Here is a 113858-nt window from a genome sequence, read left to right as displayed (position 1 = left end):
CCGGCCGGCTGGGGTGGTGCCGTCTGCCGGTCTGCTCGGCGGCGATGTAGAGCGTTATCCGAGCAGGATAAGACGGCACCCTAGTGATCTCGCCCAGGGCCGCAGGAATGCGGCTGCTCCGAACGGGTGAGGCCGCGATCGGACCCCCCGTGAGCACGCCGGACGTCTCACCGGAGCGTGGCTCGGAGGCGGACCGTCCAGGTCGCTGATAGGCTGGTACTCCGTGGACCGGTGGTCTGCCTGTGCGAATCAGGGGCCCCGAAACCGCAGCTTCGGCACCCCCGGAAACGGGAGACGTGGCCGGACGCACCTCACCTCGCGACCACGGGAGCCCCCTCTTGGCGATGCCGCCCAAATCTCTGACGACCAAGCACATCTTCGTCACCGGGGGTGTCGCTTCGTCCCTCGGCAAGGGCCTGACGGCCTCCAGCCTGGGTGCGCTGCTCAAGGCGCGGGGCCTGCGGGTCACGATGCAGAAGCTCGACCCGTACCTGAACGTCGACCCGGGCACGATGAACCCGTTCCAGCACGGCGAGGTGTTCGTCACCAACGACGGCGCCGAGACGGACCTGGACATCGGCCACTACGAGCGCTTCCTCGACGTCGACCTCGACGGCTCGGCCAACGTCACCACCGGCCAGGTCTACTCGCAGGTCATCGCCAAGGAGCGGCGCGGCGAGTACCTCGGTGACACCGTGCAGGTCATCCCGCACATCACCAACGAGATCAAGCACCGCATCCGGCGCATGGCGACCGAGGACGTCGACGTCGTCATCACCGAGGTCGGCGGCACCGTCGGCGACATCGAGTCGCTGCCGTTCCTGGAGACGGTCCGCCAGGTCCGCCACGAGGTCGGCCGCGACAACGTCTTCGTCGTGCACATCTCGCTGCTGCCGTACATCGGCCCGTCCGGCGAGCTGAAGACCAAGCCGACCCAGCACTCCGTCGCCGCCCTGCGCAACATCGGCATCCAGCCCGACGCCATCGTGCTGCGCGCCGACCGGGACGTCCCGACCTCCATCAAGCGCAAGATCTCGCTGATGTGCGACGTGGACGAGGCCGCCGTGGTCGCCGCCATCGACGCCAAGTCGATCTACGACATCCCCAAGGTGCTGCACACCGAGGGCCTGGACGCCTACGTCGTCCGCAAGCTCGACCTGCCCTTCCGCGACGTCGACTGGACGGTGTGGGAGGACCTGCTGGACCGGGTCCACAACCCCGACCACGAGGTCACGGTCGCCCTGGTCGGCAAGTACATCGACCTGCCGGACGCCTACCTGTCGGTGACCGAGGCGCTGCGCGCCGGCGGCTTCGCCAACCGGGCCCGCGTCAAGATCAAGTGGGTCACCTCGGACGACTGCAAGACCCCGTCCGGCGCGGCCGCACAGCTCGCCGACGTGGACGCGATCTGCGTCCCGGGCGGCTTCGGCGACCGCGGTGTGAACGGCAAGGTCGGCGCGATCACCTACGCCCGCGAGAACAAGATCCCGCTGCTCGGCCTGTGCCTGGGCCTGCAGTGCGTGGTCATCGAGGCGGCGCGGAACCTGGCGGGCATCGAGGACGCGAACTCCACCGAGTTCGACCCCTCCACCCCGCACCCGGTCATCTCGACCATGGAGGAGCAGCTGGCCTTCGTCGAGGGCGCCGGCGACCTGGGCGGCACCATGCGACTCGGCATGTACACGGCCAAGCTCGCAGAGGGCTCCATCGTCCGCGAGGTCTACGGCGACGCGTACGTCGACGAGCGCCACCGGCACCGCTACGAGGTGAACAACGCCTACCGCAGCGAGCTGGAGAAGAAGGCGGGCATCCTCTTCTCCGGCACCTCCCCGGACAACAAGCTGGTGGAGTACGTCGAGTACCCGCGCGAGGTGCACCCCTACCTGGTGGCCACCCAGGCCCACCCGGAGCTGCGCTCCCGCCCGACCCGCCCGCACCCGCTCTTCGCCGGCCTGGTGAAGGCCGCAGTGGAGCGCAAGCAGGGCTGACGCTCGGTAACGTAGGCGGCCGGGGTACGGATCATCCGTACCCCGGCTGTCGCGTTTCTCGGGAGGGTACGGCCATGGCGCCGAAGGGCACCAAGGAGATCAAGGACATCAAGGACGCCACGGAGACCTGGGAGGTCCTCTCGTCGGAGCGGCCGTTCCAGGGCGCGAAGACGGCCGTCGACTCCGAGCGGGTGCGGATGCCGGACGGCTCGGTGGCCCGCCGCGACTACCAGGTGCACCCGGGCTCGGTGTGCGTGGTCGCCCTGGACGGGGAGGACCGGGTCCTGGTGCTGCGCCAGTACCGCCACCCGGTGCGGCACCGGCTGTGGGAGCTGCCGGCCGGGCTGCTGGACGTGCCGGGGGAGAACCCGCTGCACGCGGCGCAGCGCGAGCTGTACGAGGAGGCGCACGTCAAGGCGGGGGACTGGCGGGTGCTGGTCGACTTCTTCGCCTCGCCCGGCGGGTCGGACGAGGCGGTCCGCGTCTTCCTGGCCCGGGACATCGCCGAGGCGGAGGGCGAGCGCTACCAGGCCCACGGCGAGGAGCTCGACATGGAGCTGGCCCGGGTGCCGCTGCCGGACCTGGTCCGCGGCGCGCTCGCCGGCGAGCTGGGCAACGCGGCCCTGGTCACGGGCGTCCTGGCGCTCTCCGCGGCGGTGTCCTCCGGCACCCTGGACGCCCTCCGCCCGGCCGAATCCCCCTGGCCGGCCCGCCCGTACCGGCCGTAGGCGCCACGCCCTTCCCTGTGGCCGCTTGGGTGCCGGCCGTCCCCTCGGCCGGGCTGGGCCCGGCGTGTGGGGCGGCCGGCGGAGCGCCTGGGCGTGCCCCGGTGGGGCCCAGTATGAAGATCTGCTGATCCGATCGAGGGATCATCGGCCACGCGGCACGCGAGCCGTCGCTCTCCGTGAACTACGCTCGGGATCCCCGAAGCGACGGCCACGGAAAGGAGCGGGCTGTGACGGATTTCGTCGGGCGGCGGCGCGAGCTCAAGGAGCTGCGCGAGGACATCGCCCGGACCGGTCTCGACACCCTCTCCGGCCGCAAGGACATGGCTCCCCGCGCCCGCGTCCTGCTCATCGCGGGCCGTCCCGGCTCCGGCCGGACCGCGCTCGCCGAGCAGTTCGTGCACGAGGTGGCGGACGAGTACCCCGACGGGGTGCTGCGGGCCCGGCTCTCCGCCCCGGGCGGAACGCCGGTCTCCACCGAGCGCACCCTGCGGGACCTGCTCGAAGGGCTCGGCCGCCCGACACCCCCGGGCGCCGGCGCCGACGAGCTCGGGATGGCGCTCGGCGTGGCGCTGGCCGGGCGCCGGGCGGTGATCCTGCTGGACGACGCCCTGGACGCCCTCCAGGTCGACCCCCTCCTCCCCGACGTCCGCGAATGCCTGGTCGTGGTGACCTCCGAGGGCCCCCTCACCGGGATTCCGGATGTCCGCCCCTGCACCCTCGGCGGACTGGACACCCCGGCCGCCGTCGAACTGCTCACCCAGCTGATCGGCGACATCCGCGTCACCGTGGACCCGCGCGCGGCCGAAGCCCTCGCCGAGGCCTGCGGAGGCCAGCCCGCGGCCCTCGCCCTGGTCGGCGGCTGGCTCGCCGCACACCCCAAGGCCACCGTCGCCGACCTCGCCAAGCAGCTCCACGACACCCCCGCCGCGGCCGCCGGCGGACCGCTCGCGCGGGCGTTCCGCTTCGTCTACGGCTCGATGCCGCAGCCCGCCCAGCGGACCCTGCGGATGCTGCCGCTCGCCCCGGCCGGGATCATCGACCCGCACATCGCCTCCGCACTGGCCGGCTGCTCGGTGGCCGCGGCCCAGTCCACGCTGGAGGACTTCGCCGGACTGGGCCTCCTGAGGCCCGCCGCGAACGGCCTCCACCTGCTCCCCGGCTGCCTCACGCCCCTCCTCCAGTCCCTGCTGGAGGGCAAGGAGCGGGCCGCCGAGGTCCAGCTGGCCCGGGCCCGGACGCTGGAGCGGACCGTACGGCTGCTGCACTCCTGCCGCGCCGTGGCCGAAGGGGACGAGGACGACCTCGTACGGGAGAAGCTCGACGGGGTGCCCCGCGCCCTGCGCTTCCCCGACGCCCGGGCCGCCGCCCGCTGGCTGGACACCCGGATGCCCGCCCTCGACGCCGCCGCCCGCCTGGCCGTCGCCGACGGCGAGCTGGACACCCTGGCCAGACGGCTGATCGCCGCCCTGGTCCGGGCCCTGGCCGTGCACCGCGGCACCGACGAGGCGGCCTCCGAGCTCTACGGACTGCACCGGCTGGTCCTGGACGTGGCCGAGCGGCGTGGACTGCACCGGGAGAAGGCCGCGGCCCTGCTGAACCTGGCCGACCTGGACGCCGAGACCGGCCGGACCGTACAGGCGCTGGAGCGCTACCGGGCCGCGCTGGACGCCGGACGCGAGGCGAAGGACCCGTACGCGACCGGCCGGGCGATGGAATCCGTAGGGGGTGCGCACCAGGAACTGGGGGACTGGCACCGGGCGGCCGACTGGTTCGGCCGGGCCCTCACCCAGGCCCTCGCCCGCGGTGAGCGGGCCGACGAGGCGCGGCTCTACGGACGGCTCGGCAACGTGCACACCCTGTCCGGCCGCTACGGAGAGGCACTGCGGAGCTGGCGGGCGGCCGCGGCCGGCTACCGGAAGCTGGCCGATGTGCCGGGTCAGGCAAAGGCGTTGAGCGAGATGGCCCGGGTGCAGGAGTACGCCGGGCGGCCCGAGGAGTCCCTGCACACCTGCCGCGAGGCGGTGGAGCTCGCCCGCAGGGCCGGGGACCTGCGGCTTCAGGCCGCGCTGCAGGTGCGGCTGGCCGACACCCTGGACCGGCTGGGCGACCCGGCGGCGGCCCGGCTGCACCGCTCGGCTGCTGATCGTCTTCTGGGAGAGGACCCCGCGGCCTACGAAATCCGCAGCAGTTCCGGCCAAGATATTTAGTTTGCAAGGCTAGACACGCGTTAATCCTTCATTAAACTGGCTCTACCACGTCATCTCGTGGTGCATCCCGTTGCGCCCTGGTGCGACCGGGTATGTATTGCATTGCCCCGTTATTTCCCCTGAGCCAAGGACCGTGATCGACGATGAAGGTCGGCATCCCCCGCGAGGTCAAGAACAACGAGTTCCGGGTGGCCATCACCCCCGCCGGCGTGCACGAGCTCGTCCGCAACGGCCACCAGGTCTTCATCGAGCAGAACGCCGGCGTCGGCTCCTCGATCACGGACGCCGAGTACGTCGCGGCCGGTGCCGAGATCCTCGGCACCGCCGACGAGGTCTGGGCCACCGCCGACCTGCTGCTGAAGGTCAAGGAGCCCATCGCCGAGGAGTACCACCGCCTCCGCAAGGACCAGACCCTCTTCACCTACCTGCACCTCGCGGCCTCCCGCGAGTGCACGGACGCCCTGCTGGAGTCCGGCACCACCGCCATCGCGTACGAGACGGTCGAGCTCGCCAACCGCGCGCTCCCGCTGCTCGCCCCGATGTCCGAGGTCGCGGGCCGCCTGGCCCCGCAGGTCGGCGCCTACCACCTGATGCGCTCGGCCGGCGGCCGTGGCGTCCTCCCCGGCGGTGTGCCCGGCACCCACGCCGGCGAGTGCGTGGTCATCGGCGGCGGCGTCTCCGGCTGGAACGCGGCGCAGATCGCCATCGGCATGGGCTTCCACGTGACCCTGCTCGACAGGGACATCAACAAGCTCCGCGAGGCCGACAAGATCTTCGGCACGAAGATCAAGACGATCGTCTCCAACGCCTACGAGCTGGAGAAGGCCGTCATCGAGGCCGACCTCGTCATCGGCGCGGTTCTGATCCCGGGTGCGAAGGCTCCGAAGCTGGTCACCAACGAGCTCGTCGCCAAGATGAAGCCCGGAAGTGTCCTTGTCGACATTGCCATCGACCAGGGCGGCTGCTTCGAGGACTCCCGTCCGACCACCCACGCCGAGCCGACCTTCCAGGTCCACAACTCGGTCTTCTACTGCGTCGCCAACATGCCGGGCGCGGTTCCGAACACCTCGACCTACGCGCTGACCAACGCGACCCTGCCGTACATCGTGCAGCTCGCGAACCTCGGCTGGGCCGAGGCGCTGCGTCGCGACCCGGCGCTGGCGCTGGGCCTCAACACCCATGACGGCCAGGTCGTTTACGGCCCGGTCGCCGAGGCCCACGGCCTCGAGACGCTCGAGCTGCAGTCGCTCCTCGGCTAGTCGATCCGCTGGTGGGAGGCCCTTTTGGCATCCCGTCAACGACTGACGTCAATCTCACGTATCCGGCCGGACCTTGCCCGCAAGGTCCGGCCGGAGGCGTATGCGGAGGCGCCGGCGAGGGCGTTCAACTCGCCTCGAACGTAACCCTTTAACCGTTTCGCGCACCCGCGAAACTTCGCGGCGACACCTCGGACGCTCTTGACAGAGCGGTGTTCGGTTGCCGACACATCGTGCCGGGTCCGGCGGATTGTGTTGCTGCGGAGCGCTGACACGCCATAGAGTCCACAACCGTCGGCATGGTGCCACGCTGACCTATCGATAAGTGTCCTGGTCACGTCCAAGGAGGTAAGACGACTTGTGAATGAGTCGACATTTGCTCCCGGGGGTGGTCAAGCAGGCGTACCTGCACGGGGCCAGGGCCCCGCAGGGCTCGAGGCTGTCGGCTCCGTCGCGGTCCGCACCTTCGCAAACCACCAGCACATGACGACGCCCCCGAAGAGCATGGACGGCCTAGACGTGAACTCCACGGCCGGCGACCGGAGCGGCGACACGCCCATCGGTTTCGCCGACTACGACGAGGTGCCCGAGGGGCACTTCTACGACCCCGACGCCGAGTACGAGCCCGACCCCGAATACGCGGCCACGCTCGCCCCCGACGCTGCCCGGCAGCGCCGCGAGCGGATCGGCCCGACCGGACGGCCGCTGCCGTACTTCCCGATCCCGGGTCCGCTGCCCGACCACGGTCCGGCGAAGATCATCGCGATGTGCAACCAGAAGGGCGGCGTGGGCAAGACCACGTCCACCATCAATCTGGGCGCGGCACTCGCCGAGTACGGACGGCGGGTGCTGCTCGTCGACTTCGACCCGCAGGGCGCCCTGTCGGTGGGTCTCGGCGTGAACCCGATGGAACTCGACCTGACGGTCTACAACCTGCTCATGGAGCGGGGCATGTCGGCCGACGAGGTGCTGCTCAAGACGGCGGTCCCCAACATGGACCTGCTGCCGAGCAACATCGACCTGTCGGCGGCCGAGGTGCAGCTCGTCAGTGAAGTGGCCCGGGAATCAACGCTGCAGCGCGCGCTGAAGCCGCTGATGGCCGACTACGACTACATCGTGATCGACTGTCAGCCCTCGCTCGGCCTGCTGACGGTCAATGCCCTGACGGCCGCTCACAAGGTCATCGTCCCGCTGGAATGCGAGTTCTTCGCGCTCCGCGGCGTGGCCCTGCTGACGGAGACGATCGAGAAGGTCCAGGAGCGGCTCAACCCGGAGCTGGAGCTCGACGGCATCCTCGCCACGATGTACGACTCCCGTACGGTGCACAGCCGCGAGGTGCTGGCGCGGGTGGTCGAGGCGTTCGACGACCACGTCTACCACACGGTCATCGGCCGTACGGTCCGCTTCCCGGAGACCACGGTGGCGGGCGAGCCCATCACCACGTACGCGTCCAACTCCGTGGGCGCCGCCGCCTACCGCCAGCTGGCCAGGGAGGTGCTCGCCCGGTGTCACGCCGAGTGAGTCTGCCCGGAGCGGACGAACTCTTCCGTACGACCGGGGGGATGGCGCTGCAGGCGTCGTCGCCGCGGCGGGGCACGGAGGAGACCTCCGCTCCGTCCGCGTCCCCGGCCCCCTCGCCCCTGGACGGCGGTGCGCACACGGCGGCGCAGGACGCGGTGCCGGCGCAGGCACCGGGCGCGAACCCCAGCCGGGAGGCTGAGGAGTCCAGGCAACCCGCGGTCACCGCGCCCCGCCGGCCGCAGGAAGGTTCCGGCCCGGCGGCGGGCGCGGCTCCCCGCCGCAAGGGCCGGGGGTCGAACCGCCGGCCGAGCGGGCGCGAGCGCCACGACGAGAAGATCACGGTCTACGTCTCCGCCGAGGAGCTCATGGACCTGGAGCACGCGCGGCTGGTGCTGCGCGGCGAGCACGGCCTCGCGGTGGACCGCGGACGCATCGTCCGCGAAGCGGTCGCCGTCGTCCTGGCGGACCTCGAGTCCCGCGGCGACGCCAGCATCCTGGTCCGCCGCCTCCGCGGCCGCTGACCGTCCCTTCCGCAGCCGCCGACCCACCGCCCTGCCGCGGCCGCGGCGTAGGGCCGCCGAGCCCCGCCCGGCCGACGCCAGGGTCGGCACCCGCACGGCGGCGCGGCGCCCGGCCGGCTGGTACACGGCGGCATCCGGGGTGGGGCCGGGGTCGGCCGGTAGGCTGCGGGTGCTCCCGCCTGTGCCCGCTCACCCGTCCCTGGAACGCGATGCCCCCGAACGACCCCGCCCGCCCCGCCGCCGCTCGGCGCCGCCTGGGCCGCGGCCCGGGGGTGCCGGCAGCGCCGGCGCGGGCCGAGGGGGACCTTCCCGGTCCTGCCCCCCTCCAGGGCGGTGGTGACGCCTCCGGGGCCCCGGAGGGCGCGGACGCCCCCGCTGCCGCCCCGGCTGTGCTCCCCGCCGGTGAGGGCAGCGGCGGCGCGCCCGCCGGAACGGCCGTCGCGGACGTCGGCCCTGAAGGCACAGGGACCGGATTGCAGACCGCCCCCGGCGAAGACCCCGCCCGGGGGTCCGCCGCCCCGGACGCAGGCGCCCGGCCCACCGCGGTAGACGCGCCCGAGGCCGGGCCCGACCCCGCCCCCGAGCCCACGGCCGAGCCCGGGCCCGCGCCCGAAGCCGGGCCCGCGTCCATGCCCCCGCCCGCGGCAGCGATCCCACCGCGGGACGCGTCCGCGTCGCGGGACGGGAAGTTCACGCTGCGGCTCGCGAACTTCGAGGGGCCCTTCGACCTCCTGCTGCAGTTGATCTCGCGGCACAAGCTCGACGTCACCGAGGTCGCCCTCTCCAAGGTCACCGACGAGTTCATGGCGCACATCCGCGCCATGGGCCCCGACTGGGACCTCGACCAGACCACCGAGTTCCTCGTGGTCGCCGCGACCCTGCTCGACCTCAAGGCCGCCCGGCTGCTGCCCGCCGCCGAGGTCGAGGACGAGGCCGACCTGGCCCTCCTCGAGGCCCGGGACCTGCTCTTCGCGCGGCTGCTGCAGTACCGCGCGTACAAGCAGATCGCCGGGATCTTCGAGGGGCGCGCGGAGGCCGAGGCCCGCCGGTACCCGCGCACCGTGGGGCTGGAGCCGCACCACGCCGAGCTGCTGCCCGAGGTCGTCATCGGCATCGGCGCCGAGGGGTTCGCCCGGCTCGCCGCCAAGGCCATGCGGCCCAGGCCGGAGCCCCAGGTCTACGTCGACCACATCCACGCCCCGCTGGTCAGCGTGCAGGAGCAGGCCGAGGTCGTCGTACGGGTGCTGCGGACCCGCGGCGAGGCGACCTTCGCGGAGCTCACCGAGGACGCGCCGGACACGCTCACGGTGGTGGCGCGCTTCCTCGCGCTGCTGGAGCTGTACCGGGAGAGGGCCGTGGAGCTGGACCAGGAGGAGGCGCTGCAGGTCCTCACCGTGCGCTGGAGCGGCGGGGACGGCGGCCCGCCGTCGGCCGTCACGGACGAGTTCGACCAGGTAGTCGAGGAGACCGGATGAGCGAGAGCGAGAGCGAGATCGAGATCGAGATCGACCACACCGGCCCGCGGGGCGGCGGCACCGCCGCGGAGCTCGCGCTCAAGCCCGCTCTGGAGGCCGTCCTGATGGTGGTGGACGAACCCGCCACCGAGGCCCACCTCGCCAAGGTGCTCGGCCGCACCCCCCGCGAGGTCGCCGACGCCCTCCGGGAGCTGGCCGACGAGTACGACGTACAGCGGCGCGGCTTCGAGCTGCGGCCGGTCGCCGGGGGCTGGCGCTACTACACCCGGGCCGAGTACGCCCCGGCCGTGGAGGGCTTCGTCCTGGACGGCCAGCAGGCCCGGCTCACCCAGGCGGCCCTGGAGACCCTCGCGGTGGTGGCGTACCGGCAGCCGGTGAGCCGCAGCCGGGTCTCCGCGGTGCGCGGAGTGAACTGCGACGGGGTCATGCGCACCCTGCTCCAGCGCGGTCTGGTCGCCGAGGCGGGCACGGAACCCGAAACAGGTGCGATCCTGTACAGGACGACGAACTACTTTCTGGAGCGGATGGGCCTGCGCGGCCTGGACGAGCTCCCGGAGCTCGCGCCCTTCCTCCCGGAGGCGGACGCGATCGAGGCCGAGACGCAGGAAGGTGTCCCGTCGTTCGATCCGGACGCTCCGGACACAGACGAAGACGACAAGACGACGGACATTTGATGCGAAGCAGCGGCAGCGGCGGCAACAGGAACAGCGGCAACAGCGGCAAGGGCGGCGGGCGCGGTAACCACCGCGGCGCCGGCAACTCGCGCGACGACCGGAACACGCAGGGCCAGGGCCAGGGCCAGGGCCGTCCGCGCCGTCCGCGCCCGGAGGAGCGCCGCTACGACGTCGGCCCCGAGGGCGAGCGCACCGGCGCCGGCCGCAGCGGCGGCGGTGCCCGCGGCGCCGCGGCCCGCGGCGGGGCCAAGGGCGGCCCCAAGAGCTCCAAGGCCCCCCAGGGCGGCCAGGGCGGCGGCCGCGGCGGCCAGTCCGGCGGCGCGCGCGGCGGCCAGGCCCGCCCGTCCCGTCCGCGCGAGTACGACGCCCGGGTCGAGGAGCGGAACCGCGAGCGGTACGCGAACAAGCCCGAGATCAAGCTGCCCAAGACCTTCCCCGGCGCCGAGCAGGAGGGCGAGCGGCTGCAGAAGGTGCTGGCCCGGGCCGGCATGGGCTCGCGGCGCGCCTGTGAGGAGCTGATCGAGCAGGCCCGCGTCGAGGTCAACGGCAAGATCGTCACCGAGCAGGGCATGCGGGTCCAGCCGGCGAAGGACGAGATCAAGGTGGACGGCCTCACCGTCGCCACCCAGTCGTACCTGTTCTTCGCGCTCAACAAGCCCGCCGGCGTCGTCTCCACCATGGAGGACCCGGACGGCCGCCAGTGCCTCGGCGACTACGTCACCAACCGGGAGACCCGGCTCTTCCACGTGGGCCGCCTGGACACGGAGACCGAGGGCATCATCCTGCTCACCAACCACGGCGAGCTGGCGCACCGGCTGACGCACCCCAAGTACGGCGTGCAGAAGACCTACCTCGCGGCGATCACCGGCCCGCTGCCGCGCGAGATCGGCAAGCGGCTGCAGTCCGGCATCCAGCTGGAGGACGGCTACGCCAAGGCCGACCACTTCCGCGTGGTCGACCAGGTCGGCAAGAACTACCTGGTCGAGGTGACCCTGCACGAGGGCCGCAAGCACATCGTCCGCCGGATGCTGTCCGAGGCCGGCTTCCCCGTGGAGAAGCTGGTCCGCACGGCCTTCGGCCCGATCGAGCTCGGTGACCAGAAGTCCGGCTGGCTGCGCCGCCTGACCAACACCGAGGTCGGCATGCTGATGCGCGAGGTCGGCCTGTAGTCCGCCCCGCTCGTCGTTTCCGCGGAAGCCCGCGGTGCCCTCCGGCACCGCGGGCTTCCGCGTTCCCGGGACCGCTTCCCAGGCCCGGTCCCAGAGATCGGTCCCCGTCGCCCACGGCCGAATCCGCTTGTCCGCGCGCCGCCGAATGTTTATAGTCGTTCTGACTATTAAAGGGGTTCGTCATGGGCTGGACACTCTCGTGGACCGAGGTCCTCGGGTTCGCCACCGGCGCCGTCTGCGTCTGGCTGGTCGCACGGCAGCACATCGCCAACTGGCCGGTGGGCATCGCCAACAACGTCTTCTTCATCGTGCTGTTCGTCCAGGCCGGCCTCTACGCCGACGCCGGCCTCCAGATCGTCTTCATCGCCCTGGCCGCGTACGGCTGGTGGACCTGGGCCCACGGGGGTGGTCCGGGCTCTGCCGACGCCCTGCCGGTGCGCCGCACCACGCGCACCGAATGGCTGTGGCTCGCCGCGGCCGGGGCGGTGACGACGGCGGCGCTCACCCTGCTGCTGGCCCGTGCCACCGACTCCACCGTCCCGTTCTGGGACGCGCTGACCACCGCGCTCTCCCTGGCGGCCACCTACGGCCAGTGCCGCAAGCGCCTGGAGTCCTGGTGGCTGTGGATCGCCGCCGACCTGGTCTACGTCCCGCTGTACGCCTACAAGGGCCTCGCCCTGACGGCCCTGCTCTACGTCGGCTTCCTCGCCCTGTGCGCGGCCGGCCTGCGCGGCTGGAGCCGGGACCTCGCCGCGGCTCCGGCCGCCGCCCGTACCGGCGCGGAGGTGACGGCATGAGGTACGGCCACGGCCTGGTGCTCGGCAAGTTCTACCCGCCGCACGCCGGCCACCACCACCTGGTCCGCACCGCCCTGCGGCAGTGCGCCCGGCTGACCGTGCTGGTCTGCGCCTCCTCCGTGGAATCGGTGCCGCTCGCCGACCGGGTGGCCTGGATGCGCGAGGAGCACCCGGAGGCCGACGTGGTGGGCGCCGTGGACGACCACCCCGTCGACCTCCTGGACCCCGCCGTCTGGGACGCCCACATGGCCGTCTTCCGGGCGGCCGTCCCCGGGCCCGTCGACGCCGTGTTCACCTCGGAGGAGTACGGCGCCGAACTGGCCCGCAGGTTCGGCGCCGAAGAGGTCCTGGTGGACCCGGACCGGACCCGCCACCCGGTCTCCGGCACCGCGGTCCGTGCCGACCCGGCCGCCTGCTGGGAGTTCCTCTCCGCACCGGTACGGGCGGCCCTCGCCCGGCGGGTGGTCGTCCTCGGCGCCGAGTCCACCGGCACCACCACCCTCTCCAGGGCCCTGGCCGGCCACTACCGGGAGCGCGGCGGGGTCTGGGCCCGTACCGGCTGGGTCGCCGAGTACGGCCGCCGCCACAGCGAGGAGAAGCTCGCCGCCCTGCGGGCCGTCGACCCGGAGGCCGACTGGGCCGACGCGGAGTTCGGCACCGAGGAGTTCCCGGTCATCGCCCGCCGCCAGGACGCCGACGAGGAGCGGGCGGCCCGGATCGGCTCCCCGGTGCTCATCTGCGACACCGACTCCTTCGCCACCGGAATCTGGCACGAGCGCTACCTCGGCTGCCGCAGCCCCGAGGTCGAGGCGATCGCCGCCCGCCGCCCCCGCGACCTGTACCTGCTCACCCACCACGAGGGCGTGCCCTTCGAGGACGACGGGCTGCGGGACGGGCCGGGCCTGAGGCCCTGGATGACCGACCGCTTCCAGGAGGAACTCACCCTGACCGGACGCCGTTTCCTGGTCGTCCGGGGCAGTGGGCAGGAGCGGCTGGAGACGGCCGTGGCCGCCGTCGACGCACTGCTCGCCGAGGGCCCGCGGTTCACCGACCCCCTCCCGGAGCGACGACGATGACCACCCCCTCCGACCGCGGCCCGTCCGGCAGCGTCCCGTCCGGCAGCGGCCCGTCCGGCAGCGGCCCCTCCGGCCACGGCGGGTCCGACCGCGGCCCGCAGTCCTCCTACGATCCGCACGCCTTCGAGCCCTTCGCGGTCACCGTGGACCTCGCCGTGTTCACCGTGCGCGCCGGACGGCTGCACGTCCTGCTGATCCGGCGCGGCCAGGAGCCGTACGCCGGCGCCTGGGCGCTGCCCGGCGGCTTCGTGCTGCCCCGCGAGTCCGCCGGGACCGCCGCCCGCCGGGAGCTCGCCGAGGAGACGGGCCTGCCCGGGCCGGTCGTCGCCGGGCTCCACCTGGAACAGCTGCGCACGTACAGCGAACCGGACCGGGACCCGCGGATGCGCGTCGTCTCGGTGGCGTTCGCCGCGCTGGTGCCGGACATGCCCGAACCCGCCGCCGAGGGCGGCGGGGACGCCGCCCAGGCCCGCTGGGTGCCGGCGGACGACACCGGCCGGCTCGCGTTCGACCACGACGAGATCCTGCACGACGCCCTGGAACGGGTCCGCGCCAAGCTGGAGTACACCGGCCTGGCCACCGCCTTCTGCCCGCCCGAGTTCACCCTCGGGGAGCTCCAGGCCGTCTACGAGACCGTCTGGAACACCACGCTCGACCGGCCGAACTTCCGCCGGAAGGTCCTCGCCACCCCCGGGTTCGTCGAACCCGTGCCCGGTGCGGCCCGGCTCACCGGCGGCCGGGGCAAGCCCGCCGCCCTCTACCGGGCGGGATCCGCAGCCGTGCTCCACCCGCCTCTGCTCCGACCGGAAGGAAAGCCGCGATGACGACCACCGGACCCACCCCCACCAAGCGAGCGGCGACCGGCGCACTCGTCGGCCTGGCGCTGGGGGACGCGCTGGGCTTCCCGACCGAGTTCAACGACGTGCCCGGGATCCTGGCCAAGTTCGGGCCCTGGCGGGAGATGCGGCTGCCGCGCCCCGCGATCGTCACGGACGACACCCAGATGACCCTGGCCCTGGCGCGCGGCATCCGCACCGCCACCGACCGGGGCCCGGTCGGACCGCTGCGCCTGACCCGGCCGGTGCGGGAGGAGTTCGTCGACTGGTACCACTCGCCGGAGAACAACCGGGCCCCCGGCCGCACCTGCCTGACGGCGTGCAGCCTGCTGGACTCCCCGGAGCGGGACTGGCACGAGGCCAGCCAGACCGGCTCCAAGGGCTGCGGCGCGAACATGCGGGTGGTGCCGGTCGGCCTGGTGCCCGGGTGGACGGAGGAGGAACGGGCGGGTGCGGCGCAGCTCCAGTCGGCCCTGACCCACGGCCACCCGACGGCGCTCGCCGCCTCCGACCTGACCGCCCACGCGGTGTTCCTGCTGGCGGAGGGGATCGAAGTGACCGGTCTGGTCGGCCGGTTGCGCTCGTACGCCCTCCGGCAGCGCACCCGCTACCACCGGCGCTGGCTCGGCGACCTGTGGATGCGTACGGCCTCGGACGCCACGCCCGAGTCCTTCATGGCCCGCGGCTGGGACGAGTGCCTGGCCGTTCTGGACCGGCTCTCGGCCGCGCTGCGCGACCCGGCCCCCGAGCTCGACCCGTGCCTGGCCACCGGCGAGGGCTGGATCGCCGAGGAGGCCCTGGCCACCGCCCTGCACTGCTTCCTGCTGTTCCCCGACGAGCCCCTGCTGGCGCTGCGCCGGGCCGCCTGCACCAAGGGCGACTCCGACTCGATCGCCTGCCTGGCCGGGGCCTTCGCGGGCGCGTACCTGGGGGCGGACGCGTGGCCGCGGGACTGGGAGGGGCGCATCGAGTACCGCGACGAGCTGCTGGAGTTCGGCGCGCTCTGGGACGCGCCGGCGTAGCGGCCCCGGGCCCGGGCCGGTGCCCGGCCGGGGCCGGTGACCCTGCCCTTGGCGGTGACCCTGCCCTTGGCGGTGCCCCTGCCCGGGCCGGTGACCCGGGCGGGGTCGTCAGAGGGCGGACGCGCGGCGGGTGCGGTGCAGGAAGTCCTCGACCGCGGCCCGGTCCGGCTCCTCGGGCAGCGGGGTCCCGGCGAGAGCGGCCTCGGTCTCTCCGGACAGGCGGACCATCCAGGCATCCACCTCCTCCCAGCTCCGCTCGCCCCGCTTCACCGCCAGGAGCCGGTCCCGGTGCGGGGCCATGCCGATGTCCAGGCGGCCGGTGCGGAGCAGGTCGCGGCAGGAGATCAGCAGGCGCAGCAGGTGCATGGCGTGCTTCCAGCGGGGCGCGCCGTGCAGCCGGACGTCGGCCTCCAGCTTGCGGCGCTGCCCCATCGCGTACCGGGTGAACGAGGCGTGCGCCTGCCGCGAGAGGAAGGCCCCGCGGAGGGCGAGGAGCTCCTCGCCGACCGGGGTGATCCGCTCGACCAGCGGCGAGTGCAGGCACTCCAGGATGTTGGGATTGGCCTTCAGGGCCAGTTCGCAGAACCGTTCCAGCTCCCAGGAGAACTGCTCCGGCAGGGGGCCCTCGACATGCGTGGGGGGCTTCTCGAACCGCCAGAACAGCGGGGTCGGGGCGAGGAAGACGCCGCGCCGGTCGGTGTCGCTGGTCCCCGTGGCCAGCCCGAAGGCCCGCGAGCCCATCACGCAGGCGTACACGGTGTGCTCCGCGACGAGGCCCTGGTCGGCGGAGGTCCGGCCGGCGGAGGTCAGGCCGGCGGGGGTCTCGTCGCGGGGCGTGCCGTCGGCAGCGGCCTGGCCGGCTGCGGCCGACTCCGGGAGGGGCCGGGGGGAGAGGGGTCGTTCGTCCACCCCGGGAGGGTAGGCGGCGGGCCAGCCGCTAGGCGAGGGAGATTTCGCCGCCCGAGACCTTGATGGTGCGCGGCGGCAGGGGCCGCTGGGCCGGACCGTGGGCCACCGCACCGTCGGTGATGTCGAACTTGCTGCCGTGGCAGGGGCAGTCGATGGTGCCGTTCTCGACCTTCGCCACGATGCAGCCCTCGTGGGTGCAGATCGCCGAGAAGCCCTTGAAGGAGCCGGCCGTGGGCTGGGTCACCACCACCTTCTCCGCCTTGAGGATCGTCCCGCCGCCCACCGGCACGTCCGCCGTCTTGACCAGCGCGGTGCCACCGGCGGCGGACGGCGACGTGGTGGGTGCCGCCGCGTTCGGCGCAGTCATGGGCGGGCTGGCGGGCGGGCTGGCCGGCGGTGCGGACTGCTCGCCGCCGTCGTCGCCGCAGGCGGTGAGCCCGCAGCAGGCCAGTGCCGCGGCGCCCGCGCCGAGAACGGTGCGGCGGGCGGGTCCGGGGTGCAGGGGGTCGCTCATCCGAGGCTCCTCGTCGGGTTCCGGTTCACGGGTTCCGGTGCGCGAGCAGCATCCTGGCGCCTGCCGCGCCCGCGGGCGGTCCGCCGCGCCGGTCCCGGCCGTACGACACCGCCGACGGGGTGCCCCGTCCCCCCGGGCCGGCCCTAAGAGGCGTCCGGCTGCCAGGGCGCCAGCGCGGCCGGGCTGCCCGGCGTACGGACGACCTCCCACACCCGGGCGACGGCGGCCCGGTCGATCGGGCCGTGGACGTGCGGGTAACGGCCGCCCGATTCACCCTCCCGGCTCACCTCCGAGGTCAGCGCCCGCTCATTGATCTCCACGGCCAGCAGGGTGCCGGGGGTGTCGCGGTAGTGGGACTCCGCGATGGCCAGCGCGGTCGGGCGGTCCGCCGAACAGTGCACGAATCCCGCGGAGTCGAGGGAGGAGGGGGCGTACGGGAGTTCCGGCCGGGCGGACCAGTCGGCGAGGGGGACGACGTGGAAGATCATGCCGCCTGTTGTAGCGCAGTCCGCCGTCGTGCCCCCGCAGAGGTGGCGCCATATACCCATCCGGGAGAAATTGTCCGTGTCTCGAAGTGTCTCGAAGCCGGGCGGGTGCTTCCCGGCGTCGCCCGGTCCCTCTTCGAAAGGCGCATGATCATGGCGGGAAACGATCTCGGCTCTCTCCTCGGCGGCCTGCTCGGCGGCGGCCGGGGCGGCAGCTCCGGTGGCGCCGGAAACGTCCTCGGTTCCCTGCTCGGAGCGCTGATGGGCGGCGGTGCTCAGGGGAGCGGGGCCGCCGCGGGCAACAACCCGCTCAACGGGCTGCTGGAGATGCTGACCAAGTCCGGGCTGGTCGACCAGGCCCAGTCCTGGGTCTCCCCGGGCGCCAACCAGCCGGTCTCCGGCGCACAGCTCAGGGAGGCGCTGCCCGACGAGACCCTGCAGCAGGTGGCGCGGGAGGCCGGTGTGAGCCCCGAGGAGGCCGCCGACGAGCTGGCCCGGGTGCTGCCGCAGGCAGTCGACAGGCTGACCCCGGACGGCCACGTGCCCAGCGGCTCGCTGGAGGACATCATCCGGCAGCAGCAGCTCTGACGGGGCGGCCGGGCGCGCCCGCCGGCCCGGTGCGGCGGCACGGCACGGAAGCCCGGCGGGCGGCGCGGTGGCCGGGTCCGGCGGCCCGGCGGCCGACCGGCCGACCGGTTCCGCCGCGGGGCGCCGGAGGCCGTCTCGACAGGCGGTCCCAGGGGTCCGCACGTCGTACGGGATGACTACCCTGAGTGTCAGACCCGCCACGACCCCGCCACGACCACCCAGGAGCGTCCACAGTGAGAACCGCCGTCGTCATCGGAACCGGACTGATCGGCACCTCCGCGGCGCTCGCCCTGTCCCGCCGGGGGATCACGGTCCACCTCGCCGACCACGACCCGGCCCAGGCCCGGACCGCCGCCGCGCTCGGCGCCGGCACCGACGAGCCCGCGCCCGGCCAGGTCGACCTCGCGGTCATCGCGGTGCCCCCGGCGCACGTGGCCGCGACGCTCGCCGACGCCATCGGGCGCGGCGTGGCCCGCGCCTACGTCGACGTGGCCAGCGTCAAGGGCGGGCCGCGGCGCGAACTGACGGAGCGGGGCGTGGACGTGTCCGCGTACGTCGGCACGCACCCGATGGCCGGCAAGGAGAAGTCCGGCCCGCTGGCGGCCACCGCCGACCTCTTCGAGGGCCGGCCCTGGGTGCTCACCCCGGCCCGGGAGACCGAGCACGAGGTGCTCAACCTGGCCCTGGAGCTGGTCGCACTGTGCCGGGCCGTGCCGGTGGTGATGGACCCCGACGCCCACGACCGGGCGGTGGCCCTGGTCTCGCACACCCCGCAGCTGGTCTCCTCGATGGTCGCCGCCCGGCTGGAGGAGGCCGACGAGACCGCCGTACGGCTGTGCGGGCAGGGCATCCGGGACGTGACCCGGATCGCCGCCTCGGACCCGCGGATGTGGGTGGAGATCCTCTCGGCGAACCCGGGACCGGTGGCGGACGTGCTCTCCGGAATCGCGGCCGACCTGGAGGAGACGGTCCTGGCCCTGCGCGGCCTGCAGTCGGCGGACGAGACGAAGCGGCAGGAAGGCGCGGCGGGCATCGAGGACGTGCTGCGCCGCGGCAACGCCGGGCGGGACCGGGTGCCCGGCAAGCACGGCGCCGCGCCGGCGTCGTACGAGACGGTGGCCGTGTTCATCAGCGACCAGCCGGGCGAGCTGGCCCGCATCTTCGCCGACGCGGGGCGGGCCGGGGTCAACGTCGAGGACGTCCGCATCGAGCACGCCACGGGCCAGCAGGCGGGCCTGGTCCAGCTCATGGTGGAGCCGGCCGCGGTCCCGACGCTCACGGCTGAGCTCCGGGAACGCGGCTGGGCCATCCGCCGGCAGTGACCGGGCCCGCGTCCCGCGCGGCCGGACCGGGCCGCGCGGGACCGGGAGGCCCGGACGACGGGACCGGGACGCCCGGACGACCGGAGGACGGGGGCTGGGGGGCCGGGGCGGTAGGACGTGGGGACGCGGGGGACGGGACGGTGCGGCGGGCCGGTAACCTTGAGCGGGGGTGCGTTTGGCGCGCCCGGACAACGTTGCGCAACCAGGAAGGTGCCCGTCCCGTGGAAACCGCCGTTCCGTCTGCCGTGATCGTCGCCATCGACGGTCCCTCCGGCACGGGCAAGTCCAGCACCTCCAAGGCCGTCGCCGCCAAGCTCGGGCTGCGCTACCTGGACACCGGCGCCCAGTACCGGGCGATCACCTGGTGGATGATCACCAACGGGGTGGACGTCCACGACCAGCAGGCCGTGGCCGTCGCCGCCGGCAAGCCGGCGATCGTCTCCGGCACCGACCCGTCCGCGCCCACCATCACCGTCGACGGCCTGGACGCCTCCGGCCCGATCCGCACCCAGGAGGTCACCTCCAAGGTCAGCGCGGTCAGCGCGGTGCCCGAGGTGCGCACGATCATCACCGACCTGCAGCGCTCCATCGCCGCCGCCGCGACCGCCGAGGGCGGCATCGTGGTCGAGGGCCGGGACATCGGCACCACCGTGCTCCCCGACGCCGACCTGAAGATCTTCCTCACCGCCTCCGCGGAGGCCCGCGCCGCCCGCCGCAGCGGCGAGCTCAAGGGCAAGGAGGCCACCGACCTGGCGGCCACCAAGGAAGCCTTGATCAAGCGGGACGCCGCCGACTCCGGCCGGAAGACCTCCCCGCTGGCCAAGGCCGGCGACGCCGTCGAGGTGGACACCACCGAGCTCACCCTCGACCAGGTCATCGAGTGCGTGGTCACCCTCGTCGAGGAGAAGCGGACGGGCGGCAAGTGAGCGATTCGCCCTCCCTGCGGGGTGCGGCGGTCGGGCGGCGGATCGGCATCGGGCTCATGTACGGGCTGTGGAAGCCCCGCGTGCTCGGCGCCTGGAAGGTGCCGGCCTCCGGGCCGGCCATTCTCGCGGTGAACCACTCCCACAACATCGACGGGCCCATGCTCATGGGGACCGCGCCCCGGCCCGTGCACTTCCTGATCAAGAAGGAAGCCTTCGTCGGGCCGCTCGGACCCTTCCTGGAGGGCATCGGCCAGGTCAAGGTCGACCGCTCGGGCACCGACCGGACCGCCGTCACCGGCGCGCTCGGTGTGCTGGCGGACGGCGGAGTGCTCGGCATATTTCCCGAGGGCACCCGCGGAGAGGGCGATTTCGCCTCGCTGCGGGCCGGCCTCGCCTACTTCGCGGTGCGCTCCGGCGCCCCGATAGTGCCGGTCGCGGTGCTCGGCAGCAGCGACCGCCGCGGCCGCGTGATAAAGGGTTTGCCCCCGCTGCGGGGGCGCGTCGACATTGTCTTCGGGGACGCCTTCGAGGCCGGCGACGGCACCGGCCGGCGCACCCGGAAGGCCCTGGACGACGCGACCGTACGGATCCAGGACCGGCTCACCGCCCACCTGGCGGATGCGAAGCGCCTCACCGGGCGCTGAGCGAGACTTGAACCAGTAGTGGGCCCGCGCGACCGCGCGGGTGCCACCGACCACCACGAACGACGAGGAACGGACTTCATGAACGACCAGCACGAGCACGGAGCGCTTGGCGACGCCGAGTACGCGGAGTTCATGGAGCTCGCCGCGGAAGAGGGCTTCGACCTCGAAGACGTCGAGGGCGCCATCGAGGAGGCCGGACACGGCCCGCTCCCCGTCCTCGCCGTCGTCGGCCGCCCGAACGTCGGCAAGTCGACCCTGGTGAACCGCATCATCGGCCGCCGCGAGGCGGTCGTCGAGGACAAGCCGGGCGTCACCCGCGACCGGGTCACCTACGAGGCGGAGTGGGCCGGCCGCCGCTTCAAGGTCGTCGACACCGGCGGCTGGGAGCAGGACGTCCTGGGCCTCGACGCCTCCGTGGCCGCCCAGGCCGAGTACGCCATCGAGGCCGCCGACGCGTGCGTCTTCGTGGTCGACGCCAAGGTCGGCGCCACCGACACCGACGAGGCCGTCGTCAGGCTGCTGCGCCGGGCCGGCAAGCCCGTCGTGCTGTGCGCCAACAAGGTCGACGGCCAGAGCGGCGAGGCCGACGCGGCCTCCCTGTGGTCCCTCGGCCTGGGCATGCCCTGGCCGGTCTCCTCGCTGCACGGCCGCGGCACCGGCGACATGCTGGACGCCGTACTGGACGTGCTGCCCGACGCGCCCGCGCAGACCTTCGGGGGCGGCGCGATCGGCGGCCCCCGCCGCATCGCGCTCATCGGCCGCCCGAACGTCGGCAAGTCCTCCCTCCTCAACAAGGTCGCGCGGGAGGAGCGGGTCGTCGTCAACGAGCTGGCCGGCACCACCCGCGACCCGGTCGACGAGCTGATCGAGCTCGGCGGCGTCACCTGGAAGTTCGTGGACACCGCCGGTATCCGCAAGAAGGTCCACCTCCAGACGGGCTCGGACTACTACGCCTCGCTGCGCACGGCCGCCGCCGTCGAGAAGGCGGAGGTCGCGGTCATCCTGATCGACACGACCGAGAAGATCAGCGTCCAGGACCAGCGCATCATCACCATGGCCGTCGAGGCCGGCCGCGCCATCGTCATCGCCTACAACAAGTGGGACGAGCTCGACGAGGAGCGCCGCTACTACCTCGAGCGCGAGATCGAGACCGAGATGCAGCAGGTCGCGTGGGCGCCGCGGGTGAACGTCTCGGCGAAGACCGGCCGGCACATGGAGAAGCTGGTCCCGGCCATCGAGACGGCGCTGGAGGGGTGGGAGACGCGCGTCCCGACCGGCCGCCTGAACGCCTTCCTCGGTGAGATCGTCGCCGCCCACCCGCACCCGATCCGCGGCGGCAAGCAGCCGCGCATCCTGTTCGGCACCCAGGCGGGCACCAAGCCGCCGCGGTTCGTGCTGTTCGCGTCCGGCTTCCTGGAGCACGGCTACCGCCGCTTCGTCGAGCGCCGGCTGCGCGAGGAGTTCGGCTTCGACGGGACCCCGATCCACATCTCGGTGCGGGTCCGGGAGAAGCGCGGCAGCAAGACCGCCAAGAAGAAGTAGCGGAAGCGGCGGAAGCCGGCCGAAGCGCGGACGCGGCCGGGTTCAGTAGGTCCGGCGCGGAGCGGGCGGCAGGGCCGCCGGGATGTGGTGCATCCCGGTCTGGTGCTGCCGCCCGCCGCCGTTCCCGGCCTGCCCGGTCCCCAGAGGGGCCGGCTGCGTGCCGTACGAGGCGGGCCAGGGCTCGGTCTGCCATGCGGAACCGTTCCAGCCGCCGACGCCGCTGTGGCCGCTGCTGCTGTGGCCGCCGAAGCCGTACCCGTACCCGGACTGCTGGACGGGGGTGATGGCGGCGGGGGCGGGCAGCGCCCCGAACGCCTTGAACCCGAGGTCCTCCTCGCCCGTCCGGTCATAGGGGAGGGCGCGGAAGGACCGCAGGTACTCCGAGTAGAGGGCGTCGTAGATCGGGGTCTGCGAGGCGCTGTGCGTCCGCATCGGGGGGATGTGGGGGTCGTATGAATGCACGTATACGCCAACGAAGCCGGGGCGCCGCGGATGCGGGCGCAAGGCGTGTCCGTCGGAAAAGCCGTCGGAAAGTCGTCGCAAGAACCGTCGGCGAGAGCGCCGGAAAACGCAGATGGCCGGGGGTACGCGGGCATCCCGCGCACCCCCGGCCCACCACCGGGGTCCTCACCGGCCGGGCCGGGCGGCCGCCCCGGGACGCCCCGTCGGCCGGCCCCTGCCCCCGGACCTCAGGTGCCGGCGAGCGGCATGGAGGCGGCGACGAGCTGGCCGGCGGCGGCAGCCTTGTCGAGCGCGTCGCGCAGGAGGTCCTCACGGGGCTGCTGTCCGATGGAGCCGACCGGGGCGGCGTAGATCAGGACCCGCTGGGTCTTGTTGACCGCGGCCCGCCAGCCTTCGGTGACGGACAGCGCCTGGTGCGCCTGCCACCAGGCGACCTGCGGGGCGCCGGGGGCGGCCCCGGGCTGCAGTACGGCGTGCAGCTGGCCGCCGGCCAGCAGGACGGACCAGCCCTCCAGCGGTGAGGGCAGCGCGGCGGTGTCCGTGATGAAGTGGAAGCCCTGCTCGATCAGGAGCGGCAGGAAGTCGTCGCCGGGACCGGTGCTGCCGGGGCGCGCGATGGGGGCGGTGGGCTCCACCACGAGGGCGGGGTGCAGCTCGCCGCCGATGAGCACCAGCCCGCTGGTGATCCCGAGGACGGCCTGGCCGCCGGGGACCGACTGGGGGGTCTCGGCGCCGGGGGAGTCTCCCGTGATGGAGGCGACGGCTCCCTGGAGCTGCTCCTCGGACACGGCCACCACCTGGGAGGGGATGCAGGTGGCGTGGGCGAAGGCGAGGACGGCGGTCTCCTCGCCGACGAACAGCACGGTGCTGGTGCGTTCGGTCTCGGAGTTGCCCGGGGTGCGGCAGGAGGTGCAGTCGTAACTGCCCGGCGCGTTGTCGCCGGCGAGCAGCAGTTCGGCTTCTTCGTCGCCGATCTCGGCGCGTACGTCATCACTGACGTCGAGCATGCGCGGCACGGGGTCACTCCTCGGACTAGGCGTGCGCGGCCGGGCGGTTCCCGGCTCGCCGGGCTCAACGGGGGAGCGGTGGCCGGGGTAACGCCGGACGGGGGAACGGAATCGAACCGGGCGCCCGAAAGGGTGAACGCGTCGGGCTGCTCTTTCCGAAGCGGTCAACTCCTGTCGGGTTGCGGTCATTTGGTGCTGTCGATCGAGCATCGGCGGGATGTGGGGGAGTCGGCCGTGCGGGTGGGGCGGGGATGGGTGCCGCGTGGCGGCGGTGGTGGGCCGCGGTGGGCTGCGTAGCGTGACCCGATGCCCAACTCCCGGAACCGGCGGCCCGTTTCCCCGGCCGCCGCGGCGCTGGTGTCGCTGCTCCTGTCACTGTCACTGCCGCTGTGTTCGTCCGTCCCGGCAGCGGCAGCGGCAGCGGCAGCGGCGCCGCCCCCGCCCGCGCCCGGACCGGCCGGATCGGCGGTGGTCGGCTCCCCGGGGGTGATCGGAACCGGGCCGGGGGACTGCGGGCCGGGGGCGCTCTGGCCGTGGGACTGCGTGGCGGACTGCGAGAGCAGCGGACGCTGGCACATCAACAGCGGCAACGGCTTCTACGGCGGTCTGCAGTTCTGGCCGCGGACCTGGGAGGAGCACGGGGGCCTGGCCTTCGCGCCGCGGGCGGACCTCGCGACGAAGCCGCAGCAGATCCGGGTCGCGGAGGGCGTCCTGGCCGTCCAGGGGTGGGAGGCGTGGCCGGAGTGCGCGAAGCGGTACGGGCTGGCCGGGCGAATGCACGTGGTGCGGCCGGGCGACACGCTGTACGCGATCGCGCGCAAGCACCGGGTCGCCGGCGGCTGGCGGTCCCTCCACGAGGCGAACCGCGACCGCGTCGGAGACCGCCCGGCCCTGCTGCGCCCGGGCACGATGCTCACCCTCCCGGCGCCCGCGCCCCCCGGCTGAGCCTCGACCCCGGCTCCGCAAAGGTTGCGGGCACGCCTGCCCACACGGCGGCGCGGTACGGCGCCCATCCCTGCCACGGTGGCGGCACCGGCCGAGCCGGACGCCTGACCGCACGGCGGCGGGGCTGCTTGAAGTGGAGGGTGGGGGGACGCAGGCTGGGAGGAATGGGGCGAAACGGTCGCCCCGGAAGGGGTGGTGAGCGGATGGGCCGGCGGGCGCGCGTGCGAGCGGTGGCGGTGGGGGTCTGGGCGGCGGCCGCCCTGGTGGGGTGTTCCGCCGGCGGAGGAGGCGGGGGTGTGGCCGGTCCCACCGCCCCTCCCGGCCGGTCCGCGGCGGCGTCCGCTCCCGCCGCCTCCCGCTCGGCCTCCGCCTCCGCCCCTGTCTCCGCCTCGGCCCCGGGTTCCGCCTCGCCTTCCGCCCCGCGGTCCGCCTCCGCCCCGGCCGGCTCCGCCCGCGGGCCCGAGGACGCGGTCGCCGCGCGGGCCCAAGTGGAGGAGAACTGGGCGCTCTTCTTCAACGGCGGGACACCGGCCGCGGACCGCGTCCGGGTGCTGGAGAACGGCAGCGGGATGGCACCGCTGCTCGCCCGGCTCGAAGCCGACCCGAGCGCGGCCGGCACCTCCGCCCGGGTGGACGACGTGGTCTTCACCTCGCCCACCGAGGCGAGCGTCACCTATGACCTGAGGGTCGGCGGCAATCCGCTGCTCTCCGCCGGCAAGGGCACTGCGGTGCTCCGCGACGGCACCTGGAAGGTGTCCGCCCGGACCCTCTGCGACCTCGCCAGGAGCGGAGGCAAGGAGGCGCCCGGCTGCTGAGCCGCCCCTCCCCGGCTCACTCGTCCGTGTGTTGCCCGCTCCCCCCACCCAGGGCGGCCCCGAAGCCGCCTCCGCCGGCGGGCCGGCCCGCTGGCAGACTCGGGGCATGCTGGAGACCTCCGCGCGACTGCTGCGCCTGCTGTCGCTGTTGCAGACCCACCGCGAATGGACCGGGGCCGACCTCGCCGAGCGCCTCGGCGTCACCCCGCGCACCGTCCGGCGGGACGTGGACCGCCTGCGCGAGCTCGGCTATCCCGTCAACGCCAGCCCGGGCACCGGCGGCGGCTACTCGCTGGGCGCGGGCGCCGAGCTGCCGCCGCTGCTGCTCGACGACGAGGAGGCCGTCGCCGTCGCGGTGGGGCTGCGCACCGCCGCCGGCAACGGGGTCGAGGGGATCGGCGAGGCGTCCGTACGGGCGCTGGCCAAGCTGGAGCAGGTGCTGCCCGGCCGGCTCCGGCGGCGGGTGAACGCGTTGAACGAGTTCACCGTGTCCGTGCTGCGCGGGCAGCAGCGGTCCACCGTGGACCCCTCCGTGCTCACCGAACTGGCCTCCGTCTGCCGGGACGGCGAGCGGCTGCGGTTCGCCTACCACGACCACGAGGGCGCGAGCAGTCGCCGGACCGTGGAGCCGCACCGGCTGGTGTGCACCGAACGCCGCTGGTACCTGGTGGCCTGGGACGTGGACCGGGCCGGCTGGCGGACCTTCCGGGCCGACCGGATCGAGCCCAGACCCCCGCACGGCCCGCGCTTCGCCCCGCGCACGCCGCCCGCGGAGGACCTGGCCGCGTACGTCTCGAAGGGCATCTCCCAGCGCGCCTACGCCGAGCAGGCCGTGATCCGGCTGCTGGTCTCCGCCGAGGAGGCCGGGCAGGCCGTCGGGCCGGCGGACGGGGTGCTGGAGCCGGTCGACGCGCACTCGTGCCTGCTGCACACCGGCGGGCTGAGCCTGGACGTGCTGGTCGTCCACGTGCTGATGATGGGCTTCGAGTTCGAGGTGGTGGAGCCGCCCGCTCTCGCCGAGCGGATCAGGGCCGCCCGGGATCTGCTGGCCCGGGCAGACCGGCGGTCCGCTGCTCCCGGCCCTGCAGCCGAGGCGCCGCGAACTCCGGATGATGCAGGTCGAAGGCGGGGGACTCCGAGCGGATCCGGGGCAGCCCGGTGAAGTTGTGCCGGGGCGGCGGACAGGACGTCGCCCACTCCAGCGAGCGGCCGTAGCCCCAGGGGTCGTCCACCTCGACCCGGACGCCGTAGCGGTGGGTCTTCCAGACGTTGTAGAGGAACGGCAGCGTGGACAGGCCGAGCAGGAACGCCCCGATCGTGGACACGCTGTTGAGCACCGTGAAGCCGTCCGCCGCCAGGTAGTCGGCGTACCGGCGGGGCATGCCCTCGGCGCCCAGCCAGTGCTGCACCAGGAAGGTGGTGTGGAAGCCGGTGAAGAGGGTCCAGAAGTGGATCCGGCCGAGGCGCTCGTCGAGCAGCTTGCCGGTCATCTTGGGCCACCAGAAGTAGAAGCCGGCGAAGGTCGCGAAGGCCACCGTGCCGAACACGGTGTAGTGGAAGTGCGCGACGACGAAGTAGGAGTCGGTGACCTGGAAGTCCATCGGCGGGGAGGCCAGGATCACTCCGGTGAGCCCGCCGAAGAGGAAGGTCACCAGGAAGCCGACCGACCACAGCATGGGCGTCTCGAAGGACAGCGAGCCGCCCAGCATGGTCCCGGTCCAGTTGAAGAACTTCACCCCGGTGGGCACCGCGATCAGGAAGGAGAGGAGGGAGAAGAACGGCAGGAGCACGGCGCCGGTGGCGAACATGTGGTGCGCCCACACCACCACGGACAGCCCGGTGATGGCCATGGTCGCGGCGACCAGGGTGACGTATCCGAAGACCGGCTTCCGGGAGAACACCGGCAGGATCTCGGTGACGATCCCGAAGAACGGCAGCGCGATGATGTAGACCTCGGGGTGCCCGAAGAACCAGAACAGGTGCTGCCAGAGCAGCGCGCCGCCCCATTCGGGTGCGAAGACCACCGAGCCGAAGCGCCGGTCGGACTCCAGGACCAGCAGGGCGACGGCGAGCACCGGGAACGCGAACAGCACCAGGATCGAGGTGAAGAGCACGTTCCAGGTGAAGATCGGCATCCGGAACATGGTCATGCCGGGGGCGCGCAGGGCGACGATGGTCACGATGAAGTTGACCGAGCCGAGGATGGTCCCGAAGCCGGCCAGCGCCAGGCCCATGATCCACATGTCGGCGCCGACGCCGGGGGACCGCTCCAGGCTGTTGAGCGGGGCGTACGCGGTCCAGCCGAAGTACGCCGGCCCGGTCGGGGTGATCAGCGAGAAGAGCACGATCAGCCCGCCGAACAGGAACAGCCAGTACGCCAGCATGTTCAGCCGGGGGAAGGCCACGTCCGGGGCGCCGATCTGCAGCGGCATGATCTCGTTGGCGAACCCGGCGAAGGTCGGGGTCGCGAAGAGCAGCAGCATGATCGTGCCGTGCAGGGTGAACGCCTGGTTGAACTGGTTGTTGGTGATCAGCTGCAGGCCCGGCCGGGCCAGCTCGGCCCGCATCAGCAGTGCCAGCAGCCCGGCCAGCAGGAAGAACAGGAACGACGTGACCAGGTAGAGGTGGCCGATCTTCTTGTGGTCGGTGGTGGTCAGCCAGTCGACCAGGATCCGGCCGCGGGTGCGGACCGGAGGTGCCGTCGCGGGCGTCATGGCGGGCGTCGTGGCGGGCGTCGTTCCCATCGGTGGTCCCCTCGCCGAGACGGCATCGGATCAGGGTCACGATGCTCCCAGCCTGTTCCCGGCGGGGCGGTGCGGACGCGCCAGTGGGGAAGAAGTGAGGGTTCTGTGCGCAGGCGGCGGGGAGGGCGGTCCACAGCCCGTCAGATTCCTTGCGGGAGCGGCCCGGAGGGAATGCGAGAGGGGTAATTCCAGCGCCCCGCGCAGGGAATGCAGAACGTATTCACGCCGGGCGTGTCGCAGCCCGGAGGGCAATTGCGCAGGCTCGGGAATGCGTCGCATCGGGTGAGCCGGGTCAGTGAAACAGTTGTCGACATTTCGTGACCTAAGCGTGACCCGATTCGGCTGAAGGTGCGGCCGTGCGGCTGACGCGCGGGGGCGGTGTGTGCGTACCGGCCCCCGCGCGCGGCGGGATTCAGCTCCCCGTGACCGGGCGGGCCGAGGGGTTCCGCGTGCTCCGCTCTGCGTGCGCCGCGTGGGCCGTGGCGTGCGCGGGGCGACGGCTCCCGGCCGGGGTGGCCGGGGTCCGCTCGGAGCGGATGATGTGCGGCCGGACCGTGAGGTGCGCGGCGGGCCGGGGAGCCGGCGCGTGGGCTGCGGCCCGTACGGCCACCGGCGCGGGGACGGGAACGGGCACCGGCGCCCGCCGTCCGGCACGGTGCTCGCGGATCCGCTCGCGCAGTTCGAAGACCGCGCTCTCGGCGCGTGCGATGAGCGGCTCGAACCAGGGCAGCGCCAGCAGGATCAGCAGGCCGGCGGCCCAGCCGAGCAGCACGTCGCTGACCCAGTGGGTGCCCAGGTAGACGGTGGTGGCGCCGACGCTGAGCGCGACCACGGCGGAGAGCACCGACAGATTCCGCCGGGTGCGCACGGTGGAGGCCAGGTAGGCGAGGATGCCCCAGGTCACCACGGCGTTGGCGGTGTGGCCCGACGGAAATATATCCCCGCCGGCGAAGAGCTCGGCGGACCCGATCCGGGTGGCGTAGTGCGGGCCGAGCCGTCCCAGCCCCAGCTTCACCGCGCCGACGGTGATGTTGAGCAGCAGCAGGGCCACGCCGAGGGTGATCAGCGGGCGCAGGGTGTGCTGCCGCCAGGAGCGCCAGCCGAGCCAGGCGGCCACCATCACGGCGGTCGGGCCGCGCTGGCCGAGCACCACCAGGTAGTCGAGGAAGGCGTGCAGCTCGGGCAGCTGCTCGTACGGCCGCCAGAACATCACCTGCCAGTCCAGCCGGACCAGCCAGGAGGTGGTCAGCACGGCCACCACGATGGCCAGATAGAACACCAGGGTCGAAGCGAAGAGCACCACACGGTGCCGGCTCATCTGCGGCGTTTGCAGATGAGCCGGTCGTTCGGGTTCACGGTCCAGGCGGGCGAACAGCCGCTCCAGACGGGTGAATGACGGGTCGGTACGCACTCAATGGACGTTACCGCGCGCGAGTGGGGAGCCCGCGCGAATCGCGGGGTTTGTGATGACCATGTGATGTGGAGTGGGTCTCAGTCCGGCCTTTATCCCGGGCATTGTTCGGCGTAATCCTGTTCCGGTTCCCGGCCGGGCCTCGTGAATTCCTCCAGAACCCGTCCGGGCTTTATGTGGGAACACCGATTCGAGGCCGGAATTCGGAATTCCGTCAGGGCGGACCGGAACCGTTCAGCCAGAAGGCCCCGTACACCGCCGCGACGGCGGCCGCCGCGCCCAGCCAGGCCACCGCCCGCCCCGTGCCCCCGCGCGCCAGTGCCACTGCGGGCGGCAGCAGCAGCGGGAACGCGGGCAGCAGCAGGCGCGGCTTGGACCCGAAGTACGCCGACGCGCACAGCGCCAGCGCCACCACCACCCCGCAGTACACCAGCAGCGCCACCGGCTGCCGCTGCCGCACGCACAGCCGGTACAGCCACAGCACCAGCAGCACCCCGGCGATCAGCCCCACCCCGGCCGGCCACGCCGCCGAGCCCAGCTTCCCCCCGATGAACCGGGCGAAGGCCAGCCCGCCGTCGAAGCCGTTGCCCCAGCCGCCCTGCACCCGCAGGTAGCCGAGCACCCCCTCACCCGTACGCGCCCCCACCCACAGCACGTACGCCGCCGCGCCCGCCGGAGCCACCAGCGCCCCCGCCGCCGTACGCCAGGACGCCTCGCCGCGCCGCGCGGCCAGGGCCGCCGCCACCCACAGCGCGGCCACCACCGCCACGCCCACCGGACGGGTCAGCCCGGCCGCCGCCGCGAGCAGGCCCGCGGTGATCCAGTGGCCGCGCAGCACCCCGTACAGCGACCACGCCGCCAGCGCCGTGAACAGCGCCTCGCTGTAGGCCATGGACTGGACGATCCCGACCGGCAGCGCCGCCCAGGCAGCCGCCGCGCACACCCCCGCCCGCCGGCCGTACAGGAGATCGGCGATCGCGAAGATCCCCCACGCCGCCGCGAGACCCGCGAGCGCGGAGACCAGCAGGCCCGCCGAGCCGTACGACAGCCCGGTCACCGCCGAGACGGCCCGCTCCAGCCACGGCAGCAGCGGGAAGAACGCCAGGTTCGAATGGACGTCGCCGTTCGGCAGCACCACCTCGTACCCGTAGCCGTCGGCGGCGATCCGCGCGTACCAGAGGGAGTCCCACCGGGCCGAGAGCAGGGTGTGCGGGCTGCTGCCCGCCACCGCACCCCACACCCCGAGCACCACCAGCCCCAGGACCCGGACGGCGGCGTAGGCGAGCAGCGCGGGCGCGGCCCGGCGAACGGCAAGATCTTCCACAGGCATGATTATCGGTGGTACCGGCACGGCACCCGGGAGCAGAACCACGGGCCGTGACCAGGCGTGTACGCGGAGGGGAGGCGAGTGGCGCACGCCACACGCCGGGGGTCGCCGGGGTGAGAGCTTGACCACGTGACCCCTGACCGAACTCGCGTACGCTGGCCGTTCACTCGCGTGTCGATGCCGGGCCCCGTCAACCAAGCCGCCCACCCGCGGCACGTCACGACGCTGGTCCACCGAACGCGAGGGATCACCTGGGAGGTACATGCATGTCCGGACCGAAGGCCCGGCAGCGTCTGACCGCAGTGGCGGACGGAGCCAATCGCTGGGTGGTCCTGGCGGTCCTGTGCATCAGCCTGGTCCTCGTCGCCCTCGACGCGACGATCCTGCACGTCGCCGTCCCCTCCGTCACCGAGGACCTGCGCCCCGGTTCGATCGAGCTGCTGTGGATCGTCGACGCCTACCCGCTGGTGTGCGCCTCGCTGCTGATCCTCTTCGGCACCCTCGGCGACCGCGTCGGGCGGCGCCGCATCCTGCTCCTCGGCTACGGCCTCTTCGGCGTGGCCTCGGCGACGGCCGCACTGGCCGACAACGCCCAGGTGCTGATCGCGGCGCGGGCCCTGCTCGGCGTCGGCGGCGCGATGATCATGCCCGCCACCCTGTCCATACTCCGGCAGGTCTTCCCGGACCGTAAGGAACGCGCCCTGGCGATCGGCATCTGGACCGGGGTCGCCGCGATCGGCGCGGCCAGCGGACCGGTGCTCGGCGGCTTCCTGATCCAGCACTTCTGGTGGGGCTCGGTCTTCCTCATCAACATCCCGCTGATGGCCCTGATCCTGCCGCTCGGCCGGTGGCTGCTGCCGGAATCGCGCGGCGCGGCCGACGGGCCGTGGGACGTGGTCGGCGCGCTGATGGCCGCGGCCGGCGTGCTGGGCGTGGTGCTCGGCGTGAAGCGGGCCGGCGCCGACCGGGAGCTCCTCGACCCCCAGGCATTCGTGCCGCTGCTCCTCGGGGCGGTGCTGCTGGTGCTGTTCGTACGCCGCCAGCGGCGCCGGACGCACCCGCTCATCGACATGCGGATGTTCTCCCGCGCCACCTTCACCACCTCGGTGGGCTGCATCGTGCTCGCCATGCTGGCGCTGGTCGGCCTGGAGCTCATCGCCGTCCAGTACCTGCAGCTGGTGCTGCACCTGTCCCCGCTGGAGACCGGCCTGCGGCTGCTGCCGCTGACCTTCGCGGCCATGGCGGCCGGCGGCACCGGCTCGTACACGCTGCACCGCATCGGGCCGCGGGCGATGGTCTCGCTGGGCTTCCTGCTCACCGCCCTGGCCGTGCTGATGCTGACCCTGATGGGCGAGCACGACCGGCCGCTGCTGCTCACCGTGGGCTTCGTGCTGCTCGGTTTCGGCCTGCAGACCACGCTGTTCGCGGCCTACGAATCGATGCTGAGCGAGGCTCCGGCGGAGACGGCCGGCGGCGCGGCCGCGATCGGCGAGACCTCCTACCAGCTGGGTGCCGGCATGGGCATCGCGCTGCTCGGCAGCGTGATGAACGCGGCGTACGCGCCGGGGCTGGCGCACGTGGCGGGGGTGCCGGCGGCGGACTCGGCGGGTGCGGCGAACTCGCTGGGCGAGGCGTACCAGATCGCGTCCGCGCTGGGCGGGCCGGCGGGGGACGCGCTGTACGCGGCGGCTCGGGTGTCGTTCGTGCACGGGCTGCACGTCACGCTGCTGGTGAGTGCGGGGCTGCTGCTCGCCGGGGCGGTCATGGCACTGAAGCTGCCGCGGCTCATGGACTGCGGCTCGGCGGAGCCGGCCGAGACCGGCCGCGCCTCTGCGCTCGCGCCTGCCCCTGACTCCGCCTCGGCTTCCGCCGCAGGCACCGAGCCGGCCGATGCCCCGGCCCCGGCCGGCGCGGCCCGGGTCCACATCCCGGCCCCGGCCAAGTCGGACGCCGACGCGGCCCTCAGCCGCCCCGCCTGACCGCTGCGCGGAGCCTTTCCCCCACCCCACCCCTTCCCGGAACCGGGGCTGTGCCCCGGACCCCTCGGGGCTGCGCCTCGGGTTCGCCGGCCGTGTGGGCAGGCGTGCCGTCGCCTGCCCACACCGGAGATGGCAGCCACACCGGGTGCGGGTGTCCCGTGCGACCGTCCCGCCGGGGCCCGGGCACCCGTCCCGACCGGGGGACGATTGCCCGCGCGGGGAGCGCGGGTTAGCGTCGGCGCGGAAAAACTCGCAGTGCAAGGTTCCGCACAACCCCGCACCCCGCCGGAGGCGACACCGTGTTCGTGCCCACCGATCCGCTCGGAATCGACGAGCTGCTCAGCCCCGAGGACCTCGCCATCCGCGACAGCGTCCGCGGCTGGGCCGCGGACCGCGTGCTGCCGCACGTCGCCGAGTGGTACGAGACGGGCGAGCTCCCCGTCATCCGGGAGCTCGCCCGGGAGCTCGGCGCGCTCGGCGCGCTCGGCATGTCCCTGGAGGGCTACGGATGCGCCGGCGCCAGCGCCGTGCAGTACGGCCTGGCCTGCCTGGAGCTGGAGGCCGCCGACTCCGGCATCCGCTCCCTGGTCTCCGTACAGGGCTCCCTCGCCATGTACGCCATCCACCGCCACGGCTCCGAGGAGCAGAAGCAGCGCTGGCTGCCCGGCATGGCCGCCGGCGAGCTCATCGGCTGCTTCGGGCTGACCGAGCCCGACGTCGGCTCGGACCCCGCCGCGATGCGCACGTACGCCAAGCGCGACGGCACCGACTGGGTGCTGAACGGGCGCAAGATGTGGATCACCAACGGCTCGGTGGCCGCCGTCGCCGTGGTCTGGGCGCAGACCGACGAGGGGATCCGCGGGTTCGCCGTACCCACCGACACCCCCGGCTTCTCCGCGCCGGAGATCAAGCACAAGTGGTCCCTGCGGGCCAGCGTGACCAGCGAGCTGGTGATGGACGACGTACGGCTGCCGGCCGACGCCGTGCTCCCCGGCGTCACCGGGCTGAAGGGCCCGCTCGGCTGTCTGAGCCACGCCCGCTACGGGATCGTCTGGGGCTCCATGGGCGCCGCCCGCGCCAGTTTCGAGGCGGCGCTCGACTACGCGCGGACCCGGGAGCAGTTCGGCCGCCCGATCGGCGGCTTCCAGCTCACCCAGGCCAAGCTCTCGGACATGGCGCTGGAGCTGCACAAGGGGATCCTGCTCGCCCACCACCTGGGACGCAGGATGGACGCCGGCACGCTCCGCCCGGAGCAGGTCAGCTTCGGGAAGCTCAACAACGTCCGCGAGGCCATCGAGATCTGCCGCACCGCGCGCACGATCCTCGGTGCGAACGGGATCAGCCTGGAGTACCCCGTCATGCGGCACGCGACCAACCTGGAGTCGGTGCTCACCTACGAGGGCACCGTGGAGATGCACCAGCTGGTCCTGGGCAAGGCACTCACCGGGCTCGACGCCTTCCGGTGAGTCGGGTGAGCGCCCCGCTCAGCTCTGGTTGAAGAAGCCTCCGGTGGAGCGGCCGCCCGGCTCACCGCTCACGATCTGGGTGTCGGCCGGGGTCAGCAGGAAGACCCTGGTCGCCACCCGCTCGATCGAGCCCCGCAGGCCGAAGGTCAGGCCGGCCGCGAAGTCGACCACGCGCTTGGCGTCGGCCGGGTCCATCGAGGACAGGTTCACGATCACCGGGACGCCCTCGCGGAACAGCTCGCCGATGCCGCGCGCGTCACGGAAGCCGTCCGGGGTGACCGTGGCGATCCGCCGGCCCATCTCGACGGCCGAGTCCGACGCCACCTTCACCCGGGGGTCGGTGACCCACTGGTCGCCGGCGTGCGGACCCTGCGAAGCCTCCGTGTACTCGTCGTCGTAGTAGCGCTCGTCGTCGCTGTCCTCGACGAGACCGAGCCAGGCACTCGCCTTGCGCACCGAACCCATGGGACGCCTCCTTTCACCGCGGCTGTCGTTTGTGTCATCTCCGCAATCCCTATGGTCGTCCATGATGCTGACAACGCGCCAAGTGGATAGCCGCCGCGCAGGAGTTTCGTGACGGTACTGGTGCAGAACATCCGGTACATGCTCAGGGTTCAAGGGAGCTACCGCTGCTGTCTGAGTGAAAATACGACCACTGCCTCCGTCCGGGTGGCCACAGGGGGCGTACGGGTGAAGGCACTGGCTGGATACGATGCCCCGGAAACGGACGCGCAACACCCGGGGGACCCACTTTGTTCGGCATCGTCAGACCTTGTACGCATCGGCTCGGCGAGCGCTTCAAAACGGAGTGGATGGCCCATCTCTGCGGGCTCTGCCTGGCACTTCGGGGCGAACACGGACAGGCGTCCCGGATCGTCACCAACTACGACGGTCTGCTGGTCTCCGTTCTGACGGAGGCTCAGTCGGGTCCGGTCGCCGGGGCCCGGCGCACCGCCGGACCCTGCCCGCTGCGCGGCATGCGCACCGCCCCCGTGGCCAACGGCGAGGGCGCCCGGCTCGCCGCGGCCGTCTCGCTGGTGCTGGCCTCCGCCAAGGTGCGCGACCACGTGGCCGACCGGGACGGGCTGTTGGCGCGGGCGCCGATCGCCGCCGCGGCGCGCCGGGTGGCTCGCGGCTGGGACCGGGCCGGAGCCCGGACCGGGGCCTCGCTCGGCTTCGACACCGCCGTGCTCGTCGACGCCGTGGACCGGCAGACCGGCATCGAGGCCCTGGCCGGCCTCGGCACGCCGCTGCTCGTGGTGACCGAGCCGACGGAGACCGCGACCGCCGCCGCCTTCGCCCATACCGCCACGCTGGCGGGCCGGCCGGGCAACGCCCCCGCGCTGGCCGAGGCCGGACGCTACTTCGGACGGCTCGCGCACCTCCTCGACGCCGTCGAGGACCTGGAGAAGGACCGTTTCGCCGGCGCCTGGAACCCCCTCGAAGCCACCGGCACGCCGCTCACCGAAGCCCGGCGGCTCTGCGACGACGCACTGCGGGGCATCCGGCTGGCGCTGCGCGACGCCGAATTCGCGGACGGCGGCCTGGCCCACCGGCTGCTGGTGCACGAGCTCCGCAGCTCGGTCGACCGCGCCTTCGGCACGAGCTCGTGCGGCCACGCCGCGTCGCACTCGGCGCAGGGGCCGTACGGCGGCAACCCCGCGGCCGGTCCCGGTCCGTACGGCGGCCCCGGTCCGTACGCCGGCCAGGGCGGCCAGAACCCGTACGGGCAGAACCCGTACGGCCAGAATCCCCATGGCCAGAACCCCTACGGCGGCAGCCCGTACGGCGGCGCACCCGGCGGACCGGGCGGCGGCATGCCCCCGGGCGGCGGCATGCCCCCGGGCGGCGGCATGCCGCCGGGCGGGCCCGGTCTTCCCCCGCAGCGCCCCCGGCGCGGACTGATCGCGGGCTGCGCCGTGTTCACCGGGCTGTTCTGCACCTGCCAGATGTGCTGCACGGAGTACGAGGGCCCGTGGAGCCGGAAGCGTCGCGACCCCCTGTGCGATGTGTGCGAATGCTGCGACGGGTGCGACTGCTGCAGCAATTGCTGCGGGGACGACGGCTGCTGCAGCGGCTGCGACTGCTGCGACTGCGACTGCGGGTGCAGCTGACCCCCTATGCGGCTCACCTCCCGATACAGCTGATCTCCCGGCCCGGCTGATCTCCCGACACGGCTGATTCCCCGTCACCCGGACGGCTCCCGGGCCGGATCCGCCGCGCACCGCGTTCCCGCTCCGCCCCGACACCCCCGGACGGCGTACCCCGGTATGGCCGGGTGTTCCCGTGGGGAAGGGGTGAGCAGCATGAGCGACGACGCAGCCGCGGTCCGGCAACGGCGGCACGGACACCGGGGGCGTGGGCCCGCCCGGGCGGACACCGTGTCCGCCCCGTGCGGCCCCCTCGCCCCCTCCGGCACGCTTCCCCCGGCTCCGTCCGGGGGCACCCCCAGGCCATCCGGCCACCCTGGACGTCGAATTCGGGCCGTTCCCGGGCAGCGTCGCGGGGGCGCGGGCGTGGTGGTGCCCACCGCCACCGCCGGCGGCGGCCTCCACCCGGACGGTGAACCCCCCGCCCGAGGCGCCGTGCCCGGCGACGGCGCGGGCGCCTCGGCCCGCACCCGCCGTGCGGCCGGCCGGCTCCGGTTGCCCGTGCTCCGCCGTCGAGGGGTACGGGCGGTCGGGGTTTCCGGCCCCGGGCCGGCGGCCCGCCGCGCCCGCAGCGGGACCGGGGCCCTCCCGTGCGGTCCCGGACCGCGGCCGTCTCCGGCCGGGCACGTCGCGTCCGTACCGGGCGGACCGGACCGTGCAGGTGGAGGAGCGGAGGAGCGGGGACGGCGGAGGGGCAGCGGTCCGGTCCCGGACCCGGTCGGCGGGCCGGCCCCCGTCCGCCGGGGGCCGGAGGCGGCCTCCGGCCGGTGGCGGGCGGGCGGGAGGGCGATCCGCGGGCCGCATCCGGCACCCCGGTCGGCTGCGGGTCCGGCTCCCCCTTCCGCTTCCAGCCGCCGGCACACCCGCCGCAGACGGCTCCATCGGCTCCATCGGTGCCACCGGCACCGCCGGCCTCCACCCGGCCCGGCTCCCGCCCCACCCCTCCGGTCCCACCCCGAGCACCCCTCGCCGCCGTCCGGCGGCACACCGCCGCGTACGGCGGCCTGGGGCGGCCCGAGGCCGAATCCAGCCCTTGCCGACGGCTGACGGAGGACATGACACTCCCGAGCAGCGCTTGTCAGGACACGGCCAATCCCCTGCATCCGAGGGTCCGCCAAGCGCGCCTGACTGCGCCTCACCGAACCCCCACACCCCCCACGGGAGGACGAGAAGTGAGGATCAAGCGCATCACCCCCACCCGGGCGGCCGCGATCGCGGCGGGCCTGGCCGCCGTGGCAGCGCTCGCCGTGCCCGCCGCGGCGGCCACCGCCGACGACACCCCCTCCGGCGGCTACGGCGCCGACCGCCTCGCCGCGGCCGACGCCTCCGTGCTGCGCGCAGATGTCGCGGGCACCGCCTGGCACACCGACCCGGCCACCGGCACCCTGGTGGTCACCGCCGACTCCACGGTCAGCGCCGCCGACATCGCCAGGATCAAGAAGGAAGCGGGCCGCGACGCCGGGGCCCTGCGCATCGAGCGCACCCCCGGCAAGCTCAGCAAGCTGCTCTCCGGCGGCGACGCCATCTACACCAGCGGCTGGCGCTGTTCGGCCGGCTTCAACGTGCGCAGCGGCTCCACCTACTACGTGCTGACGGCCGGCCACTGCACCGACGGTGCCGGGACCTGGTACACGAACTCCGCCCGGACCACCGCCATCGGGCCCACCGTCGGATCCAGCTTCCCGAACAACGACTACGGCCTCATCCGGTACGACAACGCCTCGCTCGCCCACCCGGGCACCGTGGGCAGCCAGGACATCACCTCGGCCGCCAACGCCACCGTGGGCATGTCGGTGACCAGGCGGGGCTCCACCACCGGCATCCACGGCGGCCAGGTGACCGGTCTGAACGCCACCGTGAACTACGGCGGCGGGGACATCGTCTACGGCATGATCCGCACCAACGTGTGCGCCGAACCCGGGGACAGCGGCGGCCCGCTGTACTCGGGCAGCCGGGCGGTCGGCCTGACCTCCGGCGGCAGCGGCAACTGCACCAGCGGCGGGACGACCTTCTTCCAGCCGGTCACCGAGGCGCTCAGCGCCTACGGAGTGAGCGTCTACTGACCCCCGCCGGTCCCGGCTGATCCCGCGCGCCCCTGCGGCCCCCTGGACGTCCCCCCGCCTTCTGGGAGGATGTCCGGGGGTACACGCGGAGTCGGGGGGAATGCGATGAAGCGCATCGGGGTGACCGGACACCGGTCGATCCCTGCCGAGGTGCTCGGCCATGTCCAGGACCGGCTCCGGGCGGTGCTCGCCGGGCACCGCGGGCCGCTGGAGGCGCTCTCCAGCCTGGCCGAGGGAGCGGACCAGATCTTCGCGGCCATCGCCCTGGAATGCGGGGCGGACCTCACGGTGGTGATCCCCAGCGAGGACTACGAGGACGCCTTCGAGGACGCCGAATCGCTGGCCGGGTACCACCGGCTGAAGCAGCGGGCGGACCGCGAGGTCCGCATGGACTTCGCCCATTCGACGGACGAGGCCTACTACGCGGCCGGCACCTACATCGCGGACTGCTGTGACCGGCTGGTCGCCGTCTGGGACGGCCTGCCGGCCCGCGGCCGGGGCGGCACGGGCGACATCGTGGCCTACGCGCGCGGGCTCGGGAAGCCGGTCACCGTCATCTGGCGGGCCGGCGCGGTCCGCGACTGACCGCCCACCCGTACAGCCGATGTGCGACGGTGAAGGAGCCCTCATGGAGTGGGGAGTGAGGGTTCATCAGAAAATGTCGATACGTCAATTGCTGTGCCGTGCCAGCCAGTCGGTGTGCTGCGGGGAGACGTACCGCTCGGTCTCGTAGACCGCCGAGGGCCACTGGTGCTCGGTGATGGTCGTCTGCATCACCACCATCATCGCCGCGAGGTCCTGCTCGACGAGGGTGTGCGCCTCGATCAGCGGGTGGTGCCGGCGGACCTCGTTCCAGGCGATGTCGGCCGTCGCGGCCGCGCTGACCAGGCCGGTGAGCCGGGCCGCCGGTCCCGTGCCGAAGGCCCCGAGCGCCGCGAACATCAGCCCCAGGCAGGTCAGCAGGACGATGCTCCACGACCACAGGGAGGTGGCCCGGCGGGACACCTCGGTCCGGCGCCGGTACCAGTTGCGCTGCTCGATCAGCCGGTCCCGGACGTACGTCTCCCTGCGCGCCCGGTAGTCCAGGTTCCGTAACGCCCGCATGGCGCCGGTGATTTCACCGCCCTGCGGCACCAGGCCGGCCGCCCTGGGGTCCTCCCAGCCCATCTTCACCAGCTCCGCCAGACCCGACTCCAGCCGTGCGCGGTAGGTCTGTTCGGCGTCCTTTGGTCCGGCGTCGTCCGGTCCGGGGCCGAAGGGCGCGCCGTGCACCGCGTACCGCCAGGCGAGCGACTTGATGAACTCCGCGGCGCTGCGGTTGAGTTGCCACTGGGGCCGGGCCCGGCGCCGGGTCGCCCGTACGCCCACCAGGAGGACCCCGGCGTACGCCAGCGCGCTGAGCGCACCGCCGAGCCGGACGGAGCCCAAGCCCGGTCCGGAAGGGAGCGCGGCCGCGGCCGCGGCGAGGACGAGGAGCAGCAGCTGGGCCCGCGTGGCCTGCGTGGACTCGCGCTGGCGGGAGATCGCGGCCCGGTCGGTGTGGTGGAAGAGAGCGGGAAGATCCTGGTTCCGGAACGTCACGCCGCCCGGTGATCCGGATGCGGAGAAATCCTTCACAGCGACCCCCCTAGTCGGCTGCTCGGGCGCCAACCCTCTTGCTCACTCATTCGATGGAACGCGTGACCGGCCCTCATGTCTCGGTTGCCAATAGGGCGTGGAAGAGTAAAGTCCACGCTTGACACTAGCGCGTCGCTGTTGTCATTTCCATGCCCATTCCACATGGCCTCACCCCAGGACGGAACCGTGAAGACTTCCGCAACTCCTCCGACCAGCGCACAGACCCGTCGTGTCCCGCTCGGGGAGATCGACGTGCGCAGTGCTTCCGCGGCTTCCGCGCTCGCCCGGGTGCTTCCGTCGGAATCCGGCCGTCCTGTTTCCGCGCCGATCTTCAACTCCGCGCTCTGACACCGGAGTAACCGCTCTAGACTGGTGGAATGACCGGCCTGATCGCCTTTCGCGAGATCGTCCTGAAGGTTCACAGCAGATGCGATCTTGCTTGTGATCATTGCTATGTCTATGAACACGCAGATCAGAGCTGGCGAGCCCGGCCGAAGGTGATCTCCCCGGAAGTCGTTTCCCGGACCGCGTCGCGGCTCGCCGACCATGCCCGTGACCATGACCTCCCCTCCGTCACGGTGATCCTCCACGGAGGGGAACCCCTGCTGGCCGGGCCGGCCCGACTCCGCCTGGTCTGCGAGGAATTCACCCGGGCCCTCGCCGGGACCGCCGCCCTGGACCTGCGGATCCACACCAACGGGCTCCAGCTGAACACCCGTTACCTCGACCTCTTCGCCGAGTTCGGCGTCCGCGTCGGGGTCTCCCTCGACGGCGACCGCGCCGCCAACGACCGGCACCGCCGCTTCGCCGACGGCCGCACCAGCCACCCCCTGGTCCTCAAGGCCGTCGAACTGCTCCGGTCCCGGCCCTACCGCCATCTGTACCAGGGCCTGCTCTGCACCGTGGACGTGGAGAACGACCCCGTCGCCGTCCTCGACGCTCTGGTCGAACTGGCGCCCCCGCGAGTGGACTTCCTGCTCCCGCACGCCACCTGGGACACCCCTCCGGCCCGCCCCGACGGTACCCGCGACAGCTACGCCCGGTGGCTGCTGGCGGTCTTCGACCACTGGGAGCGGCTCGGCCGCCCGGTGCCGGTCCGGCTGTTCTCCTCCCTGCTCAGCACCCTCGCGGGCGGCCCCAGCCTCACCGAGTCCCTGGGCCTGGCCCCCACCGACCTGGTGGTGGTCGAGACCGACGGCGCGCTGGAGCAGGTGGACTCCCTCAAGAGCGCCTACGACGGGGCCGCCGCCACCGGGTTCAACGTCTTCGACCACGCCTTCGACCGGGTCGCGGCCCATCCGGGAGTGCGGGCCCGGCAGCTCGGGCTGGCCGGGGTCAGCGCCGAATGCCGCCGCTGCCCCGCCGTACGCTCGTGCGGCGGAGGCCTCTACACCCACCGCCACCGGTCCGGCAGCGGCTTCGACAACCCCTCCGTCTACTGCGCCGACCTGCGGGAACTCGTCGACGGGGTGGAGAGCCGGACGGCCGTCCCCACCCCCTCCCCGGCCGCCCTCGACGCCGCCCAGCAGGACCTGACCAGGACCCTGCTGGCCCGGCTGCACGCCGACCTGGCGGGGCGGGAGGACTGGGACCGGGCCTGGGCGCGGGTGGTCGCGGTGGAGGCGGCCGGGGAGGCCGGCGCGGCCGCGCTGGACACCGTGCTGGCGCATCCGTACACGCGGAGCTGGGTGCTGGCCGCGCTGGAGGCCCTCCGCGAGGGCGAGGGCCGCCGGCACCGCGCGCGCGGGCCGGCCGGCCCGGCGGGCCCTGAGCGGCCGCCGTGGCCGCAGCGGGCGGACCCGCCCGAGGCCGCCCGGCGGCTGGCCGCGCTGGCCGCCGCAGCCGTGCTGCGCGGCGGGCTGGACGGCCCGGCCGAAGTGCCCTACCGGGACGGCGAGGTGTACCTGCCGACCCTGGGCCTGCTGCGGCTCGGCGAACCCGGCACCGAGGGCCGGGCCGCGCTCGGCGTGACGGACGACGGCTTCCTCGTACGGGACGGCCGGTCCGAGCACCGCTTCGGACCCTCGGCCGGGGACTCGCGCTGGGAGCCCGTACGGAGCTGGCTGCCCGGCCCGGACGGGCCGGCCGTGGCGCTGGACGACCTGGACCCCTACCGCACCTGCTTCGCCCGGCCCCCGCGGCTGCGGCTGGGCGCCGGCGAGGCCGAGGAGTGGATCCGCCGGCTCGACGCCGCCACGGCCCTGCTGCACCGCAGCGTCCCGGACCCGGCCCGGGCCGCCCTCGCCGGCCTGACCACCCTCACCCCGCTGGCGGGCGGGCCCCGGGCGGGCGGCTGGGGCGAGGCCGGACGGCACGGGCCCGGAGCCCTCGGCCTGCCCTACGCCGCCGGGGTCAGGGACACCGCCCTGGCCCTGCTGACCGGCCGGCGCCGGGCCCGGCTGCGCTCGCTGACCGAAGTGGCCGACCTGTACGCGCTGGACGGGGCCTGGAGCCACCCCTCGCCCTGGCGCCGCCGGCCGGTGCCGGTCTCCCGGCTGCTGGCCGACGTACACGAGCGCGTGGCCGTCGAGGCGTACCGGCGGGCCACCACCGGAGGGGAGCCGGGGGAGGCGGAGGAGATCCGCCGCGCCCTGGACCGGCTCGCCGGGGCGGCGGAACTGACCGCTGCCGGACGGCGGCTGGTCGAGGAGATGCGCTGGGAACTCAAGGCGGTGGAGGCGTGACACCTGCCCCCGGGACCTCCGGGGGCTCCCCGGGCCCCGGGGCCCCGGGGGAAGGCGCCGGGCGCGGGCCCGGGCCGGGGCCCGGAGGTCCCGGGCGCGGACCCGGGGCGCTGGCCCTGGCGGTGCGGCTGCGGCTGGCCGGGGTGCGCCCCGGGGCCCGGCTGCTGGTGCACGCCGCGCTCGGCGGCACCGGCCTGGACGCGCAGACCCTCCGGGAGGCGCTGACCGGGGTGCTCGGCCCGCGCGGCACCCTGGTCGTACCGGCCTTCACCGCGGAGAACTCCATCACCTCGGACGCCCATCTGGCCCGTATCGAGGGGATGACGGGGGAGGAGGTACGGCTCTTCCGGGAACGGATGCCGGGCTTCCACCCGGAGCGCACCCCCAGCAGCCGGATGGGTGCGCTGGCCGAGGCGGTCCGGACGGCCCCCGGTGCCTTCCGCAGCGCCCACCCGCAGACCTCCTTCGCGGCGCTCGGCCGGGACGCCGGGCGGCTCTGCGCGGAACACCGGATTTCCTGTCATCTGGGAGAGGACTCACCGCTGGGGTCCCTGTGCTGGGAGGGAGGTCAGGTACTCATGATCAATGTGGGATTCGAAGTCTGCACCGCCTTCCACCTCGCGGAGTACCGAATTCCCAAGCCCCCCTTGCGGATGTACGCGTGCGTGGTGAACCTACCGGGGGGTGATCAATGGACCGAGTTCGAGGACGTGGCGCTCGACGACAGTGATTTCGGGCAGATCGGCAAGGAGTTCCCGGAATCCCTGGTGCGCCGGGGGCGGGTGGGCGGTGCGGACACCATGCTTTTCTCGCTCCATGACGCGGTCGAGCACGCCCTGGCCTGGATGGCCGAAAACAGACGCTGATTGACTGAACCATGAGGGGATGTGGTGGAGCTGCTCCGGAATGATGTTTCTTCGCTCGCATCTTCGGGACGGGGGTCATGTGCCCGCATCTGTGCAGCCGTACTTCTTTCTCAGTTATGCGCACACGCCGAGATTCGGGGCCGGGGGGCCCGACCCCGACATGTGGGTGGAACGCCTCTTCCGTGATCTCTCCAGCCATGTGATGGCGCTGACCGACCTCCCGGCCGGATCCGACGCCGGATTCATGGACCGCGAGATACGCAGCGGCGAGGGCTGGTCGGAACGCCTCGGCGCGGCCCTCGCCACCTGCCGGGTGTTCGTGCCACTCTTCTCCCCGCGCTACTTCGCCAGCCAGATGTGCGGCAAGGAGTGGTTCGCCTTCGCCACCCGGACCATCCGGCACGGCGCGGTCAACAACGAACCCGCCGAGGCGATCGTGCCCGCCCTCTGGGTCCCCGTACCGCCGTCCCAACTGCCCGGCCCAGCAGAGCGGTTGCAGTTCAACCACAACACCTTCGGCGACCGCTACGTCACCGACGGCCTCTACGGGCTGATCAAACTCCGCGGCTACGCCGAGCAGTACGAGCGGGCGGTCTACGAACTCGCCAAACGCATCGTGCGCGTCGCCGAATCCGTCCGCCTCGACGTCAGCCGGCCACTGGACTACCGGGTGGTCCCCAGCGCCTTCGGCACCCCCGGCGGATCCGCCAAGTCCCTCCAGGTCACCGTGGCCGCCGGCTCCCGCTTCGACCAGCCGGAAGGCCGCAGCACCGAGTACTACGGCGACAGCGCCGTGGACTGGAACCCCTACCACCCGGTCGCGCAACGGCCCGTCGCCTACGTCGCCGAGGACCTGGTCCGCAACCTCAACTACCGCACCACGATGGCCTCCTTCGACGACGAGGCCGGGCACTTCGACAGCAAACAGCCGCCGGCCCGCCCCGAGATCCTGATCATCGACCGCTGGGCGCTCGCCGACGAGCACCGGCGGCAGCGGCTGGCCGCCTTCGACCAGGACCCCCGGCCCTGGGTCAGCGTGGTCGTCCCCTGGAACCGCTACGACCACCAGAGCCGGGCCCAGGAGACCGAACTGGTCCGGCAGCTGGAGGAGACCATGCCGGTCACCATGAGCCGCGCCCGGATCGCCTGCCGGGCCGCCGCCAACGGCGTCGCCAACCTCGAAACCCTCGGCCAGATCCTGCCGCAGGTGGTCGAGGCCGCCGCCCAGCAGTACCTCAGACACGCCCAGGTGTATCCGCCGGCCCGCCGGGCCCACACCGAACGCCCGCGGCTGCACGGGCCGATGGGAACGGACGGGCCGCCCGCACCGCCACCGCCGCGAGCGCCGTTCCCGCCCGACGCCGGGCACGGCACCGACGCACTGACCCACACGGACCGGGGGGACACGGATGACAGCCAGTCGTGACGGACGGATCGTCACCTTCTACTCGTACAAGGGCGGCACCGGCCGCACCATGGCCCTCGCCAACACGGCCTGGATCCTCGCCGCCAACGGCAAACGGGTCCTCGCCCTCGACTGGGACCTGGAGGCGCCCGGCCTGCACCGCTTCTTCCACCCCTTCCTGGACCCCTCCACCCTGGGCGCCACCACCGGCGTCATCGACCTGATCAGCGAATACGCCTGGGCCGCCACCCGGCCCGACCCGCGCCCCGACGACTGGCACAAGGACTACGCGCGGATCCAGCCGCACGCCGTCTCCCTCACCCCCGAGAACCTCGGCTGGGAGTTCCCCGACGGCGGCACCCTGGACTTCGTCTCGGCCGGCCGGCAGAACCGCGAGTACTCCGCCACCGTGTCCACCTTCGACTGGGACAACTTCTACGACCGGCTCGGCGGCGGCCTGTTCTTCGACGCCCTCCGCGAGGACATGAAGCGGAACTACGACTACGTCCTCATCGACAGCCGGACCGGCCTCTCCGACATCGCCGACATCTGCACCGTCCACCTCCCCGACGTCCTGGTCGACTGCTTCACCCTCTCCGACCAGTCCATCGACGGCGCCGCCTCCGTCGCCCGGCAGATCGACGAACGCTTCGGCGACCGCGGCATCAGGATCTACCCCGTCCCGATGCGCATCGACGAGGGCGAGAAGGAGAAGGCCGACGCCGGACGCGCCCTGGCCCGGCTCAAGTTCGACCGCTTCCCGACCGGCCTGGCCGGCGACGAGGCCACCGCCTACTGGGGCGCGGTGGAGATCCCCTACCGTCCTTACTACGCCTACGAGGAGACCCTCGCCACCTTCGGCGACGAGGCCGGCCTCACCAACTCCCTGCTCTCCGCCTTCGAACGGCTCACCGCCGTGGTCACCGGGGGAGAGATCACCGCCATGCCCGCCATCGGCGAGGAGGTCCGGCTCCGCATCCGGGACGCCTTCACCCGCCGGCGCCCCGCCCTGCCCGCCGACCTGTTCCTCTCCTACGTCGCCGAGAACCGGATGTGGGCCGACTGGATCGAGACCGTGCTCACCCGCGCCGGGTTCCGGGTGGTGCCCCGCGACGTCTCCGCCGAACGCCCCGCGAACACGGCACCCGGCGACACCCTCGGCGGATCCGGGTTCAGCATCGACACCGCCGCCCGCACCGTCTTCCTGCTGTCCGGCGCCTACCTGAAGTCCGCCCGCGCCGTCGACGTGTGGGAGCGGGCCGCCGCCGAGGACCCCACCGGCGGCCGCCGCCAGCTGGTCGCGCTCCGGGTGGGCGACGTACGCCTCTCCGCGCCCTACATCGACCGCAACCCGGTGGACCTGTTCCGGCTGGACGAGGTGCACGCCACCGCCGCCCTGCTGCGGGCCGTCGAACGGCCGCTCGCCCTGATCGACGGCAGCGCCGGCGCCTCCGGGCCCGGCCCCCGCTTCCCCGGCACCGTCCCCAAGATCTGGAACGCCCCGCCCCGGAACCCCGGCTTCACCGGCCGGTCCATGGTCCTGGAACGGATGCGCGACCAGCTCGGCGGCGGCGTGGCCGTGGTGCTGCCCCAGCCGCAGACCCTGTTCGGGCTCGGCGGCGTCGGCAAGACCCAGGTGGCACTGGAGTACGTGCACCGCTTCATGGCCGACTACGACCTGGTCTGGTGGATCTCCTCCGAACAGACCGACGACGTGGTCGCCGCCCTCGCCGAACTCGCCGTCCGGCTCGGCGCGCAGACCGGGGAGGACATGGCGGCCGCCTCCCAGGAGGCCATCGACCTGCTGCGGCGCGGGGTGCCCACCTCGCGCTGGCTGCTGGTCTTCGACAACGCCGACGACCCCGAGGCCCTCAAGCGGTTCTTCCCGCCCGGCGGCCCCGGCCACGTCCTGGTCACCTCCCGCAACCAGAGCTGGTCGCAGTACGGGGACGCGCTGCCGGTCGACGTGTTCCTCCGCGAGGAGTCCATCGAGCACCTCCAGCGCCGCGCCCCCGGACTGACCAAGGACGACGCCGAGCAGGTCGCGGTCGCGGTCGGCGACCTCCCGCTCGCCGTGGAACAGGCGGGCGCCTGGATCGCGGAGACCGCCACGCCCGTCGCGGCGTACCTGGAGCAGCTGGCCCAGCAGGCCGCCCGGGTCCTGGCGCTCAACCAGCCGGCCGGCTACCCGGAGCCCGTCGCCGCCACCTGGAACGTGTCCATCGAACGGCTCCAGTCCCGCTCGCCGGCCGCCGTACGGCTGCTCCAGCTCTGCGCCTTCTTCGCGCCCGAGCCGATCTCCGCCAACCTGCTCTACAGCAAGGAGATGATCGAGGCGCTCAAGCCCTACGACGCCTCCCTGCAGGAGAAGCTGGTCCTGGGCCGGGTGATCCGGGAGATCGGCCGGTTCGCCCTGGCCAAGGTCGACCAGGTCAGCAACAGCATCCAGGTGCACCGGCTGGTGCAGGCCGTGATCCGGGCCCAGCTCACCGACGAGGAGCAGCGGGAGGCCCGGCACGTGGTGCACCGCGTCCTCGCGGGCGCCCGGCCGGACGACGACGAGCCGATCGACAACCCGTCGACCTGGCCGCGCTTCAACACCATCTGGCCGCACCTGTCGCCCTCGGAGGCCCGGCTCTGCCACGAGCCGGAGACCCGCCGGCTGCTCATCGACCGGGTGCGCTACCTGTGGAAGCGCGGCGACCTGAAGGCCGCGTTCCAGCTCGGCGAGGAACTGCGCGAGGCATGGCGGGAGAAGCTGGGCAACGACGACCTGCAGTACCTGTACCTGCGCTTCCACCTGTCCAACATCCTGCGCTCGCGCGGCCGGTTCGTGGAGTCCAAGGAGCTCGACGAGGTCACCCTGGAGCGGCAGAAGGAGGTGCTCGGCCCCTCGCACCCGCACACGTACATGACCATGAGCGGGCTCGCGAACACGCTGGCCGCGCTGGGCCAGTACGGCAAGGCGATGGAACTGGCGACGGTCGCGCACGAGGGCTTCAGCCAGATCTTCCACGAGGCCCACCCGCGGACCCTGGCCGCCGCGAACAACCTGGCGCTGAACCTGCGGCTGGTCGGCCAGTACGCGCGGGCCCGGGAGATCGACCAGGAGGTCTACGACCTGCGGACCGAGGTGCTCGGGCCGGAGCACCCGTACACCCTGTCCTCGGCCCAGAACCTGGCGCGGGACCTGCGGGAGGTCGGCCGGTACGAGGACTCGGTGCAGCTGCTCAGCCGGGCGTACGAGACCTACAAGGCCACGCTCGGCCGGGCCTTCCCCGGCACCCTGTCGGCGGCGAAGAACCTGGCGGTGTCGCTGCGCCGGGCCGGACAGCTGGAGGACGCGCTCCGGCTGACCACGGCCACCCGGGCCCGCTACCGGGAGAAGTACACCTCGGTCAACCCGGACCTGCTGGCCTGCGACCTGAACCTGGCCGCGGACCTGTTCGCGACGGGGGACCCGGGCCGGGCGCGGGACGTGGCGCAGGAGGTCGTCGACGAGTACGTGAAGGTGCCGGGCGAGCGGCACCCGTACACCCTGGCCGCGGTCAACAACCTGGCGGTGTTCCACTGGGGCACGGGTGCGGCGGAGACCGCGGAGCCGATGCTGCGGCAGACGATCCGGGCCATGCAGGACGTGCTGGGGGACAACCACCCGCACACCGTGTTCGCGCACCTGAACCTGGCGAACGCGCGGGCCGACCTGGGTGATCCGGAGGGCGCGCTGGAACTGGAGCGGATCGCCGTGCTCCGGCTCCGTGACGCCCTGGGGGCGCACCACCCGGAGACGCTGGCGAGCGCCTCCAACATGGCGGTCAGCCTGGACTCGCTGGGGCGGAAGGAGGAGGCCGCCAGGCTCCGCGCGGAGTCGGTGCACGAACTGACCCGGCTGCTGGGCGAGGACCACAACCTCGTCCGGTACGCGCGCGACGGGCGGCGCGTGCACCGCGACCTGGAGCCGCTGGCGGTGTAGCGGCCGGGCGGGGGCCATGGCGGGGCCGCGCCGGGCCCGCGCCGGGGCCGCCGCGCCCGGCCCATGCCGGGCCCATGCCGGGCCCATGCCGGGCCCATGCCGGGCCATGCCGGGCCATGCCGGGCCATGCCGGGTCCACGCCGGGTCCGCTCCCGGTCCGGCGTGGGCCCGTCAGGCCGGGAGCTGGTGCTGCGGGGGCACGGCGAGCCCGTGCAGCAGCCAGGTCAGGATGGTGGGCAGGGCGCCGAAGGCGGCGAAGTGGGCCGCGTGGGGGTCGAAGCGGGCGGTGGCGCCCGGTATGCGGCGGGCGAGCCAGCGGGAGTGTCCGATCGGGGAGAAGACGTCCTTCTCCCCGTGCCAGAGCAGCACCGGGCAGCGGATGACGGCCGGGTCGAACCCCCAGGGGCTGCACAGGGCGATCGCGTCGTCGATCCAGCCGTACGCGGAAGTGCGCAGCCCCTCGCGGAAGTTGCGCTCCAGCATCCGGCGCAGGCCGGCGTCGGAGACGATCATCCTGTCGTGGTCGGTGAGTTCGCGGCGGAGTTCCTCCAGGAGCCGGCCCGGGTCCTTGCGGATGCCGGCCGCGCGGGGGATGAGGCGGGCGGCCAGTTCCTCCGGGTCCAGGGAGGCGGTGGTGTACTCGCGCACGTTCGAGTCGGTCATGCCCTCGAACCAGTCGAGGCCGTCCGCGTCCCAGGGGGCCAGCCCGACCAGGGCGGCGGCCCGGGTGACCCGCTCGGGGAGCAGGGCGGCGCAGGCCAGCGCGTGCGGGGCGCCGCCGGAGCGGCCGGCGACGGCGAAGGTGTCCAGGTGCAGGGCGTCGGCGATGGCGGCCACGTCCCGGGCGACGTCGGCGACGGTGCGGCCGGGCAGGCGGTCGGAGCCGCCGTATCCGGGCCGGTCGTAGGCGATGAGCTGCATCCGGCGCTGGTAGAGGACCATGCCCCGGGGGGCGGGGCCCAGCCGGCTGCCGGGGGTGCCGTGGAGCAGGAACACCGGGCGCCCGGACGGGTCCCCGAACCGTTCCACCATGAGCTGCCGCCCGTCGGCGGCGCGTAGCCGGTGACGCACGCGCTCCCTCCTCCGTGGTAGACGCCACGTCACGGTGATTGTCCTCGTCAGCGGGGGAGCGCGGTAGGGCGCACTTCGCGGTGACGGAGGGGCGGTCCGGCCGGTGCGCGCGGGGCGGGGACGCTCGGGGGTGTGCGATCGGGCGGGGCGCCGCGGACGCTCAGAGGTGTGGGATCAGGCGGGTCGCCGCGGACGCCGCCTGGGTGACCGCCGTCGCCCGGTCGGCGCCGCGCTGGCCCAGCGCCACCCGGGTGCTCAGCCCGTCGAGCAGGGCCAGCAGTTCGGAGGCCCGGGCGGGCACGTCCATGGGCGCGAACCGGCCCTGCTCCACGCCCCTGGCCAGCAGCGCCTCCAGGTCGCGCTGCCAGCCGAGGTCGATCTCCTCCTGGGCGGCGCGCAGTGCGGCGTTGGACGCCGTACGCGCCCACAGCTCGATCCACAGCATCCAGCGCGGGTCGCGGGGGCCGGACGGCAGGTACAACTCGGTGAACAGCACGAGTTTGCGCGGTGCGGTCACCCGGCGGGACAGCAGGGCGGCCCGCTCCCGGTCGAGCAGGGCCTCGCTCCAGCGCAGCGCCTCCAGCAGCAGCCGGTCCTTGCTGCCGAAGTAGTACAGGATGTGGCCGCCGCTGGTGCCGAGGCGCTCGGCGAGCGCGGACATGGTCAGTGCCGCGAGGCCGTCCTCGGCGATCGCCGCCATGGCCTCTTCCAGCATCCGCTCCTGGGCGATCCGCCCGTCGCTCCGCCGTGCCGCTCCTGCCACCGCTCCAGCCCTCCCGGTCCAGCCCTCCGCCTCTCCCCGCCGACCTTATCCCGGACAGGGTCTTGACGGCCGGGCGCCCCACCCCTCATCTTGAATGCCATTCAAGAACTTAGAACGGCGTTCAAGATCGATTCCCTTTCGAGACCAGTTCCGTTCGTGATCAGTTCAGAGGTGTGCGCATGAATGACGCGGTCGTCGCGGAAGACGGGGCCGGCCTGGACGGGGCCGGCCGGGACGAGGTCTTCAAGGTCGAGACGCACGGCATCGACCCGATCCCGGACGGGGAGCGCCACGGCAGCGCGAGGGACCTGTTCTGGCTCTGGTTCGGTTCCAACCTCACCTTCACCTACGTGATCAACGGCGCCCTCGCCGTGGCCTTCGGGCTCACCTTCTGGCAGGCCACCGCCGTGGTCGTGGCCAGCGGGCTCACCTTCCTCGTCATCAGCGCCGCCGGGCTGTCCGGCGTCCGCACCGGCACCGCCACCCTGGTGATCTCCCGTGCCGCCTTCGGTGTCCGCGGCAACCTCCCCGCCGGTGTCCTCAACTGGCTGGTCGGCATCGGGTACACCATCCTCAACACCGTGGTCGGCACCCTCGCCCTGGAGGTCTTCCTCGGCGACCTCGGCCTGATGCACGGCACCCCCGCCCGTGCCGTCGCCCTCGCCGTCACCCTCGCGCTGACCTTCGTCATCGCCCTGTGGGGCCACGCCACCGTCCAGTTCGCCGAGCGCTGGATGGCCTACGTGCTCGCCGTCGGCTTCGGCGCCCTGCTCGCCTTCCTGCTGCCCGGCGCCGACACCGCCGCCCCGGCGGCGGTCGTCCCGGGGGTGTCCGGCTGGAGCCTGGCCTTCGTGATCATGCTCGCGGCCCCGTTCTCGTACCTGCCGATGCCCGCCGACTACACCCGCTACCTGCCCCGCACCACCTCGCTGCGGTCGATCACCTGGTACGGCGCACTGGGCGGCTTCGTCTCCTCCGTGGCCCTGGGCGTCGCGGGCGTGGCCGCCGCCACCCAGACCGACATGACCGACGCCGTCGCCGGCACCGAGAACCTGCTGCCCGGCTGGTTCCAGCCGGTATTCCTGACCCTGGTCCTCGGCGGCTCCGTCACCAACTCGATCATCACCCTCTACTCCTCCAGCCTGAACCTGCAGGTCCTCGGCATCCCGTGGGACCGCGCCAAGGCCATCGTGGTCAGCGCCGCCATCACCGGGATCGGCTCGCTCGCCGCCCTCTTCCTCACCGACTTCACCACCGCACTCACCTCCTTCCTGTCCCTGCTGATCATCGTGTTCGCACCGTGGGGCGGCGTCTTCCTCGCCGACATGCTGCTGCGCCGCTGCCGCTACGACGACCACGCCCTGCACGCCGACGGGCCCGGGGGCGGCTACTGGTACCGGTCCGGCTACCACCCGGCGGGCATGGCCGCCCTCCTCGCCGGCATCGTCTTCGCCGCCCTGACCTGCGACTCCGAGCTGTGGACCGGCCCGCTGGTGGCCCCGCTCGGCGGGGCGGACCTCACCCTGCTCGGCTCGGTCGTCTCCGGCCTCACGTACTGGGCGCTGTACCGCGGGGCGCCCGACCGGACCGGGGCCGCAGCCTGACGGGGGCCTCCGCCTGACCGGGGCCCGCCCGACGGGGGCCCGCCCGACGGGGGCCCGCCCGACGGGGGCCCGCCCGGCCGGGGCCTCCGCCTGACCGGAGCCCCCGGCCGGGGCCCCGCCTGCCGGGTCCCGTGGGCCTGGCCCCTCGCCACCACCACCCTCCCCTCATCACAGGAGCACCACCCATGAACGTCCCCGCCGACCTGCTGCTCACCGGCGCCCGGATCCACACCGTCGACCCGGAGCTGCCCGAGGCCGAGGCCCTCGCGGTGCGCGACGGCCGCATCGTCTGGGTCGGCCCGGACAGCGAGGCCGGACACTGGGCCGGACCGGACACCGAGCGGATCGACGCGGCCGGCCGGCTGGTCCTCCCCGGCTTCGTCGACGCCCACAACCACGTCAGGCTCGGCTCCGACGACGCCTGCGTGCAGCTGGCCGGGGCCCGCAGCCTGGCCGAGATCCACGAGCGGATCCGGGCCTGGCACTCCGCCCACCCGGACGCCGAATGGATCGAGGCCGAGGCGTTCGACTACTCGGCGATCGCCGGCGGGCGGATGCCGTGCGCCGCCGACCTGGACCCGGTCACCGGGGACACCCCCGCGATCGTGCTCTCGTACGACGTGCACACGGCCTGGCTGAACACGGCCGCGCTGCGCCGGCTGGGCGTCGGCCGCGACCGTACGGACCTGCCGTTCGGCACGGCCGAGACGGACCCGGAGACGGGTGAACCCACCGGATTCGTCAAGGACTTCGCGATCAAGGGGCTGTCCCGCGACGGCCACCGGGCACTGCGCGCGCTCGGCGTGCCGTGGGCGTCCCCGGACCGGCAGTACGGGCGGCTCGCCAAGTCCCTGGACGACGCGATCGGTTACGGCATCACCACCGTGGTCGAACCGCAGAACTCCCTGGACGACCTCGAACTCTTCGAGCGGGCCCGGGAGGAGGGGCGGCTGCGCTCGCGGATCGTCGCGGCGCTGTTCCACCCGCGCGGCACGACCGACGCCGACCTGGACGAATTCGCCCGCGCGGCGGAGCGGTTCGATGACGACCGGCTGCGGGTCGGGCCGCTCAAGCTGTACATCGACGACGTGGTGGAGCCGCGTACGGCGGCGCTGCTGGAGCCGTACGCGCGCGGCTGCGGGCAGCACCGGGGGGAGACCTTCTACCCGCCGGAGGAGTTCGACGGACTGCTCGCCAAGCTGGACGCGCGGGGCTTCCAGTGCTTCGTCCACGCGACCGGCGACCGGGGCATCCGGACGGTGCTCGACGCGGTGGAGCACGCGCGGGAGGTGAACGGCCCCCGGGACGCGCGCCACCAGGTGGTGCACGTGGAGTGCCTGGACCCGGCGGACGTGCCGCGGTTCGCGGAGCTCGGGGTGGTGGCGTGCATGCAGCCCAGGCACTGCGCGCCGGAGATCGCCGGGCCGGGCCAGGACTGGGCGGAGAACGTGGGCGAGGGGCGCTGGCACAAGGCGTGGCCGATGCGGAGCCTTGCCGGGGCGGGCGCGGTGCTGGCGTTCTCCAGTGACTGGAACGTGGCCGAGATGGACCCGATGATCGGCATCTACACGGCGGTCACCCGGCGGCCGCTGGCCGGCGACGGGCCGGCCTGGCGGCCGGAGGAGACCGTGGACGTGGCCACCGCGGTGCACGGCTACACGATGGGCTCCGCCTACGCGAACTTCCTGGAGGACGAGCGGGGCTCGCTGACGGTCGGCAAGCTCGCCGACTTCGTCGTCCTGTCCCGCGACATCTTCGCCGTCCCGGCGGACGAGATCCCGGGCACGGTCGCGGAAACGGTCGTGGTCGGCGGCGAGATCGTCCACCGCGCGTAGCGCAGCCCTGCGGGGGCGGACGGGCCCGCCGTGCGGAGCGGAGCCCCGCCCTGCCGTGTCCAATCTGCGGCTCCGCCGCGTGGCATGGCCTGCGGCCCGGACCCGCCCCCCGGTTCGGGGCGACCCGGCCCGTCCGTACCGGGCCTGCGGGCCGTCGCAGGCCGGTCGCTCAGTTCCCCACGCCCCTGGCGGGGCATGGGTGGAGCCCCGCTCGCGGGGGCCGGGGCCGGGCCGACCCCTGTCAGGGGAGGCGGGGGGTCGGGCCGCGGTCGGGGGGCGCGGGGAGGCCGCTGCCCACGGGGGCGCCGCCGCGCCCATGGCGGGAGACCGCGCACGCCATCGTCACCACCGAGCCGAGCACCGCCCAGCCCGCCAGCACGAGCATCGGCCCGCCGGCCCCGTTCCCCTTGAAGTACGCGATGGACCGGGCCGCGTACGTACCCGCCCCCGGCGGCAGCGCCGGCCCGATGGCCCGCCAGAACGGCGGGAGGAGCGGGTACGGGTAGGCGCCGCCCGCGCTCGGGTTGCCCAGGACCACCACGAGCAGGATGGCCAGGCCGATGCCGACCACGCCGGCCACCCCCTGCAGGGCCAGCGTGATCGCGCCCACCGCGAAGACGACCAGCGCCCCGAGCCCCCACAGGGCCCAGATGCTGCCGGGCAGCGCGTCCAGCACCGGCCCCGCGATCAACGCGCCGAGCAGTCCGGCCACGACCGCGTACACGAGCAGCGTGCCGAGCCGGATGACCCCGCGGGCGGTGTTCGCGGGCCGGGCCCCGGCGCTGATCGCGAGGATCGCGGCACACAGGTAGCCGCCCACGGACCACCCCACCACCAGGTAGAACGCGGACAGCCCGCGGGCGTCGCCGGCGGCGGCGGGGGCCACGTCGACCACCCGGACCGCACGGCCCTGGGCCTTCTCGGCCGCGCCGACGACCAGCTCCAGCGCCTGGGACAGCGAGGCGCCCGCGCCGCTCGCGACCAGCAGCCGGTCGGTCTGCCCGGCCGGGTCGATGATCAGGGCGCCGTCCACGTCCCGGTTCCTGACCTGGCTCAGGGCCGCCGCCTCGTTGGCGACCGCCCGCGGGTCGAGCGGATCTCCGGGCAGCGCGGCCAGCTTTTCCACCGACAGGGCGGTGATCCGGGGCGCCGGGGAGGCCACGGCGATCGGGATCTCGCTCGGCTTCGGCTGGTGGAAGGCACCGATGTACGAGGTGATGAAGGCGAGCTGGAGCGCCAGCACCCCGACCACCAGCACTGCGGCGCGTACGGTCACCGCGTCCTTGATCTCGGCGAGGAAGGTCATGTCCTCACGCTGGGCGGGGCGGGGGAGGGCCGCAGCAGGGGCGAACCGAACGGGTGAATGCGGGACGTACCGGGCCGCTCGGGGGGCGATCGGGGCGTGATCGGCGGGTGGTCGGGGGTGGTCGGGGGTGATCGCCGGGTGTTCTCGGGTCACTCGGATGGTCGAACAAACGTTTCGTACGGGCATTCGAATTGGTCTATGGTGGAGAGACGGGGAGTCCGGCCATGGGGGTACCGAGGGAAGCAGGAGGCGCGGGTGGCTTGTTTCACGCATCTGCACACCGTTTCCGGGTTCTCCATGCGCTACGGAGCCTCCCACCCGGAACGGCTGGCGGAGCGCGCCGCCGAGCGGGGCATGGACGCCCTCGCGCTCACCGACCGCGACACCCTCGCGGGCGCCGTACGGTTCGCCAAGGCGTGTGCGAAGGCCGGCATCCGCCCCCTGTTCGGCGTGGACCTCGCCGTGCCGGACCATGACCGCGACCACGACCGCACCGCCGGCACCGGTGTCGGCACGGGCACCGGCGCGGGCACCGGCACCGGGCACGACTCCGCCACCCAGCGCCGCCGCACCCCCGTCAAGGGCGGTGCCTTCCTCGACGAATCCGCCCACCGGGCCGTCTTCCTCGCCCGCGACGGCGCCGCCGGCTGGGCCGAGCTGTGCCGGCTGGTCACCGCCGCCCACGCCCGCGGGGCGGACGTGCCGCAGCTGGAGTGGCCGGAGCTGCGCGGCGGCACCGGGGTGTTCGTCCTGCTCGGCCCCGGCTCGGAGGTGGGCCGTGCGCTCGCCGCCGGACGGCCGGACCGGGCGGGCCGGCTGCTCGCGCCCTGGCGCGAGGTCTACGGCGACGCGCTGCGGCTGGAGGCCGTGCACCACGGGCGGACCGGGACCGGCCCCGGCTCGCTGCGGCTGGCCGCCCGTACCGTCGGCTTCGCCGCCGAGCAGGGCATCACCGCCGTCCTGACCAACGCGGTCCGGTACGCCGACCCGGGCCAGGGGCCGGTCGCGGACGTGCTCGACGCCGCCCGCCGGCTCGTGCCCGTCGACCCCCGCAGGCCGCTCGACAGCGGCGAGCGCTGGCTCAAGGGGGCCGAGGCGATGGCCGGCTCCGCCGAGGCGGTCGCCCGCGCCGCCGGTCTGCGCCCCGCCGACGCGCGCCGCCTGCTGGAGGACACCCGGCGCACCGCCGAGGCGTGCACGGTCGATCCCGAGGACGACCTCGGCATGGGCTCGGTGCACTTCCCCGAGCCCTGGCTGGTCGGGGCGGCCCACCGCACCGCCCAGCGGGTCCTGGAGTCGCGGGCCGGCGCCGGGATGGTGCTGCGCGGCTACGCCGGCCGCCGGGAGTACTGGGACCGGATGCGCGACGAGCTCGACATCATCGCCCACCACGGATACGCCACCTATTTCCTGACGGTCGCCCAAGTCGTCGACGATGTGCGGAAGATGGGCATCAGGGTGGCGGCCCGCGGGTCCGGAGCCGGCTCCCTGGTCAACCACCTGCTCGGGATCGCGGCGGCCGACCCGGTCGAACACGGCCTGCTGATGGAGCGGTTCCTGTCCAAGCGGCGCCCGGTGCTGCCCGACATCGACATCGACGTGGAGTCCGCCCGGCGGCTGGAGGTCTACCGGGAGATCATCGGCCGGTTCGGCGCCGAGCGCGTCGCCACTGTCGCCATGCCCGAGACCTACCGGGTCCGGCACGCCATCCGGGACGTCGGCGCCGCCCTGTCCATGGACCCGGCCGTCACCGACCGGCTGGCCAAGGCCTTCCCGCACATCCGGGCCCGTGACGCCCGCGCCGCCCTGCAGGAGCTCCCCGAGCTGCGCGACGTACGCGCCGAACAGGAGAGGCACGGCTTCGGCCGGCTGTGGGAGCTGGTGGAGGCCCTGGACGCGCTGCCGCGCGGGGTCGCCATGCACCCGTGCGGGGTGCTGCTCTCCGACGCCTCGCTGCTCGCCCGCACCCCGGTGGTGCCCACCAGCGGCGAGGGCTTCCCCATGTCCCAGTTCGACAAGGACGACGTGGAGGACCTCGGCCTGCTGAAGCTGGACGTGCTGGGCGTCCGGATGCAGTCGGCGATGGCGCACGCCGTGGACGAGGTCCGGCGGGCCACGGGCCGGCGGCTGGACCTGGACGACCCGGCGCAGGTGCCGCCGGGCGACCGGGCCACGTACGAGCTGATCCGCTCGGCCGAGACGCTGGGCTGCTTCCAGATCGAGTCGCCGGGCCAGCGCGACCTGGTGGGCCGGCTCCAGCCGGCCACGTTCCACGACCTGGTCGTGGACATCTCCCTGTTCCGGCCCGGACCGGTGGCCGCCGACATGGTCCGGCCGTTCATCGAGGCCCGGCACGGGCGGGCGCCCGCCCGCTACCCGCACGAGGACCTGGCGGCGGCGCTGCGCGAGACCTACGGGGTGGTGGTCTTCCACGAGCAGGTCATCGAGATCGTGCACGTGATGACCGGCTGCGGGCGGGACGAGGCCGACCGGGTGCGGCGCGGGCTCTCCGACCCGGAGTCGCAGGGCCGGATCAAGGTCTGGTTCGCGGGCCGGGCGGCGGAGCGGGGGTACGCGCCCGAGGTGGTCGCCCGTACCTGGGAGATCGTCGAGGCGTTCGGCAGCTACGGCTTCTGCAAGGCGCACGCGGTGGCCTTCGCCGTGCCGACCTACCAGTCGGCCTGGCTCAAGGCGCACCACCCGGCCGCCTTCTACGCCGGGCTGCTCACCCACGACCCGGGCATGTACCCGAAGCGGCTGCTGCTGGCGGACGCGCGGCGGCGCGGGGTTCCGGTGCTGCCGCTGGACGTGAACCGGTCCGCGGTCACCCACCGCATCGAACTGGTGTCCGACGCCGCCCGCCCCTCCGGCGTGTGGGGCCTCCGGCTCGCCCTGGGCGACGTCCACGGCATCAGCGGCGCGGAGGCGGAGCGGATCGAGGCGGGACAGCCCTACGCCTCCCTGCGCGACTTCTGGGACCGGGCGCACCCGGGCCGTCCGGTGGCCGAACGGCTGGCCCAGGTCGGCGCGTTGGACGCGTTCGGGGCCAACCGCCGGGACCTGCTGCTGCACTTGTCCGAACTGCACGGCGCACAGCGGGCGGCGGCTGCCGCCCGCCCCGAAGTGGCGGCGCGTCAACTCCCGCTGGACGGCGGCCGTTCCACCGCCCGGATCGGCCTGCCCGATCTCAACGAGGCCGAGCGGCTCAGCGCCGAGCTCGGCGTGCTCGGCATGGACGCGTCCCGGCACCTGATGGCGGACCACCACGCCTTCCTCGCCGAACTGGGCGTGGTCCCGGCACGGTCGCTGCGGGACACCGAACACGGCCGGACCGTACTGGTCGCGGGCGCCAAGGCGGCCACCCAGACCCCGCCGATCCGCTCCGGCCGCCGGGTCATCTTCACCACCCTGGACGACGGCACCGGCCTGGTCGACCTGGCCTTCTTCGACGACAGCCACGAGGCGTGCGCGCACACCGTGTTCCACTCCTTCCTGCTGCTGGTCCGCGGGGTCGTGCAGCGCCGGGGCCCGCAGAGCCTGAGCGTGGTCGGCGCGGCCGCGTGGAACCTCGCCGAGCTGGTGGAACTGCGCGCGTCGGGCGGGCTGGACGCGGTCGCCGCCCGGCTGGCGGCGCCGGCCGCCTCAGGCGGCGATGGCCACGGCAATGGCCATGGCGGTTCCGGCGCGGCTGCCGGCCAGGTGGACACGGGACGCCGCATCGAGCTGCCGACCGGCTACCGCATGAACCCCTGGGCGGACCTCCAGCCGGCCGGCGAGGGCACGCAGACCCCGCGCAAGCTGTGGCACTCCAGCCCGGGGAGCGCGGGATGACCGCCGCTGCCCTGCGGGCGACACCCCCCTCACCCGCCGGCGGGCAGGGGCGCGGGGAACTGCGCGACCAGCCACAACGGCGCCGCGGGCCGAATCCGACCGGACCGCCCCGGACAGGCGGCGGGGTCCGGGACGAAGCCCCGGTTTCGGGATGGGGGTCCCCCCGGCGAAACGAGGGGGAAGGCGGGGAGGGGACACGGCCCCGCGCAGCGGACGGACCCGCGGCCGTACTGTGCCTCCGGTTCCGGCCACTGGACGGCAGCCCGCTCGGCACGGCCGCGTACGCCGGACTGCTCGGCACGATCGGGGAGGTCACCCCCGCCGTGCAGGCGCTCCCGCCCGACGGCGCCCTCGCCGACGTCCGCGGAGCCTTCCGCTACTTCGGCCGGGACGCGGCCGGGCTGGCCGCGGTCATCCGGGTCCGGGCGCTCGCCCTGTACGGCGTGGACTGCGTCATCGGTGCCGCAGGCAACCCCATGCTGGCCCGGATGGCCGCCCGCGAGGCCGCCCCCGGCCGGACCCTGGTGCTGCCCGACGACCCCGCCGCCGTACGGGAGTTCCTCGCCCCCCGGCCCGCCGTCGCACTGGACGGCATCGGCCCGAAGGCCGCCCGCACCCTGGCCTCGTACGGCCTGGACTCCGTCGGCCGGATCGCCGGCGTCCCGCTCGCCACCCTCCAGCGGATCCTCGGCACCCGGGCGGGCCGCGAAGCGTACGACCGGGCCCGCGGCATCGACCGGACCCCGGTGGTGCCCGGCGCGGCCGAACGCTCGCTCAGTGCCGAACGGGCCTTCGGTCACGACGAGCTGGACCCCGCCGAGCAGCGCCGGGCACTGCTCTCCCTCACCGAGGAGCTCGGCGTCCGGCTGCGCGACCGGGGGCAGGTCTGCCGTTCCCTGTCGCTGACCGTGCGCTGTGCCGACCGTACGGGCCTCACCCGGGACCGGGTGCTGGGCGAACCCACCGCGCACTCCGCCGCCCTGACCGCCACCGCGTACGGAATCCATGCCGCGCTGGGTCTGCAGCGGGCCCGGGTGCGCGCCCTGACGCTGCGGGCCGAGGGGCTCGTGGCGGCCGAACGGGCCGCCCACCAGCTGAGTCTGGACCCGGAGGACGACAAGGCCCGCCGGATCGAGGCGGTGGCGGACCGGCTCCGCGCACGGTTCGGTCCGGCCGCCGTCACCCGGGGCACCCTCGCCGCGTAGTGCCGCTTCCGGCCGCTCGTACGTGGCCGGAGACCGTCTCGACACGACGATTCTTTACTGACGCGTAACTTCCAACCTTTGCTACTCGCCCGTAATTTGACGAGTGGTAACACCCTGGTGATCCGGATCACAGGCATCCCCGCCCCCACATGCCATGAGCCGCAAGGAGATCACCCCATGCTGCCCTGGAGACGCCTGCTCCGCCCGCTCGCCGCCCTCACGCTCGCGATCGGCGCCTTCGCCCCCACCGCCACGGCCTCGGCCGCCGCCCCGGCTTCGACCGCCACCGCCTCGGCGGCCACCGCACAGACCGCCGACGCACAGACCACCGACGTACAGACCGCCGCCGTCAGCAGCGGCTGGAACAACTGGTCCTGCAAGCCCTCGGCCGCGCACCCGCGGCCCGTGGTCCTCGTCCACGGCACCTTCGGCAACTCGGTCGACAACTGGCTCGGCCTCGCCCCGTACCTGGTGAACCGCGGGTACTGCGTCTACTCGCTCGACTACGGGCAACTGCCCGGCGTGCCCTTCTTCCACGGCCTCGGCGCCGTCGACCAGTCCGCCGAACAGCTCCGCGTGTTCGTCGACCGGGTGCTCGCCGCCACCGGTGCCGCCGAGACCGACCTCATCGGCCACTCCCAGGGCGGCATGATGCCGCGCTACTACCTGAAGTTCCTGGGCGGCGCCGACAAGGTCAACGCGCTGGTCGGGCTCGCCCCCTCCAACCACGGGACCACGCTCCTGGGCCTCACCAAACTGCTGCCCTACTTCCCCGGGGCGGAGGACCTGATCAGTGAGAAGACCCCCGGGCTCGCCGACCAGATCGCCGGCTCGCCCTTCCAGAACAGGCTCAACGCCGGCGGTGACACCGTCCCCGGCGTCAGCTACACCGTCATCTCCACCCGGTACGACCAGGTGGTCACCCCGTACCGCAGCCAGTTCCTGGACGGCCCGAACGTACGCAACGTGGTCCTGCAGGACCTCTGCCCGGTGGACCTCTCCGAGCACGTCGCCATCGGGCTGACGGACCGGATCGCCTGGCACGAGGCGCTCAACGCGCTCGACCCGGCGCACGCCGAACGGACCACCTGCGCCTCGGTCTTCGACTGACGCCCAGGCGGCCCGTACCTCGGGTTCGTACGCCGGGTCTGTACGCCGGGCCCGTACGCCGGGCCCGGCTTACGGGCCGACTGCCCCGGCGCGCGGGCCCGGACCCCGGCGTCAGCGTCCGTGCCGCCCACCGGCGGCACGGCGGCGGGCCAGCCCGAACAGCACGGCCGCCCCGACCGCGAGGGTCCCCGCTCCGGCGATCGCGATCGCCGGGGTGGAGCCGTCGCCGCCGGTCCGGGCCAGGTCACCGGTCCCGCCGGAGGAGGACTCCTCGGCCGCCACCGTCGAGGTCGAGGCCAGCGGGGTGGGGGAGCCCCCGTGGGCGCCGTGGCCGCCGTGGCCGTGTGAGTCCCCCGTGGGAGTGGCGGGCGCGCCCGGAGTGGCGGGGGTCTGCGGGCCGGTGGTCGAGGTCGGCTGCCCGCTCGGCCGCCCGCTCGGACGGGTGGAGGGCTTCGTACCGGGCTTCGTGGTCGGCCCGCCGCTGGGCTGCGGGCCCGGACCGGTCCCGTCGTCCTTCCCGAACACCACGTCCGAGCAGGTGTAGAACGCCTCGGGGCTGTCCGACCGCTGCCAGATGCTGTAGATCAGGTGGCGGCCGGACTTCTTCGGCACGGTGCCGGTGAACACGTAGTCGCCGCCGCTCATCCGCGGGTCGGTGACCGTGACGAACGGTTTCGCCTCCAGGTCGGACCACTTCAGCGGCTTCGACGGGTCGTAGCCGTCCTTGGTGACGTACAGGGCGAAGGTGCCCTTGTGCGGAGCGGTCCCCTTGTAGCGGAAGGTGTGCGCTCCGGCCGTCATGGGGGAGGCCGGCCAGTCACCGCGGGCCAGGTCCAGGCCCCGGTACTTGTCCCGGCCCGCCGAGCACAGCTTGCCGTCCGGGATCAGCGACTTGTGCCGGCCGGCCGCGTCGCCGATGTTCACCTCGTTCCAGTCGTAGAACGCCTGCGCCCCGCTCGCCCGGACCGCCGCCTTGCAGGCCGCGGACTTCGGCGACTCCGGCCCCTCCGCGTAGCAGGTGGCCACCCGGCTCACCGGGTCGGTCATCGAACCGTGCGCGACGGCCGGCACGGCGGCGGTGGCCGCGAGCGCGAGCGGGGCGAGACCGAGGGCGGCGAGGCGCGCCGCAGTACGGCGTACGGAGGCGGTCGCGACGGCCGGTGCGGTGGACGCGGCAGACACGGCGGGCGCGGTCGGGACGGACGGCATGGGCGTTCTCCTTGTGGGCTGCACATGGTTCGGGGGCCGGCCCGAAGGGCTGAGCGGCGCCGCCCCCCTGTTGCATTCGCGGCGCCGCTTCCGGCCTTCCCTGGCCCGCCCAAACTAGCCACTCCAAAAGGCCGTTCCGCCTGCTCGAAGCCCCTCCAGCCGATCTTTAGGGTTCACTTAAGGCCGCCATAGGCAGGGCCTCAGGTGACGGCCGCCGGAGGGGCGGTCGGGCCACGTGGGCTGAACGCGGCGGCCGCCCCGGTGGGTGGGACGAAGTCGACCTCCCTGTCGTCCGAGTTCCCGCGCACCGCCATCTCCTTGAGGCCGGCGGCCGCCAGCCCGTCGCACGCCGTGCCGCTGTCCTTGGCGCACTGCCGCCGTGCCACGTCCCCGTCTCCCACCTGTGCGTCAGGGCCGACGAAGACGTCGCCGAGGCTCTCGTTGGTCGGCAGGACCGTACGGATGTCCTCGGCGGACAGCGCGCGCGAGGCGGTGCCCTTTCCGTCGCCGCCCCAGGCGCTGCCCGAGGCTCCGCCCGAGGCCGGTTCCCCGTCGCCCCCACAGCCGGTCAGCGCCGCCATCAGTGCCACTCCGCACGCAGTCCCCCGTACGACGGCCTTCACTGCGCACTCCATTCGTTCTCGAACAACTTGATCATGCACACCCAATCGCCACCGGGCAGCCGGCCGGCTTCGGGGGGTGAAGCCGGTCGGGCAGTGGGTTGTAGCGTGCCCGCATGATCATCGAGACAGTGTCAGAGCCCCGGCGGGCCGTTGCCGCGGACGTGTCCGCCGTGCGGGCCGTGACCGATGCCGCGTACCGCCACTACATCGAGCGGATCGGGATCCGGCCCGCGCCGATGGACGCCGACCACGCCGCCGAGGTCGCCGCCGGGCACGTCTTCGTGCTCGGCGAACCCGTGGTGGGCCTGGTGGTGCTGGTGCCGCGGGAGGACCACCTCTTCCTGGACAGCGTGGCCGTCCACCCGGACGCCCACGGCACCGGGCTGGGCCGGATCCTGCTCGGGTTCGCCGAGACCCGCGCCCGTGCGCTGGGCCTGCCCGAGATCCGGCTCTACACCAACGCCCTGATGTGGGAGAACCGGCGCCTCTACCCGCGCTGCGGGTACGAGTTCACCGAACGGCGCGTGGACGGCCCCTACGACCGCCTCCACTACCGCAAGCCGGTCAGCGCGTAGCCGCCCTCCGCCAGGGCGAGGCGCTCCAGCTCGTCCAGCGCGGCCAGTGCCCGCCGGGCCGCCTCCGGGTCGCGTCCGGCGAGCCCGCTCCCGGCGAACTCGTCCTCGTCCAGCCGCAGTACCTCGGAGCCGTCGGCGGAGACCCACAGGTCCAGGTCGAGGTCCTCGACCACGATCTCGCCGGCGGCCGTGTCCACCACCGCCGGGCGGGTGATGTCGCAGTACCAGCCCTTGAGCTCGCCCGCGCCGGTCCGGACCTCCTTGACGGCGTACCAGCGGTCGCGCCAGTAGTGCTCGACGAACACGTCGCCCGGTTCGAACCGTACGAAGCCGAAGTCGCGGACCCCCGGGGCCGCCCAGGGGGCGCGTACGCAGACGCGGCACCCGTCGTCCTCGACCAGCTCCGCCTCGTAACGGATCTTCGTACGTCCGCCCTTGACCAGGGCTATCTCGATCACGCTCATGACTGCGGTCACTCTCCCAGTTTCTTCGTGCAGCGCGTCTCGGTCGCGCAGATCTCGTATCCGAACCAGCGGTTGATCGCGAGCATCGGGTCGTTCCCGCTGTCGTTGCCGGTGAACGCCTCCGTGTAGCCGGCCGCCCGGGCCCGGTGCAGGGAGGCCGCCTTGGCGAGCTTGGCCAGGCCGCGGCCGCGGTGGGCGCGGACCGTGCCGGTCATCGCGGAGCCGTAGCGGGTGGCGCCGTCCGTCCGGGCGGCGCTGAACGCGGCCACCTCGCCGTCCACCAGGGCCACCATGGTCAGTTCCCGGTCCAGGGTGGGGTCGTTCCAGGTGTGCCGGAGCCAGTCCTCGTAGTCGGTCAACTCCGCGCCGACGTCGCTCGGTTCGTCGGCGGTGGCCTCGGCGTCGGCGGCGAACAGCGGGCGCGGATCGGCGGCGAAGGCCGACGCGGGCCGCAGTTCGACCCCGGCCGGCAGCTCGGGGACCGGGGGCAGGGCGCGGGCCGCGAGGTCCAGCCGGAGGAAGTGCGCGGACCGGCTGCGGCGGTAGCCGCGGCGCTCGGCGAAGGCGCGGTTGACGGGCTCGTCCAGCACCCAGGCGTACACGTCGGTGGCCCCCTCGGCGGCGAGGTACGCCTCGGCGGTGCGGACCAGGGCCCCGCCGGCTCCCAGGCCCCGGCGGGCCGGGTCGACGTAGGGGTTGACGAAGGACCGGCCGGGCTCGGGGCTCTCGTAGGCGATGCCGGCCTGGGCGGTGCCGATGACCTCCCCGTCCGCGGTCTCGGCGACGAGTACGCGGTACCGCTGCGCGGGGTTGGCGCCGGCCAGGTCGAACCGGATGCCCTCCGCCGTGGCGATCATGAACGGCAGGGCGGCCCGCCGGACCCGCACCACGGCCTCGACGTCCGCGGGGTCGTCGGGGCGGAGATCACGTACCAGAACAGTCATGGGACGGACGCTACGCACGGGACGGGCCGCCGTGCCCCCGAATTTCCCCCCGACGGCGCCCCGATGGAGCAGAATCCGGGGTGTGACCTCGACGAATCTGAAGATCGACATTTCCGGAGCGCCAGGCTCCGCCGCTCCGTACGAGCAGCTGCGCGCGCAGATCGCGGAGCAGGCGCGGTCGGGGGCGCTCCCGGCCGGCTTCAAGCTGCCGACGGTGCGCGGCCTGGCGGAGGAACTGGGTCTGGCGGCGAACACGGTGGCGAAGGCGTACCGGGCGCTGGAGGCGGACGGGGTGATCGAGACGCGCGGGCGGAACGGCACGTTCGTCGCGGCGGCGGGGGACGCGGCGGCGCGCGAGGCTGCGGGCGCGGCGCAGGCGTACGCGGAGCGCGCGCACCGGCTCGGCCTGGTCTTCGACGAAGCGCTGGCCGCGGCGCACGCCGCGCTCCGCTCCCGCTACGGGCAGTAGCCCGGCCCGGCTGCCGTACGCCGCCGCGGCGGGGCTGGGCGGCCGTACGCCGCTGCCGTGTGGGGCTCGCGCCGTTCACACGGCCGTGTGGGCAGGCGTGCCGCAGGGGGGACCCCCATCGCCCCGCGGAACGCCTGCCCACACCTCGGCGGAGCCGGCGCCCGGACCTCGGCGGGGACGCGCCCACTGCATCCGCCGAGCGGAGCGCAGCTACAGGTACAGCCCCGCCGCCGGGCCGTGTGGTTGGGGCGGGAGGACCGCCGCCGGTCCCGTTCCGCGTCGCAGGGCGAAGAGTTCGGCCAGCGTCGCGCCCTCGCGCGAGATGCCCTCCTCCGTGCCCAGCCAGTCCACCGCCTCGCCGTGGGTGAGCTTGCCGACCTCGATTCGGGCCAGGCACCGCCCCGGCCGTACCACCGCGGGGTGGAGGCGTTCCAGGTCCTCGTTGGTGGTGACGCCGACCAGGACGTTGCGGCCCTGCCCCAGCAGGCCGTCCGTGAGGTTCAGCAGCCGGGACAGCGCCTGCCCGGCGGTGTGCCGGGCCTCCCCGCGGATCAGCTCGTCGCAGTCCTCCAGGAGCAGCAGCCGCCAGCGCCCCTTGGTGGTGCCCTCGTCCTCCCCGATGGCGATGTCCATCAGGTACCCGACGTCGTTGAACAGCCGCTCCGGATCCAGCACGCAGTCCACCTGGCACCAGTCCCGCCACGACCGGGCCAGGGTGCGCAGCGCCGAGGTCTTGCCCGTGCCCGGCGGCCCGTGGAGCAGCAGCAGACGGCCCGCGATGTCGTCCGGGGTGATCTTCATCAGCCGGTCCATCGCCCCGGCCACCGGCGCGGTGTAGTTCGCCCGCACCTCCGCCCAGGTCCCGGCGCCGATCTGACGCGTCGTACGGTACGGGCCGCGCCTGGGAGAGACGTACCAGAAGCCCATGGTGACGTTCTCCGGCTGCGGTTCGGGCTCGTCCTGCGCGCCCTCCGTCGCCTCGCCGAGCACCCGCTCCGCCAGCTCGTCGCTGACCGCGGTCACCGTCACGTCCGCGCCCCGGCTCCAGCGGGACACCAGCATCGTCCAGCCCTCGCCCTCCGCGAGGGTGGCGCTGCGGTCGGTGTCGCGCGCCGCGCGCAGCACGGTTGCGGCGGGCGGCAGCAGGGTGGCGCCGGCCTTGACCCGCTCGATGGTGACGCTGTGCGAGTACGGCTGCTCGCCGGAGGCGAACCGGCCGAGGAACAGGGCGTCGACCACGTCCGAGGGCGAATCGCTGTCGTCGACGGTGAGCCGGATCGGCAGGGCGTTGCGGGGGTCGCGGTCGCGGTCGGGGTCGCGGTCGCTCGGCGGGGGGCCCGGCATGTCGCCCGGAGTGTCTGGCATGGCGCCCATGATCCGGCACGGACTGCCCTCGTGCACCCGTGTTTCCGGGGTTCGTTCGCCGGATCGGGTGCGTGACTTCCCTCTTCAAACGCTTCGCGGGTGAAGATTCCGCCCCCGCCCCCACGCCATGTCCTCGCCGAAGATTCTTGGCATGGACACTTCCTGAAGCCCCCGGCTCCCGGTACGACGGACGAGACGAGCCACCCACTCGTCGGTCAACCCCCACAAGGAGCCGCACTCATGAGATTGTCGCGCTTCGCTTCCTTAACCTCGGCACTGCTCCTGGCCGCCGGAGCAGCCCTGTTCGGCGCCGGTACGGCCGCCGCCGCACCCCAGGCCGACTTCGGCTACGTCGCACTCGGCGACTCGTACTCCTCCGGCGTCGGCGCCGGCAGCTACGACGGCGCCAGCGGCGACTGCAAGCGGACCCCGCGCGCGTACCCGGCGCTGTGGGCCGCCGCCCACTCCCCGCAGACCTTCTCCTTCACCGCCTGCTCGGGCGCCCGGACGGGTGACGTCCTGGCCAACCAGCTCGGCCCGCTCAACAGCGGCACCGACCTGGTCAGCATCACCGTCGGCGGCAACGACGCCGGATTCTCCGACGTCATGACGACCTGTGTGCTGCAGTCCGAGTCCTCCTGCGTCAGCCGCGTCAACCAGGCCAAGGCGTACGTCGACACCACCCTGCCCGGCAAGCTCGACCAGGTCTACAACGCCATCCGGGCCAAGGCCCCGTCCGCCCGCGTGGTCGTCATCGGCTATCCGCGCTTCTACAAGCTGGGCGGCAGCTGCATCGCCGGTCTCAGCGAGGGTGAGCGGACCGCCATCAACGGCGCGGCCGACCATCTGAACGCCGCGGTCGCCAAGCGGGCCGCCGACCACGGGTTCGCCTTCGCATCCGTCGTCGGCGCCTTCACCGGCCACGAGATCTGTTCCGGCAGCGCGTGGCTGCACAGCCTCAACTGGACCAACATCGGCGAGTCGTACCACCCGACCGCGGCCGGCCACTCCGGCGGCTACCTGCCCGTCTTCACCAACGCCGCCTGAGCCCCCGCCTGAGCCCCCGGCGGGGCGTCCGCGCAGTGCGGAGCGCCGCGCAGCGTGGAGCGTCCGCTCAACGCGAGGCGTCCGCGCCCCGCTCCTCAGGTCACCAGCAGCCAGATCAGCGCCACCAGCGCGGCCAGCAGCACCAGCACCCCGGCCGTGAGCACCAGACCGGCCCGGCGCGGCACCGCCCCCTCGGGCGGCGCCGTCGCCGGGGCGCCACCACCGGGGCTGCCGGCACCACCGGCACCACCGTCCCGCTCGCTCCCGGCGGCCGCGCCGGCGCCGCCGCCGGGCCCGGACTCCGGCCCGCCGGAGGCCCGTACGGTCCCGCCCGCGCCCACCACCCGCAGCATCCGGGCGGCCTCCGCGGCCGGCAGCCGGTCCGCGGGATCCGCCCGCAACAGCCCCTCCAGTACGGGCGCCAGCGGGCCCGCCCGGTGCGCCCCGGCCGCCACCGGACCCGCTCCGTCGCGCGGTGGCGGGCTCCCCTCGACCGCCGTCCAGAGCAGTGCGCCCAGCGACCACAGGTCCGACTCGGGGCCCGGGGCCCGGCCGGCGAGCCGCTCCGGGGCGAGGAACGCGGTCCCCGAGGAGTTCGACCGGGCCATCCCGAAGTCGCCCAGCATCACCCGGCCGTCGTTGCCGACCAGGACGTTGCCCGGTTTGACGTCCCGGTGCAGCACCCCCGCCTCGTGCGCGGAGCACAGCGCGACCAGCAGCTGCTCCCCGAGGTGCGCGACCCGCTGCGGCGGCAGCGGCCCGTCCGCCGCCAGCACCTCGGCCAGGGACAGCCCCCGGACCAGTTCCATCACGATCCACGGCCGGCCGCCCTCGGTGACCACGTCGTGCACCCGGACCACCCCGCGGTGCGAGACCTGCGCCGCGGCCCTGGCCTCCCGCTCCAGCCGGGCGTACAGCCGCCGGGCGTCCACCGGGTCCGTCCCGGCCGGCACCCGGACCTCCTTGACCGCGACCTCCCGCCCCAGGCTCTCGTCGCGGGCCCGCCACACCAGGTCGGTGGTGCCCTCGCCCAGGGGCTCCAGCAGCCGGTAGCGGCTGCCCAGGACCCGCTCCGTCCCGCCCGGCCGTGCGTCCGGATCCCGGCTCAGATCTCCGCCCATACGAGGCCCCCCGTGGGTAGCGGTCCGATCACTCCACGTTATACCGGTTCGTCGGTCGTGGCGCCGGTCGTGCCAAAACTCGCCGAACAGTCCGGTTTGTGCGGAGAGTAACGGATGACTCCACTGAGTAACCGTCAACTCCCGCACGAAACAGGGGTAATTCACACGACCGGGATACCCGACTGCGACGCCGGGGCGATAGGGTTAACCTGCCCGGGCCGGGTGCCTTCTTACGGGTGGGGAGAGACATGGAACAGATAGCAATGCGCAGCAGGCCACCTCGTGTGCCTGCCATCACCTGCGGCAGCAGCGCGACCAGCTCGCGCCTCGACCGTCACCTCGCTGTGCTCGGCGGCCCCGCCGTCCCGCAGCGCGAGGCGGCCGAGGCGACCCTGCTGATGCGTGAACTGACCTCGCGCGACCACACGCACGTCCAGCGGAGCCGCAGCGCACGCGTCGCGCTGTTCGCCCCGCTGCGCCGACTGCGTCGTACGCTCCTCGGCAGCCGCCGCTCGTAACGGTCCGGCTGCATCCGGCACACACCTCCGTCCCAGGCCTCAGGCGACCACACCGTCCCGGCGCAGCGCCGTGATCTGCGTCTCCGTCATCCCCAGGGAGCGCAGCAACGCGTCGGTGTGTTCGCCGAGCGCTGGCACCGCGCCCATGCGCGGTGCCGCGCCGCCCGGCAGCCCGATCGGCGGCAGCAGGGCCCGCAGCGGCCCGGCCGGGGAGTCCACCTCCCGCCAGCGGTCCCGTGCCGCCAGCTGGGGGTGTCCCGCCAGGTCCGCAACCGAGTTGAGGCGGGCGCAGGCGATCCCCGCCGCCTCCAGGCGGCCGATCGCCTCCGTCGTGCCCAGCCCGGCCAGGGCCTCCGCCACCACCGCGTCGGTCTTCTCCCGGTTCGCGGTCCGCGCCGGGTTCGTCGCGTACGCCGCATCCCCGGCCAACTCGGGCCGCCCCAGCACCTGTTCGGCCAGCCGGCGCCACTCCCGGTCGTTCTGCACGGAGAGCAGCACCTCGCCGCCGTCCGCCGTCCGGTACGCGTCGTACGGGGCGATCACCGCATGCCCCAGCCCGGTCCGGGCCGGCTGCTCCCCGCCGTGCATGGTGTGGTGCAGCGGATGCCCCATCCACTCGGCCAGCGCGTCCAGCATCGACACCTCCACCGGCCCGCCGCGCCCGGTCGTCCCGCGCCGCAGCAGCGCCGCGAGCACCCCCGAGAACGCGTACATCGCCGCGGCGATGTCGGCCGCCGGGATGCCCGCCTTGACCGGACGGTCCGGGGTGCCGGTCACCGAGACCAGTCCGGCCTCGCACTGCACGAGCATGTCGTAGGCCCGCTTGTGCGCGTACGGGCCCTCCGGGCCGTAGCCCGAGATGTCCACGGCGACCAGCCGCGGGTGGCGCGCGGTGAGCGCGGCGGCGTCCAGACCGAGCCGGGCCGCCGCCCCGTGCGCGAGGTTCTGCACGAAGACGTCGGCTCCGGAGACCAGCTGCTCCAGCACCTCGCGGCCGCGCGGCTCCTTCAGGTCGAGGGCGATCGATTCCTTCCCCCGGTTGGCCCACACGAAGTGCGAGGCCAGGCCGTGGGCCGCGGTGTCGTAGCCGCGCGCGAAGTCGCCGCCGTCGGGGCGTTCCACCTTGACCACGCGGGCGCCGAGGTCGGCGAGCTGGCGGGTGGCGAAGGGGGCGGAGACGGCCTGTTCCACGGCGACGACGGTGATGCCGTCCAGCGGGAGGGGCTGCGGAACCGGTTCGGTGGGCATGGGGCCTGCCTACCGGGTGGGACGGGGGGTTGTCACCCCCCGAGTGGCCGCCCCCTGCCCGCAGGCGGGGCCGGTCCGTGGGCGATGCGCCCCTGTGGCAGGGCGAACCGCCCGGCTGCGGCGGGGCGAACCGCTCGCCTGCAGGCGGGAGATCCGCCCGGCTGCAGCAGGGCGAACCGCCGCCCACAGCAAGGCGAACCACCCGCCTACAGCAGGGCGATCTGCCCGCCCGGGCCCTCCTCGCGGTGGTCCAGGACCGAGGCCGGCCGCCGCGTCCGCCGCGGCGGCGGCAGGACGCCCGCCGCCGCCAGCTCCGCCGCCGTGATCTCCGCCCCCGGGGTGAACGCGGCCCGCTCCGGCGCCAGTCCGGCCAGCAGGGACAAGGTGGTGATCAGGCCCAGCAGCTCCGAGGTCCACGCCTGCGGCCACTCGGCCGGGCCGAACGCCTCCAGGCCGTCCGCCGTCCGGTAGGCGGTCCGGGCCGCGAACCACCCCTCCAGCACCCGGACGCCGCGCTCCTCGTACGCCCACGCCTCCGCCGGCACCGGTGCGATCCGCCCGCCGCCGAGGTGCAGGGTCTCCGTCTCCGCGTCGTACGCCGGCCCCTCCGGCCGGGCCGGGAGCGCGGCGCGGACGTAGGGGCGCCGCCCGCCCGGCAGCCTCGGGGGCTCCCCGCCCGAAGCCCCGGCCCACGCCCGGGCCCCGCGCAGCCGCACCGTCAGGATGCGGCGCCCCAGCTCCACCCCGGCCCGCCAGCGCCCGGGGTCGGCCGCGAGCGGGACCTCGTACCCGCGCGGGCCGGGCCGGCCGGCGGCCAGCACCCAGGCGAGCACCTCCTCCGCGGTCACCCCGGTCCCGTGGCGCCCGCCCAGGAAGGCGAGCAGGCCCGGCGCCAGGTTCGGCTCGGTGCCGCCGGGACGGCGGTGCAGCGGCCGGACCCGGCCCGGCCGCCCGGCCGGCAGATGGACGGTGACCAGGGGCTCGGCCTCCAGCACGAACAGCTGGTGCCCGTCCAAGACCCGCCACAGCTCCGGCCGGGCCGCGTCGATGACCCGCTGGTCGGGCAGCAGCCACTCCTCGTGGAACGGCCCGGTCAGCACCCGCACCGGCTCCGGGCACGCCCCGGGGGCCTGCGCGAAGGGGCCCGTCCCGGCCCGCTGCCCGGGCAGCGCCGCCGCTCCGGCGGCCGGCGTACGGGCCCGGCTCGGCCGGAACAGCCGCTCGTGCTCCGCACCCCCGGCGGCGGTCAGTGCAGCCCAGCGGGCCCGCAGGGTCGCAGGATCGGCGGCGGCCGGCCAGGACCGGCCCAGCCGCAGCGGAGCCACCGACCAGGGCATCAGATCGTCCAGCAGGGGCGCGTCCGTCGTCACCCGCCAGATGGTAGGGGGGAGCGGTGGACCTGTCCGGGTGACCCCGGAGCGTTACGCTCGTTTTGTGGGCACATGTTCCGACCGGTCCGACCGAGGAGGGCGGCCATGAGCCAGTACGACGAATACTCGACCCCGTCCCAGGCCGAAGGAGAGCGCCTGGACGAGGACATGGACGAGAAGGAGTACCGGGAACACCACCACCCCGACGTCAAGCGGACCACGCCCTCCCAGGCCGAGGGCGAGCGGGCCGCGGAGTCGGACGAGGAGTCCTGACCGGGCGACGCCGACCGCGGGACCCCGAGCCGCAAGACACCGCGCCGCCGAGCCCGCGGGGCCCGCCGGAACCCCGGACTCCAAGAACGGCCGACGTCAGTGCGCGTCGACCGTCACCGTGAAGGAGAACCGGTCGCCGCGGTAGCGGATCCGTGCGACGTCCACCACCCGGCCGTCCTCGTCGTACGTCACGCCCGTGTAGTGCAGGATCGGGCTGAGCAGCGGTACCTCCAGCAGCTCCGCCGTGACCGGGTCGGCCAGCCGGGCCTCCACGGTGTCGGTGATGCGGCTGATCCGCACCCCCACCACGTCCCGGAGCACCTTGGTCATCGGCCAGCGCTCCAGATCGGCCACGTCCACCGCCCCGGCCAGCTCCGGGAGCACCGCGTTCTCCGCCCAGTTCGTCGGCTCGCCGGTGGTCCCGTCGCGGCGCAGCCGCCGGTACGTGACCACCTCGGCGGCGTCCGGGAAGTACTCGGCGAGGTCCCCCGGCACCGGTCCCGGCCCGTGCCCGAGGACCGTGGTGAGCTCGCCGGACTGCTGGGCCACGATCGCGTCGACCGAGCCCAGCAGCCGTACCGGCGCGCCGCGCTGCGCCCCCGGCTCGATGAAGGTGCCGCGCCGCCGGTGCCGGGTGATCAGCCCCTCCTGCTCCAGCTCCTTCAGCGCCTGCCGCATGGTCAGCACGCTCACCCCGTAGTGCCCGGCCAGCTGCTCCTCGGTGGGCAGGCGCAGCGAGGCGTCCGGGGTGCGCCCCAGTATCGAGGCGCGCAGGGACTGCGACACCTGGTACCAGAGCGGCAGCTTCCGGTTGAGCACCAGTGAGTCGGGGGCGAAGGCGGTCACGGGGATTTCTCCGTACGGGTGGGGCGTCGTGCAGGAATCCTAGGCGCGGAAGTGCCGTTCCAGTCCCTGCCAGACGTCGTCGTATCCGCGCTGCAGGTGGTCCGCACCGGCCGCCTGCGCGGTGGCGGTGACCGGCCAGCGGGTCTCGAACATGAAGGCCAGGCCGTCGTCGATCTTCTGCGGCTTGAGCTCGGCGGCGCTCGCCCGGTCGAAGGTCTCCCGGTCCGGGCCGTGCGCGGACATCATGTTGTGCAGCGAGCCGCCGCCCGGCACGAAGCCCTCGGCCTTGGCGTCGTAGGCGCCTTCGATCAGGCCCATGTACTCGCTCATCACGTTCCGGTGGAAGTACGGCGGGCGGAAGGTGTCCTCGCCGACCAGCCAGCGCGGCGCGAACACCACGAAGTCCACTCCCGCCAGGCCCGGGGTGTCCGAGGGCGAGGTCAGCACGGTGAAGATCGACGGGTCGGGGTGGTCGTAGCTGATGGTGCCGATCACGTTGAACAGGCGCAGGTCGTAGACGTACGGGACGTGCGTGCCGTGCCAGGCGACCACGTCCAGCGGGGAGTGGTCGTACGTCGCGGACCAGAGGTTGCCGCAGAACTTGTTGATCACCTCGGTGGGCCGTTCCACGTCCTCGTACGCCGCCACCGGCGCGCGGAAGTCCCGGGCGTTGGCGAGGCCGTTGGCGCCGATCGGCCCCAGCTCCGGCAGCTCGAAGGGCTGCCCGTAGTTCTCGCAGACGTAGCCGCGGGCCGGCTCGCCGTCGGTGTCGAGCAGCTCGACCCGGAAGCGCACGCCGCGCGGGATCAGCGCCACGTGGCCGGGCTCGGCGTGCAGCAGGCCGAGCTCGGTGCGGATCAGCAGGCCGCCGCGCTCGGGGACGATCAGCAGCTCGCCGTCGGAGTCGCTGAACACCCGGTCGGTCATGGACGTGTTGGCGGTGTAGAGGTGGATGGCCATGCCGGTGCGCTGGGTGGCGTCGCCGTTGCCGCCGAGGGTCCACAGGCCGGCCAGGAAGTCGGTGCCGGGCGCCGGGTCCGGCAGCGGGTTCCAGCGGAGCCGGTTGGGGTCGGGCACGGTCTCGGTGAACGGCGCGGTGCGCAGCCCTCCGTTGTCGGTCCGGGTGAAGGGCGGGTGGGCCGCCGACGGGCGGATCCGGTAGAGCCAGGAGCGGCGGTTGCTCGCCCGCGGCTCGGTGAACGCGCTGCCGCTGAGCTGCTCGGCGTAGAGGCCGAGGGGGGCGACCTGGGGGGAGTTGCGGCCCGGGGGGAGTGCCCCGGGGACGGCCTCCGAGCTGTGTTCGTTGCCGAAGCCGGAGAGGTACGTCAGCCCCTCCGCCGTCTTCCTGGCCTGCTCGCTGCCGTTGCCGCTGGCGCTCGTCATGCGTTCGCTCCCGCTCCGTCGAGGAATCCTATGGTCGACAGTAGGATTCCGTGCCCGCCGCGTCAACGGCGGAAATTCCGGCGTCCCGGGCATGCGGGAATTTCGGCGTGCGCGAGGGGCTCACAAAAGATGAACATTGCTCTACTCTCTCGCGCATGTCGTGGACCCGCAGGTTCCCTGCCGTGCCGGCGGCGCCCGCCGCCGCCCTGCCCGCCGCCCTCCTCGCCCTGCTCCTCGCCGTACTGGCGGTGCTCGCGGCCGCGCCCGCCGCCCGCGCGCACGAGGAGCGCCCGGTCACCTTCCCCGACGGCTCGGGCTCCGTTCCCCGGTACCGCACGGGCGAACCCGACCTCATCGTCTGCAAGGCCGACCGGGCCGACTTCGAGAAGCGGATATCCGCTTTCCCGGCGGAGCTGCGGCAGCGCAACCTGGACCTCTTCGCCCGCTGCCAGAGCGGGGGCTTCCGGCACCTCCAGCAGGCCGTCGACAGGGTGGACCGGCCGGGCATGAACATCGCGATCCTGCCCGGGCTCTACGAGGAGGAGCCCTCGCTGCCCGAACCGGCGGGGGAGTGCGCCGCACTGGAGGCGCCCAAGTCCTCCTTCGGCTACCAGATCCTCGGCTACGAGCAGCAGGCCCGCTGCCCGCACAACCAGAACCTGGTCGCCATCCTCGGCAAGACGGACCTGCAGATCGAGGGTACGGGCGCATCCCGGCTGGACGTGGTCGTCGACGCCAAGTACCGGAAGCTGAACGCGATCCGGGCGGACAAGTCGAACGGGATCTACTTCCGCAACTTCACCGCCCAGCGCACGACCTTCAACTCGCTCTACGTCCTCGCCGGGGACGGCTTCGTCATCGACGACGTGCTCACCCGCTGGAACGACGAGTACGGCTTCCTCACCTTCGCCAGCGACCACGGGCTCTACCGGAACTGCGAGTCCTACGGGAACGGCGACTCGGGCATCTACCCCGGCAGCGCCTCGAACATCAACGACGGCCGCGGCTACGACGTGCCCCGCTACTCCATCGAGATCACCGGCTGCCGCAGCCATCACAACATGGTCGGATACTCCGGCACCGCAGGAGACTCGGTCTGGGTCCACGACAACGAGTTCGACCGGAACATGGGCGGCGCCTCGATGGACAGCGCCTTCCCCGGCCACCCCGGACTCCCGCAGAACCACGCCAAGTTCGAGCGGAACCTGATCCACGACAACAACCAGGACTACTACCGGTACGTGGCGGACGGCACCTGCGCCAAAGCCCCCGTGGACCGCGGGTACGAGCAGGGCGTGGTCTGCCCGCAGATCTCCATGCCCCCCGGCACCGGCATCATCACCGCCGGCGGGAACTGGAACATCTACGAGGACAACTGGGTCTACGGCCACCGGCGCGCCGCGTTCTTCCTCTCCGCCGTGCCCGCCTTCATCCGCGGCGAGGAGAAGTGGTCCAAGCAGGCCGACACCTCCCACCACAACCGGTACGCGGGCAACGTCCTCGGCCGGGACAAGGCCGGGGCCTCCCGCCCCAACGGCATGGACGTGTGGTGGGACGGCCAGGGCAGGCGCAACTGCTGGCAGAACGGGCCGGACGGCTCCACCCCCGGCACCCTGCCCGAGTGCGGGGCGGCGCGCGGCGAGGTCTCCGGCGCCTCGGCCCGGCTGGTCGGCGAACCGGTGAAGCTGGTCCAGCTCCTGGTCTGCGCGGACTACAACGTGCAGGCGCGCCGCCTGCCGGCCGGCTGCGACTGGTACGGCGCCCGCGGCCTGGAACGGGTGGAGACCCAGATCGCGCTGGCCGCGGGCGCGGTCCTGCTGCTCGTCGGCGGCACCCTGTGGTGGCGCCGCCTGCGCCGCGACCCGCTCGGCACCGCCTCGTTCGCCGCGGGCGCGGCCGGCCTGGCCCTGGACGTGGCGGGCTCCACCATGTCCCTGACCGGCACCCCCGTGCCCGCCCTGGCACTGCTCCTGCAGGGCCTGTGGTGGACCGGCACCGGCCTGGCCCTGCGCCGCTCCCGCCCCTGGCTCGCCCGGCTGACCCTGCTCCTGGGCGCCCTCACCCTGCTGGACGCCTTCGACAAGGCCGTGCTGATGATCCCGTGGATCCCGGTGGGCCCGGCCTGGATCCGCGGCCCGGTGGCCGTGGTGTGGGTGCTCTGGGCGGTGATCGCCGCCGCCCGCCCCGACGGCACCCCCCAGGACCCCGCCGGCCCGTCCGACCCCCCTCCGTCCGGCGACCGCGTCCCGGTCCCGGCCGGCCCCGCCCCGGCCCTGGACACCGCGGCGCCCCCCACCCCGCCCGCCCGCGGCTCGGGCCCCGACGCCCAGGCCGCCCGCAGGCCCGGACCGGCCGCCCGGGGCGACGGGACGCCCGGGGACGGAACGCCCGGGGACGGAACGCCCGGGGCCCCGGAGGGAGCCGCATGAACGGCCGGCCGGACATCAGTGATGCCTGCGGCACTCGTGGCGTCTGTAGCGCCTGTGGTGCCCATGGCGCCTGCCGCACGCCGTTCCGCCGGACCCGCACGGCCGCGGCCCTGCTCGCCGTGGTGCTGCTGCTCGCCGCCGGCGGGGCGGCGGGCTGCGGAGGGCGGCCGACCACCCACCACAAGCCCGGCACCAGCCACGAGCAGGCGTCCGGCAGCACCGGCACCCTGCTGGACGCCGAGGACGCGGCCGGCCACCGCTTCCGCGAGGTCCCGGCCGCCGGCGCGCCCGAGGTCCGGCTCAGCCTCCGCGCCGACACCGAGGACGGCTGGAACCTCCAACTCGCCGTGCAGAACTTCCGGTTCACCCCCGACAGCACCGGCGGCGCGGCCCTCCCGGGAACGGGCCACGCGCACCTGGAGCTCGACGGCCGCAAGCTGGCCAGGCTGTACGGCCCCTGGTACCACCTGCCGGCCGCGCAGGTGCCCCCGGGCCCGCACACCCTGACCGTCCGCCTCTACGCCGACGACCACACGGCGTGGGCGGTCGCGGGCAAGCCGGTCGAGGCCACGGCGCAGCTCACCGCCACCGCGGGCGGCCCGCCCGCCCACAGCCACGACGCACCCGCCCCGCTCACGAGCACGGCGACCCCGCCGCCGGGCGGCGCCCCGCAGGGCAGCACGGCGCCCGGCAGCGCGGCATCCGGCGGCGCGGCATCCGGCGGCGCGACGGCCGACCGGACCGTCACGGTCTCGGTCCGCGACGGCAAGGTCAGCCCGGCGCCCGGCCGCACCGAGCTCAAACGCGGCCAGAGCGTGGCCCTGCGCGTCACCAGCGACCGCGCGGACACCCTGCACGTCCACGGCTACGACCGCGAACTCGCCCTGCCGCCGGGCCAGGAGGCCACCCTCCTCCTCGCCGTCGACCGCACGGGCCTGTTCGAGGTCGAGACCCACGAATCCGGCCTGGTCCTCGCCCAGCTCGTGGTCCGGTGACCCGGGTGCCGACCGTGACCGTCCCGTCCGGCACCGGCATGCCCGCCCCGCCGGATCCGCCCGCCCTACCGGATCCGCCCGCCCTACCGGATCCGCTCGCCGTGCCGGTCCTGCCGCCCGGGCCGGGCCCCGGCCGGTTCCTGGCGCACGGTGTGGGTTCCACCCACGACCTGCCGATCTCCCCCTTCTACGCGTTCGCCGGCGCCTTCACCGCCCTGTTCGTCTCCTTCCTGGCCCTCGGCCTGCTCTGGTCCACCTCCCGCTTCCGCGGCGACCGCTCCGGCCTCGCCCTCCCCGACCGGATCCAGCGCCTCGCCGACGCCCCGCGGACCCGCACCGCCCTGCGGGCCCTCGGCCTGGCCGCCGCCGCCTTCGTCGTGCTGCACCTCCTGTTCGGCCCCGACGACCCCGCGCGCAATCCCGCCCCCGGCGCGGTCTACGTGCTCTTCTGGGTCGGCCTGGTCCCCGCCTCCCTCCTCCTCGGCCCCGTCTGGCGCCTGCTCAACCCGCTCCGCACCCTCCACTCCCTCTCGGCCCGCCCGCTCTCCCGACTGCGCTCCCACCTCCCGCGCCACGACCCCCGCCCCGCCGACCCGGCCCGCCCTGCCGACCCGGCCCGCCCTGCCGACCCGGCCCGCCCTGCCGGCCCGGCCCGCCCTGCCGGCCCGGTCCGCCCCGCACCCGCCCGCCCGGTGCCCGCCGCCCTCGGCACCCGGCCCGCGGCCGCCGGACTGCTGGGCTTCACCTGGCTGGAGCTCGTCGCCCCCGACCCGGCGTCCGCCACCACCCTCCTGACCGCACTCGTCCTCTACGCCACCGTCCAGCTGCTGCTCGCCGCCCGCTACGGCGAGCGCTGGTTCGGCCACGGCGACGCCTTCGAGGTGTACTCCGGCCTGCTCGCCCGGCTGTCCCCCCTCGGCCGCCGCAGCGACGGCCGCCTGGTCCTCCGTAACCCCTTCCACGGACTCGACTCGACGCCCGAGCGGCCCGGACTCGTCGCCACCGTCTGCGTCCTCCTCGGATCCACCGCCTACGACGGCTTCTCCGACACCCCCTCCTGGATCAACACCGTCCAGACCTCCCCCCTCGGCCGCGTCCCCACGGCCACGCTCGGACTCCTCGGCGCCGTCGCGCTCGTCGCCGCCCTCCACTGCCTGTGCGCCGCGGCCACCCGCCTGGTCTCCGGCCCGCTCCCCGGCCCCCTGACCGCCTTCGCGCACTCACTCGTGCCGATCGCCCTCGGCTATCTCGTCGCCCACTACTTCTCCCTCCTGGTGACCGAAGGGCCACGCACCGTAAGCATGGCACTCGGCACTGACAACGCCCCTCCGCCCGTCCCACCCCTGGGCCCCGGCGCCCTGGCCGCCCTCCAGGTCACCGCCGTCGTCACCGGCCACGTCCTCGGCGTGGTCGCCGCCCACGACCGCTCGGTCCGGCTCCTCCCGCCCGCCCGGGCCGTCGCGGGCCAGCTCCCCCTGTTCGCGCTGATGATCGTCTACACCGTCGGCGGAATAGGCCTCCTGCTGAACTGATCCACAACGAGGAGCGGCATGATGGACCCCGTGCCAGCAGTGCCTCCCGCCCATTCCCTCCGCCGCGCCCCGATCCAGCAGCGCAGCGCCGACCGGCTCGCCCGGATCCTCGACGCATGCGCGGAGCTGCTCGACGAGACCGGTTACGAGAACCTCAGCACCCGCGCCGTCGCCGTGCGCGCCGGCGTGCCCATCGGCTCCGTCTACCGCTTCTTCGGCAACAAGCGGGCCATGGCCGACGCCCTGGCCCACCGCAACCTCGACCGCTACGCCCAGGGCATCGCCGACCGGCTCGCCGAGCTCCCGGCCACCGACTGGCGGCCCGTGGTCGACGCGGTGCTCGACGAGTACCTGGCGATGAAGCGGAGCGTGCCCGGCTTCGTGCTCGTGGACTTCGGGGTGCCCGCACCGCCGCCCGAGGGCGCCGAAGGGCCCGTCACGGACCCCAACCTGCTGGTCGCGGCGCGGCTCACCGAGCTGCTCTGCGCCCACCTCGGCCTGGTCGCGGACGAGGTGCTGGGGCGTGCCGTGCTGGTCGCGGTCGAGGCCACCGACGCCCTGATCCAGCTCGCCTTCCGGTCCGATCCGGCGGGCGACCGGCACATCGTCGACGAGACCCGCGCCATGATGCACGCCTATCTGGCCCGGGTCCTGGACTGACCTCCCCGCCGCCCGTACCCCTGCCCTGAGCTGGGGTTTTGCTCGTATTGCTCACGCGCTCACCCCTTGTTGGCCGGTGAGTGCGCTCCTTACCTTCCCTGCATGCTGACCATCCTCGGTTTCGCCATGATCGCGACGTTCCTGGTCCTGATCATGATGAAAAAGATGTCGCCCATAGCGGCCCTCGTCATCGTCCCCGCCCTCTTCTGCGTCGCCGCCGGCCAGGGCGCGCACCTGGGGGACTACGTCATCGAAGGCGTCGGAAAGCTCGCCCCGACCGCCGCCATGCTGATGTTCGCCATCGTCTACTTCGGTGTGATGATCGACGTCGGCCTGTTCGACCCGATCGTCCGGGGCATCCTGCGCTTCTGCAAGGCCGACCCGATGCGCGTGGTCGTCGGCACCGCGGTGCTCGCCGCGGTGGTCTCCCTCGACGGCGACGGCTCCACCACCTTCATGATCACGGTCTCGGCCATGTACCCGCTGTACAAACGGCTCGGCCTGAGCCTGGTGGTGATGACCGGTGTGGCCGCCACCGCCAACGGCGTCATGAACACCCTGCCCTGGGGCGGCCCCACCGCCCGCGCGGCCACCGCGCTCAAGCTGGACGCCGCCGACATCTTCGTCCCGATGATCCCCGCCCTGGCCGTCGGCCTCGTCTTCGTCTTCGTCCTCGCCTACGTCCTCGGCGTGCGCGAGCGCCGCCGGGTCGGGTCCCTGGTCATGCCGGGCGAGGTCGAGGAGGAGGTGCCGGTCGCGGCCGGCGGCACCGGGAGCGCGCCGGCTTCGGCAGCCGCAGCGGGCTCCGCAGTGGCGCAGGGCTCCGGAACCGCACCCTGCTCCGGATCCGCCCCGGGCTCCGCAGCCGCACCTGCCAAGGCCGCCGGCGCGGCGGACGGCCGTCCGGGACCCGCCCCGGAGGGCGAGGACGAGGACGAGGACTTCCGGGGTCTGGACCCGAACCGCGCCACCCTGCGCCCCCGGCTCTACTGGTTCAACGCCGGACTCACCATCGCCCTGCTCACCGCCATGATCATGGAACTGCTCCCCATCCCGGTGCTGTTCCTCCTCGGCGCCGCCCTCGCGCTCACCGTCAACTTCCCGCGGATGCCCGAGCAGAAGGAGCGCATCGCCGCCCACGCCGAGAACGTCCTCAACGTCGCCGGCATGGTCTTCGCCGCAGCCGTCTTCACCGGGGTCCTCACCGGCACCGGCATGGTCAAGCAGATGGCCGACTGGCTGGTGGACGCCGTCCCCGAGGGCATGGGCCCGCACATGGCCCTGGTCACCGGCCTGCTGAGCCTGCCGCTCACCTACTTCATGTCCAACGACGGCTTCTACTTCGGCGTCCTGCCGGTGCTCGCCGAGGCCGGGGCCGCCCACGGGGTGTCCCCGCTGGAGATCGCCCGCGCCTCCCTGGTCGGCCAGGCCCTCCACATGTCCAGCCCGCTGGTCCCGGCCGTCTACGTGCTCGTCGGCATGGCCAAGGTGGAATTCGGCGACCACACCCGGTTCACGGTGAAATGGGCCGCCCTGACCTCCCTGGTGGTACTCGCCGCAGGGATGCTTTTCGGCATCATCTGAGGCCGCCGTGAAGAAAACCGGCGCCGCTCATCCGTAGGGTGTCGGCGAGGTAGTTTCATTGCACATCGGTCGTCCATCGCGCATCGGTCCGGGAGGAAGCCCATGAAGGCCCACGACGGCATGTACATCGGCGGGGAATGGCGGCCCGCCGCCGGCCGCGACCGGATCGAGGTCGTGAACCCGGCGGACGAGCAGGTCCTCGCCGGTGTCCCGGCCGGCAGCGCCGAGGACGTGGACGCGGCGGTACGGGCGGCCCGTGAGGCCTTCCCCGGCTGGGCGGCCACTCCGCCCGCCGAACGCGCCGCCCGGATCGCCGCCGTACGCGACGTCCTGGTGGCCCGCAAGAAGGAGTTCGCCGAGCTGATCACCGCCGAGCTCGGCGCACCGCTCGGCTTCTCCGAGATGGTGCACGTCGGGGCTCCGGTCGCGGTGGCCTCCTCGTTCGCCGAGATCGCCGCCGCGCACCCCTTCGAGGAGCGCATCGGGAACTCCACCGTGCTCCTCGCCCCCGTCGGGGTCGTCGGCGCCATCACGCCCTGGAACTACCCGCTGCACCAGATCGTTGCCAAGGTGGCACCCGCTCTCGCGGCGGGCTGCACGGTCGTCCTCAAGCCCGCCGAGGACACCCCGCTGACCGCGCAGCTCTTCGCCGAGGCCGTCCACGAGGCCGGTGTTCCGGCCGGCGTGTTCAACCTGGTGACCGGCACCGGCCCGGTCGCCGGACAGGCGCTGGCCGCCCACCCGGACGTCGACCTCGTCTCCTTCACCGGCTCCACCGCCGTCGGCCGGCTCATCGGTGCCACCGCCGGCGCCGCGGTCAAGCGGGTCGCCCTGGAACTGGGTGGCAAATCGGCCAATGTCATCCTGCCCGGCGCCGACCTCGCCAAGGCCGTCGCCACCGGCGTCGGCCACGTCATGAACAACTCCGGCCAGAGCTGCAACGCCCTCACCCGCATGCTGGTCCACCGCGACCGGTACGAGGAAGCCGTGGCCCTGGCCGCGGAGGCGGTCGCCGGCTACCCGGTCGGCGACCCGCGCGAGACCGGGACCCGCCTCGGCCCGGTGATCAACGCCAAGCAGCGGGACCGGGTCCGCGGCTACATCGACAAGGGGGTCGAGGAGGGTGCCCGCCTCGTCGCCGGCGGCCCCGACGCGCCGCACGACCGGGGTTACTTCGTCGCGCCCACGGTCTTCGCGGACGTCACCCCCGAGATGACCATCGCCCAGGAGGAGATCTTCGGCCCGGTCCTCTCGATCCTGCGCTACGAGGACGAGGAGGACGCGCTCCGGATCGCCAACGGCACCGTCTACGGCCTCGGCGGCGCGGTCTGGGCGGCCGACGAGGAGACCGCCGTCGCGTTCGCCCGCCGGATGGACACCGGCCAGGTGGACATCAACGGCGGCCGCTTCAACCCCCTCGCCCCCTTCGGCGGCTTCAAGCAGTCCGGCGTGGGCCGCGAACTCGGACCGCACGGCCTGGCCGAGTACCTCCAGACCAAGTCCCTGCAGTTCTGACCGCACCACCTGCCTGACCGCACCACCTGCCTGACCGCACCACCTGCCTGACCGCACCACCCGCCCGACCGCACTGCCCGCCCGACCCGCACCGCCCGCCCGACCACCACCCCGGCACACAGACACCCACCCAGACGGAGAAGATCGCCATCATGGTCCGCGCCGCCATCCTGCCCGCCGTCGGAGCACCGCTGGAGATACGGGAGATAGTCCTGCCCGAGCCCGGCCCCGGCCGGGTCCGGGTCCGGCTCGCCGCCGCCGGGGTCTGCCACTCCGACCTCTCCCTCACCAACGGCACCATGCGGGTCCCGGTGCCGGCGGTCCTCGGACACGAAGGCGCGGGCACCGTCGTGTCCGTCGGCGAGGGCGTCACCCATGTCGCCCCCGGCGACGGAGTGGTCCTCAACTGGGCGCCGTCCTGCGGGCAGTGCCACCACTGCGGCATCGGCGAGGTCTGGCTCTGCGCCAACGCGCTCACCGGAGTCGGCGCGGTCTACGCCCGGGACGACCGGGGCGCCGACCTCCACCCCGGCCTCAACGTCGCCGCGTTCGCCGAGGAGACCGTCGTCGCGGCCAACTGCGTGCTGCCCGCCCCCGCCGGCATCCCGCTCGCCGAAGCCGCCCTGCTCGGCTGCGCCGTGCTCACCGGCTACGGCGCCGTCCACCACAGCGCCCAGGTGCGCCCCGGGGAGTCGGTGGCCGTGTTCGGCGTGGGCGGCGTCGGCCTGGCCGCGCTCCAGGGCGCCCGTATCGCCGGGGCGGGCCCGCTGATCGCGGTGGACGTCTCCCCGGCCAAGGAGGAACTGGCCCGTGCGGCCGGCGCCACCGACTTCGTCCTCGCCTCCGAGACCACCGCCAAGCAGATCCGCGCCCTGACCGGCGGCCACGGCGCGGACGTGGCGATCGAATGCGTCGGCCGCGCCGAGACGATCCGGACGGCCTGGGAGTCCACGCGGCGCGGCGGCCGCGCCACCGTCGTCGGCATCGGCGGCAAGGAGCAGCAGGTCTCCTTCCACGCGCTGGAGATCTTCCACTTCGCCCGGACCCTCACCGGCTGCGTCTACGGCAACACCGACCCCGCCCGGGACCTCCCGGTCCTCGCCGAGCACGCCCTCGCCGGCCGCCTCGACCTGGCCGGCCTGGTCACCGACCGGATCGGTCTGGAGGGCATCCCGGCGGCCTTCGACGCGATGCTCGCGGGCAAGGGCGGCCGGTCCCTGGTCGTCTTCTGACGCCTGCGGACCACGGCAGTGCGGCCGGCCCGAACGTGCGTGCACGGGTGGGGTGCTCTAGCGTCGAAAGGGCGAGGGTGACCGTGGCGTCGAGCCGGCCACCCCTCGGACAGGCTGCTCCGCGTCGCCCCCGCCCGTGGTCCGGCGCACTCGCCGATCCCGTGACCGACCGAGAGAGCAGGTGCATCCGCATGCGTCCGTCGGCTCGTATCTCCACCGTCCTCGCCGGCCTGACCCTCGCCGCCGGCGCCGTCGTCTTCGCGGGGCCCACTGCCCACGCGAACATGCAGCAGTGCGAACAGGCCGTCGCCCAGGCCAAGATGCAGGTCTCGGACGCCGTCAAGCAGGCGTGCTACGAGGGCCAGATCGGCAACCAGACCAGCTGCTCCGCCAGCCTCGTCCAGGCCGGCATCTCCAATGACGTCGCAGCCAAGGCCTGCCGGGTGGCTCCCAAGTAGCGGCGCAAGGCGGTCCGTGCGGCCCGGCCGGGACGGGCCGCCGGGTCACCGGCCGGCCGCCCCGGCGAGCCGCGCGGCGATCCCCCCGGCCTCCTGAGTGGTGTCGGTGGGGGTGGACAGGCAGACCGCGACGGCCAGCGGGCGGCCGCCACGGGCCGAGCCGGACGCCAGGGCCCAGGTGACCGAGGCGGAGGGCACCCAGGCGTTCACCGAGTCGCCGATGGCGGACCGCAGCTCGTCCGCGGTGTGCCGGGATACGGCGCGACGGGCGGGCATGGGCGCCGGCCCCACACCTGCGGCCACCAGCTGCGGCTGGACCCGGGTGCCGCCATTGCCGACCGCGGCCATCACCATCGCCATGTGCACGGGGGTGGCCTTGGTGTCGAAGAGGCCGTCGGCCGTGAGCGCGAGCTGCGCCGGATTCCCGGGCTTCGCGGGCCAGGTGCTCGCCCAGGTCCGCAGCGGCATGTCCATCGTGTCCCAGTTGAACCCGAAGGCGCCGGCCGTGGCAGCCAGAGCCTCCCCGCCCAGGTCGGCCGCCAGGCGCGCGAAGACGTTCGAGCAGGCGTGGCGGAGGGCCGTACGCAGGCTCGCGTCGGTGCAGTGGGCGGGATCCCCGGCGAACCGGGCCGTACTGTCGGGGACGTTGAACACGGCCGGGCTGCTCGTCGGCGTGTCCACCGAGGCGAGCAGCCCCTTCTCCAGGGCGGTGGCGGCGACGATGACATGGGCGGCGGAGCCGATGTTCTCCACGTTGCGCAGGGCCTTGTTGGAGAGTGGCCCGTCGGGGCTCGCGCGGAGCTGCTTCATCGCCTTGTCGTCGGCGGTCATGTACCCGCTGAACGTCCCGGGGTCGTACCCGGGGGTGCTCACCAGGGCGACGATCTCGCCCGTGCGGGCGTCGAGGGCGATCGCGGCGCCCTTGCGCCCGCGCAACGCGTCGAAGGCGGCGCGCTGGAGCGCCGGATCGATGGTGGTCGCCACGTCCTTACCCGCGGTGATCTCGTCCTGCAAGAGCCCTTCGAGCCCCGCGGCACCGAACGCCATCGAGCGGTAGCCCGTGACGGCCGAGTACAGCTCCCCGTCCGTATAGGTGCGCCGCCACGGGACCTTGGCGTGCCCGGAAGCCTCCGAACCGGTGACGGGACGCCCGGCCACCAGGATGTCGCCGAGCGCCCCCTCGGGCTTCGGCGGGGCCGGCTTCGCCGCCGTGGTGCCGGCCGCGGCGGGTGCGGACGGCTTTTCCCCGTCCGAGCCGGACCGCTCCGAGGAGCAACCCGACAGTCCGGCGGCCAACAGGCCGACCAGCGTGGCGATGACGGAGGCGGAGCGGCGGTGCGGCAGGGACATGGCCTCATCCTAGGAACAAGATCACGTCCATGCGTCATCGCGGCGTGCCGCCCTCCCCGCCGCGATGTGCCCGCACCGCCGCCTCGTACTGCAGGCCCAGGCCGTCCAGCAATGCCCTCAGGCCCGTTTCGAAGGCGCCCTCGTCCACTTCGCGGCGCCGTTCGGCCAGGAGGTGGGCCTGGCCGAGGTGGGGGTAGTCCGCCGGGTCGTACGCCTGCTCGTCGTCCACGAAGCCGCCCGCGAACGAGCCCACCGCCGAGCCCAGGATGAAGTAGCGCATCAGCGCACCGATCCGGGTCGCCTGGGCGGGCGGCCAGCCCGCCGTCGTCATCGCCCCGAACACCGCGTCCGCGACCCGCAGTCCGGCCGGCCGGCGCCCCGGTCCGCGTGCCAGCACCGGCACGATGTGGGGGTGGTCGGCCAGTGCCGCACGGTAGGAGTGCGCCCAGTCGTGCAGAGCGGTCCGCCAGTCCCGGCCGTCGGACTCCTCGAACATCGACAGGTCCACCCGGCTGCTCACCGCGTCCGCGACGGCGTCCAGGATCTCGTCCTTGGTGCGGAAGTGGTTGTAGAGGGAGGGCCCGCTGACCCCGAGCGCGGCCGCCAGCCGGCGCGTCGACACCGCCTCCAGCCCCTCCGCGTCCACCAGGGCCCCAGCCGTCTCGACGATGCGGTCTCTGCTCAACAGGGGCTTGCGCGGTCTGGCCATGCGCCACATAGTAGGCCCCGGCAACCAAAAACTACCGCTGCTAGTTAAATGGTCGGCGGGCGAGGGGTGAGGTGTCCGTGAACCTGGAACTCTCCGAGGAGCAGACCGCCGTGCAGCGGCTCGCCCGCGAATTCACCGACCGCGAGATCGCCCCGTACGCCGCCGCCTGGGACCGCGCCGAGAGCGTCGACCGGGCGATCGTGAAGAAGCTGGGCGACCTGGGCTTCCTCGGCCTCACCGTCCCCGAGGAGTACGGCGGCTCCGGCGGTGACCACCTCTCCTACGTCCTGGTCGCCGAGGAGCTGGGCCGCGGCGACTCCTCGGTGCGGGGCATCGTCTCCGTGTCCCTCGGCCTGGTCGCCAAGACCGTCGCGGCGTGGGGCGACGAGGACCAGAAGCGGCAATGGCTGCCCCGCCTCTGCTCCGGCGAGGCCCTCGGCTGCTTCGGCCTCACCGAGCCCGGCACCGGATCGGACGCGGGCGCCCTGACCACCCGGGCGGTGCGCGCGGGCGGGGACGCGTACGTGGTGAACGGCAGCAAGATGTTCATCACCAACGGCACCTGGGCCGATGTGGTCCTGCTGTTCGCCCGGACCGGCGACGAGCCCGGCCACCGCGGGATATCGGCCTTCCTCGTCCCGGCCGACAGCCCCGGTCTGACCCGGCGCGAGATCCGCGGCAAGCTGGGCCTGCGCGGCCAGGCCACCGCCGAACTGGTGCTGGAGGACGTCCGGGTGCCCGCCTCCGCCATGCTCGGCCCCGAGGGCAAGGGCTTCTCGGTGGCCATGTCCGCCCTCGCCAAGGGCCGGATGTCGGTGGCCGCGGGCTGTGTGGGCATCGCCCGGGCGGCGCTGGAGGCGGCCGTGTCCTACGCCGCCGGGCGCGAGCAGTTCGGCAAGCCGATCGCCCGGCACCAGCTGGTGCAGGAGCTGATCGCCGACATCTCGGTGGACGTGGACGCGGCCCGGCTGCTGACCTGGCGGGTCGCCGACCTGATCGACCGCGGGCGGCCCTTCGCCACCGAATCGGCCACCGCCAAGCTCTTCGCCTCCGAGGCGGCGGTCCGGGCGGCGGGCAACGCCCTCCAGGTGCACGGCGGTTACGGCTACGTGGACGAGTACCCGGCGGGCAAACTGCTGCGCGACGCCCGAGTGATGACCCTCTACGAGGGCACCAGCCAGATCCAGAAACTCCTCATCGGCCGTGCCCGCACGGGAGTTTCGGCCTTCTGAGGAGCGAGCCCGCGTGTGCGTGCGTGCGCGTGCATGCGTGCGTACGTCCGTGGGTGTCTGAGTACGCGGCTGAGTACGCGTACGGATGGCCGCCCGGCGGAACCGGCGGGAAGCTGGGCGCATGAACGAGACACCGGTCAAGCAGCAGAACACGGGGGCGTACTACGGCCAGGCCGTCGCCTCCTTCGGCGTCGCGATCAGCGCGGTGGGCCTCGGGATCTACAACCTCGACGCGGACGCCTGGGTCCGGGCCTTCCTCGGCATCTCCGTCCTCTACCTCACCACCTCGGCGTTCACCCTGGCCAAGGTGGTCCGGGACCGGCAGGAGGCGGAGCAGATCGTGAGCCGGGTGGACCAGGCCCGGATGGAGAAGATCATGACGGACTACGACCCGTACCGGCCGCAGACCCCGAAGGCGGCGGGGTAGGCCGCCGACGGCACCGGGCGGCACCGGGCGGCACCGGGCGGCACCGGGCGGCACCGGGCGGCACCGGGCGGCTCGGCGGGAGTGGCCCGGCTTCCACTCCGGCTCAACGCCGAGTGACTCAACGCCGAGTGACTCAACGCCGAGCGACTCAACGCCCGGCGCTCGGCGCGGAGCGGGCTAAGCGCTTGCTCAGCCTCCGGTAAGGTGTTCACTCCCCGAGGCGGAGAGGTGAGCGAGCGATGGTCAGCGCGGAGGAGGCCGGCGGCAGCGGCGGCGAGTACGTGCCGTGGTCGGAGGTCGTCCCCGACGCGGCGCGGCGGCTGCTGATCGCGGCCGTGGACGCCTTCGCCGAGCGCGGGTACCACGCCACCACCACGCGCGACATCGCGCAGCGCGCCGGGATGAGCCCGGCGGCGCTCTACATCCACTACAAGACCAAGGAAGAACTCCTCCACCGGATCAGCCGGATCGGCCACGACAAGGCCCTGGAGATCCTCACGACGGCGGCCGACGGTCCCGGGGACGCGGCCGCACGGCTCGACGCCGCCGTGCGGTCCTTCGTACGGTGGCACGCCGCGCACCACACCACCGCGCGGGTGGTCCAGTACGAGCTCGACGCTCTCGGTCCGGAGCACCGCTCCGAAATCGTGGCACTGCGCCGCCGGAGCGACGCGGCGGTGCGCCGGATCCTCGCCGAGGGAGTGGAGGCCGGAGAGTTCGACGTCCCCGATCTCCCCGGCACGACCCTGGCCGTGCTCTCCCTCTGCATCGACGTGGCCCGCTGGTTCAACACCGCGGGGAACCGGACGCCCGACGAGGTCGGCGCGCTCTACGCCGACCTCGTACTCCGCATGGTGGGCGCCCGGCAGCAGGCGTAGCAGTCGTTGCCGAGGGCTGCCTGCAGCCGCGGCCCTCGGGCCCGAGTGGGGGAGCCGGAAGCGGTGCGGGGACGTCAGAAGTAGTAGCGGGACACCGTCTCCGCCACGCACACCGGCTTCTCCCCGCCCTCGCGCTCGACCGTGACCGTCGCGGCGACCTGCACCCCGCCGCCGGCCTCCGTCACCGAGGTGATCGCGGCGGTCGCCCGCAGCCGCGAGCCGACCGGCACCGCCGCGGGGAAACGGACCTTGTCCACGCCGTAGTTGATGCCCATCCGCATGCCCTCCACCCGCATGATCTGCGGCACCAGGCTCGGCAGCAACGAGAGGGTCAGATAGCCGTGCGCGATGGTCGAGCCGAACGGGCCGGACGCCGCGCGCTCGGGGTCGACGTGGATCCACTGGTGGTCACCGGTCGCGTCGGCGAAGAGGTCGATCCGCTTCTGGTCCACCTCCAGCCAGTCGCCGGGGCCGAGCGGCACGCCGATCCCGGCCCGTAGCTCGTCCGCGGACGTGAAGATCTTCGGCTCGGCCATGGGTCTCCCTCTGGGGCCATCGGGGCGTCGGAACAAGCGCTTGCTCAGCATGGTTCGGCGGCATGTATCTGTCAACGAATCACGGCGAGCCGACTACTCTCGGCAGGGTGCCGCAGATTCCCGAGAAGATCCACGAACTCACCGTAGGCCAGCTGTCCGCGCGCAGCGGGGCGGCGGTCTCCGCGCTCCACTTCTACGAGTCGAAGGGGCTGATCAGCAGCCGCCGCACCTCCGGCAACCAGCGGCGCTTCACCCGCGACACGCTGCGCCGGGTCGCCTTCGTACGGGCCGCGCAACGGGTCGGCATGCCGCTGGACGCGATCCGCGAGGCCCTCGCCCGGCTCCCGGAGGAGCGGACCCCGACCCGCGAGGACTGGGCGCAGCTGTCGGAACTGTGGCGTGCCGAACTCGACGCCAGGCTGGAGCGCCTGACGCGGCTGCGGGACCAGCTGTCCGACTGCATCGGCTGCGGCTGCCTGTCGCTGAAGTCGTGCGCGCTGTCGAACCCCGACGACGCCATCGGCGCCGTCATCTCGGGCTCCCGACTCTAGGCCGTGCCTTTCGGATCCTTCTGATCCTCCGGATCCTTCTGATCCTCCGGATCCTCCGGATCACGCCGGGCCCGAGGCGCCTTCACAGCCGTCAGGTGGGCCACGGCCGCCGCGACCAGGGCGGCGTTCGACGGTGCCGGGCAGCCGTCCGGGAGGCGGAGTACGTCCCCGACACCGGTGCGGCACCCCGCGCCCAGCCGGCCCGCCCACCGCAGCACCGGCCAGGCGGCGTCGTCCCGCCCGTAGAGCACCACCTCGTCCGCGCGGGCCGCGAGCAGCCGGGTGAGCGGCACGTCCGGGCCGGAGCCCGGCAGGCGCAGCGACAGCCGGGCCGGCGCGCCGGCATCCGGCAGCGGCACCAGCAACCGCGTCAGCGGGAGACCTGCCGGAAGGCGGGAGACCCCGTCCGGGGCGTGGTCCCCCGGCCGCCCGGCAGCGTCCTCCGGTGCGGGGGAGGGGCCCACCCGCACCGGACGCAGTACGCCGTCCACCGCCACGCCCCGCTCCGCCAGCGCCGAGGCCAGCTCCACCGCTCCCGGCTCCGAGAGGCCGACCACGGCCCGGTCCGGGAGGACCTCCCAGCCGGCGATCCGGGCGAGTCGCGCCGCGGGATCCGGTTCCGCCGCCACCGTCGCGCACACCACCAGCGGCACCGGCGCCGGTACCGCCGCCCGGAGCGCGGCGAGCAACGGCCCCACCACCCGCGGCGACAGGGATTCCCGTCCGCACGGGGTGCGCGGATGCACCAGAACCTCGGTGGCTCCCGCCTCGACCGACTCGACCGCCGACTCCACCAGCGCCTCCGGCGACAGCGGTACCGCCGCGCTCTCCGCCGCCGTACGCGAGCCGTTCAGCGTCACCTGGAGCACCGGCACCGGCACCGGCACCGACACAGGCACCGACACAGGCGCCGGCACCGTCGCGGCCCGTGGCTCCGGCGTCGGCTGCCCCCGTCGCGCAGCCGTCATGCCGTGCCCGTGCCCGCGTCCTTGCCCGCGCTCGTGCACGAACTCGTGCTCGCGTCAGCACCCGTGCCCGTGTCCGTGCCCGTGTCCGTGCCCGTGGCCGTGCCCGTGTCCGCGTCCGCCAGGGCGGGCCGCGGTACGACGATGCCGCAGCCGGCGCACACCGGGCCGTCCCAGGGCTGGCCCCCATGCGGCTGGCCCCCCTCCGACCGGGCCCGCAGCTGCCGTGCCGGCCCCCAGCACAGTTCCCGCGCACCGCACACCGGGCAGGTCGTGCCCGGCTCCGACTCCAGTACCTTCACCAGCCGGCGCAGCACCTCGCCCAGTGGTTCCTTGGGCCGTACGCCCGGATCCGCGCAGCGCATCACCGCCTCACCGCCCCACGCCCACTCCGGCCGCCGCAGCCCGTCGTGTTTCTCCCGGCGCCGCCGCTCCGCGAAGTGCCGCTCGTACTCCAGCCAGACCGCTCTGGCCTCCTCCAGTTCCTCCAGCGCCGCCACCAGCCGCTGGGGATCCGCCGCCCTGTCCTCCGGCCCTATCCCGTGCCGGTCGCACAGGTGCCACCAGGTGGCCCTGTGCCCGTACGGCGCGAATCTCTCCAGACAGCGGCGCAGCGAATGCCGCCGCAACGCCCGGTCATTGCGCGCGTCGCGCACCTGGACCGCCAGGCTCCGGAAACCCGCCATCGCATCGTCACCTCCGTGCGCACCTTCACCTCCGTGGCCAACATGCCCGGACGGGTGTGGGCGCATGCGGGGGCGGTCGAGGCGTACGGGTGGCACATGGCCGGAACTCAGCGCCCCATACGCCCCGCAGTGACCACCACCCGGGCCAGTTCCTCGTGGCAGATGTCGCTGTGCGCCCCCGACGGGGGACCGCCCCGCCGGACCACCGAAGCGGCGTCCACGCTCGCGCAACCCGCCACCGGCAGCCCGTTCCGCAGGGCGTCGTCCAGGGTGAGGCGCACGGCTCCGGGGACCGCCTGGACCCCGTCGTGCCCGATGGCCCCCCACCGGGCGTCGAACCCCGCGAATCCGGCTGAATCGCCCGCCATCCGGGAGGCCAGCGGATAGAAGACGCCCAAGGCCGTGTCGTGCCGCGAGTGGCAGGACACCACCGGCCCGTCGACGCGGCGCTGCAGCCCGGCCAGCGCCCCGCCCCGGTCCCCGTCGTGCGGCAGCCGGTCCGCGAACGCGTAGTGCGAGAAGGCTCCCTGAAGCAGAGTCAGGGAACGGACGAACCTCCACCCGTCCGGCACCGCACGCAGCGCGAACGACACCACGCGGGCGCCGAAGCTGTGCCCGATCAGATGGATCCGCAGCCCGGGACGGGAGCGCGACAGCTCCGTCAGCACGGGGCCCAGCCCGCGCTCGCCGACCACCCCGGCCCGTTTCTTCATCCGGTGGTACGTCGCCTGCCGGAGCAGCTCCTTGCCGCCGTTCCACAGTCCCTCCGGCTCGGTCGAGCCGGCCTCCGTCAGCCCGGCGGCCAGGGCGCGGCAGGCGTCGACCGGGTTCCCGCCGAAGATCAGCGGCAGGGGATCCGCCGCCACGCCGACCCCCATCCCCGATGCCGATGCCGATGCCGTGGTCACCCCTGCCAAAGCGCGTGCCAGTGCGGCGAATTCGGCGATCGCATCCTCGGACTCCGGCCGAATCCGCAGCAGTTCGGACATGCGCGTCAGCTCGGCCTCGTGCCCGGGCCAGAACTCCCCGAGCGCGGACCGGGTTTCGGCATCGAGCCCCGGCCGGGTGCCGGGTGCTGCCGCGGGTGCCTCGAAGTCCGGGATCGGCTCGTCCGCGAACCGGATCGAGGGCCAGACCACACCGACGTAGCCGAGCCGCACCGAGGGTCCGACCAGCCCGGGGAACGGTGCGAAGAAGCGGTCGTAGAGCCGGGTCGCCGTGGACGGCTCGCTGTTCCAGCCGTGCGAGAACACCAGCAGGTCGGTGGCCTCCAGGCGGGCGACCGCCGCCCGGGAACCGGGGTCCACGTCCCCCTCGGCGTCGAAGGTCAGTTCCGCGTACGGCCCCACACCCAGGGCCGCGCCCCGACTCGCACCCGACATGAGGTTCCCCCTCGCCGCCGCGCTCCGTCACCGCGGCTCCAGCATCCCGCCGTGCCCGGCATCCGGCCAGCCCCCTCGCACGGCCGGAATCCCGGCCGGACCACACGGTCCCCGGCCGCACGCATCACCGGCCGCACGAACCACGGGGAACGCACCAATCACCGGCCCACGCATCACCGGCCCACGGGTCCCCGGCCGAGCGCCGCACCGGCCCCACGGTCCGGGCCGCACCGGCCCCCTGACCGGCCGCGCCCCTCGGCGGTACAGCAGGTGCCCCTCCCGTCACCGGTACAGCAGGTACTCCTCGCGCACCCCTGCGAACCGCGCCAGCCCGTCCGCCCAGTCCGCCACGACCTCCTCCACCCCGGCGCCCCCGTCGACCAGCCGCCTGACCCGGTCCGAGCCCGTCAGCTTGTCGATCCAGTGGTCGGACCGCCAGGCGAAGCCGCTCCACGACCGCCGGGCCGTCACCAGCAGCCCGATCCCGGCCCGCACCGGGTCGAACGCCGCCCGGTCGTGCACGATCACCCGCACCCCGCCACAGGTCCGTCCGGCGAACTTCGAGAACGACGGGGAGAAGTACGTCTCCCGGAACCACACCCCGGGCAGCTCCAGGGCGTTCGCGGCCTCCGCCCACCGCCGGTCCACGCCCTCCGCCCCGACCACCTCGAACGGCGTGGTCGTGCCCCGTCCCTCCGACAGGTTGGTCCCCTCGAACAGGCAGGTCCCCGCGTACGCGAGGGCGGTGTCGGGCGTCGGCATGTTGGGGCTCGGCGGCACCCACGGCAGCCCGGTGTCGGCGAAGAAGGAGTCCCGCCGCCACCCCGCCATCCGTACGGTGCTCAGCCGGGCGGGCCGGTCCTTCAGGAACTCGCCGTTGAACAGCAGGGCCAGCTCCGCCGCCGTCATGCCGTGGGCGAGTGCCACCGGCTCCCGCCCGACGAAGCTGGCGTACGCGCGGTCCAGAACCGGCCCGGTGGCGCGCCGCCCGCCGACCGGGTTCGGCCGGTCCAGCACCACCACCGCCCGCCCGGCCAGCGCGGCGGCGCGCATGCAGTCGTACAGCGTCCAGACATAGGTGTAGAAGCGGGCCCCGACGTCCTGGATGTCAAAGACCACCGTGTCCACCCCGGCCGCGGCGAAGACGTCGGCGAGCGCCTGCCCGCTCCGGCCGTACGTGTCGTACACCGGCAGCCCGGTCGCCGGGTCGCTCGTCCGCCCCTCGGAGCCGCCGGCCTGGGCGGTGCCCCGGAAGCCGTGCTCCGGACCGAACACCGCCACCAGGTCGACGCGGTCGTCCGCGTGCAGGACGTCGACCAGGTGCCGGGCGTCCGCGGTGATCCCGGTGGGGTTGGTGACCACCCCGACCCGCTGCCCGGCGAGCAGCGCGTACCCGTCCCCGGCGAGCTCCTCGAAGCCGGTCCGCACCCGCCCCGCCCGGCGAGGTACGGCGGCCGGCGGAGCCGCCGCGGCGGTCCCGGGGGTCCCGGCGGAGGCGGGCAAACCACCGGCCCCCGCTCCCGCGCCCGCTCCCACGGCCCCCGCCAGTCCCAACAGCCCCCGTCTCGACAGGCTCATCCGTCCACGCTAGGCGGCCGGCCCCTTCCAGCAGCCCATACCGACTGGTTAGTCTGCCGTGCACCCCTCCGGCAGCGGCCGGAACGGACCGTCACGTCACCGGCTGCGAAAGGCGAACAGTGAGCCCCGTGAGCCCTGCAGACCCCGCCACCTCGATGGACCCCGCCACCCCCATGGACCCCGCCACCCCCATGGACCCCGCCACCCCCATGGGCCCCGCCACCCCCACCAGCCCCGCCCGCCCCACCGAATCCGCGAGCCCGTACCGCGACGCCCGAGTCGTCGTCACCGGCGCGGGCGGCGGCATCGGCGAGGCGCTGGCCCGCCGCTTCGCGGCCGAAGGCGCCACGGTGGTGGTCAACGACCTCGACCCGGCCCGGGCGGCCTCCGTCGCCGACGCCATCGGAGCCCGCGCCATCGCCCTGCCCGGCGATGCCTCGGAGATCGCCGGGCAGGCCCGCGAGGCGCTCGGCGGCACGGTGGACGTCTACTGCGCCAACGCCGGCCTCGCCTCGGGCGGAGATCCGTTCGCCGAGGAAGCCGTGTGGGAGGCGGCCTGGCAGACCAATGTGATGGCGCACGTCCGCGCCGCACGGGCCCTGCTGCCGCACTGGCTGGAGCGGGGGAGCGGCCGCTTCGTCTCCACCGTCTCGGCCGCCGGGCTGCTCACCATGATCGGAGCGGCCCCGTACAGTGTCACCAAGCACGGCGCGCTCGCCTTCGCGGAGTGGCTCTCGCTGACCTACCGCCACCGCGGCATCCGGGTCCACGCCATCTGCCCGCAGGGGGTGCGCACCGACATGCTGACCGCCGCCGGCTCGGCCGGCGAGCTGGTCCTCGCGCCGACCGCGATCGAACCGGAAGCGGTCGCGGACGCGCTGTTCGACGGTATGGCGAAGGGCACCTTCTTGATCCTCCCGCACCCCGAGGTCGCCGGGTACTACGCGACCCGGGCCGGCGACCCCGACCGCTGGCTGTCCGGCATGAACCATCTGCAGCGCACCTGGGAGGGCGGGTGACCCCCGGCTCCCGCTACGCCGCCCGTCCGTGGCTGGGCCGGCTGAGCCCCGCCCAACGTGCGCCCGCCGACCCGCCGCCCAGCGTGCTGCACGCCTTCCGGGCGGCGGCGGCCCGGGCCCCGCAACGCATCGCGCTCGCCTACTTCGACGGCCGGCTGAGCTACGCCGAGACCGACGCGCTCTCCGGCTCGCTGGCCGGCCATCTCGCCGCGCGGGGGGTCCGGCCGGGCGACCGGGTCGCGGTCATGCTGCAGAACACCCCGCACTTCGTGCTCGCCGTGCTCGCCGCCTGGAAGGCGGGCGCGGTCGTGGTCCCGCTCAACCCCATGTACAAGTCGGGGGAGGTCCGGCACGTGCTGGCCGACTCCGGAGCCGCCGCCCTGGTCTGCGAGGCCACGGCCTGGACGGCGTACCTGCGCGAGGCGGCGGCGGGCACGGCCGTGCACACCGTGCTGACCGCCCGCGACCGCGACCTCCAGACCCGCGACGACCCGCGCGTCTTCGGCCCCGCCCGGGCCGACAACACGGCCCACATCACGGCCGACATCAGGGCCGGCGTCACGACCGATGCCACGGCCGACGCCACCGCGGGTGCCGCGGCCGACCCCAGGGCCGACCCCCGGGCCCGCGCCGTTGCCGAGGCCGACGACCTGCTGGCCGAGGCCCGCCGGGGCCATCCCGAACCGGGCCCCGGTGCGGTGCCCGGGCCGCAGGCCGCCGGCACGGCCCTGATCAGCTACACCTCCGGCACCAGCGGGACGCCCAAGGGCGCCCTCAACCCGCACGGCGCGCTCACCCACAACGCCGTGCGCCAGGTCACGGGCCACCCGATACCCGAGGGCGCCGCGTATTTCGCCCTCGCCCCGCTCTTCCACATCACCGGAATGGTCTGCGAGCTCGCCGCCTGCTTCGTCAACGCCGGCACCCTCGTCCTCGCCCACCGCTTCGAACCCGGCACCGTCCTCGACGCCTTCCTGGAACACCGACCCGCCTACACCATCGGCCCCGCCACCGCCTTCATGGCGCTGGCCGCCCATCCCGGCGTCACCCGCGACCACTTCGCCTCGTTCCGGATCGTCTCCTCCGGGGGCGCGCCGCTCCCGCCCGCCCTCGTCGAGCGGCTCCGCACCACCCTCGGCTGCTCCCTCCGCAACGGCTACGGACTGACCGAGACCACCGGTGCCACGGCCTCCGTCCCCGCCCACCTGGAGGCCCCCGTCGACCCGGCCTCCGGCACCCTCTCCGTCGGTGTCCCCGGCGCGGACACCCTCGTACGGATCCTCGACGACCGCGGCCGCGAGCTGCCCTTCGGCGAGACCGGGGAGATCGCCGTCCGCGGCCCCCAGGTGGTGCCCGGCTACTGGCAGCGGCCGAAGGACACCGCCCGGGCCTTCCCGGACGGTGAACTGCGCACCGGGGACGTCGGGTTCATGGACCCGGACGGCTGGCTCTACGTCGTCGACCGGAAGAAGGACATGATCAACGCCTCCGGCTTCAAGGTCTGGCCGCGCGAGGTCGAGGACGTCCTCTACACCCACCCCGCCGTCCGCGAGGCGGCCGTGGTCGGCGTCCCCGACCCGTACCGCGGGGAGACGGTCAAGGCATACGTCAGCCTGCGCCCGGGCACCTCGGCCGAACCGGCGGAACTGTCCGCCCACTGCGCCGAGCGGATCGCCGCCTACAAGTACCCGCGCGAGGTGGAGATCCTGGCTGTTCTTCCCAAGACGACCAGTGGCAAGATCCTGCGACGAGAACTGCGCGACCGCGGCCGGAATCGTTCGTAGGAACAGGCAGACGCGAAGCGGCACGAACAAGGAGGAACAGGCCGATGGCATCCAGAACCACGGTTCCCGCGGAGGGTGCGGACACCCCCGTACCGCGGCGGCTGCTCGCCGTCGCCACCCGCCTGTTCGCCGAACGCGGCTACGACCGCACCTCGGTGCAGGAGATCGTCGAGGCGGCCGGCGTCACCAAGGGCGCCCTGTACCACTACTTCGGCTCCAAGGACGACCTGCTGCACGAGGTGTACGCGCGGATGCTGAGGCTCCAGCAGCAGCGCCTCGACGCCGTCGCCGGCTCAGACGCGCCGGTCGAGGAGCGGCTGCGCGCCGCGGCCGCCGACGTGGTCGTCACCACCATCGAGAACCTCGACGACGCGATGATCTTCTTCCGGTCGATGCACCAGCTGAGCCCGGACAAGTACAAGCAGGTGCGGGCCGAGCGCCGCCGCTACCACGAGCGGTTCCGCGCCCTGATCGAAGAGGGCCAGAGCAGCGGGGTGTTCTCCACCGCCACGCCCGCGGACCTGGTGGTGGACTACCACTTCGGGTCCGTCCACCACCTCTCCACCTGGTACCGCACCGACGGCCCGCTCACCCCGCAGCAGGTCGCCGACCACCTGGCCGACCTGCTGCTGCGCGCACTGCGCCCGTAGCCCCGGCCCCGGCCCCGGACGGGACCGGGGCCGACGGGATCGGGGCCGACGGGATCGGCGGGCGGGCGGGATCAGGCGTACCGGCCCAGTTCCCGCCGTGCCAGCGACCGCTGGTGCACCTCGTCCGGCCCGTCCGCCAGCCGCAGGGTCCGCGCCGCCGCCCACAGTTCCGCCAGCGGAAAGTCCTGGCTGACCCCGCCCGCGCCGTGCAGCTGCACCGCGTCGTCCAGGATCCCGACCACCGCACGCGGGGTCGCGATCTTGATGGCCTGGATCTCGGTGTGCGCCCCCCGGTTGCCGGCGGTGTCCATCAGCCAGGCCGTCTTCAGCACCAGCAGGCGCAGCTGCTCCACCGTCACCCGGGCGTCCGCGATCCAGTTCCGTACGACGCCCTGGGCGGCCAGCGGCCGGCCGAAGGCCGTACGGTCCAGCGCCCGCCGGCACATCAGCTCGATGGCCCGCTCCGCCATGCCGATCAGCCGCATGCAGTGGTGGATCCGGCCCGGACCGAGCCGGGCCTGGGCGATCGCGAACCCCGAACCCTCCTCGCCGATCAGGTTCGAGGCGGGCACCCGCACCCCGTCGAACACCACTTCCGCGTGCCCGCCGTGGTCGTGGTCCTCGTAGCCGTACACGGTCATCGCCCGCCGCACCTCCACCCCGGGCGCGTCGCGCGGCACCAGGACCATCGACTGCCGGCGGCGCGGGTCCGCGCCCTGCGGGTCGGTCTTGCCCATCACGATGAACACCCTGCAGTCGGGGCTCATCGCGCCGGAGATGAACCACTTCCGGCCGGTGATCACGTACTCGTCGCCCACCCGCTCGATCCGGGTCTCGATGTTCGCCGCGTCGGAGGAGGCCACCCCGGGCTCGGTCATCGCGAAGGCCGACCGGATCTCGGCCGACAGCAGCGGTTCCAGCCACTGCTTCTTCTGCTCCTCGCTGCCGAACTGCGCGAGCAGCTCCATGTTCCCGGTGTCCGGCGCGGCACAGTTGACGGCCATCGGCGCCAGGTGCGGGCTGCGCCCGGTGATCTCCGCAAGGGGCGCGTACTGGAGGTTGGTCAGTCCCGCCCCGTGCTCGGGGTCGGGCAGGAAGAGGTTCCACAGCCCCCGGCTGCGGGCCTCGGCGCGCAGTTCCCCGAAGACCGCCGGGGTGTCCCAGGGCGAGGCCAGCTCCGCCCGCTGCGCCGCGGCCACGGCCTCCGCCGGGTACACGTGCTCCTCCATGAACGCCAGCAGCCGTTCGCGGAGTTCCTCGGTCCGGGCGTCGAATGCGAAGTGCATGGTGATCGGTACCTCAGCCTTCCTGAAGGGTGGTCAGGCCGTGCTCGACGAAGACCGGAACGAGCTCCCCGATCCGGTCGAAGCCGGCGCCCACGGTCTGCCCGAGGGTCCAGCGGTAGTGGATGCCCTCAAGGATCACGGCGAGCTTGAACCAGGCGAAGGCCGTGTACCAGGAGATCTCCCCGACGTCCCGGCCCGACCGCGCGGCGTACCGCTCGACCAGCTCGGCCGGTGCCGGATGGCCCGGCGCGCTGCTCGTCGTGCTCACCGGGGACTCCGGCAGCCCCAGGTCGGAGCTGTACATCACCAGCAGCCCCAGGTCGGTGAGGGGATCGCCCAGCGTGGACATCTCCCAGTCCAGCACGGCCCCGATGCCGTCGGGGCGCGACGGTGACCCGCCGACCAGGACGTTGTCCAGCCGGAAGTCGCCGTGCACCACGGCCGGGGCGGCCGAGGCGGGGAGCGCCCGGCCCAGAGCGCCGTGCAGTTCGTCGATCCCCGCCAGCTCCCGGTTCCGGGAGGCGTCCAGCTGCTTGCCCCAGCGTCGCAGCTGCCGGTCGAGGAAGCCCTCCGGCCGCCCGAAGTCCCCCAGCCCCACCGCCGCGGGGTCCACGGAATGGAGCTCCACCAGTGTGTCGACCAGGTTCAGCACGACCTTCCTGGTGCGCTCAGGCCCGAGCACGGCGAGCTGTTCCGCCGTCCGGTAGGGAGTACCGTCCACGAACTCCATGAGGTAGAACGGGGCTCCCAGCACCTCCTCGTCCTCGCACAGCAGCAAGGGCTCCGGCACCGGCACCGCGGTGCCGTGCAGGGCCCGGATCACCCGGTGCTCCCGGGCCATGTCGTGCGCGGTGGCCAGGACATGACCCAGCGGCGGCCGGCGCAGCACCCAGCGGGTGCTGCCGTCGGTGACCTCGTAGGTGAGGTTCGACCGGCCGCCCTCGATCAGGCGGCCGCTCAGCTCCCCGGCCACGAGTCCGGGCAGCGCGGCGTCGAGACGGCCGCGCAGCCGCGCCAGGTCGAGACCCCGGGGGTCGGACGGGCTCATGGTGCGCACCTCCGTGCGGAGTTGACGGCGACGGTTCGCCGCCCATCATGCCGACCAGTCGGTATGGCGTCCAGGGTCCGGGCCGGATTCCGGCCCTTCCTTCGGTCTTCCGCCGCTCCTCGCTCCGGTGTTCCCGCGCCCCGTGCCCGGTGTCCTGCGCCCCCTCCCCGTGCCCCGCGCCCTGTGCCCTCAGGCGTGGCAGGCCACCGGCACACCCCCGTTCATCACCGTCATGTCCGTCAGCACCGCCACGATGTCGAGCGGCGCCCCGAGCGGCAGGCCGTCCAGCTCGGCGTACGCCCGGTGCAGGTTGGCCACCAGCCGCTCGCTCTCCCGCCACCGGGCGAACTCGCGGAGATCCGCCTGCCGCGCCGTCTCCAGCGGGGTGAGCCCCTTGCCCCTGCCCTCCCGGGCGAGCTCCTCCACGAACCGCAGGTAGCGCTCGGTGGCGTCGTACGCCGACGGGTCCGTCAGCGGCCCGTGCCCGGGTATGACCGTCGCCGCGTCCAGCGAGCGCAACAGCTCCAGTGCCCGCAGCGACCCGGCCACCGAGCCCATCGCCACGAACGGCGTGCCCTCGGAGAAGACCAGGTCCCCGGTGAACACGACACCCTGCCGGGGCAGCCAGACGATCGAGTCCCCCGTGGTGTGCGCGACCCCCGGGTGCAGCACCCGTACCTCCGTCCCGCCGATGTGGAGGGTCATCCGGTCGTTGTACGTGAGCGTGGGGGCCGTTATCTCCACGGCGCCGAAATCGGTGGAGGGCCAGATCATCTCCAGCTGGTGCCCGGCGGCCAGCTGCTCGCTCCGCGCGCCGTCGTGTCCCAGAACCAGCGCCTCGGGCGTGAACACGCAGTTGCCGTACGTGTGGTCGCCGTGGTGGTGCGTGTTGACCACCAGGCGCGGCAGCGGGGCGCCGGCCGCCACCACCGCCTCGCGCAGCGCCCGGGCCCGGCGCAGGGTTGCGGCGGTGTCGACGAGCAGCGTCTCGCCGCCGTCGGTGACGAAGCCCGCGTTGTTGAGGCACCAGCCGCCGTCGGGCTGGACGTAGGCGTGCACCCCGGGTGCGGGCTGGACGAGGTACGGCTGGTCGGCGGTCATCTGCGCTCTCCCCGGGTCGCGTTGGCTGCTGATCAGCATCCTGCCAGCCGCCGCCCGACCGCGGCGAGGACGACCCCGCGCCTGTGGACAACCCCCGCCTGCCGCCTGCCGCCTGCCGCCTGCCGCTTGCCGCCTGCCGTCTGCCGCCTGCCGTCGGAGCAATACGGTCCGCCGTGTCGCGGCCTCCGCACTCCTCAGATGATCACCGCGGCGGCGAACACCGCCAGCACCAGCGTGGCCACCGTCGTCGCCAGTGCCCGCCGGGGCGCCAGCCCGGGCGGCCGTGCCGAGGCCAGTTCCCGGATCCGTCCGTGCGCCACGACCAGGAACGCCACCCACACCAGGGCGATGAAGGCCGCCCCGGCGATCTCGGGCGCCGAGGCGGGCCCGCGCAGCGCCTGCCGCACGGCCAGTACGGCCGTGATCGAGCAGGTCAGCGTGGTCCGCCGCCACGCCAGCCGGGTCCGCTCCGGCTGCAGCCCGGGATCCCTGTCCCCGTTCCGGACCGCGGCACCCCCACCCGCGGCACCCCCACCCGCCGCACCCCCACCCGCGGCACCCGCCGCACCCCCACCCGCGGCACCCGCCGCACCGCCGCCCGCCGCACCCGCGCTCACCGCGCCGCCGTCCAGCCCATCAGCACCACCACCACCATCGCCACCGCGACCAGTCCCACCCCCAGGCTCAGCACCACCGGGAACCGGGACACCGGAAGGTCCTCGCCGCGCCGCATCGCCCGCTCGCAGCGCACCCAGTGGTTCACCGCCCGCAGCGCGCACGCCCCGCCCACGACCAGCAGGGCCACCGCCATCCCCACCCGCACCCCCCACCTCAGGTCCGGCAGGAACTGGTCCACGGCGAATCCGCCGCCCACCAGGGCCAGCGCGGTCCGGATCCAGGCGAGGAAGGTCCGCTCGTTGGCGAGCGAGAAACGGTAGTCGGGGGTCGCGCCCTCCGCCCTGATCCGCTGCGGGGCGAACCAGAGCCGGACGTCTCTGACGAAGTCGATCACATGTTCATTCTGGATTGCCCCCGGAACTCCCGCAGCCGCCGGTACGCCTCCAGCCCGTCCGGCACCCACGGCCCCTCCCCGGCGAGCACCCGCCGCTCCACCTCCGCGGGGTCCACGAACTCGTACCGGTCTACCTCGGACTCCTGCGGCCGCACCGGCAACTCGCAGCGCACCTCGTGCACGTACGACCACCAGGACCCGCCCTCGCCCTCGTACAGGAACTTGAACAGCGGCACCGGCTGCGGCAGCCCGCTCACCCCGAGCTCCTCCTCCGCCTCCCGCAGCGCGGCCGTGGCGTAGTCCTCCCCGGCGCCCAGCACCCCGCCCACGAACATGTCCCAGTGGGAGGGGAACACCAGCTTCGACGCGGTCCGGCGGTGCACGAACACCCGCCCCTCCGCGTTCGTGGCCAGCACGAACACACACCGGTGGATCAGCCCGCGGGCGTACACCTCACCGCGCCGGGCCCGCCCCGTCACCCGGTCCTCACGGTCCACCACGTCCAGGATCTCGTCAGCGCTCATGGATTGATCCAAGCACCCCTGTTGACGGGTTACCGCCGCGTAGCAAGGATCTGCGCATGACGTACGACGCTGACGTGATCGTGATCGGGGCCGGTCTCGCGGGGCTGGTCGCCACCGCCGAACTCGTCGACGCGGGCCGCCGGGTCATCCTGCTCGACCAGGAGCCCGCACAGTCCCTCGGCGGCCAGGCCCACTGGTCCTTCGGCGGCCTGTTCTTCGTGGACTCGCCCGAACAGCGCCGGCTGAGGATCAAGGACAGCCGCGAGCTCGCCCTCCAGGACTGGCTCGGCACCGCCGGTTTCGACCGCCCCGAGGACGCCTGGCCGCGCCGCTGGGCCGAGGCGTACGTCGACTTCGCCGCGGGCGAGAAACGGCCCTGGCTGTACGCGCGCGGCGTCCGCTTCTTCCCGGTGGTGGGCTGGGCCGAACGGGGCGGGTACGGCGCCACCGGCCACGGCAACTCCGTCCCCCGCTTCCACATCACCTGGGGCACCGGCCCCGGCCTGATCGAGCCCTTCGCCCGGCGGGTCCGGGCCGCCGCGGCCCGCGGCCTGGTCACGCTGAAGTTCCGGCACCGGGTCACCGGCCTCGCCCGCACCGGCGGCGCGGTGGACACCGTCACCGGGGAGGTCCTGGAGCCCTCGGACGCCGTACGCGGCACCGCCAGCAGCCGCGAGGCCACCGGCGCCTTCAGCCTGCGCGCCCAGGCGGTGATCGTCACCTCCGGCGGCATCGGCGGCAACCACGACCTGGTCCGCTCCCAGTGGCCGGACCGGCTCGGCACCCCGCCCGCCCGCATGCTGTCCGGGGTCCCCGCCCACGTGGACGGCCTGATGCTGGGCATAGCCGAGCGGGCCGGCGCCAGCCACATCAACAAGGACCGGATGTGGCACTACACCGAGGGCATCGAGAACTGGGACCCCATCTGGTCCCGGCACGGCATCCGCATCCTGCCCGGCCCGTCCTCGCTCTGGCTCGACGCGACCGGCAAACGGCTGCCCGTGCCCCTCTTCCCCGGCTTCGACACCCTCGGCACGCTCGACCACATCGTGCGGACCGGCCACGACCACACCTGGTTCGTGCTCAACCGGCGCATCATCGGCAAGGAGTTCGGGCTCTCCGGCTCCGAGCAGAACCCCGACCTCACCGGGAAGTCGGTGCGGGACGTCATCGACCGGGCCCGCCAGGCCGTCCCCGGCCCGGTCCAGGCCTTCATGGACCGCGGAGCCGACTTCATCGTGGAGAGCGACCTGTCCGCCCTGGTCCGCCGGATGAACGAGCTGACCAAGGAGGACCTGATCGACGAGGCGGACCTGCGCCGCGAGATCACCGCCCGGGACCGGGAGATCGCCAACCCCTTCACCAAGGACCTCCAGGTGACGGCCATCCGCGGCGCCCGCAAGTACCTCGGCGACCGGCTGATCCGTACCGCCGCGCCGCACCGCATCCTCGACCCCGCGGCCGGCCCGCTGATCGCCGTACGGCTCTCGGTGCTGACCCGCAAGTCCCTCGGCGGCCTGGAGACCGACCTCTCCTCCCGCGTGCTCACCCCGGAGGGGGAGCCGCTGCCCGGCGTGTACGCGGCCGGGGAGGCGGCCGGCTTCGGCGGCGGAGGGGTCCACGGCTACCGGGCCCTGGAGGGCACCTTCCTGGGCGGCTGCATCTTCTCCGGACGCGCCGCGGGCCGCGCGGCGGCCGAGGCGGTCGGCTGAGCGCTGGCTACGCTCTGCCCATGGTGCGCAAGCGCGTGATCGTGACCGGGATCGTCCAGGGCGTCTTCTTCCGGGACAGCTGCCGTACGGAGGCCATGGCGGAGGGCGTCACCGGCTGGGTGCGCAACCTGCCGGACGGAACCGTCGAGGCGGTGTTCGAGGGCGAGCGGGAGGCGGTGGACCGGCTGGTCCGGTGGGCGCACACGGGCCCGCCCGCCGCCCGCGTCGACGGGGTCCAGTCGCAGGAGGAGGCACCGGAAGGACTCACCGGCTTCGAGGTGACGGCCACCCCGTGGTGACGGCCACCCCGTGATGGCGGTCCTCCTGTGGCGCGGTTCGCTCCATGGCGCCGTCCGCTCCACTGCGACGTCCGCTCCGTGGTGACGGCCCCGGGACGGATTCGGCCACCGATGCGAACCCGTCGGGTCCGAGGAGCCGGGCCGGCCCGCCCCGCGCGCCCTGCGGACCGTACGCAACAACCCCTGCTCCCGGCCGCGCCCCACCTGCGATCATCCCCACCCACCCCACGCAAATCTCCCAACTTACCCAAGTTCCAAGGCAGTTGAAACACGCCACGCCCACCTCCGGACCTTGACGCGGAGCTGTACGCACCGGTTTGCTGTGCGTGATCATCCGGTCGGAACCAGTGTCCTGGAGGGAAAGCAGCGGATGTCCCCGCCTCCGCCACCCCTCGGCCGCTCACGCAAGCGCGACGACCGCCTCTTCGACTCCGCCCTCTGCGACACCGAACTCGTCGACGTCCGCACCCGGTTCACCCAGGGCCGCTGGTCCGGGGCCCGCGCCCTGCTCAACGCCACCGGAGACGACTGGGACCGCCGGGGCCACCGCCTCGTCGTCCTCGCAGAGACCCCGGCGGCCACCGCCTGGACCGCCGAATGGCTGCTCGCCGAACCCGGGAGCGCCGACGCCACCACCCTGCTCGCCCTCGCCGCCGTCTTCCGCGCCCTGCGCCGCAAGGGCACCCCCGCGGACGCCGAGGAAGCCTGCCGCCGCGCCGCCGTCCTGTTCCCCGCCGACCCCACCCCCTGGCTCGGCCTGCTCATGCTCAGCCGGGCCTTCGGCACCGAGGAGGAGTTCACCCGGTACTTCGACCAGGTCCGCGCCCGGCACCGGGAGCACCACCACGCCCACCACCTCATGGTCGCCCGGCTCGCCGAACGCGCCCCCGGCGCCGGCCACGACCCGCTCCACGAGGTCTACGACTTCGCCGCCTGGGCCGCCGAGGAAGCCCCCGCCGACTCCCCGCTCGCCGTCCTCCCCGTGATCGCCCACGCCGAGCGCTACCGGGTCCTGGCCGCCCGGAACGGTCTGCCCGACGGGGACACGGCGGGCGCCGGCCGGCACTGGTCCGGCCGACGGGCCCGCCAGGTGCTGCGCACCGCCTTCGACTGGTGGCTCGAATGGGAACGCGAGGACCACCCCCGCAACCGCGTCGACCTGAACTTCCTGGCCCACGCCAAACTCTGCGAGGGTCGCCCCGCCGAGGCCGCCGCCCTCTTCCACCGCATCGGCCGGCACGCCACCAGAGCCCCCTGGTCCTACCCCGACCGGGACCCGCACAAGGCGTTCCTCGCCGCGCGCAGCTCCGCACTCGGAACCGCCTGAACCCCCGATCACCCCGAAAGGACCACCCGCCATGCCGACGGGCAGATCCACCACGCTCCACCCAGAGGCCGAGATACGCACCTACAAGGGCCAGGAACGCGCACTGAAGGCCGACCGGCTCGGCACCGCCGGCCTGCTCCTCTCCGTCCTCGCCGCCAGCGCCCCCCTGATGGTCGTCGCCGGAGTCATGCCCACCACCTTCGGCGTGATGGGCATCGTCGGACAGCCCCTGCTCTTCGTCATCCTCGGCGTCCTCCTCGCCCTCTTCAGCGTCGGCTACGCCGAGATGAGCCGCCACGTCCACAACGCCGGCGCCCTCTACGCCTACATAGCCCGCGGCCTCGGCCCCACCGCCGGCGTCGGCGCCTCCCTCGTCGCACTGGTCGCGTACAGCGCCATGCAGGTCGGCGTCTACGGCATCCTCGGCTTCGAGATCTCCGGCCTCTTCGCCACCTACCTGGAGATCGAGCTCGCCTGGTGGATCCCCGCCCTGATCGCGGTCGCCGCCACCGGCGCCCTGGGCTGGCTCAAGATCGACCTCAACGCCCGGGTGCTCGGCGTCCTCCTGCTCATCGAGTGCGCCCTCGTCGTCATCTTCGACGTGGCCGCGATCGGCGACCCCGGACCGGAAGGCGTCTCCTTCCACGCCTTCAATCCGGAGACCCTCGGCGGCGCCGGCCTCGGCACCGCCCTCTGCTTCTGCATCGCCGCCTTCGTCGGCTTCGAGCAGTCCCCGGTCTACGCCGAGGAGACCAGCAGGCCGCACATCGTCGTCTCCCGCGTCATGTTCCTCGCCGTCGGCTTCGTCGCCCTCTTCTTCGCGCTCAGCGCATGGGCCCTGACCGTGGCCACCGGACCCTCCGGAGTCGTCGGCACCTCCGCCGAGGCCGGCCCCGGCCTCCTCTTCGCGCTCACCGAGGACCGGCTCGGCACCGGCTTCACCGACGTCCTGCACGTCCTCTTCGTCACCGGCATGTTCGCGGCCATGCTCAGCTTCCACAACGTGGTCGCCCGCTACGCCTTCGCCATGGGCCGCGAGGGCCTGCTGCCGGCCGCCTTCGGCCGCACCAACCCCGGCACCGGAGCCCCCGCCACCGGCTCCCTCCTCCAGACCGCCGTCGCCACCGTGGTCGTCCTCGCCTTCGCCCTCACCGACGACAAGCCCACCGGCGACCCCACCACCCCCGTGCTGCACCTCTTCACCTGGATGGGCAACGTCGGTGCCCTCGGCGTGACCCTCCTCATGGCCGCCGCCTCCTTCGCCGTGATCGCCTTCTTCGTCCGCCGCGGCACCGCCGGCGCCCAGATCTGGCGGCTGCTCGCCTCCGGCGCCGCCGGAACCGCCCTGCTCGGCATCGCGGTCTACACCGTCAAGGACTTCGGCGTCCTGGTCGGCTCCGGCGACGGCTCCGCCCTGAACTGGCTGCTGCCCGGCGTCATCGGCGCCACCGCCCTCCTCGGCCTGGCCTACGGACTGTTCCTGCGGGCCCGCCGCCCCGAGACCCACGCCCGGATCGGACTGGGCAACGAGGCGTTCCGGCTGGAGCAGGCCGCCTCGGAAGCCACACCCGCCGGCTGACCTTCGTACCGGGTCCCGAGAAGGCCCCCGACGCCTGTTTCCAAGGGCGTCGGGGGCCTTCGCACACGACGCCCGTTTTGGCACCCGAAGGCAGCCATGATCTCCTGGGGCGACCGATCGACCGGAACGCGTGCTCCGGCGGACACCACCCAGGTCCGCCGGAGCGCGCGTTTCCGGGCCGCCTGTCCCACCCACGAAGGCGAAGTCCCACCCATGAGTGACCGCACGCTGACCACCGCTCCCGCGGCGGAGCCAGTCCGCCACGTCGACGCCGGCGACGAGGGCTACAGCAAGGACCTGAAGTCCCGCCACATCAACATGATCGCGATCGGCGGTGCGATAGGCACCGGCCTGTTCCTGGGCGCCGGCGGCCGGCTCGCCGGAGCCGGTCCCTCGCTGGCCATCGCGTACGCCGTGTGCGGCATCTTCGCCTTCTTCGTGGTGCGGGCCCTGGGCGAGCTGGTCCTCTACCGTCCCTCCTCCGGCGCGTTCGTCTCCTACGCCCGCGAGTTCATGGGCGAGAAGGGCGCGTACACCGCTGGCTGGCTGTACTTCCTGAACTGGTCGACCACCACCGTGGCCGACATCACGGCCGCCGCCGTCTACGCCCACTACTGGTCGATGTTCACCGACGTCCCGCAGTGGATCCTCGCCCTGATCGCCCTCTCCGTGGTCCTCGCCGCGAACCTGATCTCGGTGAAGTACTTCGGCGAGATGGAGTTCTGGTTCTCGATCATCAAGGTCGCCGCGCTGTCGGCCTTCATGCTGGTCGGCATCTACCTGGTGGTCACCGGCCACAAGATCGGCGACCACACCCCCGGCCTGTCCTCCGTCACCGAGCACGGCGGCCTCTTCCCGGCGGGCCTGCTGCCCATGCTGCTGGTGATCCAGGGCGTGGTCTTCGCGTACGCCTCCGTCGAGCTGTGCGGCGTCGCGGCCGGCGAGACCGAGAACCCCCAGAAGATCATGCCGAAGGCGATCAACTCGATCATGTGGCGCGTCGGCGTCTTCTACGTCGGCTCGGTCGTGCTCCTCGCCCTCCTCCTGCCCTACACGTCCTACTCCTCCGGCCAGAGCCCCTTCGTCACGGTCTTCGACGAGCTCGGCGTCCCCGGCGCCGCCGGCGTCATGAACCTGGTGGTCCTCACCGCCGCCCTCTCCTCCCTGAACTCGGGCCTCTACTCCACCGGCCGGATCCTCCGCTCGATGGCCATGTCCGGCTCGGCGCCGAAGTTCACCGCCCGCATGAACAAGGGCAAGGTCCCCTACGGCGGCGTCCTGTTCACCGCCGCCTTCGGCATCGCCGGCGTGGCCCTCAACAAGTTCATGCCCGGCGAGGCCTTCGAGATCGTCCTCAACCTCGCCTCCCTCGGCATCCTGGGCACCTGGGCGATGGTCATGCTCTGTTCGCTGTTCTTCTGGCGCCGCTCCGAGGCCGGCCTGGTCGAGCGCCCGGCCTACCGCCTGCCCTGGGCCCCGTACACGCAGATCGTCACCCTGGTCTTCCTGGTGGGCGTGCTGGTCCTGATGTGGAGCGACGGTGGTGTCGGCCGCTGGACGGTCTCCCTGGTCCCGCTGATCGCCGCCGCCCTGGTCGTCGGCTGGCTCTGCGTCCGCAAGCGGGTGGCCGCCCTCGCGGCCGGCGCCGCCCGCGACTGACCGGGCGGGCTCCGCGGCAACACCGAACGGCCGGTGCGCACCCCGCGCACCGGCCGTTCCGTCTGTCCCGCCCGTTCCGCGGGTTCCGGCCGCTCCGGCGGTCCCGCCCGTTCCGGCCGTTTGCTCCACCGGCCCCGGACACGGCTCCCGCGGCGCAAACGAAGAAGGACCCCGCCGAAGCGGGGTCCTTCTCGCTGGTGTCCGAGGGGGGACTTGAACCCCCACGCCCGATAAAGGGCACTAGCACCTCAAGCTAGCGCGTCTGCCATTCCGCCACCCGGACAAGGTGTCTGTCTCGCGTCCCTTGCGGGCCGCTCCGACGAAGAGAACATTACCAGGGATTCGGAGTGCCTCGATCACATGCTCGTCGGAGGAGATCCCCCTTGGGGGCGGGGACGCGTCCGGCGAGGATAGGGACAGCAGACGATCAGTGGGAGGAACCTTCAGTGAGCGAGTCGAGCGCGAGCAGGGCCGTCACCGGCGAGGACGAGGTCGTCGACCTCTGCCGGGACCTCATCCGGATCGACACCAGCAACTACGGCGACCACTCCGGCCCCGGCGAGCGGAAGGCCGCCGAGTGGGTGGCCGAGAAGCTGGCCGAGGTGGGCCTGGAGCCGCAGATCTTCGAGTCCCACAAGGGGCGCGCCTCCACGGTGGCCCGGATCGAGGGCGAGGACCCCTCCCGGCCCGCCCTGCTGATCCACGGGCACACCGACGTGGTCCCGGCCAACGCGGCCGACTGGACGTACGACCCCTTCTCCGGCGAGATCGCCGACGGCTGCGTGTGGGGCCGGGGCGCGGTCGACATGAAGGACATGGACGCGATGACCCTCGCGGTCGTGCGCGACCGGCTGCGCAGCGGCCGCAAGCCGCCCCGGGACATCGTGCTGGCCTTCCTGGCGGACGAGGAGGCGGGCGGGATCTACGGCGCCCGGCACCTGGTCGACAAGCACCCGGGGCTCTTCGACGGGGTCACCGAGGCGATCGGCGAGGTCGGCGGCTTCTCCTTCACCGTGAACGAGAACCTGCGGCTCTATCTGATCGAGACCGCCCAGAAGGGCATGCACTGGATGCGGCTCACCGTGGACGGCACGGCCGGCCACGGCTCCATGACCAACAACGACAACGCGATCACCGAGCTGTGCGAGGCGGTCGGCCGGCTGGGCCGCCACCAGTTCCCGGTGCGGGTCACCAAGACCGTGCGGTCCTTCCTGGACGAGCTCTCGGACGCGCTCGGCGTTCCGCTCGACCCGGAGGACATGGACGCCACCCTGGCCAAGCTGGGCGGCATCGCGAAGATCATCGGGGCCACGCTGCGGAACACCGCCCAGCCGACCATGCTGGGCGCCGGCTACAAGGTCAACGTGATCCCCGGCCAGGCGGTGGCCCATGTGGACGGGCGCTTCCTGCCCGGCCACGAGGAGGAGTTCCTGGCCGACCTCGACCGGATCCTCGGGCCCCGGGTCCGCCGGGAGGACGTGCACGGAGACAGGGCGCTGGAGACCGACTTCGACGGCCGCCTCGTGGACGCCATGCAGGGCGCGCTCAAGGCCGAGGACCCGATCGCGCGTGCGGTCCCGTACATGCTCTCGGGCGGCACGGACGCCAAGTCCTTCGACGACCTGGGCATCCGCTGCTTCGGCTTCGCGCCGCTGCAGCTGCCGCCGGAGCTGGACTTCGCCGGGATGTTCCACGGGGTGGACGAGCGGGTGCCGGTGGACGGCCTGAAGTTCGGCGTGCGCGTCCTGGACCGCTTCATCGACAACTGCTGAGCGGCACCGCCGATCGAGCGTGTGTGCGGGGCTCACCGGGAAGAGTGAATGCGCTCATACGCTCGTAGCCCCGGTGGGAACTCCTCGTTACAGGTGATGCGGTCCGCGGCTGGGACCGCATTGCCTACTAGGAGGAATGATGATCAAGAAGGTTGTCGCCGCTGCGGCTGCCACCGGTGGCCTGGTTCTCGCGGGTGCGGGCATGGCCGTCGCCGACGCCGGCGCCCAGGGCGCGGCCGTTGGCTCTCCCGGTGTTCTCTCCGGCAACGTGGTCCAGGTCCCGGTCCACGTCCCGGTCAACGTCTGCGGCAACACCGTCAACGTGATCGGCCTGCTGAACCCGGCCTTCGGCAACACCTGCGTCAACGCCTGACGCTGACGCCGGAGTCACGGCCCCGGAGCGCATCCAGTGCTCCGGGGCCGCCGGATTTTTGGCACCAGACAGCAGCAGGGGGACGAGGGACGAGTGCAGAAGCGACAGATTGCGGCCGGCCGGAAGACGCTGATCACGGTGGCCGCGGCGGGCGGGGTGCTCGCGCTGGGTGGGGGTTACGCACACGCGGACGCCGGCGCGACGGGCCGGGCCGCGAACTCCCCGGGCGTCCTGTCCGGGAACTCCGTACAGGCACCGGTGCACGCGCCGGTGAACATCTGCGGGAACACGGTGACGGTGGTGGGCGCCCTCAACCCGGCGTTCGGCAACCACTGCGCGAACACCCCGGGCAAGCCGAAGCCCGGCAAGCCGAAGCCCGGCCACCCGGGTCACCCCGGCCACCCTGGCGGCCCGGGCCACCCGGACGAGCCGTGTGAACCGGGTCACCCCGGTCATCCTGGGCACCCCGGTAACCCGGGCAATCCGGGGAACCCCGGTAACCCGGGTAACCCGGGCAACCCCGGCAACCCGGGCAACCCCGGGAACCCCGGCAACCCGGGCAACCCCGGTAACCCCGGCAACCCGGGCAACCCCGGTAACCCCGGCAACCCGGGCAACCCCGGTAACCCCGGTAACCCGGGGAACCCCGGTAACCCGGGCAACCCCGGTAACCCGGGCAACCCTGGGAACCCCGGTAACCCGGGGAACCCCGGTAACCCG

At 73.6% G+C, this 113858-nt stretch carries 99 protein-coding genes, 1 tRNA gene and 1 pseudogene; 64 read left to right on the top strand and 37 right to left on the bottom strand.

What is annotated here, in order from left to right; all coding sequences use genetic code 11:
- The first annotated feature begins 344 nt into the window (after positions 1-344).
- From AB0O36_RS22465 to AB0O36_RS22405, 13 genes are all read left to right on the top strand, one after another.
- Complete coding sequence (locus AB0O36_RS22465; protein ID WP_365113273.1) at positions 345-1988, top strand: CTP synthase; 1644 nt, start codon at positions 345-347, stop codon at positions 1986-1988.
- A 74-nt stretch (positions 1989-2062) separates the two neighbouring features.
- Positions 2063-2716 (top strand): NUDIX hydrolase, encoded by a 654-nt coding sequence (locus AB0O36_RS22460; RefSeq protein WP_365113270.1) that lies wholly within the window; start codon positions 2063-2065, stop codon positions 2714-2716.
- A 227-nt stretch (positions 2717-2943) separates the two neighbouring features.
- On the top strand, positions 2944-4923 hold the full coding sequence (locus tag AB0O36_RS22455; RefSeq protein WP_365113268.1) for a tetratricopeptide repeat protein: 1980 nt from the start codon (positions 2944-2946) through the stop codon (positions 4921-4923).
- Positions 4924-5066: 143 nt separating this feature from the next.
- Positions 5067-6182, top strand: a complete 1116-nt coding sequence (gene ald, locus AB0O36_RS22450) for an alanine dehydrogenase (RefSeq protein ID WP_365113265.1) — start codon at positions 5067-5069, stop codon at positions 6180-6182.
- A gap of 480 nt (positions 6183-6662) precedes the next feature.
- Positions 6663-7700, top strand: coding sequence for a ParA family protein (locus AB0O36_RS22445; protein WP_365113262.1), 1038 nt, complete (start codon positions 6663-6665; stop codon positions 7698-7700).
- A complete protein-coding gene (locus AB0O36_RS22440) occupies positions 7685-8221 on the top strand; it encodes a hypothetical protein (protein ID WP_365113259.1) in 537 nt (178 codons plus the stop codon). The genes AB0O36_RS22445 and AB0O36_RS22440 overlap by 16 nt, the downstream gene beginning before the upstream one ends.
- Before the next feature lie 209 nt (positions 8222-8430).
- A complete protein-coding gene (locus AB0O36_RS22435) occupies positions 8431-9696 on the top strand; it encodes a segregation/condensation protein A (protein ID WP_365113256.1) in 1266 nt (421 codons plus the stop codon).
- Positions 9693-10370 (top strand): SMC-Scp complex subunit ScpB, encoded by a 678-nt coding sequence (gene scpB, locus AB0O36_RS22430; RefSeq protein ID WP_365113253.1) that lies wholly within the window; start codon positions 9693-9695, stop codon positions 10368-10370. The genes AB0O36_RS22435 and scpB overlap by 4 nt, the downstream gene beginning before the upstream one ends.
- Positions 10370-11539, top strand: coding sequence for a pseudouridine synthase (locus tag AB0O36_RS22425; protein WP_365113250.1), 1170 nt, complete (start codon positions 10370-10372; stop codon positions 11537-11539). The genes scpB and AB0O36_RS22425 overlap by 1 nt, the downstream gene beginning before the upstream one ends.
- Before the next feature lie 182 nt (positions 11540-11721).
- Positions 11722-12336 (top strand): nicotinamide riboside transporter PnuC, encoded by a 615-nt coding sequence (gene pnuC / locus AB0O36_RS22420; protein WP_365113247.1) that lies wholly within the window; start codon positions 11722-11724, stop codon positions 12334-12336.
- Complete coding sequence (locus AB0O36_RS22415) at positions 12333-13412, top strand: AAA family ATPase (RefSeq protein ID WP_365113244.1); 1080 nt, start codon at positions 12333-12335, stop codon at positions 13410-13412. The genes pnuC and AB0O36_RS22415 overlap by 4 nt, the downstream gene beginning before the upstream one ends.
- Positions 13409-14236, top strand: a complete 828-nt coding sequence (locus tag AB0O36_RS22410) for an NUDIX domain-containing protein (protein WP_365113241.1) — start codon at positions 13409-13411, stop codon at positions 14234-14236. Before AB0O36_RS22415 ends, AB0O36_RS22410 begins: the two co-directional genes overlap by 4 nt.
- A complete protein-coding gene (locus tag AB0O36_RS22405) occupies positions 14233-15270 on the top strand; it encodes an ADP-ribosylglycohydrolase family protein (protein WP_365113238.1) in 1038 nt (345 codons plus the stop codon). Before AB0O36_RS22410 ends, AB0O36_RS22405 begins: the two co-directional genes overlap by 4 nt.
- 108 nt (positions 15271-15378) lie before the next feature.
- Here the strand turns inward: AB0O36_RS22405 and AB0O36_RS22400 are convergent, their stop codons facing one another.
- From AB0O36_RS22400 to AB0O36_RS22390, 3 genes are all read right to left on the bottom strand, one after another.
- Complete coding sequence (locus AB0O36_RS22400; RefSeq protein WP_365113315.1) at positions 15379-16080, bottom strand: nucleotidyltransferase domain-containing protein; 702 nt, start codon at positions 16078-16080, stop codon at positions 15379-15381.
- A gap of 127 nt (positions 16081-16207) precedes the next feature.
- Positions 16208-16693: a Rieske (2Fe-2S) protein gene (locus tag AB0O36_RS22395; protein WP_365113235.1), complete on the bottom strand. Its 486-nt coding sequence runs from the start codon at positions 16691-16693 to the stop codon at positions 16208-16210.
- A gap of 143 nt (positions 16694-16836) precedes the next feature.
- A complete protein-coding gene (locus AB0O36_RS22390; RefSeq protein WP_365113233.1) occupies positions 16837-17181 on the bottom strand; it encodes a DUF952 domain-containing protein in 345 nt (114 codons plus the stop codon).
- Positions 17182-17331: 150 nt separating this feature from the next.
- On the opposite strand from AB0O36_RS22390, the gene AB0O36_RS22385 reads away from it, so the two are divergent.
- The 5 genes from AB0O36_RS22385 to der all read left to right on the top strand — a co-directional run bounded on the left by AB0O36_RS22385 (position 17332) and on the right by der (position 22200).
- Complete coding sequence (locus AB0O36_RS22385) at positions 17332-17766, top strand: YidB family protein (RefSeq protein ID WP_365113230.1); 435 nt, start codon at positions 17332-17334, stop codon at positions 17764-17766.
- A gap of 233 nt (positions 17767-17999) precedes the next feature.
- Entirely contained in the window at positions 18000-19088 is a 1089-nt protein-coding gene (locus tag AB0O36_RS22380; protein ID WP_365113227.1) for a prephenate dehydrogenase, read from the top strand.
- Between the two features lie 221 nt (positions 19089-19309).
- Positions 19310-20014, top strand: a complete 705-nt coding sequence (cmk, locus tag AB0O36_RS22375; protein WP_365113224.1) for a (d)CMP kinase — start codon at positions 19310-19312, stop codon at positions 20012-20014.
- Entirely contained in the window at positions 19969-20658 is a 690-nt protein-coding gene (locus AB0O36_RS22370; RefSeq protein WP_365113221.1) for a lysophospholipid acyltransferase family protein, read from the top strand. The genes cmk and AB0O36_RS22370 overlap by 46 nt, the downstream gene beginning before the upstream one ends.
- Before the next feature lie 78 nt (positions 20659-20736).
- Complete coding sequence (gene der, locus AB0O36_RS22365; RefSeq protein WP_365113218.1) at positions 20737-22200, top strand: ribosome biogenesis GTPase Der; 1464 nt, start codon at positions 20737-20739, stop codon at positions 22198-22200.
- Positions 22201-22242: 42 nt separating this feature from the next.
- Here der and AB0O36_RS22360 read toward each other — a convergent pair whose 3' ends face one another.
- Together AB0O36_RS22360 and AB0O36_RS22355 are read right to left on the bottom strand one after the other, a co-directional pair.
- Positions 22243-22632 carry a hypothetical protein gene (locus AB0O36_RS22360; RefSeq protein ID WP_365113215.1) on the bottom strand — a complete coding sequence of 130 codons (390 nt, stop codon included), beginning with the start codon at positions 22630-22632 and terminating at the stop codon, positions 22243-22245.
- Between the two features lie 257 nt (positions 22633-22889).
- Positions 22890-23669 carry a hypothetical protein gene (locus AB0O36_RS22355; RefSeq protein ID WP_365113313.1) on the bottom strand — a complete coding sequence of 260 codons (780 nt, stop codon included), beginning with the start codon at positions 23667-23669 and terminating at the stop codon, positions 22890-22892.
- 306 nt (positions 23670-23975) lie between these two features.
- On the opposite strand from AB0O36_RS22355, the gene AB0O36_RS22350 reads away from it, so the two are divergent.
- The 3 genes from AB0O36_RS22350 to AB0O36_RS22340 all read left to right on the top strand — a co-directional run bounded on the left by AB0O36_RS22350 (position 23976) and on the right by AB0O36_RS22340 (position 26591).
- Positions 23976-24614: a transglycosylase family protein gene (locus AB0O36_RS22350; protein WP_365113212.1), complete on the top strand. Its 639-nt coding sequence runs from the start codon at positions 23976-23978 to the stop codon at positions 24612-24614.
- Positions 24615-24910: 296 nt separating this feature from the next.
- Entirely contained in the window at positions 24911-25429 is a 519-nt protein-coding gene (locus AB0O36_RS22345; protein WP_365113209.1) for a hypothetical protein, read from the top strand.
- 106 nt (positions 25430-25535) lie between these two features.
- Positions 25536-26591 carry a YafY family protein gene (locus AB0O36_RS22340; RefSeq protein ID WP_365113206.1) on the top strand — a complete coding sequence of 352 codons (1056 nt, stop codon included), beginning with the start codon at positions 25536-25538 and terminating at the stop codon, positions 26589-26591.
- Here AB0O36_RS22340 and ctaD read toward each other — a convergent pair.
- The 3 genes and pseudogenes from ctaD to AB0O36_RS22325 all read right to left on the bottom strand — a co-directional run.
- A pseudogene (gene ctaD / locus AB0O36_RS22335) lies at positions 26524-28143 on the bottom strand (cytochrome c oxidase subunit I); the annotation flags it as partial. The gene AB0O36_RS22340 and the pseudogene ctaD overlap by 68 nt on opposite strands.
- A 442-nt stretch (positions 28144-28585) precedes the next feature.
- Complete coding sequence (locus AB0O36_RS22330; RefSeq protein WP_365113203.1) at positions 28586-29584, bottom strand: phosphatase PAP2 family protein; 999 nt, start codon at positions 29582-29584, stop codon at positions 28586-28588.
- 214 nt (positions 29585-29798) lie between these two features.
- Positions 29799-30914: a glycosyltransferase family 39 protein gene (locus AB0O36_RS22325; protein WP_365113198.1), complete on the bottom strand. Its 1116-nt coding sequence runs from the start codon at positions 30912-30914 to the stop codon at positions 29799-29801.
- Positions 30915-31177: 263 nt separating this feature from the next.
- Here AB0O36_RS22325 and AB0O36_RS22320 point away from each other — a divergent pair, with 263 nt between their 5' ends.
- Both AB0O36_RS22320 and AB0O36_RS22315 read left to right on the top strand, forming a co-directional pair.
- The gene (locus AB0O36_RS22320; RefSeq protein WP_365113196.1) at positions 31178-32890 is read left to right on the top strand and encodes an MFS transporter; all 1713 of its coding nucleotides are present in this window, start codon (positions 31178-31180) and stop codon (positions 32888-32890) included.
- A 299-nt stretch (positions 32891-33189) separates the two neighbouring features.
- A complete protein-coding gene (locus tag AB0O36_RS22315) occupies positions 33190-34356 on the top strand; it encodes an acyl-CoA dehydrogenase family protein (protein ID WP_365113193.1) in 1167 nt (388 codons plus the stop codon).
- A gap of 18 nt (positions 34357-34374) precedes the next feature.
- Here the strand turns inward: AB0O36_RS22315 and sepF are convergent, their stop codons facing one another.
- Entirely contained in the window at positions 34375-34821 is a 447-nt protein-coding gene (sepF, locus tag AB0O36_RS22310; protein WP_365113190.1) for a cell division protein SepF, read from the bottom strand.
- A gap of 287 nt (positions 34822-35108) precedes the next feature.
- Between sepF and AB0O36_RS22305 the strand changes: the two genes are divergently transcribed.
- The 3 genes from AB0O36_RS22305 (at position 35109) to AB0O36_RS22295 (ending at position 39154) form a co-directional block, all read left to right on the top strand.
- A complete protein-coding gene (locus tag AB0O36_RS22305) occupies positions 35109-36470 on the top strand; it encodes a DUF5685 family protein (RefSeq protein ID WP_365113188.1) in 1362 nt (453 codons plus the stop codon).
- 1208 nt (positions 36471-37678) lie between these two features.
- Positions 37679-38569, top strand: coding sequence for a S1 family peptidase (locus AB0O36_RS22300; protein ID WP_365113185.1), 891 nt, complete (start codon positions 37679-37681; stop codon positions 38567-38569).
- Positions 38570-38674: 105 nt separating this feature from the next.
- Positions 38675-39154, top strand: a complete 480-nt coding sequence (locus AB0O36_RS22295) for a hypothetical protein (RefSeq protein WP_365113182.1) — start codon at positions 38675-38677, stop codon at positions 39152-39154.
- An 84-nt stretch (positions 39155-39238) separates the two neighbouring features.
- On the opposite strand, the gene AB0O36_RS22290 is transcribed toward AB0O36_RS22295, so the two are convergent.
- The gene (locus tag AB0O36_RS22290) at positions 39239-40150 is read right to left on the bottom strand and encodes a DUF4231 domain-containing protein (RefSeq protein ID WP_365113179.1); all 912 of its coding nucleotides are present in this window, start codon (positions 40148-40150) and stop codon (positions 39239-39241) included.
- Positions 40151-40261: 111 nt separating this feature from the next.
- Here AB0O36_RS22290 and fxsA point away from each other — a divergent pair, with 111 nt between their 5' ends.
- The 5 genes from fxsA to fxsT are packed head-to-tail and all read left to right on the top strand — an operon-like array spanning position 40262 to position 49114.
- Positions 40262-40534: an FxSxx-COOH cyclophane-containing RiPP peptide gene (gene fxsA, locus AB0O36_RS22285; protein WP_365113176.1), complete on the top strand. Its 273-nt coding sequence runs from the start codon at positions 40262-40264 to the stop codon at positions 40532-40534.
- Between the two features lie 29 nt (positions 40535-40563).
- Positions 40564-42870: a radical SAM/SPASM protein FxsB, inactivated metallohydrolase extension form gene (fxsB, locus tag AB0O36_RS22280; RefSeq protein WP_365113173.1), complete on the top strand. Its 2307-nt coding sequence runs from the start codon at positions 40564-40566 to the stop codon at positions 42868-42870.
- Positions 42867-43736 carry an AAC(3) family N-acetyltransferase gene (locus tag AB0O36_RS22275; RefSeq protein WP_365113170.1) on the top strand — a complete coding sequence of 290 codons (870 nt, stop codon included), beginning with the start codon at positions 42867-42869 and terminating at the stop codon, positions 43734-43736. The genes fxsB and AB0O36_RS22275 overlap by 4 nt, the downstream gene beginning before the upstream one ends.
- A gap of 40 nt (positions 43737-43776) precedes the next feature.
- The gene (locus AB0O36_RS22270) at positions 43777-45162 is read left to right on the top strand and encodes a TIR-like protein FxsC (protein WP_365113167.1); all 1386 of its coding nucleotides are present in this window, start codon (positions 43777-43779) and stop codon (positions 45160-45162) included.
- Positions 45146-49114 (top strand): FxSxx-COOH system tetratricopeptide repeat protein, encoded by a 3969-nt coding sequence (gene fxsT, locus AB0O36_RS22265; RefSeq protein WP_365113164.1) that lies wholly within the window; start codon positions 45146-45148, stop codon positions 49112-49114. Before AB0O36_RS22270 ends, fxsT begins: the two co-directional genes overlap by 17 nt.
- Positions 49115-49285: 171 nt before the next feature.
- Here fxsT and AB0O36_RS22260 read toward each other — a convergent pair whose 3' ends face one another.
- Together AB0O36_RS22260 and AB0O36_RS22255 are read right to left on the bottom strand one after the other, a co-directional pair.
- Entirely contained in the window at positions 49286-50185 is a 900-nt protein-coding gene (locus tag AB0O36_RS22260) for an alpha/beta hydrolase (protein ID WP_365113161.1), read from the bottom strand.
- A gap of 160 nt (positions 50186-50345) precedes the next feature.
- Positions 50346-50948: a TetR/AcrR family transcriptional regulator gene (locus AB0O36_RS22255; protein ID WP_365113158.1), complete on the bottom strand. Its 603-nt coding sequence runs from the start codon at positions 50946-50948 to the stop codon at positions 50346-50348.
- Between the two features lie 179 nt (positions 50949-51127).
- Between AB0O36_RS22255 and AB0O36_RS22250 the strand changes: the two genes are divergently transcribed.
- Both AB0O36_RS22250 and AB0O36_RS22245 read left to right on the top strand, forming a co-directional pair.
- Positions 51128-52552, top strand: a complete 1425-nt coding sequence (locus AB0O36_RS22250; RefSeq protein ID WP_365113155.1) for a cytosine permease — start codon at positions 51128-51130, stop codon at positions 52550-52552.
- A 185-nt stretch (positions 52553-52737) separates the two neighbouring features.
- Positions 52738-54387, top strand: coding sequence for an amidohydrolase (locus AB0O36_RS22245; protein ID WP_365113152.1), 1650 nt, complete (start codon positions 52738-52740; stop codon positions 54385-54387).
- A gap of 241 nt (positions 54388-54628) precedes the next feature.
- Here the strand turns inward: AB0O36_RS22245 and AB0O36_RS22240 are convergent, their stop codons facing one another.
- Positions 54629-55693, bottom strand: a complete 1065-nt coding sequence (locus AB0O36_RS22240; protein ID WP_365113149.1) for a DUF3533 domain-containing protein — start codon at positions 55691-55693, stop codon at positions 54629-54631.
- Between the two features lie 255 nt (positions 55694-55948).
- Between AB0O36_RS22240 and AB0O36_RS22235 the strand changes: the two genes are divergently transcribed.
- The 3 genes from AB0O36_RS22235 (at position 55949) to AB0O36_RS22225 (ending at position 61839) form a co-directional block, all read left to right on the top strand.
- The gene (locus AB0O36_RS22235) at positions 55949-59524 is read left to right on the top strand and encodes a DNA polymerase III subunit alpha (RefSeq protein WP_365113146.1); all 3576 of its coding nucleotides are present in this window, start codon (positions 55949-55951) and stop codon (positions 59522-59524) included.
- A 230-nt stretch (positions 59525-59754) separates the two neighbouring features.
- A complete protein-coding gene (locus tag AB0O36_RS22230) occupies positions 59755-60729 on the top strand; it encodes a hypothetical protein (RefSeq protein ID WP_365113311.1) in 975 nt (324 codons plus the stop codon).
- Between the two features lie 177 nt (positions 60730-60906).
- Positions 60907-61839: an alpha/beta fold hydrolase gene (locus tag AB0O36_RS22225; protein WP_365113143.1), complete on the top strand. Its 933-nt coding sequence runs from the start codon at positions 60907-60909 to the stop codon at positions 61837-61839.
- A gap of 111 nt (positions 61840-61950) precedes the next feature.
- Here AB0O36_RS22225 and AB0O36_RS22220 read toward each other — a convergent pair whose 3' ends face one another.
- Together AB0O36_RS22220 and AB0O36_RS22215 are read right to left on the bottom strand one after the other, a co-directional pair.
- A complete protein-coding gene (locus AB0O36_RS22220) occupies positions 61951-63048 on the bottom strand; it encodes a lytic polysaccharide monooxygenase (RefSeq protein ID WP_365113140.1) in 1098 nt (365 codons plus the stop codon).
- A gap of 200 nt (positions 63049-63248) precedes the next feature.
- Complete coding sequence (locus AB0O36_RS22215; protein WP_365113137.1) at positions 63249-63629, bottom strand: hypothetical protein; 381 nt, start codon at positions 63627-63629, stop codon at positions 63249-63251.
- A 155-nt stretch (positions 63630-63784) separates the two neighbouring features.
- Between AB0O36_RS22215 and AB0O36_RS22210 the strand changes: the two genes are divergently transcribed.
- Positions 63785-64246: a GNAT family N-acetyltransferase gene (locus AB0O36_RS22210; RefSeq protein ID WP_365113134.1), complete on the top strand. Its 462-nt coding sequence runs from the start codon at positions 63785-63787 to the stop codon at positions 64244-64246.
- On the opposite strand, the gene AB0O36_RS22205 is transcribed toward AB0O36_RS22210, so the two are convergent.
- Together AB0O36_RS22205 and AB0O36_RS22200 are read right to left on the bottom strand one after the other, a co-directional pair.
- Positions 64222-64710 (bottom strand): DUF402 domain-containing protein, encoded by a 489-nt coding sequence (locus AB0O36_RS22205; RefSeq protein WP_365113309.1) that lies wholly within the window; start codon positions 64708-64710, stop codon positions 64222-64224. The genes AB0O36_RS22210 and AB0O36_RS22205 overlap by 25 nt on opposite strands.
- An 8-nt stretch (positions 64711-64718) precedes the next feature.
- Positions 64719-65654, bottom strand: a complete 936-nt coding sequence (locus AB0O36_RS22200; RefSeq protein ID WP_365113131.1) for a GNAT family N-acetyltransferase — start codon at positions 65652-65654, stop codon at positions 64719-64721.
- Positions 65655-65736: 82 nt separating this feature from the next.
- Between AB0O36_RS22200 and AB0O36_RS22195 the strand changes: the two genes are divergently transcribed.
- Positions 65737-66123 (top strand): GntR family transcriptional regulator, encoded by a 387-nt coding sequence (locus AB0O36_RS22195; RefSeq protein ID WP_365113128.1) that lies wholly within the window; start codon positions 65737-65739, stop codon positions 66121-66123.
- Between the two features lie 210 nt (positions 66124-66333).
- On the opposite strand, the gene AB0O36_RS22190 is transcribed toward AB0O36_RS22195, so the two are convergent.
- The gene (locus AB0O36_RS22190) at positions 66334-67467 is read right to left on the bottom strand and encodes a DUF5925 domain-containing protein (RefSeq protein ID WP_365113308.1); all 1134 of its coding nucleotides are present in this window, start codon (positions 67465-67467) and stop codon (positions 66334-66336) included.
- A gap of 261 nt (positions 67468-67728) precedes the next feature.
- Here AB0O36_RS22190 and AB0O36_RS22185 point away from each other — a divergent pair, with 261 nt between their 5' ends.
- Positions 67729-68535 (top strand): SGNH/GDSL hydrolase family protein, encoded by an 807-nt coding sequence (locus AB0O36_RS22185; protein ID WP_365113125.1) that lies wholly within the window; start codon positions 67729-67731, stop codon positions 68533-68535.
- Between the two features lie 95 nt (positions 68536-68630).
- Here AB0O36_RS22185 and AB0O36_RS22180 read toward each other — a convergent pair whose 3' ends face one another.
- Positions 68631-69656, bottom strand: a complete 1026-nt coding sequence (locus tag AB0O36_RS22180) for a serine/threonine-protein kinase (protein ID WP_365113123.1) — start codon at positions 69654-69656, stop codon at positions 68631-68633.
- Between the two features lie 248 nt (positions 69657-69904).
- Here AB0O36_RS22180 and AB0O36_RS22175 point away from each other — a divergent pair, with 248 nt between their 5' ends.
- Entirely contained in the window at positions 69905-70174 is a 270-nt protein-coding gene (locus AB0O36_RS22175; RefSeq protein ID WP_365113120.1) for a hypothetical protein, read from the top strand.
- Between the two features lie 39 nt (positions 70175-70213).
- Here AB0O36_RS22175 and AB0O36_RS22170 read toward each other — a convergent pair whose 3' ends face one another.
- Together AB0O36_RS22170 and AB0O36_RS22165 are read right to left on the bottom strand one after the other, a co-directional pair.
- On the bottom strand, positions 70214-71422 hold the full coding sequence (locus tag AB0O36_RS22170; RefSeq protein WP_365113117.1) for a CaiB/BaiF CoA-transferase family protein: 1209 nt from the start codon (positions 71420-71422) through the stop codon (positions 70214-70216).
- Positions 71423-71628: 206 nt separating this feature from the next.
- Entirely contained in the window at positions 71629-72759 is a 1131-nt protein-coding gene (locus tag AB0O36_RS22165; protein ID WP_365113306.1) for a type ISP restriction/modification enzyme, read from the bottom strand.
- Positions 72760-72897: 138 nt separating this feature from the next.
- Between AB0O36_RS22165 and AB0O36_RS22160 the strand changes: the two genes are divergently transcribed.
- Entirely contained in the window at positions 72898-73065 is a 168-nt protein-coding gene (locus AB0O36_RS22160) for a hypothetical protein (protein ID WP_365113114.1), read from the top strand.
- A gap of 96 nt (positions 73066-73161) precedes the next feature.
- On the opposite strand, the gene AB0O36_RS22155 is transcribed toward AB0O36_RS22160, so the two are convergent.
- A complete protein-coding gene (locus AB0O36_RS22155; RefSeq protein ID WP_365113111.1) occupies positions 73162-73911 on the bottom strand; it encodes a GntR family transcriptional regulator in 750 nt (249 codons plus the stop codon).
- 39 nt (positions 73912-73950) lie between these two features.
- On the bottom strand, positions 73951-75294 hold the full coding sequence (gene hmgA, locus AB0O36_RS22150; RefSeq protein WP_365113108.1) for a homogentisate 1,2-dioxygenase: 1344 nt from the start codon (positions 75292-75294) through the stop codon (positions 73951-73953).
- A gap of 155 nt (positions 75295-75449) precedes the next feature.
- On the opposite strand from hmgA, the gene AB0O36_RS22145 reads away from it, so the two are divergent.
- The 8 genes from AB0O36_RS22145 to AB0O36_RS22110 all read left to right on the top strand — a co-directional run bounded on the left by AB0O36_RS22145 (position 75450) and on the right by AB0O36_RS22110 (position 85699).
- The gene (locus AB0O36_RS22145; protein ID WP_365113105.1) at positions 75450-77723 is read left to right on the top strand and encodes a right-handed parallel beta-helix repeat-containing protein; all 2274 of its coding nucleotides are present in this window, start codon (positions 75450-75452) and stop codon (positions 77721-77723) included.
- The gene (locus AB0O36_RS22140) at positions 77720-78718 is read left to right on the top strand and encodes a hypothetical protein (RefSeq protein ID WP_365113102.1); all 999 of its coding nucleotides are present in this window, start codon (positions 77720-77722) and stop codon (positions 78716-78718) included. Before AB0O36_RS22145 ends, AB0O36_RS22140 begins: the two co-directional genes overlap by 4 nt.
- Before the next feature lie 14 nt (positions 78719-78732).
- Positions 78733-80250 (top strand): hypothetical protein, encoded by a 1518-nt coding sequence (locus tag AB0O36_RS22135; RefSeq protein ID WP_365113099.1) that lies wholly within the window; start codon positions 78733-78735, stop codon positions 80248-80250.
- 21 nt (positions 80251-80271) lie between these two features.
- Positions 80272-80910, top strand: a complete 639-nt coding sequence (locus AB0O36_RS22130; protein WP_365113304.1) for a TetR/AcrR family transcriptional regulator — start codon at positions 80272-80274, stop codon at positions 80908-80910.
- 102 nt (positions 80911-81012) lie between these two features.
- Positions 81013-82494, top strand: a complete 1482-nt coding sequence (locus tag AB0O36_RS22125; protein ID WP_365113096.1) for a citrate:proton symporter — start codon at positions 81013-81015, stop codon at positions 82492-82494.
- 102 nt (positions 82495-82596) lie between these two features.
- Entirely contained in the window at positions 82597-84009 is a 1413-nt protein-coding gene (locus tag AB0O36_RS22120; protein WP_365113094.1) for an aldehyde dehydrogenase family protein, read from the top strand.
- Between the two features lie 152 nt (positions 84010-84161).
- Positions 84162-85241, top strand: a complete 1080-nt coding sequence (locus tag AB0O36_RS22115) for a Zn-dependent alcohol dehydrogenase (protein WP_365113091.1) — start codon at positions 84162-84164, stop codon at positions 85239-85241.
- A 191-nt stretch (positions 85242-85432) separates the two neighbouring features.
- The gene (locus tag AB0O36_RS22110; protein ID WP_365113088.1) at positions 85433-85699 is read left to right on the top strand and encodes a hypothetical protein; all 267 of its coding nucleotides are present in this window, start codon (positions 85433-85435) and stop codon (positions 85697-85699) included.
- 45 nt (positions 85700-85744) lie between these two features.
- Here the strand turns inward: AB0O36_RS22110 and AB0O36_RS22105 are convergent, their stop codons facing one another.
- Positions 85745-87049, bottom strand: a complete 1305-nt coding sequence (locus AB0O36_RS22105; RefSeq protein WP_365113086.1) for a penicillin-binding transpeptidase domain-containing protein — start codon at positions 87047-87049, stop codon at positions 85745-85747.
- A 34-nt stretch (positions 87050-87083) separates the two neighbouring features.
- Entirely contained in the window at positions 87084-87758 is a 675-nt protein-coding gene (locus tag AB0O36_RS22100; RefSeq protein ID WP_365113083.1) for a TetR/AcrR family transcriptional regulator, read from the bottom strand.
- Between the two features lie 77 nt (positions 87759-87835).
- Between AB0O36_RS22100 and AB0O36_RS22095 the strand changes: the two genes are divergently transcribed.
- From AB0O36_RS22095 to AB0O36_RS22085, 3 genes are all read left to right on the top strand, one after another.
- On the top strand, positions 87836-88990 hold the full coding sequence (locus tag AB0O36_RS22095) for an acyl-CoA dehydrogenase family protein (protein WP_365113080.1): 1155 nt from the start codon (positions 87836-87838) through the stop codon (positions 88988-88990).
- A 121-nt stretch (positions 88991-89111) separates the two neighbouring features.
- Positions 89112-89417, top strand: coding sequence for a YiaA/YiaB family inner membrane protein (locus AB0O36_RS22090; protein WP_365113077.1), 306 nt, complete (start codon positions 89112-89114; stop codon positions 89415-89417).
- A 239-nt stretch (positions 89418-89656) separates the two neighbouring features.
- Entirely contained in the window at positions 89657-90295 is a 639-nt protein-coding gene (locus AB0O36_RS22085) for a TetR/AcrR family transcriptional regulator (protein WP_365113075.1), read from the top strand.
- A 74-nt stretch (positions 90296-90369) separates the two neighbouring features.
- Here AB0O36_RS22085 and AB0O36_RS22080 read toward each other — a convergent pair whose 3' ends face one another.
- Entirely contained in the window at positions 90370-90831 is a 462-nt protein-coding gene (locus AB0O36_RS22080; RefSeq protein WP_365113073.1) for a MaoC family dehydratase, read from the bottom strand.
- Positions 90832-90938: 107 nt separating this feature from the next.
- Here AB0O36_RS22080 and soxR point away from each other — a divergent pair, with 107 nt between their 5' ends.
- Positions 90939-91382, top strand: a complete 444-nt coding sequence (gene soxR, locus AB0O36_RS22075) for a redox-sensitive transcriptional activator SoxR (protein WP_365113070.1) — start codon at positions 90939-90941, stop codon at positions 91380-91382.
- On the opposite strand, the gene AB0O36_RS22070 is transcribed toward soxR, so the two are convergent.
- The 4 genes from AB0O36_RS22070 to AB0O36_RS22055 form a co-directional block, all read right to left on the bottom strand.
- Positions 91379-92287: a 3-keto-5-aminohexanoate cleavage protein gene (locus AB0O36_RS22070; RefSeq protein ID WP_365113067.1), complete on the bottom strand. Its 909-nt coding sequence runs from the start codon at positions 92285-92287 to the stop codon at positions 91379-91381. The genes soxR and AB0O36_RS22070 overlap by 4 nt on opposite strands.
- 59 nt (positions 92288-92346) lie before the next feature.
- On the bottom strand, positions 92347-93033 hold the full coding sequence (locus AB0O36_RS22065) for a hypothetical protein (protein WP_365113065.1): 687 nt from the start codon (positions 93031-93033) through the stop codon (positions 92347-92349).
- 107 nt (positions 93034-93140) lie between these two features.
- Entirely contained in the window at positions 93141-94415 is a 1275-nt protein-coding gene (locus AB0O36_RS22060) for a serine-threonine protein kinase (RefSeq protein ID WP_365113063.1), read from the bottom strand.
- A gap of 282 nt (positions 94416-94697) precedes the next feature.
- Positions 94698-95993, bottom strand: coding sequence for a DUF1343 domain-containing protein (locus AB0O36_RS22055; RefSeq protein WP_365113060.1), 1296 nt, complete (start codon positions 95991-95993; stop codon positions 94698-94700).
- 209 nt (positions 95994-96202) lie between these two features.
- Between AB0O36_RS22055 and AB0O36_RS22050 the strand changes: the two genes are divergently transcribed.
- Genes AB0O36_RS22050 through AB0O36_RS22040 form a run of 3 tightly spaced genes read left to right on the top strand, consistent with a single transcriptional unit; the run spans position 96203 to position 99446 of the window.
- The gene (locus AB0O36_RS22050; protein WP_365113302.1) at positions 96203-97012 is read left to right on the top strand and encodes an SDR family oxidoreductase; all 810 of its coding nucleotides are present in this window, start codon (positions 96203-96205) and stop codon (positions 97010-97012) included.
- Positions 97009-98796 (top strand): AMP-binding protein, encoded by a 1788-nt coding sequence (locus AB0O36_RS22045; protein ID WP_365113057.1) that lies wholly within the window; start codon positions 97009-97011, stop codon positions 98794-98796. The genes AB0O36_RS22050 and AB0O36_RS22045 overlap by 4 nt, the downstream gene beginning before the upstream one ends.
- Before the next feature lie 44 nt (positions 98797-98840).
- The gene (locus AB0O36_RS22040; protein ID WP_365113055.1) at positions 98841-99446 is read left to right on the top strand and encodes a TetR/AcrR family transcriptional regulator; all 606 of its coding nucleotides are present in this window, start codon (positions 98841-98843) and stop codon (positions 99444-99446) included.
- Positions 99447-99517: 71 nt separating this feature from the next.
- On the opposite strand, the gene AB0O36_RS22035 is transcribed toward AB0O36_RS22040, so the two are convergent.
- The 6 genes from AB0O36_RS22035 to AB0O36_RS22010 form a co-directional block, all read right to left on the bottom strand.
- Positions 99518-100732, bottom strand: a complete 1215-nt coding sequence (locus AB0O36_RS22035; RefSeq protein ID WP_365113052.1) for an acyl-CoA dehydrogenase family protein — start codon at positions 100730-100732, stop codon at positions 99518-99520.
- Positions 100733-100745: 13 nt separating this feature from the next.
- Complete coding sequence (locus tag AB0O36_RS22030; protein WP_365113049.1) at positions 100746-101780, bottom strand: phosphotransferase family protein; 1035 nt, start codon at positions 101778-101780, stop codon at positions 100746-100748.
- A 189-nt stretch (positions 101781-101969) separates the two neighbouring features.
- Positions 101970-102881 (bottom strand): MBL fold metallo-hydrolase, encoded by a 912-nt coding sequence (locus tag AB0O36_RS22025; RefSeq protein ID WP_365113046.1) that lies wholly within the window; start codon positions 102879-102881, stop codon positions 101970-101972.
- 194 nt (positions 102882-103075) lie between these two features.
- Positions 103076-103498: a DUF202 domain-containing protein gene (locus AB0O36_RS22020; protein ID WP_365113043.1), complete on the bottom strand. Its 423-nt coding sequence runs from the start codon at positions 103496-103498 to the stop codon at positions 103076-103078.
- Positions 103495-103893 carry a DUF202 domain-containing protein gene (locus AB0O36_RS22015; protein WP_365113041.1) on the bottom strand — a complete coding sequence of 133 codons (399 nt, stop codon included), beginning with the start codon at positions 103891-103893 and terminating at the stop codon, positions 103495-103497. The genes AB0O36_RS22020 and AB0O36_RS22015 overlap by 4 nt, the downstream gene beginning before the upstream one ends.
- Positions 103890-104417, bottom strand: a complete 528-nt coding sequence (locus tag AB0O36_RS22010; RefSeq protein WP_365113038.1) for an NUDIX domain-containing protein — start codon at positions 104415-104417, stop codon at positions 103890-103892. Before AB0O36_RS22010 ends, AB0O36_RS22015 begins: the two co-directional genes overlap by 4 nt.
- 56 nt (positions 104418-104473) lie before the next feature.
- On the opposite strand from AB0O36_RS22010, the gene AB0O36_RS22005 reads away from it, so the two are divergent.
- The 5 genes from AB0O36_RS22005 to AB0O36_RS21985 all read left to right on the top strand — a co-directional run bounded on the left by AB0O36_RS22005 (position 104474) and on the right by AB0O36_RS21985 (position 110993).
- A complete protein-coding gene (locus AB0O36_RS22005) occupies positions 104474-106129 on the top strand; it encodes an FAD-binding dehydrogenase (protein ID WP_365113035.1) in 1656 nt (551 codons plus the stop codon).
- 20 nt (positions 106130-106149) lie between these two features.
- On the top strand, positions 106150-106428 hold the full coding sequence (locus tag AB0O36_RS22000) for an acylphosphatase (protein WP_365113032.1): 279 nt from the start codon (positions 106150-106152) through the stop codon (positions 106426-106428).
- Positions 106429-106798: 370 nt separating this feature from the next.
- Entirely contained in the window at positions 106799-107755 is a 957-nt protein-coding gene (locus AB0O36_RS21995; protein ID WP_365113029.1) for a hypothetical protein, read from the top strand.
- 31 nt (positions 107756-107786) lie between these two features.
- Complete coding sequence (locus AB0O36_RS21990) at positions 107787-109334, top strand: APC family permease (protein WP_365113027.1); 1548 nt, start codon at positions 107787-107789, stop codon at positions 109332-109334.
- A 213-nt stretch (positions 109335-109547) separates the two neighbouring features.
- A complete protein-coding gene (locus AB0O36_RS21985) occupies positions 109548-110993 on the top strand; it encodes an amino acid permease (protein WP_365113024.1) in 1446 nt (481 codons plus the stop codon).
- A 195-nt stretch (positions 110994-111188) separates the two neighbouring features.
- On the opposite strand, the gene AB0O36_RS21980 is transcribed toward AB0O36_RS21985, so the two are convergent.
- Positions 111189-111276 (bottom strand) — tRNA-Leu (locus AB0O36_RS21980).
- Between the two features lie 163 nt (positions 111277-111439).
- On the opposite strand from AB0O36_RS21980, the gene AB0O36_RS21975 reads away from it, so the two are divergent.
- From AB0O36_RS21975 to AB0O36_RS21965, 3 genes are all read left to right on the top strand, one after another.
- Entirely contained in the window at positions 111440-112765 is a 1326-nt protein-coding gene (locus tag AB0O36_RS21975) for a M20/M25/M40 family metallo-hydrolase (RefSeq protein ID WP_365113021.1), read from the top strand.
- 139 nt (positions 112766-112904) lie between these two features.
- Positions 112905-113138, top strand: a complete 234-nt coding sequence (gene chpH / locus AB0O36_RS21970; protein ID WP_365113018.1) for a chaplin ChpH — start codon at positions 112905-112907, stop codon at positions 113136-113138.
- A gap of 93 nt (positions 113139-113231) precedes the next feature.
- Positions 113232-113858: chaplin (locus AB0O36_RS21965; RefSeq protein ID WP_365113015.1), on the top strand; the 627-nt coding region annotated here is incomplete at its 3' end.

Source organism: Streptomyces sp. NPDC089799 (assembly GCF_040684755.1).
Lineage (GTDB): Bacteria > Actinomycetota > Actinomycetes > Streptomycetales > Streptomycetaceae > Streptomyces.
The sequence above is the reverse complement of the archived record's forward strand: the minus strand, read 5'-3'. Positions and strand labels throughout refer to the sequence as shown.

What these genes read in the sequence shown, in the direction of transcription:
- AB0O36_RS22465 (WP_365113273.1), top strand. Translation starts at nt 345, where the DNA reads ATGCCGCCCAAATCTCTGACGACCAAGCACATCTTCGTCACCGGGGGT.
- AB0O36_RS22460 (WP_365113270.1), top strand. Translation starts at nt 2,063, where the DNA reads ATGGCGCCGAAGGGCACCAAGGAGATCAAGGACATCAAGGACGCCACG.
- ald (WP_365113265.1), top strand. Translation starts at nt 5,067, where the DNA reads ATGAAGGTCGGCATCCCCCGCGAGGTCAAGAACAACGAGTTCCGGGTG.
- AB0O36_RS22445 (WP_365113262.1), top strand. Translation starts at nt 6,663, where the DNA reads ATGACGACGCCCCCGAAGAGCATGGACGGCCTAGACGTGAACTCCACG.
- AB0O36_RS22435 (WP_365113256.1), top strand. Translation starts at nt 8,431, where the DNA reads ATGCCCCCGAACGACCCCGCCCGCCCCGCCGCCGCTCGGCGCCGCCTG.
- scpB (WP_365113253.1), top strand. Translation starts at nt 9,693, where the DNA reads ATGAGCGAGAGCGAGAGCGAGATCGAGATCGAGATCGACCACACCGGC.
- AB0O36_RS22425 (WP_365113250.1), top strand. Translation starts at nt 10,370, where the DNA reads ATGCGAAGCAGCGGCAGCGGCGGCAACAGGAACAGCGGCAACAGCGGC.
- pnuC (WP_365113247.1), top strand. Translation starts at nt 11,722, where the DNA reads ATGGGCTGGACACTCTCGTGGACCGAGGTCCTCGGGTTCGCCACCGGC.
- AB0O36_RS22415 (WP_365113244.1), top strand. Translation starts at nt 12,333, where the DNA reads ATGAGGTACGGCCACGGCCTGGTGCTCGGCAAGTTCTACCCGCCGCAC.
- AB0O36_RS22410 (WP_365113241.1), top strand. Translation starts at nt 13,409, where the DNA reads ATGACCACCCCCTCCGACCGCGGCCCGTCCGGCAGCGTCCCGTCCGGC.
- AB0O36_RS22405 (WP_365113238.1), top strand. Translation starts at nt 14,233, where the DNA reads ATGACGACCACCGGACCCACCCCCACCAAGCGAGCGGCGACCGGCGCA.
- AB0O36_RS22395 (WP_365113235.1), bottom strand. Translation starts at nt 16,693, where the DNA reads ATGAGCGACCCCCTGCACCCCGGACCCGCCCGCCGCACCGTTCTCGGC.
- AB0O36_RS22390 (WP_365113233.1), bottom strand. Translation starts at nt 17,181, where the DNA reads ATGATCTTCCACGTCGTCCCCCTCGCCGACTGGTCCGCCCGGCCGGAA.
- AB0O36_RS22385 (WP_365113230.1), top strand. Translation starts at nt 17,332, where the DNA reads ATGGCGGGAAACGATCTCGGCTCTCTCCTCGGCGGCCTGCTCGGCGGC.
- der (WP_365113218.1), top strand. Translation starts at nt 20,737, where the DNA reads ATGAACGACCAGCACGAGCACGGAGCGCTTGGCGACGCCGAGTACGCG.
- AB0O36_RS22360 (WP_365113215.1), bottom strand. Translation starts at nt 22,632, where the DNA reads ATGCGGACGCACAGCGCCTCGCAGACCCCGATCTACGACGCCCTCTAC.
- AB0O36_RS22355 (WP_365113313.1), bottom strand. Translation starts at nt 23,669, where the DNA reads ATGCTCGACGTCAGTGATGACGTACGCGCCGAGATCGGCGACGAAGAA.
- AB0O36_RS22350 (WP_365113212.1), top strand. Translation starts at nt 23,976, where the DNA reads ATGCCCAACTCCCGGAACCGGCGGCCCGTTTCCCCGGCCGCCGCGGCG.
- AB0O36_RS22340 (WP_365113206.1), top strand. Translation starts at nt 25,536, where the DNA reads ATGCTGGAGACCTCCGCGCGACTGCTGCGCCTGCTGTCGCTGTTGCAG.
- AB0O36_RS22325 (WP_365113198.1), bottom strand. Translation starts at nt 30,914, where the DNA reads ATGCCTGTGGAAGATCTTGCCGTTCGCCGGGCCGCGCCCGCGCTGCTC.
- AB0O36_RS22320 (WP_365113196.1), top strand. Translation starts at nt 31,178, where the DNA reads ATGTCCGGACCGAAGGCCCGGCAGCGTCTGACCGCAGTGGCGGACGGA.
- sepF (WP_365113190.1), bottom strand. Translation starts at nt 34,821, where the DNA reads ATGGGTTCGGTGCGCAAGGCGAGTGCCTGGCTCGGTCTCGTCGAGGAC.
- AB0O36_RS22295 (WP_365113182.1), top strand. Translation starts at nt 38,675, where the DNA reads ATGAAGCGCATCGGGGTGACCGGACACCGGTCGATCCCTGCCGAGGTG.
- fxsA (WP_365113176.1), top strand. Translation starts at nt 40,262, where the DNA reads ATGTCTCGGTTGCCAATAGGGCGTGGAAGAGTAAAGTCCACGCTTGAC.
- fxsB (WP_365113173.1), top strand. Translation starts at nt 40,564, where the DNA reads ATGACCGGCCTGATCGCCTTTCGCGAGATCGTCCTGAAGGTTCACAGC.
- AB0O36_RS22270 (WP_365113167.1), top strand. Translation starts at nt 43,777, where the DNA reads ATGATGTTTCTTCGCTCGCATCTTCGGGACGGGGGTCATGTGCCCGCA.
- fxsT (WP_365113164.1), top strand. Translation starts at nt 45,146, where the DNA reads ATGACAGCCAGTCGTGACGGACGGATCGTCACCTTCTACTCGTACAAG.
- AB0O36_RS22250 (WP_365113155.1), top strand. Translation starts at nt 51,128, where the DNA reads ATGAATGACGCGGTCGTCGCGGAAGACGGGGCCGGCCTGGACGGGGCC.
- AB0O36_RS22245 (WP_365113152.1), top strand. Translation starts at nt 52,738, where the DNA reads ATGAACGTCCCCGCCGACCTGCTGCTCACCGGCGCCCGGATCCACACC.
- AB0O36_RS22240 (WP_365113149.1), bottom strand. Translation starts at nt 55,693, where the DNA reads ATGACCTTCCTCGCCGAGATCAAGGACGCGGTGACCGTACGCGCCGCA.
- AB0O36_RS22225 (WP_365113143.1), top strand. Translation starts at nt 60,907, where the DNA reads ATGCTGCCCTGGAGACGCCTGCTCCGCCCGCTCGCCGCCCTCACGCTC.
- AB0O36_RS22220 (WP_365113140.1), bottom strand. Translation starts at nt 63,048, where the DNA reads ATGCCGTCCGTCCCGACCGCGCCCGCCGTGTCTGCCGCGTCCACCGCA.
- AB0O36_RS22215 (WP_365113137.1), bottom strand. Translation starts at nt 63,629, where the DNA reads ATGGCGGCGCTGACCGGCTGTGGGGGCGACGGGGAACCGGCCTCGGGC.
- AB0O36_RS22210 (WP_365113134.1), top strand. Translation starts at nt 63,785, where the DNA reads ATGATCATCGAGACAGTGTCAGAGCCCCGGCGGGCCGTTGCCGCGGAC.
- AB0O36_RS22205 (WP_365113309.1), bottom strand. Translation starts at nt 64,710, where the DNA reads ATGAGCGTGATCGAGATAGCCCTGGTCAAGGGCGGACGTACGAAGATC.
- AB0O36_RS22200 (WP_365113131.1), bottom strand. Translation starts at nt 65,654, where the DNA reads ATGACTGTTCTGGTACGTGATCTCCGCCCCGACGACCCCGCGGACGTC.
- AB0O36_RS22190 (WP_365113308.1), bottom strand. Translation starts at nt 67,467, where the DNA reads ATGCCGGGCCCCCCGCCGAGCGACCGCGACCCCGACCGCGACCGCGAC.
- AB0O36_RS22185 (WP_365113125.1), top strand. Translation starts at nt 67,729, where the DNA reads ATGAGATTGTCGCGCTTCGCTTCCTTAACCTCGGCACTGCTCCTGGCC.
- AB0O36_RS22180 (WP_365113123.1), bottom strand. Translation starts at nt 69,656, where the DNA reads ATGGGCGGAGATCTGAGCCGGGATCCGGACGCACGGCCGGGCGGGACG.
- AB0O36_RS22175 (WP_365113120.1), top strand. Translation starts at nt 69,905, where the DNA reads ATGGAACAGATAGCAATGCGCAGCAGGCCACCTCGTGTGCCTGCCATC.
- AB0O36_RS22170 (WP_365113117.1), bottom strand. Translation starts at nt 71,422, where the DNA reads ATGCCCACCGAACCGGTTCCGCAGCCCCTCCCGCTGGACGGCATCACC.
- AB0O36_RS22165 (WP_365113306.1), bottom strand. Translation starts at nt 72,759, where the DNA reads ATGCCCTGGTCGGTGGCTCCGCTGCGGCTGGGCCGGTCCTGGCCGGCC.
- AB0O36_RS22160 (WP_365113114.1), top strand. Translation starts at nt 72,898, where the DNA reads ATGAGCCAGTACGACGAATACTCGACCCCGTCCCAGGCCGAAGGAGAG.
- hmgA (WP_365113108.1), bottom strand. Translation starts at nt 75,294, where the DNA reads ATGACGAGCGCCAGCGGCAACGGCAGCGAGCAGGCCAGGAAGACGGCG.
- AB0O36_RS22145 (WP_365113105.1), top strand. Translation starts at nt 75,450, where the DNA reads ATGTCGTGGACCCGCAGGTTCCCTGCCGTGCCGGCGGCGCCCGCCGCC.
- AB0O36_RS22140 (WP_365113102.1), top strand. Translation starts at nt 77,720, where the DNA reads ATGAACGGCCGGCCGGACATCAGTGATGCCTGCGGCACTCGTGGCGTC.
- AB0O36_RS22130 (WP_365113304.1), top strand. Translation starts at nt 80,272, where the DNA reads ATGGACCCCGTGCCAGCAGTGCCTCCCGCCCATTCCCTCCGCCGCGCC.
- AB0O36_RS22125 (WP_365113096.1), top strand. Translation starts at nt 81,013, where the DNA reads ATGCTGACCATCCTCGGTTTCGCCATGATCGCGACGTTCCTGGTCCTG.
- AB0O36_RS22120 (WP_365113094.1), top strand. Translation starts at nt 82,597, where the DNA reads ATGAAGGCCCACGACGGCATGTACATCGGCGGGGAATGGCGGCCCGCC.
- AB0O36_RS22115 (WP_365113091.1), top strand. Translation starts at nt 84,162, where the DNA reads ATGGTCCGCGCCGCCATCCTGCCCGCCGTCGGAGCACCGCTGGAGATA.
- AB0O36_RS22110 (WP_365113088.1), top strand. Translation starts at nt 85,433, where the DNA reads ATGCGTCCGTCGGCTCGTATCTCCACCGTCCTCGCCGGCCTGACCCTC.
- AB0O36_RS22105 (WP_365113086.1), bottom strand. Translation starts at nt 87,049, where the DNA reads ATGTCCCTGCCGCACCGCCGCTCCGCCTCCGTCATCGCCACGCTGGTC.
- AB0O36_RS22100 (WP_365113083.1), bottom strand. Translation starts at nt 87,758, where the DNA reads ATGGCCAGACCGCGCAAGCCCCTGTTGAGCAGAGACCGCATCGTCGAG.
- AB0O36_RS22090 (WP_365113077.1), top strand. Translation starts at nt 89,112, where the DNA reads ATGAACGAGACACCGGTCAAGCAGCAGAACACGGGGGCGTACTACGGC.
- AB0O36_RS22085 (WP_365113075.1), top strand. Translation starts at nt 89,657, where the DNA reads ATGGTCAGCGCGGAGGAGGCCGGCGGCAGCGGCGGCGAGTACGTGCCG.
- AB0O36_RS22080 (WP_365113073.1), bottom strand. Translation starts at nt 90,831, where the DNA reads ATGGCCGAGCCGAAGATCTTCACGTCCGCGGACGAGCTACGGGCCGGG.
- AB0O36_RS22065 (WP_365113065.1), bottom strand. Translation starts at nt 93,033, where the DNA reads ATGGCGGGTTTCCGGAGCCTGGCGGTCCAGGTGCGCGACGCGCGCAAT.
- AB0O36_RS22060 (WP_365113063.1), bottom strand. Translation starts at nt 94,415, where the DNA reads ATGTCGGGTGCGAGTCGGGGCGCGGCCCTGGGTGTGGGGCCGTACGCG.
- AB0O36_RS22055 (WP_365113060.1), bottom strand. Translation starts at nt 95,993, where the DNA reads ATGAGCCTGTCGAGACGGGGGCTGTTGGGACTGGCGGGGGCCGTGGGA.
- AB0O36_RS22050 (WP_365113302.1), top strand. Translation starts at nt 96,203, where the DNA reads ATGGGCCCCGCCACCCCCACCAGCCCCGCCCGCCCCACCGAATCCGCG.
- AB0O36_RS22040 (WP_365113055.1), top strand. Translation starts at nt 98,841, where the DNA reads ATGGCATCCAGAACCACGGTTCCCGCGGAGGGTGCGGACACCCCCGTA.
- AB0O36_RS22035 (WP_365113052.1), bottom strand. Translation starts at nt 100,732, where the DNA reads ATGCACTTCGCATTCGACGCCCGGACCGAGGAACTCCGCGAACGGCTG.
- AB0O36_RS22030 (WP_365113049.1), bottom strand. Translation starts at nt 101,780, where the DNA reads ATGAGCCCGTCCGACCCCCGGGGTCTCGACCTGGCGCGGCTGCGCGGC.
- AB0O36_RS22025 (WP_365113046.1), bottom strand. Translation starts at nt 102,881, where the DNA reads ATGACCGCCGACCAGCCGTACCTCGTCCAGCCCGCACCCGGGGTGCAC.
- AB0O36_RS22010 (WP_365113038.1), bottom strand. Translation starts at nt 104,417, where the DNA reads ATGAGCGCTGACGAGATCCTGGACGTGGTGGACCGTGAGGACCGGGTG.
- AB0O36_RS22005 (WP_365113035.1), top strand. Translation starts at nt 104,474, where the DNA reads ATGACGTACGACGCTGACGTGATCGTGATCGGGGCCGGTCTCGCGGGG.
- AB0O36_RS22000 (WP_365113032.1), top strand. Translation starts at nt 106,150, where the DNA reads ATGGTGCGCAAGCGCGTGATCGTGACCGGGATCGTCCAGGGCGTCTTC.
- AB0O36_RS21995 (WP_365113029.1), top strand. Translation starts at nt 106,799, where the DNA reads ATGTCCCCGCCTCCGCCACCCCTCGGCCGCTCACGCAAGCGCGACGAC.
- AB0O36_RS21990 (WP_365113027.1), top strand. Translation starts at nt 107,787, where the DNA reads ATGCCGACGGGCAGATCCACCACGCTCCACCCAGAGGCCGAGATACGC.
- AB0O36_RS21985 (WP_365113024.1), top strand. Translation starts at nt 109,548, where the DNA reads ATGAGTGACCGCACGCTGACCACCGCTCCCGCGGCGGAGCCAGTCCGC.
- chpH (WP_365113018.1), top strand. Translation starts at nt 112,905, where the DNA reads ATGATCAAGAAGGTTGTCGCCGCTGCGGCTGCCACCGGTGGCCTGGTT.